Genomic DNA, 114,118 nt, shown 5'->3' with positions numbered 1-114,118 from the left:
GACCATCTCCTGGTCGAAGTACTTCATTCGGTGGACGTCGCCGACGCCGATCTCGTCGGACCAGGCGACCTGGAACCATCCGGTCGGCTTCATCGATAGCGGCGGTTTAGGCATCAGAGCTGTCCTTCGCGCACAGAATCACAGTACCGTCTATGAAAATGTTAGGCTACGCGGGTGCCCGAAACCAAAGCCGCCGGTCGGCGCCCCAATCGGCGTGGCAACGCGACCCGCGAGAGCATGCTGGAGGCCGCGCTGCGGTCGCTGGCATCGGGCGAGCCGGGGTCGGTGTCGGCCAACCGCATCGCCAAGGACATCGGCGCCACCTGGGGCGCCGTGCAGTACCAGTTCGGCGACACCGACGGTTTCTGGGCCGCGGTGCTGCATCGCACCGCCGAGCGGCGGGCCGCGACCTTCTCCACGCTGTCCGCGCCGGTCCAGCCAGACGCCCCACTGCGTGAGCGTGTCGGCGCCATCATCGAAACGCTCTACCGTGGCCTGGCGTCGGCGGATTCGCGCGCGATCGAGAATCTGCGGGCGGCGCTGCCCCGTGACCCCGACGAGCTCGAGCGTCTCTACCCACGAACCGCCACCGAGCTGTTTTCCTGGGGCAAGAGCTGGCTGGAGACCTGCCGGAACGCCTTCGCCGGTCTCGACGTCGACCCTGAACGGGTACGCGAGGTGGCCGCCCTCATCCCCGGCGCGATGCGCGGCCTGGTGTCGGAGCGCCAGCTGGGGTCGTACGCCGACCTCGACATGGCGCGTCGGGGTCTGACCAACGCCCTCGCTGCGTACTTGGAGGGCGCCACGGGAAAATGAACACAGAATGATCAGGATCCGTGAAGCCACACCGGCCGATTTCGCACCCGTCGCACGGATGCACTATCGCGTGTGGCGGCAGTCGTGGTCCGGGATACTCGCGGATCACCTGCTCGACCTACTCGGCTCGCCGCGGCGCTGGGCCGCCGAGAATTACCCGCAAGATCTCAGCCGACCCGGCTGGTCCATGTGGCTCGCCGAGGCCGACGGCAAGACACTCGGCATGACCATCTTCGGACCCGACGAGGTCAATCCCGAAGACCTGCAAATCGACGCCCTCTACACCGCGGAGGAAAGCCAGCGCCGCGGCATCGGTGGCCGCCTGCTCGACACGGCGGTGCGCGCGAATCGCTCCGGCGACGTGATCTTGTGGTGCGCCGAAAAGAACTGCAAGGCACGCGAATTCTACGAGAGGAGGAACTTCCGCCTCGACGGCCGCACCCTGGTCTGGAAGCCACTGCCCGACGTCCCCGTGCCGCATGTGGGCTACCGGCTGTATCGATCCCCCAGGGAGTAAAAGGCTGCCCATCAGGCGTCGATGACCAGGCGATCGCCCTTTGCCCGCGACACGCAGACCACCATCTCGTCGTCGCCGACCGCGGTTCGGCCGCGGTGATCGACCTGGCCGGCAAGGACTTTGACCTTGCAGGTCCCACAGAACCCCTGCTGGCACGAGTAGGCGGTCGTCGGATCGTGGTCGAGCATCACGTCCAGCGCGGACCGATTCGCGGGCACCCGCAGCACCCGGTTGGATCGCGCGAGCTGGAGCTCGAAGGGAACGCCGTCAACCACCGGCGGCGGGCTGAACCGCTCGTAATGCAGTGGCGCATCGGCATGTTCGTTACGGGCGACGCGCACCGCTTCGAGCATGCCGCTGGGTCCGCACACGTAGACCGCCGTCGTCGGCCCGGCGCCGGCCAGTAGGTCGTCCACGCCGGCTACCCCGCCGTGCTCGTCGTCGGCCCACACGGTGACCCGCTCCGGCGCCACCGCGACCACCTCGTCCAGGAACGGCATGTACTCGCGGCTGCTGCCGGCATAGACGGCGCGCCAGTCGATTCCGCGCTGCTGGGCCACCTGCAGCATCGGCAAGATGGGGGTCACCCCGATGCCGCCGATCACGAACAACACCTCGCGCTCGGCCGTGCCTAGATAGAACGCGTTACGCGGTCCTTCGAACACCAACGTGTCACCGACGTCGTATGCGTCATGCATCTCGATCGAACCGCCGCCGCCGTCGGCGATTCGTCGAACGGCGATGCGGTAGTCGGTGCGCCGCCCGGGCGGCCCGCACAACGAGTACTGGCGGCGCCGGCCCGAAGGCAACTGGACGTCGATGTGCCCGCCCGGCGTCCAGGACGGCAGCAATCCGCCGTCGGGATCGGCCAGCGTCAGGGCCACGACGTCCGGCGCGGCGAGTTCGCGTTTGGTCACCACCGCGGCCTGCGACCGCCGCACCGGCTTGACCCGCGACGGTTCCCATCGCGAGACCGAGGCGAATCCGCCGATCACCGTGCGAATCCCCCACAGCACCGCGCCCAGCCGATCGCGGTCGCGGCGGCCATAAAGGTCGGCCGGCCTGGACATCCAAATGCTTTCCTGCACAGTCAAAATTTCTACCTCTGGACCTATTTCTTGCTTTATTTCCGTCGCAGGTCGAAACGCGCGAACAGCCGGACCATCGACGGACTGATGCGGCGCATCGCGTAGCCGATCCTCGACTCTGCGGCGATCGGTAGCACGGCCGGACCGCGCCTGACGGCCTTGACGATCGCCCGGGCGGTGGCTTCCGGTGTGTAGTTGCGCCGCCGGTAGGCCGCATCGGCCTTGTCCCGGGCGCGCGCCTGCTGTTCGGCCGACATGCCCGCGTAGATGGTGCTTTTGGCGATGTTGGTGTTGACGAAACCCGGGCACACCGCCGTCACCGTGATCCCCTCGTCGGCGAGGTCGGCACGCAGCGATTCGCTGAACGCCAGCACCGCCGCCTTGGTCGTGCTGTAGGCGACCATCGATTTCGACGGCAGGAACGCCGCCGCCGACGCCACGTTGATGATCGTTCCGCCCTCGCCCCGCTCGACCATCTGGGCGCCGAATGCCCTGCTGCCGGCGATGACGCCGCGGACGTTGACCCCGATGATGTCGTCCCAGTTCGCCGACGTCGTCTCCAGGAACCGGCCGGCCATTCCGATGCCGGCGTTGTTCACCAGGATGTCGACGACGCCGTGCTCGTTGAGGACTTGTGCGGCAAGGTTATTCATCGCGGATTCGTCGCTGACGTCGGCCTGGTACACCGCGGCCTCGGCGCACGCCGCGCGAACGGCGTCCGCGGTTTCACGGGCCGCGGCGAAGTCGCGGTCGACGATCACGACCTTGCGGGCGCCGTGCCGGGCCAGTTCCACCGCGGTGGCCCTGCCGATGCCGGCGCCCGCCCCGGTGACGAGGGCGAGCTTGCCTTCCACCTCGCGCGGACCGCCGCGCACACGCAGCTCGCCGGCCGAGCCACTGACGGTGCGACCCACCGTGCAGTCGACCCACTCGGCGGTCAGCCGGGCGATGACCTCGGGACGCGAGGTCACCACCCAGTGCCCGCCCTCGATCGAAATCACCCGTCCGCCAGCGGGAATCGCGCCTGTGAACCGCTGCAGGGCCGGCGTCACGAAGATGTCCCTACGCGGCACCAGCACCTGAACGGCGACCGTGGTCTTCGGCAGCTCCGGTCCCGGCGACAAGAACGGCGCGGGCATGTTCTCCCGGTACAGGTTGAGCCCGTTGACATAGTCGGCAACGGAGCGCGGCGACTTGTGGTGTCGGCTCCGCGTGCTCGACCGGCCGATACGTTCCAGAGCTTCAACGACTTTCACGCCCAGGCGCGAGCGAAAAGCCAACTCCGGCACAACCGGACTGAGGAAGAAACCGATGTACCCCGACGACACCAATTGCCTGGCCACTTGAGCCAGCGTCCGGGGCGTGCGCCCGGATCGCAGGAAGGCGCCCGCGTATCGCAGATGCGGGCCCGAGATCGACGTGAACGATGCGACCTTGCCCATCACCGAGTCGTCCGTGACCGCGGCCCAGCCCTGAATCGAGCCCCAGTCGTGGGCCAGCAGGTGGACCTGCTGCACTCCCAGGCTGTCGATCACCGTGCCGATATCGGACACCAGCTGCGCGAAGGCATATCCGGATCGCTTTGGCGGACGGGATGATTCGCCGGCTCCACGCACGTCGTAGGCCACGACGTTGTAGCGGCCCGGGTATCGCGCGCCGAACTCCTCGGCCACCGGGTCCCACACGTGGTGGTTGTCGGGATAGCCGTGGATGGCCAGGATGGTCGGGCGCGCCGGGTCGATCTCGGTGTAGGCGTGTACCGCCAGCTCGACGCCGTCGGACCCAGTGATGCGGGTGTTCATAGGTCAGTGCGACGCGCGGGCGGCGGGCGAACGGGCCAGATAGTCGACCGCGAGTCCCAGCCCGCCGAGCTGCGACGGGTGGAACCCCGGCCGGTAGTAGTCAGCGACGACCCGGATGAATCGCATGGGCCCCGGGACCAGGCCGCGCCGGGCCGCCCTGAAGTAGTCTCGCCAGCGCGGTTTGGTCCCGGGCGGCAGCTGCGGATCCACCGAGTACATGAACCGCACGCCCCGAATCCACATCCACAGCATCGCCGGCGTCACCACCAGCTGGGCGCGCACCTGCCGCCAGTATCCGGCCCGCAGGTGCTTCATGGTGTCGAAGGCCACCGCCTTGTGCTCGACCTCTTCGGCCCCGTGCCATCGCAGCATGTCCAGCATCGTCGGGTCCGTGCCGATGGCATCGTGCGCCGGGGCGTTCAGAATCCACTCACCCAGAATCGCGGTGTAGTGCTCGATCGCCGCCACCAAGGAAACCTGCTCCAGCAGCCAGCTGTGCTGGCGCCGCGCGCTCCACCGCGGCCGTTCGCCCAGCAGCTTTCCGAACAGCCAGCCGATCTGGTCGGTGTAGGGCGTCACGTCGACGCCCCGGGCCGCGAAGTGGTCGAGCACCCCGGAGTGCGCTTGGGAATGCACGGCCTCCTGACCGATGAATCCCTGCACATCCAGCCGCAGCTGGTCGTCTTTGATCAACGGCAGCGTCCGCTTGAAGACGTCGACGAAGAACTCCTCGCCCGCGGGCAACAGCAGGTGCAACACGTCCAGGACGTGCGTGGCAAACGGCTCGCCGGGCACGTAGTGAAGCGGCAGCTTCGCCCAGTCGAACTCGACGTCGCGAGCCTCGAGAACGAGGCGCTCGTGGTCCAGCGATGCGTCATGCGGACCGGCGGCCTGGTCGTCGACGGTGAACATTTGGACCCCCTACCTCGGCGTTTAGGCACGCCTGGGCAAATACCGCGGGCAAATACAGTGGGCCAAGTATAAAGACTCCGCGCAGATATGCGAAACCGCCGGTACCGGGTTTTGTGTTTAGGGATTCAGGCCAACTCGTATTGACTCGGATCGGGGTTGGCCAACATGGAGCGGTGTTCGGCCGGCGTGAGGGGCCAGACCTCGGGCACCCCGTCTTTGTTGAGGTACCAGCTGTTGCAGCCGGTGGTCCACACGGTGTCCGGCATCGCGGCGCGCAGCTTCGCGTTGAAGCGCTCGGTCGCCGAGGCGGTCGGCTCGATCGTGTCGAATTCGCCGCGGCGCCAGCGTTCGATCCAGCCCAGGATGTGGTCGGACTGTGATTCGGCCACCGTCGTGAGCGCCAGGTTTCCCACCGGGCTGTGCGGCCCGAGCATCATGAAGAAGTTGGGAAAGCCCGACAGGGCGACCGTTTGGTAGGCCCTGGGACCGTCGCGCCAGACGTCGTTGGCGCGGATGCCGTCGCGGCCGATCAGCTCCATCGGCCGGAAGAACGCATGCGTGTCGAATCCGGTGGCGAACACGATGATGTCGGTCTCGTGCAGCACGCCGTCGTCGGTGACGATGCCCCGCGGCTCCACGTGGTCGATGCCGGCGGTGACCAGTTCGACGTCGTCGCGCTGCATCGCCCGGTAGAAGCCGTTCGACATCACCAGTCGTTTGCACGCCGGCGTGTAGTCCGGAGTCAGGGCCCGCCGCAGTTCCGGATCGCGCACCTCCCAGAGGCTGGCACGGCACAGCGCCGCCATGATCCTTCGGCGCAGGCCCGGCTTGATCAGTCCGATGGAGAAGAAGTCGTAGGCGCGGCTGTACCCGCGGTACGCCAATCCGTCGAGCCACGGGATCTTCCGCCTGGTAATCGCAGTGAACCTGCTGTATCGGGGATTGGCCAGCCGCAGCACCCATTGCGCGGTGCGCTGGAACATCATGACGTGACCGGCCACGCCGGCGAGGCCGCAGATGAGCTGTACGCCGGTGGATCCGTTGCCCACCACCGCGATTCGGCGGCCCCGCAACGTGACGTCGTGATCCCAGCGCGCCGAATGGAAGACGTCTCCGCCGAAGTCGTCCAGGCCCGGGATCGACGGCATCCGAGGGTGATGCAGGACGCCGGTGGCCGAAATCAGGAAGTCCACCGTGGATTCCTCCCCAGCCCCTGATCCAGAGCCAGTGCGCAGCACCCAGCGGCCGTCCTCGAATCGGGCATGGGTGACTTCGGTGCCGAACCGAATCCGGTCCCGCAGCCCGAAGCGATCCGCGATGGCACAGAAATAGGACTGGATTTCGCCGCCCGGCGAGAACAGGTGCGACCAGTCGGGTTTGCGGGCGAACGAGTACTGGTAGACCCGCGAGGGTATGTCGCAGACCAGGCCGGGATAGGTGTTCTCGCGCCAGGTGCCGCCCACCTCGTCGGCCTTCTCGTAGATGGTGACATCGGTAATCCCGCTGCGCAGCAACGCAATTGCGACGCACAAGCCGGACATGCCCGCCCCGACGACGGCTACGGCGGGATCGCGTCTTGTCATCGGTGCCACCGCCCTCCCGTGATTACCCGCCCTCGGCGCGCTGCTTGAGGCGCTGCAGGGTGAGCTCGATGTGCTTGGTGTTGGCGGCCACCCGGTCGGTCACGCCGGTGGCCCTGCCCGCGAGCTTGGCAAACCAGCCGGGCCGGCGGTCCCAGGTGCTTTCGGTGACCCGGCAGCCGCCGCCCGACGCGCCCAAATCAAGCGCCGCCAGGTCGGTGATGTCGTATTGCCAACGCGCGATCGGGAAAACGGTGTGTCGCACGTCGAACGCGAAGGTGCGGCCCGGCTCGGCGGCGGTGACGGTGCACTTCGTGCTCCACCGCTTGCCGCCGTTTTGGTTGTGTCCGACGAACACCGCACCGGGGCGGACGGCGTCACCCTTGAGCCATTCCATCGCCACCGCCTCCTCGGCAAGCGACGCCAGCGTCGGCAGGTCGGTGATGAGGCCGTAGACCAGGTCGGGATGGGCGTTGATCTGGACGCTGGCCGACACGCAGGGCTCACTCATTCGTGGATCATATGCCCTAGATGGGCGCCGCCCCACGGAGATGTTCGAAGATCAGCGACGTCTGGGTGCCGGCGACGTCGGCGTCCGCGTTGAGGTTTTCGACCACGAACGAGCGCAGGTCCTCGGTGTCGCGGGCCGCGACGTGCAACAGGAAATCGTCTGCGCCGGCGAGGAAATAGACGTCCATCACCTGCCGCCTGCGGCGGATCTGGGCGATGAAGCTGCGGATCTTGCCACGCGCGTGGGACTGCAGGCTGACCGAGATCATCGCCTGCAGGGGCATGCCCACCGCGACCGGGTCGATGTCGGTATAGAAACCCCGGATGACGCCTAGGTCCATCAACCGCCGCACCCGGCCATGACACGTCGACGGTGCGATTCCCACCGCGTCGGCAAGCGCGTTGTTGGTGATGCGCGCATCGGCGTGCAGCAAACCCAGGATCCTGCGGTCCACGCCATCCAGATCGACGGGCTGGTCTACAGTCCGAACATCCTTCGATGAATCGTCCGCACTAGCCGCCGGTTTCGCTGTCTTATCGACCATATGCGCACTTTATAGAATTATCGTCAGCATGTTTGAAGGCTCTCCGAACTTTCTTCACACTTGAGGCATGCGCGTCGGCGTCGTCACCGAGACCAAGAACAACGAGTTCCGGGTGGCCCTCACCCCGTCCGGCGTGGTCGAACTGACGCGCCGCGGCCACGAGGTGCTTGTGCAGGCGGGCGCCGGCGAGGGCTCGGCGATCTCCGACGCGGATTTCAAGGCGGCGGGCGCGCAGCTGATCACGACCGCCGAGCAAGTGTGGTCCGACGCCGATCTGCTACTCAAGGTCAAGGAACCGCTGCCGGACGAGTACGGCAGCCTGCGGCACGGCCAGACTCTGTTCACGTTTTTGCATTTGGCCGCGTCGCGCGCCTGCACCGAGGCGTTGCTGTCGTCCGGCACGACCTCGATCGCGTACGAGACCGTCCAATCCGCCGACGGCGCGCTGCCGCTGTTGGCGCCGATGAGCGAAGTGGCGGGCCGGCTCTCCGCACAGGTCGGGGCCTATCACCTGATGCGGACCCACGGCGGCCCTCCCCATCATCGAGGCGTGCTGATGGGCGGCGTGCCCGGCGTCGAACCGGCCGACGTCGTGGTGATCGGCGGCGGGACCGCGGGCTACAACGCCGCGCGGGTGGCCAGCGGCATGGGCGCGGCCGTCACGGTCTTCGACGTCAACATCGACAGACTTCGCCGGCTCGACGCGGAGTTCGGCGTCGCGGTCCGCACCCGCTACTCATCGGCCTACGAGCTTGAAGGCGCCGTCAAAGGGGCCGACCTGGTGATCGGCGCCGTCCTGGTGCCGGGCGCCAAAGCGCCCACGCTGATCTCGAATTCGCTTGTCGCACATATGAAGCCGGGTTCGGTGTTGGTGGACATCGCCATCGACCAGGGCGGCTGCTTCGAGGACTCCCGGCCCACCACCCACGATTGTCCGACGTTCGCCGTGCACGACACGCTCTTCTACTGTGTGGCCAACATGCCCAGCGCGGTACCGAAGTCCTCGACCTTCGCGCTGACCAACGCGACGATGCCGTATGTGCTCAAGCTCGCCGACCAGGGCTGGCGGGCGGCGTGCCGCTCGGATCCCGCTCTGGCCAAAGGGCTTTCGACGCATGACGGTGCGCTGTTGTCCGAGCGGGTGGCCGCCGACCTGGATTTGGCGTTCACCGAACCGGCGAGCTTCCTCTGACAGTGTTCGCCGGGCCCCGCCCGGCCACCTAGTCCACGAGCGCGGCGACGATGTCGGCCGCGGGCCCGGGACGGGCATCCTTGAACCCGGTTCCGGCCCAGAGGTTCATCCCGTTCGGGTCCCCGCGTTCGGCCGCCGCCGCCCGGATCGGCGCCGTCATGTGGTTGACCTCCGGATAACCCAGTGGCGCAACACGATCAAGCAAGCGGATGAACTGATTCTCCAAACTACGCGCATACCGGCCGGAGAACGCGCGCGTGACGATGGTGGCGGTGAAGAGCGGATGTTTCAAGGCAGAGCGGTGTGCGGCATGGGTGCCGGCTTCGTCGCTGAGCAGCAACGCGGTACCCACCTGCGCGGCCACCGCTCCCCTATCCAGGACCGCTGCGACATCCTCGGCGGTGCCCAGCCCGCCCGCCGCGACGAGCGGGACATCGTGCGCCTTGCGGATCCGGGCGAGCAGCTCGTGCAGCGACTCGGTATTGGGCTCCATGTCCGGCGCGAAAGTGCCGCGGTGCCCGCCGGCGCCCGGGCCCTGGACCACCAGGCTGTCGGCGCCCGCGGCGAGGGCCACGCCGGCCTCGTAGGCCGACGTCACCGTGACCATGACCAATAACCCCAACGCGCCGAGCCGGCGAATGACATCCGGCGACGGCACACCAAAGGTGAATGACACCAGCTCCGGGCGTAAATCGGCCACCACCTCGAGCTTGCGCTCCCAGTCGTCGTCGTCGCCTGATCGGGGGTAACCCACCTCGACGTTGTAACTGTCGGCGATCTCGTCGAGTTCGTCTGCGTAGTACTCGAGCTGGGCCCAGTCGGCGACGCTGGGTTGGGGCACAAACAGGTTGACGCCGAGCGGACCGGTAGTGGCGGCGCGCGCCTTGGCGATGTCGTCGGCGAACTGCTCCGCACTGAGGTACCCGCCGGGTATGAAACCGAGGCCGCCCGCGTTGGTCACCGCCGCAGCCAACGCCGGTGTGCCCGGGCCTCCGGCCATCGGTGCGCCAACGATGGGCACCATGATGTCCCAGAAGCCCAGTACCCGCTGGCCGACCAGTACCATCGGGCTAATTTACCATCGCCCGAAGTTGTTGGGGCAGCGACCGTTTCGAGGCAAACGGACCCAAAACCGCAGCGCCATAGCGCTTGCGCAGCAGCCGGTGCGCCACCGCGTTGACCTCCTCGACGGTCACCTCGTCGATTTGGCGCAGGGTGTGTTCGATGCTGCGGTGCTTGCCGTAGTTCAGTTCGCTGCGGCCGATGCGGCTCATCCGAGAGCTGGAATCCTCCAGGCCCAGCACGATCCCGCCCCGCAACGAGCCCTTGGCGATGCGGCATTCCGCTTCGGTGATGCCGTCGCGCGCCACCGATTCGAGCACCCCGCTTGTCACTCGCATGACGTCGGCGAAACGCTCGGGCAAACAGGCGGCATACACCGAGAGCGCGCCGCTGTCGGCGAAGATGTCCAGTGCCGAGTAGACGGAGTAGGCCAGCCCGCGCAACTCTCGAACCTCTTGGAAGAGCCGCGAACTCAGCCCGCCGCCCAGGGCGGTGTGCAGCACTGAGAGCGCCCAGCGGTGCTCCCAACCGCGCCCGGGCGTGCGCACGCCCAGGGACACATGGGTCTGCTCGGCGTCACGGCGGCCCAGCAGCAATCCGCCGCCGCCACCGTTCACTCTTCCCGAGCCCTTGCGGGGTGCAACGGGGTGACGCCCGCGGACCAATCGAGGCCCGAAGTGTTCGCGCACCAGCGCGACCACCTCGTCGTGGTCCACGTTGCCGGCCACGGCGACGACCATGCGTTCCGGCGTGTAGCGCCGCGTATGGAACGAGTGCAGCTGGCCGCGCGTCATCGCCGACACCGATTGCGCGGTGCCGATGACCGGCCGGCCCACCGGGTGATCGCCGAACAGCGAGGCCAGGAACATGTCGCCCAGCGCGTCCTCGGGGTCGTCGTCGCGCATCGCGATCTCCTCGAGGACGACGTCGCGTTCGAGCTCGACGTCGTCGGCGGCGCAGCGGCCGTTGAGCACCACGTCGGCGACGAGGTCGACGGCCAGCTCCAGATCGCTGTCGAGCACGTGCGCGTAGTAGCAGGTGTGCTCCTTGGCGGTGAAGGCGTTCAGCTCCCCGCCGACCGCGTCCATCGCCTGCGCGATGTCGACGGCGTTGCGGGTCGGGGTCGACTTGAACAGCAGATGCTCCAGGAAGTGCGCCGCCCCGGCCACGCTGGCACCCTCGTCGCGCGATCCGACGCCGACCCAGACCCCGACCGACGCGGAACGCACCGCGGGCAGGTATTCGGTGACCACCCGCAGGCCGCCCGGCAGCGTGGTGCGGCGCGGCGCGGAGCTCGTCGTCTCGACGTAGTGACTACCCCGGCGCAATGCGCCCGCAGGGTCAGCTGCTGGCCTTCTAGACGGAACTGGCGGCATCGGCTGGCGCGGTCTCCTGAGGAGCTCCGGCATCGGCGGGTGCGGCCTTTTCTCCAGCCGCGTTTTCAGCCGCGTCTTCCGCCACCAGGACCAACGAGATCTTGCCGCGCTTGTCGATATCGGCGATCTCGACCCGCAGCTTGTCGCCGACGTTGACGACGTCCTCGACCTTCGCGATCCGTTTGCCCTTGCCGAGCTTGGAGATGTGCACCAGGCCGTCGCGTCCCGGAAGCAGCGACACGAACGCACCGAAATCCGTTGTCTTGACCACGGTTCCGAGGAATCGCTCCCCAACCGTCGGCAGCTGCGGGTTGGCGATGGCGTTGATCTTGTCGATCGCGGCCTGCGCCGAGGGCCCGTCGGTGGCGCCGACGAACACGGTGCCGTCGTCCTCGATGGAGATCTGCGCGCCGGTCTCCTCGGTGATGGCGTTGATGACCTTGCCCTTCGGGCCGATGACCTCACCGATCTTGTCGACCGGAACCTTGATGGTGGTCACCCGCGGCGCATACGGGCTCATCTCGTCGGGGGCGTCGATGGCCTCGGCCATGACCTCGAGGATGGTCAGCCGCGCGTCCTTGGCCTGCGCCAGCGCACCCGCGAGCACCTGCGACGGGATCCCGTCGAGCTTGGTGTCCAGCTGCAGCGCGGTGACGAAGTCCTTGGTGCCGGCGCACTTGAAGTCCATGTCGCCGAACGCGTCTTCCGCCCCGAGGATGTCGGTCAGGGTGACGAAGCGCCGCTCGGTTTTGCCGTCGACGTCGACGTCGTCGGAGACCAGGCCCATCGCGATACCGGCCACCGGCGCCTTGAGCGGCACGCCGGCGTTGAGCAGCGCCAGGGTGGAGGCGCAGACCGATCCCATCGAGGTCGAGCCGTTGGAGCCCAACGCCTCGGACACCTGGCGGATCGCGTAGGGGAATTCCTCGACTCCGGGCAGCACCGGAATCAGGGCCCGCTCGGCGAGGGCGCCGTGCCCGATCTCGCGCCGCTTGGGCGAGCCGACGCGGCCGGTCTCGCCGGTGGAGAACGGCGGGAAGTTGTAGTGGTGCATGTAGCGCTTGGACGTCTCGGGTCCCAGCGAGTCGATCTGCTGGGCCATCTTGACCATGTCCAGCGTGGTCACGCCCAGGATCTGGGTTTCACCGCGCTCGAACAGCGCGCTTCCGTGCGCTCGGGGCACGACGGCGACCTCGGCCGAGAGCGCGCGGATGTCGGTGATGCCCCGGCCGTCGATGCGGAAGTGGTCGGTGAGGATGCGCTGACGCACCAGCTTCTTGGTCAGCGAGCGGAACGCGGCGCTGACCTCCTTTTCGCGGCCTTCGTAGGTCTCGGCGAGACGAGCCAGCACCTCGGCCTTGAGCTCGTCGGTGCGCGCGTCGCGCTCGGCCTTGCCGCCGATGGTCAACGCCTTGGCCAGCTCGTCGGTGGCCACGGAGGCCACCGAGTAGTAGACGTCTTCCTGGTAGTCCGGGAAGGTCGGGTACTCGGCGACGGGCTTGGCGGCGGCCCCGGCCAGTTCCTCCTGCGCGGTACACAGCGCGGCGATGAACGGCTTGGCGGCCTCCAGGCCTTGCGCCACAACGGTTTCCGTCGGCGCCTGGGCGCCGCCCTCGACGAGCTCGATGACCTTCTCGGTGGCCTCGGCCTCGACCATCATGATGGCCACGTCACCTTCGACCGTGCGGCCGGCCACCACCATGTCGAAGACGGCCCGCTCGAGCTGCTCGACCGTGGGGAAGGCGACCCAGGTGCCGTCGATCAGCGCCACCCGCACGCCCCCGATGGGGCCGGAGAACGGCAGACCGCTCAGCTGGGTGGAGGCCGACGCGGCATTGATCGCCAGCACGTCGTACAGGTCGTTGGGGTCCAGGCTCAGGATCGTCACCACGACCTGGATCTCGTTGCGCAGCCCATTGACGAACGACGGGCGCAGAGGGCGGTCGATGAGGCGGCAGGTCAGGATCGCGTCGGTGGAGGGCCTGCCCTCACGGCGGAAGAACGAGCCGGGGATTCGGCCCGCGGCATACATCCGCTCCTCGACGTCGACCGTCAGCGGGAAGAAGTCGAAATGCTCCTTGGGAGCCTTGCTGGCGGTGGTCGCCGACAGCAGCATGTTTTCCTCGTCCAGGTACGCGACGACGGCACCGGCGGCCTGCTGGGCCAACCTGCCGGTCTCGAAGCGGACGGTGCGGGTGCCGAAGCTCCCGTTGTCGATGGTGGCGGTCGCCTCGAAGACGCCCTGTTCAATTTCAGCTACAGACATGACGTTGTCCGTACGGCCTCTCTGGGTATTCAGCTTTTTCGCGCGCCCACGCACCACCCGAGAACAAAAGTCTGAATGCGGCTACGGCCATCGATCGAAGCGGCCGACCTACCCCAGATCCGGGGAGCCCGGCAGCCACTACCGAAGACCGCCCGATACAGACCGGGCTGCTCTCTTGTGACATGCGTACTAGCACGCTGGAACGGCACACGCGGATCTGCGCGAACCGCACCGTTTGCCCAGGCCGAGTCGGCCCAGAACGCTCCCACTCTACACGGGGGTCAGCGGCGCAGGCCCAGCCGCTCGATCAGCGAGCGGTACCGCTCGACGTCGATCTGCGACACGTACTTGATCAGCCGGCGCCGGCGCCCGACCAGCAGCAGCAATCCCCGCCGCGAGTGGTGGTCGTGCTTGTGCACCTTGAGGTGCTCGGTCAGGTCCGCGATCCGCTTGGTCAGCAGCGCGATCTGCGCCTCCGGGGATCCGGTGTCGGTGTCATGCAAGCCGTACTGGCTGAGAATTTCTTTTTTCTGCTCGGCAGTAAGCGCCACGAAATAACTCCATCAATTGGTCCGCGATCATGGATTCTCGAGCGCGGCCACCGCGAACCGCAGCACGCGCCGATGTCGTCCGGCAGTTTATCAGCCCGTGAGCAGGGACAGCGCCCGGCCCGAATCGTCAGACCGTGAGCAGGGCGCGCGCCCGCTCGGTGTCCTTGTCCATCGCGGCGACGAGGTCGGCCACCGAGTCGAACTTGTGCTGTGCCCGGATGCGTGCGACGAAGTCCAGGGCCACGTACTGCCCGTACAGGTCGGCGGTGGTGTCCAGGACGAACGCCTCCACCGTGCGGGTGCGTCCGGAGAAGGTCGGGTTGGTGCCGACGGACACCGCGGCCTGGTAGCGCTCGCCGGGGACGACGGTGCCGGTCATCGGTCCGTGGCCGAGCACGGTGAACCAGGCGGCGTACACGCCGTCGGCCGGGATGGCCGAGTACATCGGCGGCGCCACGTTCGCGGTGGGAAAGCCGAGCTCGGCGCCCCGCCCGTGGCCCCGGACCACGACTCCCTCGACGCGATGCGGGCGGCCCAGTGCCTCGGTGGCCGCCACCATGTCGCCCGCGTCCACGCAGGACCGGACGTACGTGGAGGAAAAGGTCACGGTCTCGCTGTCGTGGTGCTCGGAGAGCAGTGACATCGACTCGACCGCGAAGCCGAATCGCTCACCGGCCTTGCGCAGGGTGTCGACGGTGCCGGCGGCCTTCTTGCCGAAGGTGAAGTTCTCCCCCACCACGACCTCGACCACGTGCAGGTTTTCCACCAGCAACTCGTGGACGTAGCGCTCCGGCGTGAGCTTCATGAAGTCGCTCGTGAACGGCATCACCAGGAAGACGTCGATGCCCAACTCCTCGACGAGCTCGGCGCGGCGGGTCAGCGTCGTCAGCTGGGCGGGGTGACTGCCGGGATAGACCACTTCCATCGGGTGGGGGTCGAACGTCATGAGCACCGCGGGCACGTTGCGGGCGCGGCCGGCCTTCACCGCGTGGGCGATCAGTTCGGCATGGCCACGGTGCACACCGTCGAACACTCCGATGGTCACCACGCATCTGCCCCAGTCCGTGGGGATCTCGTCCTGGCCCCGCCACCGCTGCACGACCGCAAGCCTACGGCTCCGCGTGGCCCGACAGCACGCCAGATCAGGCACGGTTGCCTAAACTTCCGGATGTGAGGGCTGACGAAGAGCCTGGCGGTCTCACCGCGGTTGGCCAGGACTATCTGAAGGTCATCTGGAATGCCCAGGAGTGGTCCCCCGCGGGGGCGCCGCAAAAGGTCAGCACCAAAATGCTTGCCGAGAAGATCGGGGTCTCCGCCAGCACCGCGTCGGAGTCGATCCGCAAACTCGCCGAGCAGGGCCTGGTGGACCACGAGAAGTACGGCGCGGTGACCCTGACCGAGGCGGGGCGGCGGGCGGCGCTGGAGATGGTGCGCCGGCACCGCCTGCTGGAGACGTTCCTGGTCAACGAGCTCGGCTACAGCTGGGACGAGGTCCACGACGAGGCCGAGGTGCTCGAACACGCGGTGTCGGACCGGTTGGTGGCCCGCATCGACGCCAAGCTGGGATTTCCGCAGCGCGACCCGCACGGCGACCCGATCCCGGCCTCCGACGGACGGGTGCCCACGCCGCCGGCCCGTCAGCTGTGGGCGTGCGGCGACGGCGACACCGGCACGGTGGCCCGCATCTCCGACTCCGACCCGGAGATGCTGCGCTATTTCGACAGCGTCGGGATCAATCTCGACTCCCGGGTGCGGGTGCTGACCCGCCGCGAATTCGCCGGCATGATCTCGGTGGCGATCGAATCCGCCGACGGCGCCGAGGCCATCGTCGACCTGGGCAGCCCGGCGGCCCGGGCGATCTGGGTGACCCCGGTTTAGCTCAAGAGTCCCTTGGCGATGTGGGTGACCTGAACCTCGTTGCTGCCGGCGTAGATCATCAATGACTTGGCGTCGCGGGCCAGCTGCTCCACCCGGTACTCGGCCATGTAGCCGTTGCCGCCGAACAGCTGCACGGCCTCCATCGCGACCTCGGTGGCCGCCTCCGACGAGTACAGCTTGATCGCCGACGCCTCGGCCAGCGTCAGCGGTTTACCGGCCCGCTCCCGCTCGATGGACTGAAACACCATGTTCTGCACGTTCATTCGGGCGATCTCCATCTTGGCCAGCTTGAGCTGGATCAGCTGGAACTGCCCGATGTTCTTGCCCCACAGCGTTCGGCTCTTCGCGTAATCCACGCACAGGCGGTGGCATTCGTTGATGATGCCCAACGCCATCGTCGCGATCCCGATCCGCTCGACAGTGAAGTTGGCGCGAGCGCTGTCGCGGCCGTCCCCGCCGGCGTGCTCACTCTCGCCAAGCAGGCGGTCCGGGCTCAGCCGGACGTTGTCGAAGAACAGCTCGCCCGTCGGCGAGGACATCATGCCCATCTTCTTGAACGGCTTGCCCTGGGTCAGGCCCGGCATCCCGGCGTCGAGCACGAAGACCAGCACGGGGCGGTTCCGCTTGTCGACCTTGCTATCCGGGGACGAGTCGCCCTCGTCGAGCTTGGCGTAGACCACCAGGACGTCGGCGTAGGGCCCATTGGTGATGAACGTCTTCTGCCCGTTGAGGATGTAGTCTTCGCCGTCGCGCTTGACGTAGGTCTTCATGCCGCCGAACGCGTCCGAGCCGGAGTCGGGCTCGGTGATGGCCCACGCCGCGATCGTCTTCAGCGACATCAGGTCGGGCAACCAGCGTTCCTTCTGGGCCAGCGTCCCGCGGCTGGCGATGGTCCCCGCACCCAGGCCGATGCTGACGGTCGCTGTGCTCAGCACTCCGATGCTGACCCTCGCGAGTTCGGACACCAGCACAGCCATCATCGATGCTTGGGCGCCGCCACCGCTCAGACCATTTGAGCTATCCTGCTTTTCGCCTTGAACGCCATCCTGCTCGGCACGCTCGCGCTCCAGCATCTTTTTGACCGACTCGGCGCCCATCACGTCGAGACCGAACTGGCTGTACAGCTTGCGCATGATCGGGTAGGGCGACATCGCGCCGGTTTCCAGCTCGTCCAGATGCGGCCGGATCTCCTTGTCGACGAACTGGCGAACGGCGTCGCGGACCATCAGGTCCGTGTCGGACCACTCGATCATGGGTTCAGCGTTCGGCGCGCTGGTAGGCGGTGACGACGGCGGCGCCGCCCAGGCCGATGTTGTGTTGCAAAGCGGCGGTGACGTTGTCGACCTGACGCTTGTCGGCCGCCCCGCGCAGCTGCCAGGTCAGCTCGGAACACTGCGCCAACCCCGTCGCACCCAGCGGGTGCCCCTTGGAGATCAGTCCGCCCGACGGGTTCACCACCCACCGGCCGCCGTAGGTGGTCTGGTTGTCGTCGACCAGCTTGGCCGCCTCGCCCTCCCCGCACAGGCCGAGCGCCTCGTAGAGCAGCAGCTCGTTGGCGGAAAAGCAGTCATGCAGCTCGATCACTTGGAAGTCCTCGGGGCCGAGCCCGGACTGGTCGTAAACCCGTTGGGCAGCTTGCACATTCATGTCGTAGCCGATGATGTTGCGGGCACTGCCGTCGAAGGTGGACTCGAAATCGGTGGTCATCGCCTGTCCCACGATCTCCACCGCCTGCCCGGCAAGGCCGTGGTTGGCCACGTATTCCTCGCTGGCCAGCACCACCGCGGCCGATCCGTCGGAGGTCGGCGAGCACTGCAGTTTGGTGAGCGGGTCGGAGATCATCTTCGCCGCCAGGATGTCGTCGAGCGTGTACTCCTCCTGGAACTGCGCGTACGGGTTGTTGACCGAGTGCTTGTGGTTCTTCAGGCCAATCTTGGCGAAGTGCTCGGCGGTGGTGCCGTACTTCTTCATGTGCTCGCGGCCGGCCGCCCCGAACATCCACGGCGCCACCGGAAAAGCGAACTCGTCGATCTCGGCCAACGCCTTGACGTGCTTGCCCATCGGCGATTCCCGGTCTTGGGCACCGCCCTGCAGGGGTCCGGGCTGCATCTTCTCGAAGCCCAGCGCCATGGCACAGTCCGCGATCCCGCCGCGGATGGCCTGTGCGGCCAGGTAAAGCGCCGTCGAACCGGTCGAGCAGTTGTTGTTGACGTTGACGATCGGGATGCCCGTCATGCCGAGTTCGTAGAGGGCCCGCTGCCCGGACGTCGAATCGCCCGCGACGTAGCCGACATACCCCTGCTCGATGTCGCGGTAGTCGACGCCGGCGTCCTCGAGGGCCTTGGTGCCGGACTCCCGCGCCATGTCCGGGTAGTCCCAGCCCTCGCGGCGTCCCGGCTTCTCGAATTTCGTCATGCCGACGCCGACGACGTAAACCTTGTTGGACATCTTCTTGGACATCGTTGTCCCCTTCCGAACGCTCCAGGCTTTCAGTTTGCAACTTGCCCGTGCCGAGCTGTCGCCCGGGGCTCGCCGAGCCTGTAATTTCGCAGGCCGCTACTCGCACTTTGTCTGCAGATTTACAGGCTCGGCGAGGCAAGCTACAGCGTCGCGGGCCGTATCACCACCACCGACTTGGTGCGCGAGCCCTCGTCGCGCAGCAGCGCCATCACCCGGCCGTCGGGGTCCGTGGCGGCGTAGACGCCGTCGACACCGGCCGGCGAAAGGGACCGGCCGTTGGCGGCCGCCTCGGCCTCCTCGGCGGACAGCTCGCGGCGCGGAAACATCAGCAGGCACGCCTCGTCGAGCGTCCAGCTCAGCCGCGGCCGCTCGGCCAGGTCGTCGAGTGAGTGCGCCTCCTGCAGCGCGAAGCGGCCGACGCGGGTGCGCCGCAACGACGTCAGGTGTCCGCCGACACCGAGCGCGGCACCCAGATCGCGCGCCAGTGCGCGGATGTAGGTGCCCGACGAGCAGTCGACCTCGATGTCGACGTCGACGAGAGGGCCGTGGCGTCGAACGTCGGACACCTCGAGCCGGTCGATGCGGACCGGCCGTGCCTCGAGCTCGACCTCGCGGCCCTCGCGGACCAACCGGTAGGCGCGGCGACCTGCGACCTTGATCGCGCTGACCGCCGACGGCACCTGCTGAATCTCACCGCGCAGCCCGGCGATCGCGGCCGCGATCGCCTCGCCGGTCACCCGCTCGGCCGAGACACTTTGCAGCAGTTCACCTTCGGCGTCCTCGGTGGACGTGGTCTGGCCGAGGAGGACGGTGGCCTCGTACGACTTCGAGGCGGCCGTCAGCAGGCCAAGGATCTTGGTGGCGCGGTCGACCCCGATCACCAGCACGCCGGTGGCCATCGGGTCCAGCGTCCCCGCGTGGCCCACCCTGCGGGTGGAAAAGATGCGGCGGCACCGCCCGACCACGTCGTGGCTGGTCATCCCGGCCGGCTTGTCGATGACCACCAGGCCCGGTTCGCTCATAGCACGATGGCGGTCAGCACCAGCCCACGCTCGACCGACCAGCGGCCCCGCAGCGCAGTCAGCGGCGGGCCCGACAGCGCGGCGGGATCGATCAGGATCTTGGACACGAACACCCCGGCCGTTCCGCCGCCGGCCGGATCGACGTCGAACACCACGTGGGCGTCCTCGAAACCGAGCCAGCGCTTGGTCAACGGGAACCAGGCCTTGTACGTTGCCTCCTTGGCGCAGAACAGGATTCGATCCCAATGCAGCCCCTCGGGCAGGGCGGAAATCTCGTGGCGTTCCTCCTCCAGCGTGACGGCGTCCAGCACGCCGTTCGGCAAAACGTCGTGCGGTTCGGCGTCGATGCCCACCGAACGCACCGAGGCGGTGCGCCCCACCACCGCGCCGCGGTAGCCCGTGCAGTGCGTGAGGCTGCCCACCACGCCGTCGGGCCAGCACGGTTGTCCCTTGTCGCCCTTGAGGATTGGCACCGGCGGCACCCCGAGCTCGCCCAGCGCGATCCGGGCGCAGTGCCGGACGGTGATGAACTCGTTGCGCCGCTTGGCAACCGACCTGGCGATCAGCGGCTCTTCTTCGGGCAACGGAGCCAGCCCCGGCGGATCGGAGTATGCCTCCGCGTATGCCAGGTCCCCGGACGCCGGCAGCACCGACGACACGAGCATCCGCTCGGTCATCGCGACTGCCGCTGCCGCAGCCGTTCCCGGAATTGCGTGGCCTGCTTGCGCATCTCGGGGGTGATCACGAAGTGACCGCCGAAGTCGTTGAGGTAGCCGGGCGCGTATTGCGGATCCGGCAGGACCTGACGCAGCCAGGTGTACGGCTTGCGACGCCGCCACTCCCGGGGGTAACCGACCGACACCTCCTCGAAGCGCACGTCGTCGTACCAGGTGGTCCGCGGGATGTGCAGGTGCCCGTAGACGGAGCAGACGGCGTTGTAGCGGGTGTGCCAATCGGCGGTCTTGGTGGTTCCGCACCACAACGAGAATTCCGGGTAGAACAACGCGTCGCAGGGATCGCGCACCAGGGGGAAGTGATTCACCAGGACGGTCGGTGTCATCCAGTCCAGCTGTTCGAGGCGGGCGCGGGTGGCGGCGAGCCGCTCCCGGCACCAGGCGTCGCGGGTGGGATAGGGCTCCGGTGAGAGCAGGAATTCGTCGGTGGCCACCACATTGCGCTCACGCGCGATGGCCAGACCCTCGGCTTTGCTCGTCGCCCCCTCGGGCAAGAAGGTGTAGTCGTAGAGCAGGAACATCGGCACGATCGTGGCGGGGCCGCCGCGTTCGGTCCACACCGGGAACGGATGCTCGGGCGTGACCACGCCCAGCTCGTCGCACATGTGGACCAGGTAGTCATACCGCGCCCGGCCGAAGACCTGCGCGGGATCGCGATTCGTGGTCCACAGCTCATGATTGCCGGGCACCCAGATCACCTTGGCGAAGCGGCGTCGCAGCAGGTCAAGGGCCCAGCGGATCTCGTCGGTGCGTTCGGCGACGTCTCCCGCGACGATCAGCCAGTCCTCCGGCGACGATGGGTGCAGCGATTCGGTGACGGGCTTGTTGCCGAGGTGACCGGTGTGCAGATCCGACACCGCCCACAAGGTTGGTTGACCGGTCGGCTGCCCCCCGTTGCCCGACTGCTGACTTGCCACGACTAACCAGCCTAACGACCCGGTGTAACCCGGTGTAATGGGCGGGTTTCGGCCAGGGCCTTGATCGGCGGATTAGAACGTGTTCTCGTTTCACTGTGAGGCTGCTGACCCGACTTGTACACTCCCGCGAAGGGATCGCCGAGGCGTCAGGGGGCGTCGTGTTCACCAGAGTGCGACTGATCGGAGCGGTTGCTGCGCTGATCGCGGCGGCGTTGGGGGGAACCGCGGGCTGGTACAGCGGCCCGCCCGCGCCGGCCGCGGGCAAGGCCGTCGAGCTGCGCTCGACCGCGGCCCCGCTGGAGACCCCGGAGACCACGATGAAGAGCCCGATCGTGGCGACCACCGATCCGAGCCCGTTCGATCCGTGCCGGGACATCCCGTTCGACGCCCTGCAGCGGCTCGGGCTGGCCTTCACCCCGCCCGAGCCAGAGGACGGGCTGCGCTGCCACCTGGACGCGGGCAACTATCAGATGGCCGTCGAGCCCATCATCTGGCGCCAATACGAACAGTCGCTGCCGCCCGACGCGCTGGAGACCACGATCGCCGGGCACCGCGCCGCCACGTTCTGGGTCCTGAAGCCGACGTATCACAACAGCTACTGGTACTTCTCCTGCATGGTGGCGTTCAAGACCAGCTACGGGGTGCTGCAGCAGGCGCTGTTCTACTCGACGGTGTACTCCAACCCCGAGGTCGACTGCCCCTCCACCAACCTGCAGCGGGCCAACGACCTCGTGCCGTACTACAAGTTCTAGCCCGGCCGGCCCGGCCGCCCGGTGACCCCTAACCTGAGGGTCGTGACTTCGACACGGACCCGGCCCGCCGAGCCCGGACTGGGCCCGCTCAGACGGGCCGGCGGCAACGCCGTCGGCCGATTGTTGGGCCTGCCCCCGGCAACCACCGGGTACACCGTGAATCGGGTCGAAGTCCCGATGCGCGACGAGATCCGCCTGGCGGCCGACCACTACGCGCCGACGACCGCCACACCCGCCGGCACCGTGCTGGTCCGCGGACCCTACGGGCGCGGGTTTCCCTTCTCGCTGGTCTTCGCCCGGCTGTATGCCGCACGCGGCTATCACGTCGTATTGCAAAGCGTGCGTGGGACGTTCGGGTCGGGCGGAGTATTCGAGCCGATGGTCAACGAGGCCGCCGACGGCGCCGACACGGTCGCATGGCTGCGTGAACAGCCTTGGTTCACAGGCCGATTCGCCACAATCGGACTCTCGTATCTCGGATTCACCCAATGGGCGCTGTTGTCCGACCCGCCGCCCGAACTGGCCGCGGCCGTCATCACTGTGGGACCGCACGATTTCAACGACTCGGTATGGGGCACAGGGTCTTTCACGGTCAACGAATTCCTGGGCTGGTGCGATCTGGTCACCCACCAGGAGCGGTCCGGGCGCATCGGGACCGCCATCCGCCAGCTGCGGGCGCAGCGAAATATCGCCCGGGCGGTGGGTGAACTGCCGATGGGCACCGCGGCGCGGACGCTGCTCGGCACGGGCGCGCCCTGGTTCGAATCGTGGATCGAACATCCCGACCGCGACGACCCGTTCTGGGACCGGCTGCGGTTCCCCGAGGCGCTGGACCGGGTCCAGGTGCCGGTGCTGCTGGTGGGAGGTTGGCAGGACATCTTCGTCAAGCAGACCCTGCACCACTACGAGCATCTGCGCCGTCGCGGCGTCGACGTCGCCCTGACGGTCGGACCCTGGACACACACCCAGCAGCTCAGCAGGGCGCTGGGTACCACGGTCGCGGATTCGCTGGACTGGCTGGACGCCCACCTGGGCGGCGCTCCCGGCCTGCGCCGCCCCAGCCGGGTCCGCGTCTACGTCACCGGCCAGGGCTGGCGCAACGTGCCCGACTGGCCGCCGCAAACCGCCGAGCGTGCGCTGTATCTGCGGCCCGGGCGCTATCTGGACGAGGCCGGGCCGACCGACCCGGCGGGGGTAGCCCCGGCGACCTTCCGCTCCGACCCCGCCGACCCGACGCCCACCACCGGCGGCCCACTGTTGTTGCGCAGCGGCGGCTACCGCGACGACAGCCGGCTCGCCCTGCGCGACGACGTGCTCGCCTTCACCAGCGCGACGCTCACCCACGATGTGTGCGTGTACGGAACCCCGGTAGTCGAACTGGCGCACAGTTCGGACAATCCGCACGTCGACCTGTTCGTGCGGGTGAGCGAGGTCAGGGATATCGGAGCCAAGGGGCGATCCCGCAACGTCAGCGACGGCTACCGGCGCCTGAGTCAGGCCGGCAACGCCGCGACGACCGTCAGGATCGAACTCGACGGCATCGCCCACCGTTTCCGTGCCGGCTCACGCATCCGCCTGCTGATCGCCGGCAGCTGGTTTCCCCGCTACGCGCGCAATCTCGGCACCGACGAACCGCTGTTGACGGCTCGGCAGTCGAAACCGGCCGTCCACTCCGTGCACTACGGACGCTCGCGGCTGCTGCTTCCGGTCGGCCCGCCCGACCTGTCAGCCAACCCCGAGTCAGCCAACGGCGTCGCGGACCCGAACGGCGACATCGGCTAGCGCGGCTTCGTCATAAACGGGGTCGTACACCGCCGCCGCCAAATCCGGCCGCACCGGCAGCTGCACCCAGCTCTTGCAGCCCGCGTAGTCGGGGCTGCGGGCGATGTGCACCGGCTCGGCCAATGGGATGACCGACACGACCAACACGGCCAGCTTGTGCTTCGGGCGGAAGTCGAGCCGGTCGGCGCGCACCGATTCGGGTGTCCAGATGTGCAGATCCTCGATTGCCGCCAGCCCGTCGGGGCGGTTGACCTCTTGCGCGGCAACGACTTTCGCGGCGGCCCGGATCAGCAGGCGATCATCGGTGCTGTCGGCGGCCGCCGGTTCGAGCAGGTCGCGGTGTTCGGGCCGGACCCGCTGCGCGTGACTGTGCGCGACGGTCGGAAAGAAGAGGAATTCCTGGGCCGCGACCTCGAACCGCTTCTCGCCGATGCCGCCCTTGCGCAGCAGCACGCGCTGCCGGCCGTCCAGCAGCGCGTGCACGACGGCGCTCCACTCCTTGAGCGCGGGTGCCGTGGCGGTCAGCGTCATACCGGGCCGCCGAGCCGCGCCAGCACCTCGGGCCGGCGCAGCGGCGGAACGGTCTTGGGCGGCTGGCGCCGCGGCGGCAGGGCGCGCAGCAGCCGCGTCGTCGTCTCGGTGACCTCGGCCACCGCCGCCTCGAACGCCTCGGCGTTGGCGGTCGACGGGCGTGTGATGCCGCTGACCTTGCGCACGTACTGGCGGGCGGCCGCCGCGATCTCCTCGGCCGTGGCCGCGGGCTGCAGACCCCGCAGTTCGGTGATGTTTCGGCACATGGCTCAACGATAGGCGCCGCCCCTGATTACGGTGATGTCATGACCGACGACATCCTGCTGATCGACACCGGCGAGCGGGTGCGCACGCTGACGCTGAACCGGCCGCAATCCCGCAATGCCCTGTCCTCGGCGCTGCGGGACCGGTTCTTCGCTGCGCTGACCGATGCCGAGACCGATGACGACGTCGACGTAATCATAGTCACCGGCACCGATCCGGTGTTTTGCGCCGGACTCGACCTCAAGGAGCTGGGTAGCGAGTCGGCCCTTCCGGACATTTCACCGAGGTGGCCGGCGCTGACCAAGCCCGTAATCGGCGCCATCAACGGCGCCGCCGTCACCGGCGGGCTCGAGCTGGTCCTGTATTGCGACATCGTGATCGCCTCGGAGCAGGCGCGCTTCGCCGACACCCACGCCCGGGTGGGGCTGCTGCCCACCTGGGGCTTGAGCGTGCGGTTGCCGCAGAAGGTGGGGGTCGGGCTGGCCCGGCGGATGAGTATGACCGGGGACTACCTGTCGGCGGCGGACGCGCTGCGGGCCGGGCTGGTCACCGAGGTGGTGCCGCACGAGGCGCTGCTGGCCGCCGCGCGCGAGGTGGCGGCGAGCATCGTCGGCAACAACCAGAACGCGGTGCGGGCGCTGCTGGCGTCCTATCACCGGATCGACGATTCGCAGACGAGCGCCGGGCTGTGGCTGGAAGCCATGGCGGCCAGGCAATTTCGGACCAGCGGTGACGACATCGCCGCGAACCGTGAGGCCGTGCTGCAACGCGGACGCTCCCAGGTGCGCTAGGCGCGTGACGTTCCACGAGCCGCCCTACGGTGCGAGCTTCGCGCCGCCTCCACCGCAGCGATCGACCGCCGACAAAACCGCGACGGTGAGCCTTTTCGTGGTGCAAGCAGGGGCCAGCCTGCTCGCGCTCGCCGCCGCGGCGCTGGGTTTGTTGTGGACGATGATGCCCATTTGCAGTGATGACTGCGACAGCCCAGCGGTGACGCGCTTCGTTCACAACATGTGGAGCGGCGCGGGCGTCATCGTCGGCGGGGTCGCTCTTGCCGCGTTGCTGGCGGGTATAGGGGCAGTCGTCTCCGGCGTTCGTCGAACCACTCGTCGAACCACTCGTCGGACCCTGATGTGGAAGTGGCCGGCCCTCGGCCTGGCGATCGTGTTCGTTGCCTTCGCCATCGCCGTCCTCGCCTTTTGGGGCAACGCCATGCCCAAGGCGAAGTGAGACCGGGGCGCTGTAACCCGAATCAGCCGAGGGCGGTGCGCAGCGAGGCCACGGCGTCGTCGATCGAGCCGGTGGTCGAATAGCCGGCGGCCAAGCGGTGGCCGCCACCGCCGAACACGGACGCGACGGCCGCCAGATCCACGTCGGCCTTCGCCCGCATCGACACCGACCAGTGTTGCGGGTCGACCTCCTTGAACACCGCCGCCACCTCGGCCTGCTGCGTGGTGCGCACGATGTCGACGATGCTCTCGACTTCCTCCGGGCGCGAGTTGACCCATTCGGAGTTGTCGACGACGACGTAGACCAGGCCGCGGCCACCCGCGGCGTCGGGCATCAGTTGCGCGGAATCCAGCACCCGCGACAGCATCGGCAGCCACGCGAACGGATGGGTATCCATCAGCGCCCGGGATATCGCGGCGTTATTCACGCCGGCATCCACCAGCCGGGCCGCCAGCCGATGGGCCCGGGCGCTGGCCCAGCGGAAGGACCCGGTGTCGGTCGTCAGTCCCGCGTAGATGCAATGCGCGACGTCGGTGTCGAGCGGCTGGCCCCACGCGTCGAGGAGTTCGGCAACCAACAACGTGGTGGAGTCCGCCGACGGGTCGACGAAATTCGCGGTGCCGAACATGTCGTTGGAGGCGTGGTGATCGATCACCAGCAGGTGCTGGTCCGGGCCAGCCAGGTCGATCAGGGCACCGAGCCGTTTGGCGCTCGGAACGTCAACTGTCACAACCAAATCGACATCGCGTCGCATCGCGTCGGGGTGGACCAGCAGGTGGCACCCGGGCAGCGTCCGCAGCGACTCCGGCAACGTCTCCGGCGCGGCGAAACCGACCTCGACCTCTTTGCCGCACCGATCCAGGACCGTGGCCAGCGCCAGCCCCGCACCGATGGTGTCGGCGTCGGGGTGGACGTGGCACACCACCGCGATCGTCGTCGCCGCCGACAGCAATTCGGCGGCGCGGACGGCGTCGACGCGTACCCCGGCAACCGGGGCGTCGGCCAGCTCAGTTTTCGTGTTGATCGTCGTCACCGGTGTCCTTAGCGTCGAGCCCCGCTTCACGGTACGGGTCGGCCTCCCCCGCCGGCTTGGCGCCCACCCGAACCCGCGCCAGATCGGCGTCCGCGGCGCGGGCACGGGCCAACAACTCGTCCATCCGTCGCACGGTGTCGGACGTCGTGTCCCGGGTGAACGTCAAAGTGGGAGTGAAGCGCACGCCGGTTCCCGCCCCGACCATGGTGCGCAGGGCTCCCTTGGCCCGATCCAGCGCGGCCGCGGCGGCCGCGTAATCCGGCTCGTCGTCCAGCGTTCGTCCCATCACGGTGTAGAACACCGTCGCATCGTGCAGGTCGGCCGTGACCTTCGTGTCGACGATGGTCACCCCGTCCAGCCCCGGATCCTTGATCTCGAACTCGATCGCCGACGCGACGATCGTATTGATCCGCTTGGCCAGCCGGCGCGCCCGAGCGGGGTCGGCCATTAGGCCCGTTCCTTTTGAACGAGCTCGTAGGACTCGATGATGTCGCCTTCCTTGATGTCGGAGTAACCCAGAGTCATACCGCATTCGAAGCCGTCGCGGACCTCGGTCACGTCGTCCTTTTCCCGCCGCAGCGACGTGATCGTCAGGTTGTCGGAGACAACGATGTTGTCGCGCAACAACCGGGCCTTGGCATTGCGGCGCACGATGCCGGAGGTGATCAGGCAGCCGGCGATGACGCCGACCTTCGAGGACCGGAAGATCGCGCGGATCTCGGCGCGACCCAGCTGGTTCTCCTCGTAGATCGGCTTGAGCATGCCGCGCAGGGCCTTCTCGATCTCGTCGATCGCCTGGTAGATCACCGAGTAGTACCGGATGTCCACGCCTTCGCGGTTGGCCAGCTCCGTCGCCTTGCCTTCGGCGCGGACGTTGAAGCCGATGATCACCGCGTCGGACGCCGACGCCAGGTTGACGTTGGTCTCGGTGATGCCACCGACGCCGCGGTCGATGACGCGCAGTTCCACCTCGTCGTCGACCTGGATGCCCATCAGGGCCTCCTCCAGCGCCTCGACGGTACCGGCGTTGTCGCCCTTGAGGATCAGGTTCAGCTGGCTGGTTTCCTTCAGCGCCGAGTCCAGGTCCTCCAGGCTGATCCGCTTGCGGGAACGCGCCGCCAGGGCGTTGCGCTTGCGCGCGCTGCGCCGGTCGGCGATCTGGCGTGCGATGCGGTCCTCGTCGACGACGAGGAAGTTGTCACCGGCGCCGGGCACCGACGTGAAGCCGATGACCTGCACCGGCCGCGACGGCAGCGCCTCCTCGACGTCCTCGCCGTGCTCGTCGACCATGCGGCGGACTCGGCCGTAGGCATCGCCCGCCACCACGGAGTCGCCGACCCGCAGCGTGCCGCGCTGCACCAGCACGGTGGCCACCGGCCCGCGGCCGCGGTCCAGGTGTGCCTCGATCGCCACACCCTGGGCCTCCATGTCGGGGTTGGCCCGCAGGTCCAGGGCGGCGTCGGCGGTCAGCAGCACCGCCTCCTCCAGCGCCTCGATGTTGGTGCCCACCTTCGCCGAGATGTCCACGAACATCGTGTCGCCGCCGAATTCCTCTGGCACCAAACCGAATTCGGTGAGTTGCCCGCGGATCTTGGCCGGGTCGGCGCCTTCCTTATCGATCTTGTTGACCGCCACCACGATCGGCACGTCGGCGGCCTGCGCGTGGTTGATGGCCTCCACCGTCTGCGGCATCACGCCGTCGTCGGCGGCGACCACCAGGATCGCGATGTCGGTGGCCTTGGCGCCGCGGGCACGCATGGCGGTGAACGCCTCGTGACCCGGGGTGTCGATGAAGGTGATCAGCCGGTCGGCGCCGTCGAGGTCGACGGAAACCTGGTAGGCGCCGATGTGCTGGGTGATGCCACCCGCCTCGGCCTCGCGGACGCTCGCATTTCGAATCGTGTCCAGCAGCCGGGTTTTACCGTGGTCGACGTGACCCATCACGGTCACCACCGGCGGACGCGTCTGCAGGTCTTCCTCGGTGCCTTCGTCTTCCCCGTATGTCAGGTCGAACGACTCCAGCAGCTCGCGGTCCTCGTCCTCGGGGCTCACGACCTGGACGACATAGTTCATCTCGCTGCCCAGCAGCTCGAGGGTCTCGTCGCCCACCGACTGGGTGGCCGTCACCATCTCGCCGAGGTTGAACAGCGCCTGCACCAGTGCGGCCGGATTGGCGTCGATCTTTTCGGCGAAGTCGGACAGGGAGGCCCCGCGGGCCAACCGGATCGTCTCGCCGTTGCCGTGCGGCAACCGCACGCCGCCGACGACGGGCGCCTGCATGTTCTCGTACTCGGCGCGTTTCGCCCGCTTGGACTTGCGACCACGCCGGGGCGCGCCGCCGGGACGGCCGAACGCGCCGGCCGCGCCGCCGCGCTGTCCGGGACGGCCACCGCCGCCACCGGGACGGCCGCGAAAACCACCGCCGCCTCCGGGCGCGGCACCGACGCCGCCTCCGCCGCCGCGATAGTTACCGCCACCGGCATCGGAGCGGCCGCCACCGGGCCCACCGGGCCGGCCGCCGGGACGGGGCCCACCGGCGCGCGCCGGACGGCCCTGTGCGCCGGCACCGCCGGGGCGGGGCGGCATGCTGCCCGGCGACGCGCCGGGGCGCGGTGCACCGGGCCGGGCCGCGCCGGGACGAGGCGCCATGGGACGCGGGATGGGACGGTCGACGGGTTGCGCCGACGAGAACGGGTTGTTGCCGACGCGCGGGGTGCGCACGCCCGGCTTCGGCGCCGGACCGGGACGCGGTCCCGGCGTCAACCCCGAAGGGGGCGCCGGTTGGCCCGGGGCCGGCGGTTTCGGCTGGCCCGACGGCGGCGCGGGCGGCGCAGTCGCCTCGGCCGCCGCGGCCGGGGACGCCTTGGCGGCGGGCTGGGCGGGGGCCGCGGTGGCTTCGCCGTTGCCCGCGGACTTGTCGATCGCCTGGTCGAGGGCCTGGTCCAACGCCTGGCCGGAGGCCTTGGCGGGGGCCTTGGCGGCCTTGGCCGGCGCCTTTTCCGCGGCGGGCTTGCCTCCGCCGAAAGACTCGCGCAGCCGGCGAGCGACTGGCGCCTCTACGGTCGACGATGCGGATTTGACGAATTCGCCCTGTTCATTCAGCCGGGCGAGGACTTCCTTGCTTGTGACACCGAGTTCCTTAGCCAACTCGTGTACGCGGGCCTTACCTGCCACTACTTCTCCTGTCTATGAGGCGACAGTCGTGGGGCGGCCGCGCCTCGGGTTTAGCTATGACGCATTGTCATCGGGACTTCACGGTGTGCTCATGTTCTTTGCTGCCTCTTCTGTTGGTGCCGGGTGAGCCGAGCGCACGAAGCGCCGCTATGTGCTCGACCACCGCGGTCGTGTCCGGTGAACCGGCGATGCGCAGCGCCTTGGTGAAAGCCCGCCGCCGAATCGCCTGCTGGACGCACTGCGGTACGGGATGCAGCCATGCACCCCGCCCCGGCAGGCTACTCCCCGTGTCAACGATCACGGCGTATTCGCCGTTCCCGGCCGACACGGCGACCACTCGAAGCAGTTCGACGGCCAGCTCTCGCTTTCGGCACCCGACACACGTCCGCACCGGTCCACCCGGGCGTCCGCGCGCCGACTCCGAAGGCTCGCGCTGGATCACGGCTCAGTCTAGCGTCACCGGATCAATGGTCAGAACCGCCCGCGCCGGGGCGGTTACAGGTCAGCGGTCGTGTGCCACCGGATGGCCGGCGCCGTGTTCGGACTGGTTCTCCGCGTGCCCCTCGGAACTTCCCGGCGAATCGCCGCGGATGTCGATGCGCCACCCGGTCAGCCGGGCGGCCAACCGCGCGTTCTGGCCCTCCTTGCCGATGGCCAGGGACAACTGGAAGTCCGGCACCACCACCCGGGCCGCCCGGGCGCTCTGGTCGATCACCGAGACGGAGACCACCTTGGCCGGCGACAACGCGTTGGCCACGAAGCGGGCCGGGTCCTCGTCGTAGTCGATGATGTCGATCTTCTCCCCGGAGAGCTCGCTCATCACGTTGCGGACCCGCTGCCCCATCGGGCCGATGCAGGCGCCCTTGGCGTTCAGGCCCGGCACGCGGGAGGCCACCGCGATCTTGGAGCGATGGCCGGCCTCGCGGGCCACCGCCACGATCTCGACCGATCCGTCGGCGATCTCGGGGACCTCCAGCGAAAACAGCTTGCGCACCAGGTTGGGATGTGTTCGCGACAGCGTGATCAGGGGCTCGCGGGCGCCCCGGGTGACGCCGACGACATAGCAGCGGACCCGGTTGCCGTGCTCGTAGCTCTCGCCGGGGACCTGCTCGGCCGCCGGGATGACGCCCTCGGATGCCTTGGTTTCGGTGCCCATCCGGACGACGACCAGGCCGCGGGCATTCGCGCGGCTGTCGCGCTGGATCACCCCCGCGACGATCTCGCCCTCCCGGGTGGAGAACTCGCCGTAGGTGCGCTCGTTTTCGGCATCGCGGAATCGCTGCAGCATCACCTGGCGTGCGGTCGTGGCGGCGATGCGGCCGAAGCCCTCCGGGGTGTCGTCCCATTCGCTGATGAGGTTGCCGTCCTCGTCGAGCTCGCGGGCGATCACCTTGACGACACCGGTTTTGCGGTCGATCTCGATGCGCGCGTCGTTCTGGTGACCCTGAGTGTGGCGGTAGGCGGTGAGCAGCGCGGATTTGATCGTCTCGAGCAATTCGTTGACCGAGATGCCCCGGTCCACCTCGATCGCGTGCAGCGCGGCCATGTCGATATTCATGCTCCGGCCTCCGTCCTGTCGGCCCGCCCCGTGAGGGCCCCAGTCGCCAGTTCCAACTCCGCCTGGGGTGGCTGCGAAAACTCAACCTGGACAACGGCTTTCACGATCTCGGCGAGCGGGATCGGCCGCACCGCCCATCCGCGCCCGTCGCGAACCACCAACGCGAGCGTGTCATCGCGGGTCTCACCGACGCGGCCGGTCAGCCGCGATCCGTCCGCCAGCGCCAGTTCGACCTTGCGCCCGCGCGCGCGGCGGAAGTGCTTCGCGCTGGTCAGGGGGCGGTCCACGCCCGGCGAGCTGACCTCCAAGACGTAGCGCTCGCGGATGCCCTCGAGAAGGTTCGAGCCGTCCAGCAAAGCCGACGCCGAGCGCGAGAGCGCGGCAATGGTGTCCAAGTCGAGCGCGGTGTCACCGTCGGCGATCACACTGATCCGCGGCGGGTGCGCGCGGGCATCGATGACCACGTCTTCGATCTCATAGCCGGCGCGCGCGAACTCTTCACCGAGTAGCTCGATCACCTGCGTCTGCGAAGGTAGCCCGGTGGTCACGGCGAGCTCCTCATCTTGAGTTGTCCGGTCATCTGGCGGATGTCGTCGCCCGGGGCGGCTTCCGGTGTCCCGGCGGAACGTTGGGCGTTCCACCAGAACCAGCTATCAACGATACGCCAGGAATCGCCCATGACGGGGCGGATCGCATGGTCAGGTGGCGGGCCAGGTAGTGGGTCAGGTAGTGGGTCGGTCAGGGTCCTGTTGGCGTGGCCGCCCCCCAGCGATGGCACTCAGCAATGGCAGGATGTTTCTGTGCCCGTACCCGTCACCAACCGGCGGGGTGTGCTCGCCGGCGGCGCGGCAATCGCCGCGCTCGGGGTGGCCGCGTCCGCCTGTGGCGAGTCCCCGCCCAAGCCCCCCGCCGTCGAGGAGTTGCTCGGGCCGCTGGACCAGGCCCGCCGCGACAGCGCGCTCGCGACCGCCGCCGCGGCGGCCGTCGGCAACCCGCCGCAGATCGCCGCCGCGCTGACCGTCGTCGCCACCCAGCGCGCCGCGCATGCCCGGGCCCTGTCCACCGAGATCGCCCGGGCGGCCGGCAAGCTCTCGTCCTCGTCGAGCGAAACGCCCACCCCCGCCCCGGCCGAGCCGGGCGCACCGCCGCCACCGCCGCCCCCGCTGGCGGACGTGGTCAACTCGCTGCGCGCATCGGCCGAGAGCGCGAGCCGGTTGGTGGCCTCGTCATCGGGCTACCGGGCCGGGTTGCTCGGCTCCATCGCCGCGTCCTGCACGGCGTCGTACACGGTGGCCCTGGTGCCCGCGGGGCCGACGCCATGACCTCCGGCAAGGACGCCGACAACGCGGCGCTGTGCGACGCGCTGTCCGTCGAACATTCGACGATCTACGGCTACGGCATCGTGTCCGCGCTGTCGCCGCCCGGCGTCAACAACCTGGTGGTGGAGGCGCTGCTGCAGCATCGCCAGCGCCGCGACGACGTCATCGCCATGCTGAGCGCCCGCAAGGTCACCGCCCCGGTCGCCGCCCCCGGCTACCAGCTGCCGATGCTGGTGGGCAGCCCGGCGGATGCGGCACGGCTGGCCGTGCGGATGGAAACCGACGGCCAGACGGCGTGGCGCGCCGTCATCGAGCACGCCGAGACGGCCGACGACCGCGCGTTCGCCGCGACCGCCCTGTCCCAGGGCACGGTCCTGGCCGCGCGGTGGAACCGGGTATTGAACGCCTGGCCCATCACGACGAGTTTCCCCGGCGGCAACGAATAACGGTGAGCGGCTAGCCCTTCAGAGCCGTCACGATGTCGGTGGCCAGCGAGGTGCCGGCGGCCAGCTCGCGGGTCTGCCCGCCCAAGCGGTCCCGCAGCTCCACCACGCCGTCCGCCCAGCCGCGCCCCACCACGACGATCCACGGCATGCCCAGCAGTTCGGCGTCCTTGAACTTGACGCCGGGCGAGGCGGTGCGGTCGTCGAGCAGCACCTCGAGCCCCAGCCGATCCAGATCGGCGGCCAGCCTCGTGGCCCCGGCCCGGGCCTCGGCGTCCTTGTTGGCGATCACGAGATGGACGTCGAACGGCGCGATCGACGCCGGCCAGCGCAGGCCCAGCTCGTCGTGCTGCTGCTCGGCGACGACGGCCACCAGCCGCGACACCCCGACGCCGTAGGAGCCCATGATCAGTCGCACCGGCTTGCCGTCCTCGCCGAGCACGTCGACGGTGAAGGCATCGGTGTATTTGCGGCCGAGCTGGAAGATGTGGCCGATCTCGATGCCGCGCGCAGCGACCAGCGGGCCGGCGCCGTCGGGCGACGGATCGCCCTCGCGCACCTCGGCGGCCTCGATGGTGCCGTCGGCGGTGAAGTCGCGCCCGGCCACCAACCCGACCACGTGGCGGCCCGGCTCGTCGGCCCCGGTGATCCAGCTGGTGCCGTCGACCACCCGCGGATCGACGAGATAGCGAACATCGTTGTCCCGCAAAGCCTTCGGCCCGATGTACCCCTTGACCAGAAAGGGATACTTGGCGAAATCGTCGTCGCCGAGCAACGTGTACTCGGCCGGCTCCAGGGCGGCGCTGAGCCGCTTGTCGTCGACCTCGCGATCGCCGGGCACGCCGATGGCCAGCAGCTCCCAGTCGCCGCCGGGCTGGCGGACTTTCACCAGGACGTTCTTCAACGTGTCGGCGGCGGTCACCGTGCGGCCCAGGCCGGCCTCGTTCGCCCAGGCCACCAATGTGGCGATGGTCGGGGTGTCGCCCGTGTCGTGCACCACCGCCTCGGGCAGCCCCTCGATGGGCAATGCGTCCGGGCGGGCGGTGACGACGGCCTCGACGTTGGCCGCATAACCGGACTCGAGGCACCGCACGAAGGTGTCCTCGCCCACCGGGCTCTCGGCGAGGAACTCCTCGGAGGCGCTGCCGCCCATGGCGCCGGACACCGCCGACACGATGACGTAGCGCACCTTTAGCCGATCGAAGATGCGCTGGTAGGCCTCCCGGTGGGCGTGGTAGGACGCCTTGAGCCCGGCCTCGTCGATGTCGAAGGAGTAGGAGTCCTTCATGACGAATTCCCGGGCACGCAGGATGCCGGCCCGCGGCCGCGCCTCGTCGCGATATTTGTTCTGGATTTGATAAAGGGTGAGCGGAAAGTCCTTGTAGGAGCTGTACTCCCCCTTGACGGTCAGGGCGAAGAGCTCTTCATGGGTGGGGCCCAGCATGTAGTCGTTGTCGCGGCGATCGCGCACCCGGAACACGCTGTCGCCGTACTCCGTCCAGCGGTTCGTCGTCTCGTACGGCGCGCGCGGCAGCAGGGCGGGGAACAGAATCTCTTGCCCGCCAATCGCGTTCATCTCTTCGCGGACGACGCGTTCGATGTTGCGCAGGACCCGCAGCCCGAGCGGCAGCCAGCTGTACAGCCCCGGCGCGACGGGCCGGACGTATCCCGCCCGAACCAGCAGCTTGTGGCTGGGCACTTCGGCGTCGGCAGGGTCGTCGCGCAGGGTGCGCAGGAACAACTCGGACATCCGGGTGATCACAGCGGGCAAGCCTAGTGGCGGCGGTTTCGGCGAAGGAAATCTGAGTGTGCGCTTACGGCTCGGAAAGTGCGGTCAGGGCGCCTCAGAGGCACACGGAAAGCCTGCGTCAGAGTTCCCCGGCGTCGATCGCGTCCTTGACTTCCTGGGCGTGCGCGACCTGCTCGGGGGTGTAGCCGATCAACAGCGCCGCGCCGCCGACGATGACGGCCACCCCGGCCACCCACAGCAGGCCGTAGGTGTAGCCGTGGTCGAGCGCGTGCAGCTGAGCGTCGTTCATGAACTTCACCGGGCCGGTGGTCCCGCCGAGGTACAGCGTGCGCGAGGTGATCACGGCCTGAATGACCGCCAGCACCAGCGGGCCGCCCAGGCTCTGCAGCATCAGCGCGATCGCGGACACCGGGCCGATCCGGTCGAATCCGACGCCGGCGATCGCCGACAGCGTCAGCGGCACGACGGCCATGCCGATGCCGATTCCGCCGACGACGATGGGCAGCACCAGGTTGGGGAAGTAGGGCACGCCGCGGTTCATGAACGCCCAGCCGTAGATCATCGCCCAGAACAGCAGGACCCCGCCGCCGATCGTCAGCACCCGGGGCGAAAACCGCGACACCAGTTGCGAAGACACGCCCAGGCCGATGCCCATCGCGATGACGAACGGAATGAAGCCGACGCCCGCGCGCAGCGCGCTGTAGCCCAGGATGTCCTGCACGTACAGACCGATGGACACGGTCAGGCTGAACATGAGCCCGCCGGCGAGGAAGATCGCGACGAACGTGACCAGCCGGTTGCGGTCACGGAACAAGTCGAACGGCACGACGGGGTTGTCGGCGGTGCGCTCAACGATCGCGAAGGCGATGGCGGCGGCCAAAGCCACCACGCCCGAGCCGATGGTGGTGGGTGAGACCCATCCCTTTTCCGGACCCATCGAGAACGCGTAAACGGCGGCGGTGCACGCCAGCGTGGCCAGCATCGCCCCGGTGGCGTCGAGCTTCATCCGCTCCCGGTTGGTTTCCCGCAGCGCGGTGCGGGCCAGGTAGATCATCACCAGCCCGATCGGCACGTTCACGATGAACGCCAGCCGCCACGACACCTCGGTGAGCGCCCCGCCGACCACCAGACCCATCACGGATCCGATCGCGGTCATCGCGGCGAACACGGCCGTCGCGGCGTTGCGCGCCGGCCCCTTCGGGAAGGTGGTCGCGACCAACGCCAGACCGGTCGGCGATGCAATGGCCGACCCGATGCCCTGCAGCAGCCGGGCGATGACCATCGTCGCCTCGTCCCATGCCACGGCGCACAGCACCGAGGAGATGGTGAACAGGGTGACGCCGACGATGAAGGTGCGCTTTCGCCCGATGGTGTCGCCGAGGCGCCCGCCGAGCAGCATCAGCCCGCCGAAGGTGAGCACGTAGGCGGTGATCACCCAGCTACGGCCGGCATCGGACAGGCTGAGCTCGTTTTGAATCTTAGGAAGCGCGACGATGGCGACGGTGCTGTCCATGGTCGCCAACAGCTGCATCCCACCGATCGCGATAACCGCTGCGATGAAACGGCGAGAGGGCAGCCATGCGGGGTAATACCTGCTCATACGTGTGGGGGCGGTCTCCGCCGGACGCGTGGCGCGCATCGGGGCTGGACGATCGGGGCGCGCGGCCGTCCAATTGTGGACTGCGCGCTCACTGTCGTTGAGAGCCGTCATATCGGGTTACCTTACAGTAATCTTAAGATTTGTTTAAACGCCGAACGCCGCCACCGGGCCGATGACGATGATCGCGGGAGGTCGAATCCCCTCGGCGCGAATCTTCTCTGGCGTGTCGGCGAGAGTCGACCGCAACGTCTGCTGAGCGGCCGTCGTTCCATGCTGTACTACCAGCACCGGCGTCTCCGCAGGTCGCCCCCCTTCCAGCAGGGCGTCGACGAAGAGCTCGATGCGTTCGACCGCCATCAGCAAAACGATCGTGCCGGACATTGCTGCCAGCGCATCCCAATTCACTAACGATTCGGGGTGACCGGGCGGCAGGTGGCCGCTGACCACCACGAACTCGTGATTTACCGCCCGATGGGTGACGGGAACGCCGACCGAGGCGGGCACCGCTATGGCGCTTGTCACACCCGGCACCACCGTGACGGGAATCCCGGCGTCGGCGCACGCCAGCACTTCTTCGTAGCCACGCGCGAACACAAAAGGGTCGCCGCCCTTGAGGCGCACCACGAAGTTGCCGGCCCGGGCCCGGTCGATCATGACCTCGTTGATCGCGTCCTGCGCCATGGCCCGGCCGTACGGAATCTTCGCGGCGTCAATGACTTCCACCTGCGGCGGTAGTTCGGCGAGCAGCTCGGGCGGCGCCAGCCGGTCGGCGACGACCACGTCGGCCTGGGTGAGCAGCCGGCGGCCACGTACGGTGATCAGTTCAGGGTCGCCGGGACCGCCACCGATCAGCGCCACCCCGCCGCGCACGACGTCGGAGCTCTCTTCGGCGGTTTCCGGGATGATCACCCCGGTCTGCAGCGCCTCGCGGATGGCCGACCGGATCGCCGCGGACCGGCGGTGCTCGCCGCCGGCCAACACCCCGACCGATAACCCCGCGTAACTGAAGGACGCCGGGGTCACCGCGGTCCCCTCGACCGCGATGTCGGCGCGGACGCAAAAGATCTGGCGCCGGTCGGCCTCGTCGACCACCGCGGCGTTCACGAGCGCGTCGTCCGTGGCCGCGATGGCGTACCAGGCGCCGGCGAGGTCCCCGTCGCGGTATTCGCGCAACGACAAGGTGATTCCGCTCATCGCCTCGACGGCGCGGGTGACTGTGCGGGAGATGACGTGGACGTTGGCGCCGGTCGCGATGAGCAAGGGTAGACGACGCTGCGCGACGGTTCCCCCGCCGACCACAACGACCTTCTTACCGGCCAGCCGCAATCCGACCAGATAGGCGCTCTCGGTCACCCGCCAAGCCTAGTGGCGATCGCGAGCGCGGCGGTCACGCCGGGCGCTGCGGGTCGCCACCATCGGCTCAAGGGGTGCTCGATGGCCGTTCGGCCCTCACGGCGTGCGCGACGAAGCGCGCCACCGCGTCCGGCACCGCCGCCGGATGGGTGTGTAGGTACGACGCGTGCACACCGCCGCTCACCGCCCCTTCTCGCACGCCGTCGCGCACGGTGTCCACGCCCTCACCGCGATACACCCACGCCGGCTGGTAACCGTCGGTGAATGTGACTGCGGTTCGGTGGAATTCGTGGCCGACCACTCGCTCTCCGGTCGAATACAGCGACGAATCCGCGACGGCCACCGCGTCGCGATACGCCAACGTCAGCTGCGGGGTGAACCGAGCCGAGCCCGCCAGCACTCCACACATCGGATACCCGTCGAGTTCGTCGGCCAGATAGATCAGCCCGGCGCATTCGGCGTGCACCGGGGCGCCGGCGGCGGCGAGCTCGCTGATCTGCCGGCGGACGACGTCGTTGGCGGACAGCTCCGTGGTGAATTGCTCGGGGAAGCCGCCGGGCAGCAGCACCGCATCGGTGCCGTCGGGCAACGGATCGACCAGCGGGTCGAACTCGACGACGTCGGCGCCGGCGGCGCGCAGCAGCTCGGCATGTTCGGCGTAGCCGAAGCTGAACGCCCTGCCCGCCGCCACTGCCACGACAGCCTGGCCTCCCGGAGTCGCGCCCACCGCCGCCGCGGGATCCCACGGCGCATCGCTGACGCGCGCGGTCGCGGCCGCGGCCACGGCGCCCAGATCGACGTGGCGCGCGACCAAGTCCGTCATCGCCTCGACCGCCTGCCGGGCACGCCGCCCGTACTCGACGGCGGTGACGAGCCCCAAATACCTTGTGGGAAGCTCCAATTCGGTGAGGCGCGGAATCGCTCCGAGCACATCGACGCCGGCGTGCTCGCATGCCTGGCGCAGCACCTGCTCGTGTCGCGCCGACCCGACGCGGTTGAGGATGACACCGGCGATGCGGGTTGCGGTATCGAACGTTGAAAAGCCGTGCAGCAGAGCGGCAATGCTGTGGCTCTGGCCGCGTGCGTCGACCACCAGGATCACCGGGGCGCCCAGCAGACCGGCGACGTGGGCGGTGGAGCCAGCGGCCGGGGTGGTCGCGGCCGGCCCGATCCGCCCGTCGAAGAGTCCCATTACGCCCTCGATCACCGCGATGTCCGCACCACCGGCGCCGTGGGCGTAGAGCGGACCGATGAGCCGCTCGCCCACCAGCACCGGGTCCAGGTTGCGCCCGGGCCTCCCCGCGGCCAGCGTGTGGTAGCCGGGGTCGATGAAGTCGGGGCCCACCTTGAACGGCGCGACGGTGTGGCCGGCCCGGCGCAGTGCGCCCATCAAACCCGTTGCGACCGTGGTCTTTCCGCTGCCCGACGCTGGGGCGGCGACGACGACGGCGGGGACGCTCACCATTCGATGCCCTTTTGGCCCTTGCGCCCGGCGTCCATCGGGTGTTTGACCTTGCCCATCTCGGTGACCAGGTCGGCGGCCTCGACCAGTCGCGGCGGGGCATCGCGTCCGGTGATCACGACATGCTGCTGGCCGGGCCGGGCCGCCAGGACCTCCACCACCCGGTCCACGTCGACCCAGCCCCACTTCAGCGGATAGGTGAATTCGTCGAGCACGTAGAAGTCGTGGCACTGCGCGGCGAGCCTGCGCGAAATCTCCGCCCAGCCGTCGGCGGCCGCGGCGGCGTGGTCGGATTCGCCGCCCGCCTTACGCGACCAGGACCACCCGGCACCCATCTTGTGCCATTCGACGGCGCCCCCGACGCCGCGCTGGTCGTGCAACTGCGCGAGCTGACGGAATGCCGCCTCCTCGCCCACCTTCCACTTGGCGCTCTTGACGAACTGGAACACCGCGACGTCGAGCCCGGCGTTCCACGCCCGCAACGCCATTCCGAATGCCGCCGTCGACTTGCCCTTGCCGTCGCCGGTGTGGACGGCCAATATGGGCGCGTTGCGCCGCGCCCGGGTGGTCAGTCCATCGTCTGGAACCTGCAGCGGACGGCCTTGTGGCATAAGCGGTTACCCCTCTCAGGCGACGCTGCGCACGGCCCGCGCCAGATGATCGGCGTGCAACTGCTCCAGCCGTACCACCGGCGCACCCAGCCGACCGGCGAGCTGCCCGGCCAAGCCCAGCCGCACATGCGACGTCTCGCAGTCCACGACCACCGCGGCCGCGCCTTCGGCGACCAACCGTGCCGCCGCGGTTCGGCTGCGGCCCAACGGATCCGGCCCGGCGTTGGCACGGCCGTCGGTGAGCACCACCACCAGCGGACGGCGCGCGCGGTCGCGCGCCCTTTCCCGGACGATCAGCTCGCGCGCGGCCTGCAGCCCCTCGGCCAACGGTGTCCTGCCGCCGGTGTCGAACCGGCCGAGTCGCCGGCCCGCGATGTGCGCCGACGACGTCGGCGGCAGCAGCAGCCGCGCATCCTGGCCGCGGAACGTGATCACCGCGACCTTGTCGCGGCGCTGATAGGCGTCGCGCAGCAGCGACAGCGTGGCGCCGCTGACCGCGGCCATCCGGTCGCGGGCGGCCATCGAACCGGACGCGTCGACAACGAAGATCACCAGATTGCCCTCGCGGCCCTCGCGGATCGCCCGGCGCACGTCGTCCGGGCCCGGCCGCAGCGGCCCCGCGCCCGCGCGCTCGGCCGCCGACAGCAGGGTGGCGAACAGGTGCAGTCCGTGTGCCCCGGGACCGGTGTCGTCGCCGTCTGCGGCCGCCACCACCCTGCCGGAGACGTTGCGGGCCCGCGACCGTCGGCCCGGTGCGCCCTCGCCGACGCCCGGCACCCGCAGCGCCCGGGTGCGGAAGGTCTGCGCCGGCGGCGCGCTGGGCTTCGTCGACGATCGCAAGCGCGGCGAAGCCGGGCGCGGCGGGTCGTCGCCGATCGAGCTCGGCGGCTGCGGCTTGGCGTGTGAATTCGGTTGCGGTTCAGCATCATTGGCCGACAGACCGCCGCCGCCCGGGGGATCGGGTTCGGGTTCTGGGTCGCTACCCGCCTGCGCCAGGGCCTGGTCCAGCTGGTCGCGGTCGATGCCCGGATCGTCGAAGGGATCGCGGCGGCGCCGATGCGGCAGCGCCAGTTCGGCCGCCACCCGGATGTCCTGCTCCTCGACGGTGTTGGCGCCGCGCCAGGCGGCGTGCGCGGCGGCGGTGCGGGCCACCACCAGGTCGGCCCGCATGCCGTCGACGTCGAACGCCGCGCACAGCGCCGCGATGCGCCGTAATTCGTTGTCCGGCAACACCACCTCGTCGATCAGTGCACGCGCAGCCGCGATCCGGTGCGCCAGCTCCGCGTCGGCCTCCGCATAGCGCTCTGCGAACCCGTCCGGGTCGGCCTCATACGCCATCCGCTGCCGGATGACCTGCGCCCGCACGTCGACGTCACGCGACGCGTGGACGTCGACCGTGAGACCGAAGCGGTCCAGCAGCTGCGGGCGCAGTTCGCCCTCCTCGGGATTCATCGTGCCGATCAGCACGAAACGGGCCTCGTGCGAATGCGAGATGCCGTCGCGTTCGATGTGCACGCGTCCCATCGCCGCGGCGTCGAGCAGCACGTCGACCAGGTGATCGTGCAGCAGGTTGACCTCGTCGACGTAGAGCACGCCACCGTGCGCGCGGGCCAGCAGTCCCGGCGAGAACGCGTGCTCACCGTCGCGCAGCACGCGCTGCAGATCCAGCGAACCGATCACCCGGTCCTCCGTTGCGCCGAGCGGCATTTCGACCAGGCCGGCCCCTGCGCCGGCATCGCCACTCCCGGTCGCGGCGGACAGCAGCGCGGCAAGGCCGCGCACCGCGGTCGACTTGGCGGTGCCCTTCTCGCCGCGGATCAGCGCCCCGCCGATCTCGGGCCGCACGGCGCACAACAACAGCGCGAGCCGCAGCTGGTCATGCCCGACGATCGCGCTGAACGGATAGGGCTTCATGTCTGAATTCATGTCTGCGCCACCGGACGCCAGCCGGGCCGCAGCATCGGCACGTGCGGCACACCGTCGTCGACGAAATCGTCACCGTCGCGGACGAATCCGTGATGGGCATACATGTCCGCGAGATAGGTCTGCGCGTTGATCCGGCACGGGTAGTCACCCACCTCGGCCAGCGCGGCTGCCAGCAGCCGGGTGGTGTGGCCCTGGCCGCGCGCTGTGCGCTTGGTGCACAGCCGGCCGAGCCGGAACGCCTTCTCGCCGCCGGCGTGCTCCTCCATCAGCCGCAGCGTACAGATCACCTCCCCGTCGGGTGTCTCCAGCCAGAAGTGCCGGGTCTCGGCGAGCAGGTCGCGCCCATCCAGCTCCGGATACGGGATCGCCTGCTCGACGACGAAGACCTCCACCCGAAGCTTGAGCAACTCGTAAAGAGTCGCAGCGTCAAGGTCTTTGGCCCAACTGCGGCGCAGCGCCACCGTCATGATCGCCCCCTGGAATCTAACTGCAGTACCTTGGTTCCCCACGACCACACCTCGTCGTACAACGCCGGCTCACGGGATAGCTCGAACCCCAGCGACGGCACCATCTCTTTGAGCGTCGGCAGCCACGATGGGTACCGGTTGGCGAAGCAGCGCCGCAGCACATCGAGCATGGCCGGCACGGCCGTCGATGCGCCCGGCGAACCCCCGAGCAGTCCCGCGATGGTGCCGTCGGCGTCGCTCAGCACGGTGGTGACGAACTCGAGCACCCCGCCCTTGCGGCGGTCCCGGCGGATCACCTGCACGCGCTGGCCCGCAGTGGTCAGCTCCCAGTCCGAATCCACCGCGCCGGGCGCGAATTCGCGCAGCGCGCGCACCCGATCCGGTCCGGAGAGCCGCAGCTGGGCGATCAGATAATTGATCAGCGTCAGTTGGGTGACGCCAACACCGAGCATCGACAACACGTTATCGGGCTTGATCGACCGCGGCAGGTCGGAGAAGTGGCCGTGCTTCAAGAACTTCGGCGACCAGCCGGCATAGGGCCCGAACACCAGCCACGGCTTGCCGTTGACGAACCGCAGGTCCAGGTGCAGCGCCCCGAGCGGCGGGGCCCCCGGCGCGGGAACGCCGTACACCTTGGCCTGGTGGGCGGCGGCGAGCGTCGGGTTGCCGGCGCGCAGGAACCGGCCGCCGATGGGGAATCCGGCGAAGCCCTTGACCTCCTTGATGCCCGACTTCTGCAGCAGCGGCAGGGCGTCGCCACCGGCGCCGACGAAGACGAATTTGGCGTTGCAGCGGCGTTTTTCGCCGGTGCGGCGATTGCGGACCAGCAGCGTCCAGCTGCCGTCGGATTGGCGGCGCAGGTCGCGGACCTCGTGACCGAACAGCGCGGTGGCGCCGCCCCGCACGCAAAAGCCGATGAGCTGGCGGGCCAGCGCGCCGAAGTCGACGTCGGTGCCCGCGGCGGCCCAGTTGAGCGCGATCGGCTCGGCAAAGTCACGTTGGGCGGCCATGAACGGCAGCCGGCGGGTGAACTCGCCGGCGTCGGTGATCAATTCCGTGCCGGCGAACAGCGGATTGTCGGCCAGCGCCCGCTGACGCCGGCGCAGGTAGTCCACGCCCTCGGCGCCGTGGACGAAGCTCACGTGCGGGACGGCGTTGACGAAGCCGGGGTCGCCCAGCATGCCGTTCTCGACGGCATACGCCCAGAACTGGCGGGTCACCTGGAATTGCTCGTTGACGGCCACCGCTTTGGAGATGTCGATGGAGCCGTCGGCGCGCTGGGGCGTGTAGTTCATCTCGCACAGCCCGGCATGGCCGGTGCCCGCGTTGTTCCACGGGCTGCTGCTTTCGGCGGCGGCGGCGTCCAGCCGCTCGATCAGGGTGATCGCCCAGTTCGGCTCCAGCCGCCGCAGCAACGCACCCAACGTGGCGCTCATGATCCCCGCGCCCACCAGCACGACGTCGGTGTGCGCGGTCGCGGCCAGGTCCGACACCCCGATCGCCTGTCCTTCCCTCGACTGTGCCGGTCCAGGTTATCCCGGGGTTGCGGGCAAACGACGTGCGCCCGGCCGGCTCCAGCACAAGCTCTGACCACGCTTTAAGCTGGCCGCGTGGCTGGTGGGTTGACTGGCGGGGTGACTGGCTGGGTGGCCGATGTCTTGCCCGGGTATTGGCAGCGCACGCTCCCGCTGGGGCACGATCCCGCCGGCGAGGGCGATATCGCCGCAACCCTGATCCGGCGCGGCCCCGAGGCGGAGGCCGGCCGGGCCGATCACGCGGTGCTCGCGGTGCACGGCTACACCGACTACTTCTTCCACACCGCGCTGGCCGATCACTTCGCCGAGCGGGGTTTCGCGTTCTACGCGCTGGACATGCAGAAGTGCGGCCGTTCGCATCGCGAGGGCCAGACCCCGCACTACATCACCGACCTGGCCGCCTACGACGCCGAACTCGAACGGGCACTGGCCGTCATCAACGAGCAGCAGGAGCGGGCGAGGGTCCTGCTATACGGCCACTCCCTGGGCGGGCTCATCGTGCCGCTCTGGCTGGACCGGATGCGCCGACGCGGCGCGGCGGCGCACGCCGGCATCGGCGGCCTGGTGCTCAACAGCCCGTTTCTCGACCTGCACGGCCCGGCGATCCTGCGGTTGTTCGTCACCTCCGCGGCGATCGCCGGCCTGTCCCGAGTGCGCGCCAAGGGGGTGATCCGTTCCCCCACAGAAGGTGGTTACGGCACCACCCTGCACCGCGACTATGCCGGCGAGTTCGATTACAACCTGGCGTGGAAACCGTTGGGCGGCTTCCCGATCACCCTGGGGTGGCTACACGCGGTCCGCCGCGGCCAGGCGCGGCTGCACCGCGGGCTCGACGTCGGTGTTCCCAATCTGATCCTGCGCTCCGATCACAGCGTGCGCGAAACCAACGATGCGGCGGCCATGCAGCGCGGCGACGCGGTCCTCGACGTCACCCAGATCGCGCGGTGGGCGGGCTGCATCGGCAACCGCACCACCATCGTTCCGGTGACCGACGCCAAACACGACGTGTTCTTATCGCTACCGGAGCCGCGCCAGGTCGCCTACCGGCAATTGGACCTGTGGCTGGATCGCTACCTCGACACCAACAACACCGACGCGCAGGCGTCGTCCGGGAAGGGGTGACAGCGTGGAGACTTACGACATCGCGATCATCGGAACCGGTTCGGGCAACAGCATTCTCGATGAGCGCTATGCGAACAAACGTGCGGCGATCTGCGAGCAGGGCACCTTCGGGGGCACTTGCCTGAACGTCGGGTGCATCCCGACGAAGATGTTCGTCTACGCCGCCGGGGTCGCCGATGAGATCCGCGGCGCGGCGCGCTACGGCATCGACGCCCACATCGACCGGGTGCGCTGGGACGACATCGTCTCACGCGTATTCGGACGGATCGATCCGATCGCAATCAGCGGCGAGGACTATCGCCGCAGCGCGCCCAACGTCGACGTGTACCACCAGCACACCCGGTTCGGGCCGGTGCAGCCCGACGGGCGCTACTTGTTGCGCACGGACGCGGGCGAGGAATTCGCCGCCGATCAGGTGGTGATCGCGGCGGGCTCGCGGCCCGTCGTGCCGCCCGCGATCCTCGCATCCGGCGTCGAATACCACACCAGCGACACCGTGATGCGGATCCCCGAGTTGCCCGAGCACGTGGTGATCGTCGGAAGTGGCTTTGTGGCAGCCGAATTCGCGCATGTGTTCTCCGCGCTCGGAGTGCGGGTGACGCTGGTGATCCGGGGTGGCACGTTGCTGCGCCACCTCGACGACACCCTGTGCGAACGGTTCACCCGCATCGCCTCGAGCAAATGGGAACTGCGCACCCACCGCAACGTCGTCGCCGCTTTCAACCGTGGTTCCGGAATCGAGCTGGAACTCGACGACGGCTCCAAGTTGAACGCCGGCGTGCTGCTGGTGGCGACCGGCCGGTTGTCCAACGCCGATCTGCTGGACGCCGGCCAGGCCGGTGTCGACGTCGAGAACGGCCGGGTGGTGGTCGACGAATACCAACGGACCTCCGCGCGTGGGGTTTTCGCTCTCGGCGACGTCTCGTCGCCGTATCAGCTCAAGCACGTCGCCAACCACGAGGCCCGTGTTGTGCAGCGCAACCTGCTGTGCGACTGGGACGACACCGAGTCGATGGCCGTCACCGATCACCGCTACGTGCCGGCGGCGGTGTTCACCGACCCGCAGCTGGCATCGGTCGGATTGACCGAAAACCAGGCGGTCGCACGCGGATTCGACGTGTCGGTCGCGGTGCAGAACTACGGCGACGTCGCCTACGGCTGGGCGATGGAAGACAGCACCGGCATAGTCAAACTCGTCGCCGAGCGCAACAGCGGATGCCTGCTGGGCGCGCACATCATGGGCCACCAGGCGTCGTCGATCATCCAGCCCCTGATCCAGGCGATGAGCTTCGGGCTCACCGCCCCCGAAATGGCCCGCGGCCAGTACTGGATTCATCCCGCGCTGCCCGAGGTGGTCGAAAACGCGCTACTGGGCCTGTGCTGAGGACGGGCATGGCCATCGTGCGCGGCGCTCTGTCCCCCGCGGAATGGTGGCGATTGGGATCGATGCTCGCGGTGATCGTCGCCCTGCACCTGGTGGGTTGGGGCACGCTGGTGTTAATCGTCGACCCGGCTCGATTTAGTCTGGGCGGCAAGGCATTCGGCATCGGAGTCGGTCTTACGGCGTACACCCTTGGCATGCGGCACGCGTTCGACGCCGACCACATCGCCGCGATCGACAACACGACCCGCAAGCTGATGAGCGACGGCCATCGTCCCCTCGCCGTCGGATTCTTTTTCTCGCTGGGCCATTCCACGGTGGTGTTCGCGCTGGCGCTGCTGCTGGCGACCGGGGTGAGGGCCGTCGCCGGGCCGGTCGGGGACGATTCCTCGAAGCTGCACCACTACACGGGGCTGATCGGCACCGGCGTGTCGGGCGTGTTCCTGTATCTGATCGCGATACTCAACGTCATCGTGCTGGTCGGCATCGTGCGGGTGTTCGCGCGGTTGCGCCGCGGAGACTACGACCCCGACAGCGGCGCGGCGGAGCTCGAACGGCACCTGGAGAACCGCGGGATGCTCAACCGGCTGCTGGGCCGCTTCACCAAGTCCATCACGAAGTCCTCGCACATGTACCCGGTCGGATTGCTGTTCGGCCTCGGGTTCGACACCGCCACCGAGATCGCGCTGCTGGTGCTGGCGGGCACCAGCGCGGCCGCCGGACTGCCCTGGTACGCCATCCTGTGCCTGCCGGTGTTGTTCACCGCCGGCATGTGCCTGCTGGACACCCTCGACGGCTCGTTCATGAACTTCGCCTACGGCTGGGCCTTTTCGCGACCGGCGCGCAAGATCTACTACAACATCGCCATCACCGGGTTGTCGGTCGCCGTCGCGCTGCTGATCGGCAGCATCGAACTGCTCGGTCTGTTCGCCGGCCAGCTGGGGTGGCGGGGCCCGTTCTGGGAATGGCTGGGCAGCCTCGACCTCAACACCGTCGGCTTCGTCGTCGTCGGCATGTTCGTGGTCACCTGGGCCGGGGCCGTGCTCGTCTGGCGGTATGGCCGCCTCGAGGAAAAGTGGGCATAGAGAGATGGGGGTAGTCGTGCCCGGTTCGATCTGCGACGTGCTGCCCTCCGCGGCCGCACTGCTCGGGGCGCCCGGCGGGATCGACCGGTTGGGTCTGACCGAATCCGTCGGCCCGGTCGATCGCGTCGCGCTCATGCTGGTGGACGGGCTGGGCTGGCACCTGCTACCGGAGTTGGCCGGCAGCGCACCGCTGCTCGCGTCGGTGCTCGCCGGCGGCACCGGGCGGCTCAGCGAGCTCGCCTGCACCTTCCCGTCGACCACGCCGAGCAGCCTGGTATCGCTGGGCACCGGCGCGCAGCCGGGCGAGCACGGCATCCTGGGCTTCACGCTCAACGTCCCGGGCACCGATCGGGTGCTCAACCACATCCGCTGGCGCGACGACCCGCCGCACACCGAGTGGCAGCCGCTGCCGACCTGGTTCGAGCGGCTGCAGCGATCCGGCGTCAGCGCCCGGGCGGTGCTGCCGGCGCCGTTCCTGGGCAGCGGCCTCACCGACGCCGCGTATGGCGGTGCCGACTTCCGGCCGACACAGCCGTCCGACGACTACGCCCGGCGGCTGGGCGACGAGCTGGCGGCGGCGCCCGGGCTGGTCTACGGCTATACCGCCGACCTGGACACCGCGGCCCACGTGTTCGGCATCGGCTCGCCCCAATGGCACGAGGCGGCGGTGCGGGTCGACGCGCTGCTGACCCGCCTGGTCGAGACGCTGCCACCCGACGCGGCGCTGCTGGTGACCGCCGACCACGGCGGCCTCAACGTCCCGCCGGAAGCGCGCGTCGACCTCGACACCGACCCGCGGCTGGGCGAGGGGGTGCGGGTGGTCGCCGGCGAGCCGCGGGTGCGCTACCTGCACACCGAGCCCGGCGCGGCGGAGGGCGTGCGGTCCACTTGGAGCGAAGTGCTGGACGGCTGGGCCCAGGTCTACAGCCGCGAGGAGGCGGTGGCGACGGGCATGTTCGGCCCGGTCAACCCGGCGCACTGGGCGCGAATCGGCGATGTCGTCGTCGTCTGCACCGGCAATACCGCGGTGCTGGCCACCGGGCACGAACCGGTGGAAACGGCTCGCCTCATCGGTTTTCACGGCGGCGCAACACAGGCCGAAACGGCAATCCCGTTAATCGCCTTCACATCCGGCTAGCTGTCGGGCACCAGTGCTAGACCGTAGGTATGGATAGCACCGAGCGGGCCCGACGCGGCGAACGATTCCGGCAACTGCACACCGGCGGCGAGGTGCTCGTGCTCCCGAATCCCTGGGACATCGGCACCGCTCGATTGTTCGCCAACCTCGGATTCCACGCCCTGGCGACGACCAGTGCCGGCCTCGCGTTCTCGTTGGGCCGGCGCGACGGTGACGGCGCGGTCAGCCGGGACGAGACGCTCGAGCATGTGCGCACGATCATCGACGCGACGCCCCTGCCGGTGACGGCGGATCTGGAGAACGGCTTCGGGGAATCGCCCGAGGCGGTGGCGGAGACGGTCCGGCTGGCGGGTGAGATCGGCCTGGCCGGGGCGTCCATCGAAGACGCGACATACGACCCCGACGAGCCCATCTTCGCCCGCGAACTGGCGATCGAACGAATACAGGCCGCCGCGGAGGCAGCCCGCGCGCTGCCCTATCCCTTCACGTTGACGGCTCGCTCGGAGAACTTCATCCGGGGCCGTCCCGACCTCGACGACACCCTGTCGAGGCTGCGGGCATTCGAGGCCGCCGGCGCCGACGTGCTGTACGCGCCGGGCCTGCCCGACGAATCGGCGATCCGCCTGGCGTGCGGCAGCGTCACGAAACCGTTGAACTACGTGGCCGGCTTCGGGTCGACCCGATTCACCCTCGCCCAGCTCAAGGACTTCGGCGTGCGCAGGGTGAGCATCGGCACCTCGTTTTGCCGCGCCGGGCTGAGCGCCGTCGTTCGAGCCGCGCGTGAGGTGCTGGAGGAAGGGTCCTTCGACTATGTCGAGGGCATTCACTCAGTGGCCGAGTTCAACGAGCTCATCGATCCCGCCTAGAGCGGCGTGACGTAGGCGGAGCTGATGCCGCCGTCGACCAAGAACGTCGACGCGGTGATGAAGGACGCGTCGTCGCTGGCCAAAAACGCTACAGCGGAAGCGATTTCGTCGGGTTCGGCGAAGCGGCCCAGCGGCACGTGCACCAGCCGGCGCGCGGCGCGCTCGGGATCCTTGGCGAAGAGCTCGGCCAGCAGCGGGGTGTTGACCGGGCCCGGGCACAGCGCGTTGACGCGAATGCCCTGCCGGGCGAATTGCACGCCGAGTTCCCGCGACATCGCCAGCACCCCGCCCTTGGAGGCGGTATAGGAGATCTGCGATGTCGCCGATCCCAGCACCGCGACGAACGACGCGGTGTTGATGATCGAACCGCTGCCCGCGGGCACCATGTGGCGCAGCGCCGCCCGGCAGCACAGGTACACCGATGTGAGGTTGACGTCTTGGACTCGTTGCCACGCACGCAGCTCGGTGTTCTCGATCAGGTCGTCCTCGGGCGGCGAGATGCCCGCGTTGTTGAATGCGATGTCGACCGAGCCGTAGGTTTCCGCCGCGGTGTCGAAGAGGGCGTTGACGGCCTCCTCGTCGGAAACATCAACGGCCACAAACAATCCCGAAACCTCCTCGGCGGCAGCGGCGCCGGCGTCACGGTCGAGGTCGCCCACCACGATGGTCGCGCCCTCGGCGTGCATCCGGCGCGCCGCGGCCAGGCCGATGCCGCCGCCACCGCCCGTGACCACCGCCACCCGGCCCGCCAGCCGTCGGGTGAGATCGACCGGCATCACTGGCCCTCCTCTTTGATCGCGATGAACACGTTCTTGGTTTCGGTGAAGTGCAGTGGCGCGTCCGGGCCGAGCTCACGCCCCAGCCCCGACTGCTTGAATCCCCCGAATGGCGTGTTGTAGCGCACCGACGAGTGCGAGTTCACCGACAGGTTGCCGGATTCGACCGCGCGCGACACCCGCAGCGCGCGGGACAGGTCGTCGGTCCAGATCGATCCCGACAGACCGTATGCCGTGTCGTTGGCCAGCGTGATGGCGTCGTGCTCGTCGTCGAAGGCCTGCACGGTGACGACCGGGCCGAAGATCTCGTCGGTGACGCTGCGGTCGGTGGGCCGCGGGGTCAGAACCGTTGGCGGAAACCAGAATCCACGCCCGGTGGGGGCGCTGCCGCGAAACGCGATGGGAGCCCCGTCGGGCACATAGGAGGCCACCTTGTCGCGGTGCGCCGCCGACACCAGCGGACCCATCTCGGTGTCGCGGGATGTCGGGTCCCCGACCACCACGCCTTGCACCGCGGGCTCGAGCAGCTCCATGAACCGGTCATAAACGCTGCGCTGCACCAGGATCCGGCTGCGGGCACAGCAATCCTGGCCGGCGTTGTCGAACACCCCGGCCGGCGCGGTCGCCGCGGCCCGCTCCACGTCGCAGTCGGCGAAGACGATGTTCGCGCTTTTCCCGCCGAGTTCCAGCGTCACCCGCTTGACGTGGGCGGCCGCGGTGGCCATCACCTTCTTGCCGACCTCGGTGGACCCGGTGAACACAATCTTGCGAATGTCGGGATGGGCGACGAACCGCTCCCCGACCACCGCGCCCTTCCCGGGCAGCACCTGCAGCAGATCCGCGTCCAACCCGGCCTCGAGCGCCAGCTCACCGAGCCGGATGGTGGTCAGCGGCGTCAACTCCGCGGGCTTGACCAGCACGGCGTTGCCCGCGGCCAGCGCCGGCGCGATGCCCCACGATGCGATCATCATCGGGAAGTTCCAGGGCGTGATCACCCCGACCACGCCCAGCGGTTCGTTGAAGGTGACGTCGAGGCCCCCGGCCACGGGAATCTGCTTGCCCGACAACCGTTCCGGGCTGGCGGCATAGTACGTCAGCACGTCGCGGACATGGGCGGCTTCCCATTCGGCCGACGCGATGGGGTGACCGGAATTGGCGACCTCGAGCGCGGCCAGCTCGTCGAGATGGGCGTCGACCACCGCGGCGAAGGCGCGCAGGCCGGCCGCCCGTTCCGCCGGCGACAACCGTGCCCAGCGCCGCTGGGCCGCCCGCGCCCGGCCGACCGCGTCGTCGACGGCGGCGGCATCGGCGTGCCGCACCGAGCGCAGCACTTCCTCGGTGGCGGGGTTGATCAGCTGCGCCGTGCTCATCGGCCGTCCGCGTAGGACCGCGCGGCGTCGACGACCGCCTTGAACAGTCGCAGGTCGCCCAGGGTCTGCTCCGGATGCCATTGCACCGCGAGGACGAAGTGATCGCCGGGCAGCTCCAATCCCTCGACGACGCCGTCGGCGTCCCACGCGCTGACCACCAGCGGATGACCCACCTTGTCGATGGCCTGATGGTGATAGCACGACGCGTCGGTGGATTCCCCCATCAGCGCGGCCAGCCGCGTCCCCGGCACCGTCCGCACCGGCAGCGTGGTGAACACGGCGTTGCCGGCCCGATGCCGACCGTGGCCGAGCACATCGGGCAGGTGCTGGTGCAGCGTGCCGCCGAACGCGACGTTGAGCACCTGCGCGCCGCGGCAGATCCCCAGCACCGGGAGCCCTCGGTCCAGCGCGCCCCGCAACAGTGCGAGCTCCCAAGCGTCGCGCACGGTGCGCGGCTGGTCGGTGGTCGGATGCGGCGGCTGCCCGTAGGCGGCGGGGTCGAGATCGTAACCGCCGGTGATCACCAAGGCGTCCAGGCTGTCCAGCGCCGCGCTGACGGCGTCGGCATCGGCCGGCTGCGGCGGCAGCAACACCGCGACCCCGCCCGCATCGACGACGCCCTGGAAGTAGTCCGCGGGCAGATAGCCGGCCGGTACGTCCCAGATTCCCGCCCGCACCCGCTCCAGGTAGGTGGTCAGGCCCACGACCGGTCGTCTGGAGGCGGGTCGTCTAGAGGCGTTCAAAACCGCGCACCCTCTCCCAGTCGGTGACCGCCGCGTTGAACGCCGCCACCTCCACGCGGGCGTTGTTGAGGTAGTGCGCGACCACGTCGTCGCCGAACGCCTCGCGGGCCAGCGCCGAGGCCTCGAACAGCGCGGCGGCCTCGGCCAGCGTGGCGGGCAGCCGGTGGGCGTCCGGGTCCTCGTAGGCGTTGCCCGCGCACGGCTCGGGTAGCTCCAGCCCTCGCTCGATGCCGGACAGCCCACCGGCTATCAGCGCCGCCACCGCGAGGTATTGGTTGACGTCGCCGCCCGCGACCCGGCATTCGACCCGGATGTTGCGACCGTGGCCGACGACCCGCAGCGCGCAGGTGCGGTTGTCCAGCCCCCACGCCAGCGCGGTGGGCGCGAAACTACCGTCGGCAAATCGCTTGTAGGAGTTGATGTTCGGAGCGAAGAACAGCGCGAGTTCACGCAGTGTGGCCAACTGGCCGGCGACGAAACTGCGAAACGTCGACGACATGCCGTGCGGCCCGGAGTCGTCGGCGAACACCGCTTTACCTTTTTCAGGGCCGTCGTCAGCTCGCAGCGAGAGGTGGATGTGACAGCTATTGCCTTCGCGCTCATCGTATTTCGCCATGAACGTCAGGCTCTGGGAATGCTGGTCGGCGATTTCCTTGGCGCCGTTCTTATAGATGGCGTGGTTGTCGCAGGTCACCAGCGCCTCGTCGTAGCGGAAGCCGATCTCCTGCTGTCCCTTGTTGCATTCGCCTTTGACGGCCTCGAAGCGCAGGCCCGCCCCCTGCATGCCCGACCGAATGTCGTGCAGCAGCGGCTCCATCCGCGACGACGCCAATATCGCGTAGTCGATGTTGTAATCGCTGGCCGGGGTCAGCCCGCGGTAGCCGCCGGCCCAGGCCTCGCGATACGACTGGTCGAACACGATGAACTCCAGCTCGGTCGCGACATCGGCGGCCAGTCCGCGCTGCCCCAGCCGGTCCAGCTGACGGCGCAGCACGGCGCGGGGTGAGGCGGCGACCGCGCTGCCGTCGGCCCAGCACACATCGGCGATGACCAGCGCCGTGGCGGGCAGCCAGGGCACCAGCCGCAGCGTGGTCAGGTCGGGCATCATCACCATGTCGCCGTATCCGGTGTCCCAGCTCGACATCGCATAACCGGGCACGGTGTTCATTTCGACGTCGACGGCGAGCAGGTAGCTGCAGCACTCGGCGCCGTGGGCGGCAACCTCGTCGAGGAAGAGCCGGGCCGAGATCCGCTTGCCGACGAGCCGGCCTTGCATATCGGTGAAGGCCACGACGACGGTGTCCACCTCATCGATCCCGACCAGTTGGTCCAGCGCGGCCAAGGACAACATGCGCGAATCCGGATCGGCTACCAGGTGCTGGCCCGCAACACGATCTCGGCGGCCAACTGCGCGGTCGACTCCTGCGCGTTGCGCCGCCCGAGCAGATCGACCGTGCGGTATTCGGCATACACGAAGCGCTGGCTGTTGCGGGCCACCGACCGCCCGCCCGGGGAGCTGACCAGCACCGTGGTGCCGATCTCCACCGGCGGGCAATGTTCGTCACGAATGACCCCGCTGGGGTCGGGCGCCCGCGGATGCCCGCGGTCGATGACCACCAGGCCGGTGAACCGGCCCAACTTCGTCGCCGCAAGTTCCCAAGCCAGGTCGGCACCGGCGCGGTCGCCGACCACCACGGCCCACCCGATGCCCAGCGCGTCGAGGATGCCGACCACCGACTTGGGCGTGAGCCGCGGATCCAGGCCGACGACGACGGTGCGCAGCGAAGCGGTGTGCAGGCGCTCGCACACGGCGTCATACGCGGCCGGCGCCCGCTGTGCGTCGCCGAGTATGACGACGACGACGCCCTTGTCGGGACCGGCTACGCCAACAGGAACGGGAAACCCGTCGAGTGTGGTCATCATCGAGGGCACTCCCGCACGCTACAGGGAATCGGCCGGTGTGCGCGAGGCTTGTACTTCGTTACGGTCGCAAGGCGCTTGCGATGTGCGCGCGCCGCGGCGGGGGGCCGTCGAGCAGGCCGAGGACGGCATCGACGTCGAGATGCGACGCGAGCAGCCCGGCGATCACATCCAGTTGGGCGTCGCGGCGTGCGGTGACGTTGGTGTCGGGGCAGACCACGAATCCGCCGCGCCCGGCGGCGGCAACGCGGGTCAGCCACGCGCGCCGGAAGTCGTCGTTGTCGAGCAGGCCGTGCCAGTGGGTGCCGAAGACCGCGCCGCGCACGATGCCCTGTGGTTGGGAGCCGGCCTCAGCATTTGCGTAGAACCACGCGTCCTCGGCGCACCGGGTCAGCCGCCCGTGATGAATCTCGTATCCGGTCAGCGGCCGTTGCCAGCGGCGCAGCGTCTTGGTCCGGTCGAACGCGACGTCGGCGTCCAGCAGCCCGAGCCCGGGAACTTCCCCGGCACCGGATTCCACCGTGTCGTCGATGCGCCGGCACAGCATCTGCAAGCCGCCGCAGATGCCCAGCACCGGCTTGCCGGCCCCGGCGTGCCGGGTGATCGCGGCGGCCAGGCCCCGATCGTTCAGCCAGCTCAGGTCGGCGACGGTGGCCTTGCTGCCCGGCAGCACGACCAGGTCGGTGTCGGCCAGGTCTGCCGGATCGGTGACCCAGTGCACCAGCACGCCGGGCTCGCACGCCAGCGCCTCGACGTCGGTGGAGTTCGAGATCCGGGGCAGCCGCACCGCGGCCACCCGCAGCCACCGGCTGCCATGGGGCGGCGCCGGCGTGCCGACGACGCGGTGCGCGACCACCGACAGCGAGTCCTCGGCGTCCAGCCAGAGCTCGTCGGTGTAGGGCAGCACCCCGTAGGTCGGGCGGCCGGTCAGGGCGAGCAGCTGCCGCAGCCCGGGTTCCAGCAGCGCCGGGTCGCCGCGGAATTTGTTGACGACGAAGCCCGCGATCAGCGCCTGGTCCTCGGGTTCGAGCACGGCGACCGTTCCGAACAGATGGGCCAGCAACCCGCCGCGGTCGATGTCGCCGACCAGGATCACCGGCAGGTTTGCGGCCCTGGCCAGGCCCATGTTGGCCAAATCCGTTGCGCGCAGGTTTATTTCGGCAGGTGAACCGGCGCCCTCACAGATCACCGCATCGAATTCGTCGCGCAGACAGGACAACTCGTCGAGCACGATGCCGACGAGCCGGTCGCGATGTTCGATGTAGCCGGCAGCGCTGACGGATTGGGCCACCTGCCCGCGGATCACCAGCTGCGACGTGCGGTCGCCGCCCGGTTTGAGCAGGATCGGGTTGAACCGCACGCTGGGCTCCAGCCCCGCCGCGCGCGCCTGGATCGCCTGGGCCCGGCCGATCTCGCCGCCTTCGGCGGTGACCACCGAGTTGTTGGACATGTTCTGCGCCTTGAACGGCGCGACCCGGATGCCCTTGCGCGCCAGCAGCCGGCACAGGCCCGCGACCACCACGGATTTCCCGGCGTCGGAGCTGGTGCCCGCGACGAGCAGAGCGCCGTTCAACGGGTCCTTACACCTGGGTCAGGATTTCGGCGCCGGCGTCGGTGACCAGCAGGGTGTGCTCGAACTGCGCGGTCCACTTGCGGTCCTTGGTGACCACGGTCCAGCCGTCGTCCCAGATCTCGTAGTCCAGGCCGCCGAGGTTGATCATCGGTTCGATGGTGAAGGTCATTCCGGGCTGCATGATGGTCGAGACGGCGGGCTGGTCGTAGTGCAGCACCACCAGGCCGTTGTGAAACGTGGTGCCGATGCCGTGCCCGGTGAAGTCACGAACCACGTTGTACCCGAACCGATTTGCGTAGGCCTCGATGACGCGGCCGACGACCGACAGCGCACGCCCCGGTTTGACGGCGTTGATCGCCCGCATCGTGGCCTCTTTGGTCCGCTCGACGAGCAGCCGGTGTTCCTCGGAAACGTCGCCGGCCAGGAAGGTCGCGTTGGTGTCGCCGTGCACGCCGTCGATGTAGGCGGTGACATCGATGTTCACGATGTCGCCGTCGGCGATCACCGTCGAGTCCGGGATGCCGTGGCAGATGACCTCGTTGAGCGACGTGCAGCACGACTTCGGGAATCCCTTGTAGCCCAGAGTCGATGGGTAGGCGCCGTTGTCGACCATGTACTCGTGCGCGATGCGGTCCAGCTCGTCGGTCGTCACTCCGGGCGCGACCGCCTTACCCGCCTCGGCGAGCGCGCCGGCCGCGATCCGGCCGGCGACGCGCATCTTCTCGATCACCTCCGGCGTCTGCACCCACGGCTCGGTGCCCTCCTTGGCAGTCGCCTTGCCGACGTATTCCGGACGCGGGATGCGATTGGGTACCGGCAGCGTCGGGGACAACACTCCGGGGGAAAGCGCGGTGCGAGCGGGCATGCAGCCAGCGTAGTCGGAGGGGGCTGGCAGCATAGTCGGTCATGCGCACCGACGACGTTGACGAGGAGTTTGCCGCCGGCTTCGCCGCGCGGTTCGCCGACACCTGGCGCACTCCCGACCTCGCCAAACACGAAGCATTGTGGAGCGACGGCATCGTGCTGACGCAGCCGATGATGGGCACGCTGCGCGGCAAGCGGGCCTGCCGGACGGCGTTTCAACGCCTGTTCGCCCTGGTGCCCGACCTCCACGCCGACGTCCATACCGTCGGCCACAGCGCGCGGGAGGTGTTCATCGCGTTCACGCTGAGCGGAACCTACGGCGGCAAGCCCATCGCGTGGGACGCGGTCGATCGCTTCACGTTCACCGACGGCCTGATCGCCGAACGGGTTTCCTACTTCGATTCCGCCCCGCTGCTACTGAAGCTGGCCGGCCGCCCGCGGGGCTGGAATCGACTGGCGCGCACCGGGGCCGGGCTGTTTCGTCGATAGCGGCGACGCTCGCTAGCGACGCCGCAGCAGCGAACGGCGCGGCCCGCGGATGATCACCGAACCGCACGTCACCCGCCCGGTCAGCACCACATGCGGCGACCCCTCGGCCGGCGCGTCCCGGCGCCGGTCGGCGGCGGTGCCCACGTAGACCTCGACGTCGTCGATCGAGGCGCTGGCGCCCTCGGGCAGCCGCAGGTCCAGGGAGCCGAACTTCATGTCGAGTTCGATGACCACCACCGGCCCCGCGAACCGCGCCCGGGTGAGGTCGAGGTCGATCGATCCTAGGCGGCGCACCAGCGCCAGGCGGGTGGGCACCATCCATTCGCCGTGGCGCTTCAGGGAACCGGCCCAGCCCCGCAGCTCCACCCGGTCGGCCGCGGAGGTGACGATGGCACCCGGCCCGGGCAGGTCGCCCACCAGCTCGTCGAGCTCATGCCGGGTGCGCGCGTAGGACACCCGCGACGAGCGCTGCTCGAACTCGCCGATGTCGATCAGCCCGAGCGCGACGGCGTTGTGCAGGCGCCGCATGGTGCCGTTGCGGTCGGCGTCGGAGACACGCAACGTCACCGTGTCGGGGCCGGTATCCGTCATGTTCGCAATTTACCGCTGTTGCGGCGGCGCGGACCGGGCGCGGGTGGCGATCGCAAGCGCGGCGCAGCCGGGCGCTGGGGGCACCTCCCGCTTGCCGGGGACGGGTCGCCACCGTCGGATTAGGCGAGGAAGTCCCGCGGCAGCGACTCGAACATCACCTTGGTCATCCGGACCGCGTATTCGGAGCTGCCGCCCCCGACGATCAGCGAGGCGAACGCCAGGTCGCCGCGGTAGCCGGCGAACCAGGAATGCGATCCGCCCGGAAACTCGGCCTCACCGGTCTTGCCGTACACCTCGCCGCAACAGCCGGCGATTTCCTTGGCGGTGCCGTTGGTAACGACGAGCCGCATCATGGGGCGCAGCGCGTCGACCATCTTCGGGCTGATCGGGGTGTTGTCGCCGTCGACCGCCGTCTGCCGCCCGGCGATCAGCTGCGGCACGGGCGTTTTGCCGGCGGCGACCGTGGCCGCGACCAGGGCCATGCCGAACGGACTGGCCAGCACCTTGCCCTGGCCGAACCCGTCCTCGGTGCGCTCGGCCAGGTCCACCGTCGGCGGCACCGACCCGGTGACCGTGGTGATGCCGTCCACCTGGTAGTCGAGCCCGATCCCGTAGCGGGTGGCCGCCTGCGTCAGGCCCCGGGGCGGCATCCTGCTGCTCAGCTCGGCGAACGTGGTGTTGCACGAACTGGCGAACGCTCGTGACATCGGCACCACGCCGAGATCGAAGCCGCCGTAGTTAGGGATGGTGCGGTGCCCGATGTCGATGCGGCCGGGGCAGCCCAGCATCGTGTTGGGGGTGGCCATGTCGCGCTCGATGGCCGCTCCAGCGGTGACCATCTTGAATGTCGACCCGGGCGGGAACAGGCCGGTGGTGGCGATCAGGCCGTCGGCGTCGGCCGCGCCGTTCTGCGCGATCGCGAGGATCTCCCCCGTCGACGGCTTGATCACGACCATCATCGCCTTGCCGCCGCGGGTGTCGACCGCGTGCTGGGCCGCGTTCTGCACCGCGCGATCCAGGGTGATCGACACCGACGGCGCTGGCGTGCCCTCGACCTCGTGCAGCACGGCGACGTCGACGTTGTTCTGGTTGACGCTGACCACCCGCCAGCCCGCCTGCCCGTTGAGCTGGTCGATGACTGCCTTCTTCACCTGGCTGACCACGGCCGGCGCGAAATGCGGGTCGGTGGGCAGCATGTCGGCCAGCGGCGTGATCACGATCCCGGGCAGCTTGCCGATCAGCGGGAAGATCTTGTCGTTGTCGGCGGGTTGCAGCGTCACCAGGTCGACCGGCTGGGTCGCCGAGCTGGCTTGCTCGGCCAGCAACTGCGGGTCGGTCAGCGAATCGTTCAGGGGCCGTAGCACATCGACGATCGCGTGCGCCGTCCCGATGAGGCCGGGCCCGGCCTGGGTGGCGTCCAGCGTGTAGTGGTACAGGTAGCCGGGCGCGAGCACGTCGCTGCCCCCGAGTTCGTTCACCGACGCGCGCCGCGGCGCGTCGGCGCGCAACGCGAACGTCTGATGCTCACCCAGCTTGGGATGCAGCCCGTTGGCGGCCCAGCGGACCTCCCAGCGACCCTCGTCGCGAGCCATTTTCAGCTGGCCGTCATACGTCCAGATCCGGTTCTTGGGCAGGTGCCAGCTGAACCGGTAGTCGACCGTGCCGGTGTCTTCGGCGTACTTCGAGGACAGCACCTGCGCGTCCAGGTGCGTTGCCTGCAGTCCGGCCCAAGCGGCGTTCAGCGCTTCGCGGGCTTCGTTGGGGTTGTCGCTGAGCTGGGCGGCCGACGCGGTGTCCCCGATGGCCAGCGCGCGGAAGAACCGCTCGGCGGCCGGGCCCGGGCCGTCGGGCCGCGGCGTGCATCCCGACACGGCGATCACGGCGACGAGCAGCAGGCCTGAAACCAATGATGTCAGTGTGGTTTTTGTTGCCATCGGTACAGATGTTAAAGCGATGGCCTCCACACCGGCGCCGACACACCGAGACCCGACCGTTACGGGCGCATCGGCGCGGCCCCTTCGCCGAACGTGCGGCCAGCCGCACGTTGGATGCCGAGCGTGCTGCCAGCCGCACGCTCGGCCCGCGTCGCGCTAGTCCAGCAGCACGGTCGCGAAGGTGCCGACCTCGACGAAGCCCACTCGGGCGTAGGCGGCACGGGCCACGGCGTTGAAGTTGTTTACGTACAGGCTGGCGATCCGCCCGCCGCCGACGATCACGGCGGCCACCATTGCGGTGCCGGCGGTGCCTATCCCCCGACCGCGCCATTCCGGGTGCACCCAGACCCCCTGAATCTGGCCGACGCCCGGGGACTGCGATCCCACTTCGGCCTTGAAGACGACCTCACCGTGCTCGAAGCGGGCCCACGCGCGTCCCGCCGCAATTAGGCTCGCCACGCGACGGCGGTAGCCGCGACCGCCGTCACCGAGCCGCGGGTCGACGCCCACTTCGCCGATGAACATGTCGACGGCGGCCACCAGATACGCGTCCAGTTCCTCCGGGCGGACCTGGCGTACCTCGGTATCGAGCTCGCAGCTCGGGTGCGTCGTTAACGCCATCAGCGGTTGGTGGTCGCGCACATCCCGCGCGGGACCCCACGCCGACTCGAGCCGCTCCCACATCGGCATTACCAGGCCGGCCCTGCCGACCAGCGACGAACACCGCCGCGTCCCGCTCATCGCCTCGTCGGCGAACGCGGCGAGGTCGGCCGGCCCCCCGCGCAGCGGGATCAGGTTGGCCCCGGCGAAGCACAGCGACTCCTCCACGCCGCGGCGGGTCCACAGCTCGCCGCCGATCGAGTTGGGGTCGATGCCGTGGTCGGCCACGCGCGCCGCCACCATGCATGACCCGACCGGGTCCTCTTCGAAGACCCGCCACACCGCGGCGGCGTCACGCACCACGGACACCCGCCGGTCGCCGATGAGGCGAAAGATGGGCGGAGCCGACATCTGGCGAACTCTCTGTGGTGCGGACCGAAGGCCGTCAAGGCCCCTATCAGCTTACGGTCACAATAGGCGAACCGCTCGATGTTGTGCCCGGTCCGTGATCGCTGTTGTTCTCGGACGCGAGCCGCATCGCCTCTTCGATCAGCGTCTCGACGATCTGCGCTTCGGGCACGGTCTTGATCACTTCGCCGCGAACGAAGATCTGGCCCTTGCCATTTCCCGATGCGACGCCGAGGTCGGCTTCGCGGGCCTCGCCCGGCCCGTTGACGACGCAGCCCATCACGGCGACCCGCAGCGGCACGTCGAGACCGTCCAAACCGGCGGTGACTTCGTTGGCCAGGGTGTAGACGTCGACCTGCGCGCGCCCGCACGACGGGCACGACACGATCTCCAGCCCGCGCGGCCGCAGGTTCAGCGACTCGAGAATCTGGATGCCGACCTTGACTTCCTCCACGGGCGGCGCCGACAGCGACACCCGGATGGTGTCGCCGATGCCGCGGCTCAGCAGCGCACCGAAGGCGACCGCGGACTTGATGGTGCCCTGGAAGGCTGGCCCGGCCTCGGTGACGCCGAGGTGCAGCGGGTAGTCGCACTGCGCGGCCAGCTGCTCGTACGCAGCGACCATCACGACCGGATCGTTGTGCTTGACGCTGATCTTGATGTCGCCGAAGCCGTGCTCCTCGAACAGGGAGGCCTCCCACAGCGCCGACTCGACCAGTGCCTCGGGGGTGGCCTTGCCGTACTTCTCCATGAACCGCTTGTCCAGCGAACCGGCGTTAACCCCGATGCGGATCGGGATGCCCGCGGCGCCCGCGGCCTTGGCGACCTCGCCCACCCGGCCGTCGAATTCCTTGATATTGCCCGGGTTTACCCGCACCGCGGCACACCCCGCGTCGATGGCGGCGAAGATGTACTTCGGCTGGAAGTGGATGTCGGCGATCACCGGGATCTGGCTGTGCCGGGCGATCTCGGCCAGCGCGTCCGCATCCTCTTGACGCGGGCAGGCCACCCGGACGATGTCGCAGCCGGCCGCGGTCAACTCGGCGATCTGCTGCAGGGTCGTGTTGACGTCATGGGTCTTGGTGGTGCACATCGACTGCACCGAAATCGGATTGTCGCTGCCCACCCCGACGTCGCCCACCATCAGTTGACGCGTCTTGCGCCGGGGGGCGAGCGTGGGCGCCGGCGCGTCCGGCATGCCCAGGCCAACGGTCACTTTGTACGCCTTCTCTCTACTGGAAGATCCGGATCGGGTTCACCACATCGGCCGTCACCGTCAGCAGCATGTAGCCGACCACGAACACCAGGACCACGTATGTCGCGGGCATCAGCTTGAGATAGTTCACCGGCGCGGCCGCGACCATGCCGCGGGCGGATCGGATGCTGTTACGGATCTTTTCGAACACCGCGATCGCGATGTGGCCGCCGTCGAAGGGCAGCAGCGGCACCAGGTTGATCGCGCCCAGGATGAGGTTCAGCTGGGCCAGGAAGAACCAGAACGCCACCCACAGCCCGTGGTCGACGGTGTCGCCGCCGACGATGCTGGCACCCACGACGCTCATCGGTGTCTGCGGGTCACGCTGTCCGCCGCCGATGGCGTGCACCAGCGCACCGACTTTCGTGGGTATCGCGAGCAGCGCCTTCCCCACCTCGGCGGTGAGGTCGCCGGTGAAGGTGAAGGTGGCGGGTATCGCCGAGATCACGCCGTAGTGCGCCGGCGCGGACTTGACGGCGCCCACCCCGATCGCGCCGACCGTCGAGGCCTGGGGTTGACTGCCCTGCCCATTGGTCAAGAAGCGTTGGGTGGGCGTGACATCGACGTAGGTGGTGATCGTGGTGCCGGCACGCTCGACGACGACCGGAACGGTGCCGTGCAATTTCCGCACCGCCGCGGCCATGTCCTCGAAGTTGGCCACCGGGGTGTCCCCGACCTTGACGACGACGTCGCCGGGGCGAATGCCGGCCAGCGCCGCCGGCCCGGGCCCGGTGCAGGCGCCGACCTTGCCCGGCGCCGTTTCCGGTGCGACACAAGCGGTTTCGCCGACGACGGCCCGGGTGGGCGGGTGCAGGTTGGGCAGCCCCCAGACCAGTGCGATGCCGTAGATCAGCACCAGGCAGATGACGAAGTTCATGCCCGGGCCGGCGAACAGCACCGCGACACGCTTCCAGGTCGCCTGCTTGTACATGGCGCGGTCGGCCTCGTCGGGTGCCAGGTCCTCGACCGGGGTCATCCCGGCGATGTCGCAGAAGCCGCCCAGCGGAGCGGCCTTGACGCCGTACTGGGTTTCGCCGCGCCGCGTCGACCACAATGTGGGGCCGAAGCCGACGAAAAACCGGCGCACCTTCATGCCGGTGGCGCGCGCGACCCACATGTGGCCGCATTCGTGCAGGGCCACCGAGATCAGGATGGCGAGCGCGAACAGCGCAATGCCGATTGCGAACATCATCGGGCTGCTAGGACCTTTCTGACTGCGCGCTGCGCTCGCTCACGTGCCCAGCGCTGCGCGTCTAGTACGTCATCCACGGTAGCGGGTACCTCGCCCAAGTGGGGGGCCCATTGGTCCGCGGCGTGTAGCACATCGGCGATCGTTCTCACGATGGCGGGGAAGCCGATCCGGCCGTCGAGGAACGCCTCCGCGGCCTCTTCGTTGGCCGCGTTGTAGACGGCGGTCATGCAGCCCCCGGTCACCCCGGCGTGCCGGGCCAGCTCGACGGCCGGGAAGACGTCGCTGTCCAGCGGCTCGAATACCCAGGTCGACGCGGTGGTGAAATCGCAGGCGGGCGCGGCGCCGCCGACCCGCCGGGGCCAGCCCAACGCCAGCGAAATGGGCAGCTTCATGTCCGGGGGGCTGGCCTGGGCGATCGTCGAGCCGTCGACGAACGTGACCATCGAATGGACGATCGACTGGGGGTGCACCACGACCTCGATGCGGTCGTAGGGGATGCCGAACAGCAGATGGGTCTCGATGAGTTCGAGCCCCTTGTTGACCAGCGACGCGGAGTTCAGGGTGTTCATCGGGCCCATCGACCAGGTCGGGTGGGCGCCGGCCTGCTCGGGTGTGACGGCCTCGAGGTCGGCGGCGGCCCAGCCGCGAAACGGCCCACCGGAGGCGGTCAGCACCAGCTTGGCGACCTCGTCGGGGTCGCCGCCGCGTAGGCACTGGGCCAGCGCGGAGTGCTCGGAGTCGACGGGCACGATCTGACCCGGTCGGGCCGCCCGCACGACCAGCGGCCCGCCGGCGACCAGCGATTCCTTGTTGGCCAGTGCCAGGCGCGCGCCCGATGCCAGAGCTGCCAGTGTCGGACGCAGACCCAACGCCCCGACCAGCGCGTTGAGCACGACGTCGGCCTCGGTCTCCTCGACCAGCCGGGTGACCGCTTCGGGCCCGCGGAAGGGGACGTCGACGAGCTTCTCGGCGGCGGCCTCGTCGGCGATGGCGACGTTGGTGACCCCGGTCTCGGCGCGCTGGCGCAGCAGCGTGTCCACGTTCGCGCCCCCGGCGGCCAGCCCGACCACCTCGAAACGGTCCGGATTGGCGGCGATGACCTCCAGCGCCTGGGTGCCGATCGAGCCGGTACAGCCCAACACCAGCACCCGCAGGCGGCCCTGGGCGTTTGCTTCGGTTGCCGGGTCGGTCACCCATTCATTGTGCCCCGCGCCCCGATGGCCGCGGGGCCTCGCGGCGGGTATGCCAGAATCTCGGTTGAACCGATCCGATCCGAAAGGGAATCGCCGTGGCCAGTACCGAGGTGGAGCACTTCAACGGCGTCGACCCCGCCGAGGTGCCGTCCGCGGCGTGGGGGTGGAGCCGGATCAACCACCGCACCTGGCAGGGCGTCGGGGTGTTCGCGGTCCTGTTCCTGCTCGCGATGCTGCGCGGCAATCACGTCGGCCACGTCGAGAACTGGTTCCTGATCGGGTTTGCCGCACTGACGCTCGTCGTTCTGGTGCGCGACCTGTGGGGCCGCCGGCGCGGCTGGATCAGGTAGGGCTCGGAAAGGGTTTCAGCGCCGCGCCCGCCGGTACCAGGCGCCGACGAGCGCGCCGGCGAGCAGCACCAACAGCGCGGCAGCCCACGGCCATCCGCCATGCTGGTGCACCCAGCCGGCCAGCAGACCCTGCAGGCGCCCGGCCGCACCGATCACCGCGTCGTGCGGATCCGCCCGGCCGTTGAACAACCGGAGCTCGTAGACGCCGTAGTAGGCCACGTACACGCCGACAACCACCAGCAGCGCGCCACCGATGCGGTTGACGAACGGCAGGATTCGCCGCACGCGGTCGGCCAACGCCGAACCGCCCAGGGCCGCGGCGATGGCGAGCACGCCGACCACCGCCGTCAGGCCCGCGACATAGGCCACATAGATCGCCACACCGTTGACAATCGATCCGCCCCGAAAGCCCGCGCCGGTGACCGCAAGGAACGGGCCAATGGTGCACGACAGCGAGGCGATCGCATAGCTGACGCCGTAGCCGTACATGCCCACCAGCCACGACCCCTGCCGCGCGTTCGGCGCCCATCGCGGGCCCATCCGCCGTGGTGTCAGCGCCGTCAGCTCCCGACCGGATAGCAGCCAAATCCCAAGGGCGACAAGCACAACGCCGATCACGACCGTCACGTAGGGCAGGTAGCGCTGCACCGTCGCGGCCGCCGATATGGTCAGCGCCCCGAACACGCCGAACACCGTCACGAAGCCGAGGGCCATCCCGGCGGTGGCCGCCACGGCGCGGCCGATCGGCGCCCAGGCCCCGCCCGCCGACGGCGGCGCATTGGAGTGCTGCCCGCGCACCACCAGAAGTAGGTACGCGGGCAGCATGGCAAACCCACACGGGTTGAGGGCCGCAACCAATCCGGCGGCGAAGGCCAGACCTAGCAGGCCCTGGTTCACCGGGTCAGTGCGTCAGCGCGGCCACTCGGCCCGCCAGCTCGTCCTGTGGCATTGCCGCGGTCGGGTTGTTGACGAATGTCGAGCTGCCGTCGGCCCGATAGAACACGTAGGCCGGCTGCCAGGGCACGTTGTACCGGGCCCAGATCGAACCGTCGGCGTCATTGAGATTGGGGAAGTTCAAGTTGTACTTGGACACGAAATTCTGCATCGCGCCGACATCGGAGTGAGCGGCGATACCGACGAAGGCGACCCCCGGATTGGCGGCCGCCACCTGGCCGACGCCGGGAGCTTCGGCGTTGCAGAACGGACACCACGGCGTCCAGAACCACAGCACCGCCGGCCTACCCTGCAGGCTGGCACCGTTGAACGGCGCACCGCTCAGCGTTGTGGCGCTGAATTGCAGGCGCTCGTCGGCGGCCTTCGCGTGCGGCGCCTCGGCCAGGCCGAATATCAATGCGGCGGCAAAAACCGCTGCGGCAAACAATCTGAGCGGGGACAACAGGCGAATCATGGCACACCTCATTTGCTGGTTTATGTCTTAAAGACGTGCTCGACGTCAGCGCGGTTCAGGCTGCGCGGCAAGCTGACCGCACGCGGCGCTGATCTCCCGGCCCCGGGTGTCTCGCACGGTGCATGACACTCCCTTCGATCGGATCCGCCGGACAAACTCCCGCTCCGCGGCCTTGGGGCTGGCGTCCCAATCGCTGCCCGGCGTCGGGTTGAGCGGAATGAGGTTCACATGCACCAGCTGCCCGAGGGCCCGATGCAGCCGCTTGCCGAGCAGGTCGGCTCGCCAGGGCTGATCGTTGACGTCGCGGATCAGCGCGTATTCGATCGATACCCGCCGCCCGGTGGTGTCGGCGTAGTGCCGGGCCGCGTCGAGGGCCTCGCCGATCTTCCAGCGGTTGTTGACGGGCACCAACGTGTCGCGCAGCTCGTCGTCGGGCGCGTGCAGCGACAACGCCAGCGTCACCCCGAGCCCCTCGTCGGCGAGCTTGCGGATCGCCGGCACCAGACCCACCGTCGACACCGTCACCGATCGGGCCGAGATGCCGAAACCGTGCGGCGGCGCCTCGACGATGCGGCGCACCGCGGCCAGCACCCTCGCGTAGTTCGCCAGCGGCTCACCCATGCCCATGAAGACCACGTTCGACAGCCGCTGGTCGCCGAAGTCGTCGCGCAGCGCCGCCGCGCCCGCCCGCACCTGCTCGAGGATCTCGCCGGTCGACAGGTTGCGCGTCAGCCCGCCCTGGCCCGTCGCGCAGAACGGACACGCCATGCCGCAGCCGGCCTGCGACGAAATGCACACCGTGTTGCGCTGCGGATAGCGCATCAGAACCGACTCGATCGTGGCGCCATCGATGGCCCGCCACAACGTCTTTCGGGTCTGGCCGGCATCACAGGTGACCTCGGTGACCGCGGTGAGCAGCTTCGGGAACATCGTCTCGGCGATGCGGTCACGCACGGCCGCCGGGAGGTCGGTCATCTGTCGCGGGTCGGCGATCAGGCGGCCGTAGTACTGGTGCGCGAGTTGTTTGGCCCGAAACGCCGGCAAGCCCAGCTCCGCGACGGCCGACGCGCGACCCGCCGCGTCGAGGTCGGCCAGGTGCCGCGGCGGCCTGCTCGGCCGGGGCTCGTCGAAAACCAGCTGTTGGACCATGACCTAGGGAACCAGCGTGAGCACGGCCCAGGCCGCGGCGGCCGACGGGAGCACACCGTCGAGGCGATCCATCAGGCCGCCGTGACCGGGAAGCAGCCGGCCCATGTCCTTGATGCCGAGGTCGCGCTTGACCTGCGACTCCACCAGGTCGCCGAGTGTGCAGGTGAGCACCAGGAGAACGCCCAGCAGCGCGCCGATCCACCACGGTTTGCCGGCCAGGAATGTCACGGACAGCGTCGCGGCGGTGATACCGCAGACCAGCGAGCCGGCAAGGCCCTCCCAGGATTTCTTCGGGCTGATCGCCGGGACCATCGGGTGCTTTCCGAACAGCACCCCCACGGCGTAGCCGCCCACGTCGGACGCGACGACGGTCGCCATCAGGCAGAACACCCGCCCCGCGCCTTCCTTCGGGTGGTAGACCAGCAGCGCGGCGAACGAGGCGAACAGCGGCACCCAGACGGCCAGGAAGATCGTGGCCGACGCGTCCCGAAGGTAATGCGACGACGGCGCACCCGCGGACGGATCGTGGTGCCGGTTCTTGTCGTGCATGAACAGCCGCCAGAACATGCAGACCACCACCATGGCGCCGAAGCCGGCCAACGCGCCTCGGGCGCCGTACGGCCACGTCAGCCAGACGGTGACCTGGCCGCCGACCAGCAGCGGGATGACCGGAATGACATAGCCGGCCTCGCGCAGCCTTCGCACCACCTCATGGCTGGCGAGCAAAATCGCCCCGGCGCACAGCACCACCCAGTAGCGCGGCGCGAAGAAGAGGGTCCCGACGACGAGTCCCCCGGTGAACAGCCCCACCGCGACCGCGGCCGGCAGGTCGCGTCCGGCCCGGGACGTCTTCTTCGCCGGCTGCGGAAGGGTGTTGTGTGTCCCCCGCACCGGCTCGTCGCGCGGGGCGCCTGCGGCGGCGTAGTTGGATGACACGGGGTTCGTTGCTGAGCGGCCGCTAGACCTCCAGCAGCTCGCCTTCTTTGTGCTTGACCAGCTCATCGATCTGGGTGACGTACTGATGGGTGGTCTTATCCAAATCCTTTTCGGCGCGGCCCACCTCGTCCTCACCGGCCTCGCCGTCCTTGCGGATGCGGTGCAGCTCCTCCATCGCCTTGCGCCGGATGTTGCGCACCGACACCCGGGCTTCCTCCCCCTTGTGCTTGGCCTGCTTGACCAGCTCGCGGCGGCGTTCCTCGGTGAGCTGCGGTACCGCCACCCGGATCAGGGTGCCGTCATTGGTGGGGTTGACCCCCAGGTCGGAGTTGCGGATCGCGGTCTCGATGGCGTGCAGCTGATTGGCCTCGTAGGGCTTGATGACCACGAGACGGGCCTCGGGGACGTTGATGCTCGCCAGCTGCGTGATCGGCGTGTTGGTGCCGTAATAGTCGATCACGATCCGGTTGAACATGCCCGGATTAGCGCGGCCGGTTCGGATGGTTGACAAGTCGTCGCGGGCTACGGATACGGCCTTCTCCATTTTCTCTTCCGCGTCGAAGAGAGCCTCGTCTATCATTTGCGCCGCTCCTCCTCATCACTGCGTTCTGCATCGTCGCCAGCGCGGATCATCGCGTCTTCCCCTCAAGTGGTGACCAGCGTTCCGATCTTCTCACCAGCGACCGCCCGGGCGATATTGCCACTGGTCAGCAGGTTGAACACGAGGATCGGCATGCCATTGTCCATGCACAGACTGAAGGCGGTGGCATCGGCCACGCGCAGCCCGCGGTCGATGACCTCGCGGTGGCTGATCGCGGTGAGCAGCTCGGCGTCCGGGTTCTGCCGCGGGTCCTCGGAGAACACCCCGTCGACCGCCTTGGCCATCAAGACGACTTCCGCGCCCACCTCCAGCGCCCGCTGCGCGGCGGTGGTGTCCGTGGAGAAGTACGGCAGCCCCATGCCGGCGCCGAAGATCACCACCCTCCCCTTCTCCAGGTGGCGCACGGCGCGCAACGGCAGGTAAGGCTCGGCCACCTGGCCCATCGTGATCGCGGTCTGGACCCGGGTCACGATGCCTTCCTTCTCCAGGAAGTCTTGCAGCGCAAGGCTATTCATCACCGTGCCGAGCATGCCCATGTAGTCCGACCGGGTGCGCTCCATGCCGCGCTGCTGAAGCTGCGCGCCGCGGAAGAAGTTGCCGCCACCGATCACGACGGCGACCTGTACGCCGTCGCGGACGACCTCGGCGATCTGGCGGGCCACCTGCGCCACGACGTCGGGATCCAGGCCCACCTGGCCGCCGCCGAACATCTCGCCACCGAGCTTGAGCAACACTCTCGAATACTTCGATCGGCCCATCGGTACACCGTTGGCGCTGGTTGGCTCGGGGTCCGTCATCACACTCCTCGCATGACAGTGCCATCCCGGACGACCTCACCCGGAACGGCATTTCACATCCTGCCCCATCGCAGCACAATGCGGCATGGCCGGGGTGCATTATCTGCCGGGTTGCAGGTCGGGCGCGTCGATGTTTGAGCCTCCCACGGCACGGGGAATCCGCATCCTTGCGGGCGAAATCGAGGTCTTGAGAATAAGGGCCGGACCCGCGCTGACCGGGCCGACCGTTTGTGGATCGGCATTTGGGCATGAATTGCCCAAACAAGTACGCCACTGAGGAGGAATCATTCATGGCGGACACCAACAAATCCGGACCTGCCGAAGCCGTCAAGGGCGTCGTCGAGGACGCCAAGGGACGCGTCAAGGAGGCCGTCGGAGCCGTATCGGGTCGTGATGACCTGACCCGCGAGGGCCAGGCCCAGCAGGACAAGGCCGAGGCTCAGCGCAACGCGGCCGAGAAGGAGGCCGAGGCCGACGCGGCGCGCGGCAGCGCGCAGGTGGCCGAGGAACGGCAGAAGTCCAACCAGAATTAGCGGCTTGTTTCCGCGGATGGGTCCGGCCCGGTTTCACGGGCCGGGCCCGTCGACTTTCTCTGGTCGCTCGCCATTGCCGCCCGCCCGGGAAATGAAGGTGGCATAGTTCTGGCCCGAGGCGGGTATTCAGCGCTGCGCTGGCAGACATCTCCATTGGAGGTGCCGACGGGTCCCATGACAGAACTGTCATGAATTTTGGAGATGTCTTTGGACGTACTACTACTCACCGACGCCGACGATTTCGAATCGGTATTGCCGACGCTGAGTTCATTCGCACACACCATGCGGCGCGCGCCGTTGGCCGGCAACATTGACGGGCAGTCCGACAAGGCCGACGTCGCGATCATCGACGCGCGCACTAACCTCACCGCGGCCCGCACCGCCTGCCGGCGCCTCACCGCCAGCGCGCCGGGCACCGCGGTGCTGGCCGTCGTCACCCCGGCAAACGTCGTCACCGTGGACGTCGACTGGAATTTCGACGACGTGATGCTGCCGGCGGGCAGCGCGGACGAGTTGCAGGCGCGGCTACGTCTGGCGGTCAAACGCCGCCGCAGCGCGGTAGACGGCAAACTGCGGTTTGGCGACCTGACGCTTCACCCGGCGAGTTTCACCGGGTCGCTGGCGGGCAGGGACCTGGGCCTGACGCTGACCGAGTTCAAACTGTTGAATTTCCTTGTGCAGCATGCGGGTCGGGCGTTCAGCCGCACCCGGCTGCTGCACGAGGTGTGGGGGTACGACTGCAACGGCCGGGTCCGCACCGTCGACGTTCACGTGCGGCGGCTACGCGCCAAGCTCGGAACCGAATACGAATCGATGGTCGACACCGTGCGCGGTGTGGGCTACATGGCCGTGACGCCGCCGCATCCGGAATGGATTGTCAACGAACGGGCGACGCTGGGCCCGATCCCGACCGCGCCCCCGGATTCGGTCGCCGCCAGCGCCGGCCAAGCCTGACCCCAAATGCCCTGTTCCGCATGAACTTTCGCGCGTCCGGTCACGCGAAAAGCGGCAGTGCGCGCTTGCGCGCCAGGGCGTCCATACCCTCCTGGATGCTGTCCTCGACCTCGCGGTACTTGCGGTTGACGTAGTCGTCGTCCTCGGCCCGGGCGGGATCGCGGTCCAGCTCGACCACGGGCATGAACCGGGTCCTGATCTTGGCGGGCAGCGGCAGCTGGGGAAGCGCCGCCGGCGCGATACCCCAGGGCAGCGAGACCGCCAGCGGAAACACCTTGAGCCGCAGCAGGCGGTCGAGTTGCAACACCTTCGACAGCCGGTCGCCGCGGATCAGCACCGGCATCGCGTCGGCACCGCCGACGGTGGCGATCGGCACGATCGGCACGCCGGCGCGAATCGCCATCTTCACGAATCCCCTGCGCCCCGCGAGGTTGGCACGATCACGCTCGGCCCACGGACGTAGCGAGTCCACTTCGCCGCCGGGCCAGAGCGCCACGTCGCGCCCCTCGGCCAGCGCGGTGGCGATCGCGTCCGGCGCGGCCGGAAGCACACCCATGGCGCGGAAGTAACGCCCGATAAGCGGAATCGCCATCAACGCGTCGTGGGCGGTGCCGTGCAGCGGGCGGTCCTGTCCGAAACGGCGCCACCATTGGATACCGACCGTCCACGCGTCCCAGACGAACGGCGCGCCCGAGTGAATCCCTATCAGCAGCGTCGGCGGCGCGGGGATGTTCTCCCAGCCGTCGATCTCCATGCGGAACCAATAGTCAACCAAGACGTTCCAGAAAAACTTCTGGCGCTGCAGCGTGGTTTCGTCCTGCCCGCTGAGGTCCCATTCGCCGGCACGCCCGGCCACCCAGCCGCTCAGCCCGCCGTCGGTGTCGCCGCGCTTTTCGTCCATCGTGGCGCGAGCCTGTTCGGCATGTCGCTGCGCTTGCTCACGGACGTCGGCTGGCCTGTGATCGATGTCAGTCATATCAGCCGGATACCCCCTTCGGTCGCGAGAATTCCCATATACGCAAACCTCCCCGCGCCAGCAGGTGTGGCGCAGGGAGATTCGTGCTAGCGGATTAGGTGTGCGCCGCCGGGCCAGGAAGCCCACCCGGTGCCGGACTTGTGCTGGGCGCGGGCGCCGAGCCGCCCGGCACGTTGGACGTCCAGATCAGGATGTCCTGCGTTCCCTCGTTGTAGACGACGCCGTTCGGCGGTGCGCCGGTCACGTCGAAGTACAGCGTGCCGGTCGACTCGCTGCCCTGCGGGATCGGCGCCGGATTGAGGCTGCCCGGCGCCCCAACCTTGTCGATCACCCGGTAGTTCTGGCCGTTGGGCCCGCGGGCGATGAAGTCGTTGACCATGGGGGTAACGAGCCCGCCATCCGACCTGGCGGTGATGTCCGCCTGGTAAAGCGTTCCCTTGGGCGTGTAGCCGGGGATCGCGGCGTTGCTCGGCTGCAGGTTGCTCACCGTGTAGTTGGTGATCAGGGGCCCCTCGATCAGTTGTTGGCTGGTCCCAAATCCCTGGATGTTGGGCGCGGCGGAGGCGCTCGCTGCGGCGAAAACGCTAGCCGCCGCAATTCCCCCGGCGGCAATAGCCGTCTTTACAGCAGTCTTGCTGACCTTCATGCTCAAATTTCCTTTCGTGTCGAACTGTCACCCCCTTTGGGCAGGGCGCGACAACGGCTGGCAATTCGCATAACCCTTTTGTCGCGGCGCTAAACGGGGCTAAACGCAAATTTCCCCGTGTGCGTATCGGTTACCAGCGCGAATGGCCGCCATTCTTTTGTGCCGCTTTGCGCCGCAGCACGTTTCGATTCGAACCACAGAATTAACAGCGGCACCAGAATCATCAAATAACCGAGGGATTAGCGGCCAGCCGCGCGGGTAGCCGCAGCGTATGAGTTTTACTGCACAGCAACAGAGCCCACCCGGGGTGCAGGCCCGGATGGATCCCGTCCCCGATTGCGGCGAAACCAGTTACCGCGGCTCGGGAAAACTCACCGGCAAGCGGGCGATCGTCACCGGAGGCGACAGCGGAATCGGGCGTGCCGTCGCGATCGCGTTCGCGCGGGAGGGCGCCGACGTCCTCGTCTCCTACCTCAACGAGCACGACGACGCGCGCGATGTCGCCCGCTATGTTGAGGACGCGGGCCGCCGCTGCGTGCTGGTTCCCGGCGACCTCTCCGACGCGGCCCACTGCCGGGCGGTGGTCGAGCGGGCGGTCAAAGAATTCGGCGGCATCGACATCCTGGTCAACAACGCCGCCTACCAGATGATGCACAAAAACCTCGAAGAGATCAGCGACGAAGAATGGGACTACACCTTCCGGCTCAATGTCGGTGCCTATTTCTACCTCGCGAAGGCCGCGCTGCCGCACATGCGCCCCGGGTCGTCGATCATCGGCAGTTCCTCCGTGAACTCCGATAGCCCCAACCCCACCTTGGCGCCCTACGCGGCGACCAAGGCGGCGATCGCCAACTTTTCGGCCAGCCTGGCTCAACTGTTGGGCGACAAAGGAATCCGCGTCAACAGCGTGGCTCCAGGTCCGATCTGGACGCCGCTGATTCCCTCGACCATGCCCGCGGAAAGCGTGGAATCCTTCGGCGACAACGTGCCGCTCGGGCGTGCCGGCCAGCCGGCCGAGCTCGCCGGAATCTACGTGCTGTTGGCCTCCGACGACGCGAGCTACATTTCCGGTGCGCGGGTGGCCGTGACGGGCGGCCGGCCGATTCTTTGAGCGGCGAGGCTAACACGGCCATCGGCTAAACGTCGCCCGCATCGACAACCCTCACCGAATCTGGAGGGCCAACACCCCCGCGAGCACCGGGAGGGCGGCGAACAACCAGGCGACGTAGTCCCCGACGTGACCGGAGTGAGCGCGGTGCAGCACCGCGACCGCGGGCCGCGCCGCTGCGACGACGCCACGTCGCAGTGCGTTGGATGGCGGCCGCAGCCCGACGTATGCGACGCCGCCGGCGGCGACGGTGCCGATCACCGCCAGTCCCACCCCGGTGAGCGACCAGCCGTGGCTCGGCGCCGTGGCCGGGGACGGGGCCGCGCCGTTGATAACGGTCGCCACGTACGCGGCGGTGTCGGTGAACCGCCGGGCCGCACCGGCGGCCGCATCGCGGATACCGGGCAGCAGGCCAGCCGCCAGACAGCCCAGCAGCAGGACGGCGGTCGGGACATACATGCTGAGCGGCGTTCGCGGCAGCGTCGCGTCCGGTTCCTCCTCACCCTTGCTTGGCTCGTCCTCGCCCGATGAGTCGGCCGAGCGCTCCGGATCGCCGCCCCATCCGGTGAAGCAGCGCATACCGGCGCGCAGCGCCGCCCCGCCCGTCGCCACCGACACGAGCAGAAACAGCGCCGAACCCCACCCGGATCCCAGCGCTTCCTCGCTCAGCGACTTCCCCAGCGCGGTGCCGAACGGCGGCAACCCGGCCAGCGCCAGGGCCGCCGCCAGGTAGAGCCCGCCGAGCAACCACTGGCCACGTCCGCGCCCGGACAACTCCAACTCGTCGACCGTCTGGTGACGGTCCAGCAAGATTCCGACGAGCAAGAACAGTGCCGACTTGGCGCCGGCGTGGCCGAGCACGTAAACGGCCGTGCCGGCGATCGCGTCGGAGCGCAATGTCGCGGCGGCGACCAGGAACAGGCCCATGTGGCTGATCGTCGAATAGGCCAGCAGCCGTTTGAGATGCCGCTGCACCAGGCACATCACGGCTCCGACGACGGCGGTCAGCGCACCGACCACCACGAAAGTGCGCGATACCGCAGCCCGCGGCAACGCATCCGCGAACACCACCCAGTACACCCGCCACATGCCGTACAGGCCGAGCTCGACCATGACCCCGGAGAAGAGCACGCACACCGCAGCCGGGGCGACGGCGTGCGCGTCGGCCAGCCAAAAATGCAACGGCACGATCGCTGCCTTTACCATCAACGCCGCGCAGATCAAGACGAAGGCGCCGACGATGACCGCATCAGGCGGCCGGTTGGCGAGGGCGATGCCCAGCTGGGCCATCCCCAGTTGGCCCACCCGGGCATAGAGCATGCCGATGCCCACCAGGGTCAGGCTGGCACTGAGCGATTGAATGATGCCGAAATTGAGCGCCCCCTGGATGGCCGACTTGTCTTCGATTTTGATTCCGGTCAGCGCGTAGGCGACGGCGCCCATCAACTCCAGAAACACGAACAGGTTGAACAGGTCTGACGCCAGCACGAAACCGTTCATCGCGGCCAGGAAGATGAGCATCAGCGCGTCGAAGCGCGGGCCCGCCTCGTCCAGCCCGCGGCGGCTGTACAGCGCCGCGCACGCCATCAATGCACCCACGAGTGCGGCCAGACCGGCCGACATCGGGTCCGCCGCCAGCGCGATGCCGACCGTCGTCCGTCCCTGCATCGACCAGCCGCCAATCCAGGTGAGCACCATGTGCTCCCGCGCGGCCACCGCGGCGAAGCCGGCGCCGGCGGCGGAGGCGGCCGCGGTCGTCACCGTCAGCCAGCTGGCGGCCGCGCGCGACAACCGATGGCTGAAAGCGAGCAGCAGGCAGGCGATCACGATGGGGACTGCGACCAGGAGCGGCAACAGCTGAGACGCGATTGTCTGCACCGGTGGCTCAGCCCCTCAGTGCGGACAGCTGATCGGGGTCCAGCGTGCCGTGGCGTTTGTGGATCTGGATGGCCAAGGCCAACAACAAGGCGGTAACGGTCGCCTGAATCACGATGTCGGTCAAGGTCATGGCCTGGACCACGGGATCGACCACTTGTGCGGGCGGCGGCGAGTTCGGCCCGCCAAAGATCGGCGGCGCCGCGCCGCGCTGAAATCCGACCGCCAGCAGCAGCAGGTAGGTGCCGGACTGGGCCACGGACAGGCACACCACCGCGTGAATCAGGTTGCGGCTGCGGACGATTCCGAACGCGCCGATCAGCACCAGCCAGCCGGCCACACAGTAGGGATACACGCTCATCGACGATCACCCTTCTTGACGATCGTGATTTCCTGGGCCAGGAATTGCGCCAGCAACACCGTCATCCCGCAGGCGACCTCCACACCGACGGCGACGTTGAGTAACGGCACCGAACCTCCCGAAAACAGATTGCCCAGCGTGCCGGTCGGCAACAGATTGCACAGAAACGCGCCGCAAACGATCACGCCGAGCAAGCCGATCACCGCGAACGCCGCCGCCCCCAACACCTCGCCGAAATCGAAGACGTTCACCGGCCGCAGCCGATCCAGCGCCCGGAAGCTCCCGGTGACATAAAGCAGGTGCAAGCCCGCGGCCAACACCACACCGCCCTGGAACCCGCCCCCCGGCGTCAGGTGCCCGTGCACGATCAGGTCGACGCCGATCGCGATCGTCACCGGCAACATCAGGTATCCGACCAGTCGCGTCGCGTCCAACACCGTATCCCTTTGCGGCGGTTTGAATTCCCGCTCTTCGACGGCCGGCCGGAGCAACGCCATCACACCGAGCACCGAGCCCAGCAAGATGGTCTCCTCCCCCAGCGTGTCCAGCGCCCGTTGATCGAAGTTGACCGACGCGACGGAGTTGGCGGTCGCCCGCGAAAACGCCGCGGCCACCGCCAGATCGCGGTACGGGTGATCGTGGCGGCCAAACACCGGCAACTGGGCGAACCCGATCCAGAACAGCGCCGCCAGACCCGCCGCCCCGACGAGGAATACCGCTGTCCGGCTGCCCCGCGTCACGACCCGGACTCCCCAGCGTGGCCGCCGTCGCCCTCCTCATCGTCGTGCCGCCGCACCGCCCGAATCGCGAGCATGACCATCAACGGCACCACCACCCCGCCAACGGCCAACTGCGACAAGGCGACATCGGGGGCCTGCAGCACCACGAAAAGCACGGTGAGGGCCAGACCGAAAACCGACAACGGAATGGCCTGGCGGTCCGCGGCCCCGGTCAGCGCGACGATCGTCCCCGTAACGCCGACCAGCGTCACGGCGACCAGGATGAGCACGGTCATGACGGCGCGTCCTTGTCGAGCAGGTTTTCGAGCTGCGCCGCCAGCCGAGCCGTCGCCGCCGAGATGACCGGCGCGCTCAGCGCGACCAACACGGTGATGGCGGCGATCATCGCGGAGGCCTCGGTCCATCCCCGCAAAATCATCAGGCCCACACCGATTATCGGTGCCCCGAGCGATGTGGTGACGGTCAGCAGGTGCAGGCGGTTGAACACCTGGGGCAGCGCCGAAGCGAGAACCGCGCTGAGGGACACCACCGCGCTCCCGGTGAATACGATGGCCCACCCGACGGATTGGGCGTTCATCTCTTGCGCGCAAGAAGGCGGGTGTAGACAAGCGCACCCGGAAGCGATATGAGCGACAACACCAGCGGGACGATGAGGATCGAATCTCGTTGCCACGCAACCGAAAGCACCGTCAACTCCAGAGTGGCGGCGACGCTGACGAACTCCAGGCCCACCAGCCTTTGGTGCGGCAGCCCCCGCGAGGCCATCACGATGCCGGGCACGAACGCCCCGACCGCGAGCAGCAGCGCCGCGGCCTCCCCGGCGGTCACCGTTGCACCGCCTTCTCCAGCCGGCTCGGCCGCCGCCGTATCAAATGGACAAGCACCGAATGCTTGCGCGGATCGCTGTCCAGGACAACGGTTCCCGGGGTGGTCACGAGTGCGAGAACCGCCGCGGCTCGGCGCGCCGCCGCCGCCCGCGCGGGTTCGTTCGGCAGGGACAATTCCCGGATCTCCGGGGCGCGCGTCGTGACTGCATAGGCCCACGCCCGGACGGATTGGTATGGCACCTCGGACGCCGCGATCGCCGGCCAGCGCAGCCACGAAGCGCGGAATCGCCAGCGGCCCGCGTTTGCCCGCCGTGCGAAGCGGGCCAGGACCGCGCAGGGCAGCGTGCAGGCGGCCATCACCGCCAGTTCCTGCCACGTGCGGGAGCTCAGGGTGGCCAGCCAAATGCCGGCGGTGAGCACCCACCACAGGCAGACCTCACCGAGCAGCCGGAGCAACGGATCGCGCTTAGCGGCCATGGACCCGCCGGTTTTCTTTCTTGATCTACTCGGCGCCTTGTCCTTTTTCTGGTCGCCCTTCGTCGGCTTGGGCATCGGACCTCCCTGCGTGGACCCCATGTGGGTTACCCCGTTGGGCGCCCGGAAATCACCTTCAGGGGTGCACGACCGGGCCGCACCGGCCAAGGTGCACGTGTGGATGCCGCGGATATGTCAATATGATTGACATGGCTCAGATCGAAGATGCCCCACTCGGGTTCCTGCTGTACCGGGTGGCAGCGGTTCTGCGACCGGAGGTTTCCGCAGTGTTGGGCCCGCTCGGGCTGACACTGCCCGAATTCGTTTGCATGCGCATCCTTTCGATGTACCCGGGCCTGTCGAGCGCGGAATTGTCCCGCAACACCAACGTCACGCCGCAGGCGATGAACACGGTGCTGCGCAGGCTGGAAGAGATCGGCGCCGTGGCCCGGCCGGAGTCGGTGTCCTCGGGGCGCGCATTGCCGGCCACGCTGACCGCGGCCGGCCGTACCCTGTTGAAGCGCGCCGAGGGAGCGGTCCGGGTCGCCGATTCGCGCATCCTGGCCAAACTGACCGCGGCCCAGCAACGCGAGTTCAAACGGATGCTCGAAAAGCTCGGATCCGACTGAGTTACGCGGCGCCGTTGGTGTCCTGGATCCGCGCCCACGGCCGGGCCTCTTCGAGTTCGTAGGCCAACTCCAGCAGCAGCGCTTCCTGCCCCATGTCGGCGGCCAGCATCATGCCGGCGGGCATGCCACCGGCGGTCTGGGCCAGCGGCAGCGAGATCGCCGGATCGCCGGTGACGTTCTGCCACGGCGTGAACGCCACCCAGTCGATCAGCCGCTGCATCAGCTGCTGATAGTCGGTCGGCGCGAGGTATCCGACCCGCGGCGTTTCGTCGGCGACCGTGGGCGTAAGCACCGCGTCGTAGTTGCGGAAGAACTCCGCGCTGCGCCGCCGCATCCTGCGCAGGCGCATGATCACCGCAGGTAACCGGTGCAGATTGCGGCTGGTGTGACGGTCCAGGCCCAGCGTCAGGGCGTCCAGCCGGGTGCGGTCGAACGTCTTGCCGAACAGCCGCCGCCCGGCGCGCACCTGCGCCAGCGCCAGGAACCCCCAATACAGCACGAAATCGTCCGAGAAGCGGGCCGGCACCGGGGGCTCGTCGACGTGTTCGACGCGGTGGCCCAGTTCCTCGAGCAGGCTGGCCGTCTTCAGCGTCAGCTCGCGGAGCTGCGGGCTGCACTCGCGGTGCACCGACCGGGTCAGCACGGCGATGCGCAGTCGCTGCCTGCCGGGGCCCGTGACGTCCCCGACCGGCGGCAGCTTGGGGTTGCGCCAGACGCGCTCAGCCTCCCGATAGAACGCGGCCGTGTCACGCACCGAGCGGGTCAGCACGCCGTTGGTGACGATGGCTACCGGCATCCGGCGCAGCTCCGGATCCAGCGGCAGCCGACCGCGCGACGGCTTCAACCCGACAAGTCCGTTGCAGGAGGCCGGAATTCGGATGGAGCCGCCGCCGTCGTTGGCGTGCGCGATCGGCACGACGCCCGCGGCGACGAACGCGCCCGACCCCGACGACGAGGCGCCGGCGGTGTAGTCGGTGTCCCACGGGTTGCGCACCGGCCCCAGCCGGGGATGTTCGGCGGACGCGCTGAACCCGAACTCCGACATCTGCGTCTTGCCCAGCGCTGTCGGCCCGGTGGCCAGATACAGCCGGGTGAACTCGCCGTCGGCGACGGCCTCGAACGGCGTCCAGGCGTCGGCGCCCCGCATCGTCGGCAGGCCGGCGACGTCGACGTTGTCCTTGATGAACGTCGGGACGCCGACAAAAAATCGGGACGACCCGGCCGACGGGTTGGCCGCCGCGGCCCGCGCCTGCTCGAACGCCTTGTGCGCCAAGCCATTCAGGACAGGATTGACGGCCTCGGTGCGGGAGATGGCGGCCTCGATGACGTCGGCCCGGCTGACCCATTCCGCGCGGATGGCGGCGCTGAGGCCGACCGCGTCGAGATCGCCGAGGGCATCATCGCCGAAAGCGTGCACGCGTCGCATAACAGTGACGCTAGCCGTTCGCGCTGGCCGGCTAGGCCTGGCCCACCTCGAAGCGGACAAACCGCGTCACCGTGACGCCGGCCTCGTCGAGCAGCGCCTTGACGGTCTTCTTGCTGTCCGACACCGACGGCTGCTCGAGCAGCACCGCGTCCTTGAAGAAGCCGTTCAGCCGGCCCTCGACGATCTTGGGCAGCGCCTGCTCCGGCTTGCCCTCGGCCTTCGCGGTCTCCTCGGCGATGCGGCGTTCGCTGGCAACGACGTCCTCGGGCACGTCATCGCGGGACAGGTAGCGGGCCTTGAGCGCGGCGATCTGCAACGCGACGGTGTGCGCCGCCTCGGCGCCCTCACCGGTGTACTCGACCAGCACGCCGACCGCGGGCGGCAGGTCGGCCGCACGCTTGTGCAGGTAGGTCTCGACGTTGCCGTCGAAGTACTGCACGCGGCGCAGTTCCAGCTTTTCGCCGATCTTGGCCGACAGGTCCGCGATGGCCTGCTCGACGGTGGTGTCGCCGATCTTGGCGGCTTTCAGCGCGTCGACGTCGGTGGCCTTGGCGGCCAACGCCGCGCCGACGACCTGGTCGGCCAGGGCCTGGAACTCGGCGTTCTTGGCGACGAAATCGGTCTCCGAGTTGAGCTCGATCAGCGCGCCGTCCTTGGCCGCGACCAAGCCCTCGGCCGTGGCCCGCTCGGCGCGCTTGCCGACGTCCTTGGCGCCCTTGATCCGCAGCGCCTCGACGGCCTTGTCGAAGTCGCCGTCGCTTTCGGCCAGCGCGTTCTTGCAGTCGAGCATGCCGGCACCGGTGAGCTCCCGAAGCCGCTTGACGTCGGCAGCGGTGAAGTTCGCCATATCAGCCTTCCGTGGGGGTCGATTCGGTTTCGCCCGCAGCTGCGTCGGTGGGGGCAGAGGGGGTTGCGGTAGCGGTCGCGGAGGCCAGCAGCTCCTGCTCCCATTCGGCGAGAGGCTCGGCGGCCTCCGCCTCGGGCTTGCCGTCACCGCGGCCCAGGCCGGCGCGGGCCTGCAGGCCCTCGGCGACCGCGGAGGCGATCACCTTGGTGAGCAGGGCGGCCGAGCGGATCGCGTCGTCGTTGCCCGGGATCGGGTAGTCCACCTCGTCGGGGTCGCAGTTGGTGTCCAGGATCGCGATCACCGGGATGCCCAGTTTGCGGGCCTCGCCGACGGCGATGTGCTCCTTGTTGGTGTCGACGACCCAGACGGCCGACGGCACCTTGTTCATGTCGCGGATGCCGCCCAGGCTGCGCTCCAGCTTGTTCTTCTCCCGCGTCAGGCCCAGGATCTCCTTCTTGGTGCGGCCCTCGAAGCCGCCGGTCTGCTCCATCGCCTCCAGCTCCTTGAGGCGCTGCAGCCGCTTGTGCACGGTGGAGAAGTTGGTGAGCATGCCGCCCAGCCAGCGCTGGTTCACGTACGGCATGCCGACGCGGGTCGCTTCGGCGGCGACCGATTCCTGCGCCTGCTTCTTGGTGCCGACGAACAGCACGGTGCCTCCGTGGGCGACGGTTTCCTTCACGAATTCGTACGCCTTGTCGATGAAGGTCAGCGTCTGCTGTAGGTCGATGATGTAGATGCCGTTGCGGTCGGTGAAGATGAACCGCTTCATCTTGGGATTCCAGCGACGGGTCTGGTGCCCGAAGTGGGTGCCGCTGTCAAGCAGCTGCTTCATGGTTACAACAGCCATTACGGCCAGTCCTTTGTGTCGGTTGTCGCCCGGCGTCGGGTGAAGCCGGGCCCTGGTGCCTGCTGAGATGTCGAACCCTTAGTCGGGACCGCTCGGCATCCGGTTGTTGCGCAGACACGCGAAGTCAGCCCGTTTACACGGACCGCGGGAAGCAGTTTACACCGTTCAGCCAGGTGCTTTGTCCACAGCGCTGACTGGCCCGATCTTCGGGATCGCGCTGAACTGCACGAGTGCGGTGGATGGCGCTGCTGGCGACCCTGGCCCTGGTCACCGCGGTGCCCGCGGCCGCCGACGACGTTCGGTTGGATTGGCCGCTGCGGCCGCCGCCGGCGGTCTCCCGCGGATTCGACGCCCCCGCACCCGACTGGAATCCCGGGCATCGCGGGGTGGACCTGCCCGGCACCCCTGGCCAGCCGGTCTACGCCGCGGGTGAGGCAACCGTGGTGTTCGCGGGGATGCTGGCCGGGCGCCCGGTGGTGTCGCTGGCACATCCCGGCGGATTGCACACCAGCTACGAGCCGGTCCAGGCGGCCGTGCGGGCCGGACAGCCGGTGACGGCGTCGACGGTGCTCGGCGATCTGGTCGCCGGGCACCCCGGCTGCCGGGCCGCGGCGTGTTTGCATTGGGGCGCGATGTGGGGTCCGGCGTCGGGCGCGCACTACGTCGATCCGCTGGGCCTATTGAAGTCGACCCGCATCCGGCTCAAGCCGTTGAACGGCTAGTCGCGTGTTCGAGTGTGCTTCTGTGGCGCCCTGGACGCACACCGGGCGCCGTCAGTGCACACTAGGCCCGCGGGTGGGCCTGGTCGTGCACCGCTCGCAGCCGAGACACCGCGACGTGGGTGTACAGCTGGGTGGTCGCCAGGCTGGAATGGCCGAGCAACTCCTGGACAACGCGCAGGTCGGCCCCGCCTTCGAGCAGGTGGGTGGCCGCGCTGTGCCGCAGCCCGTGGGGCCCCATGTCGGGGGCGCCGTCGACCGCCGCGACGGTCTGGTGCACGACCGTGCGGGCCTGGCGCACGTCGAGCCGGCGGCCCCGCGCGCCGAGCAGCAGCGCCGGCCCGGACTCGGCGATGAGCAGCGCCGGACGCCCGTCGTCCAGCCAGGCACGCAGCGCGTCGGCGGCCGGCACCCCGAAGGGCACCGTCCGCTGCTTGTTGCCCTTGCCGAGGACGCGCACCAGCCGCTGCCCGGTGTCGACGTCGTCGATGTCCAGGCCGCACAACTCGCTCACCCGAATACCGGTGGCGTACAGCATCTCGACGATCAGCCGGTCCCGCAGCGCCAACGGATCGCCTTGCTGCGCACCGGATTTCGCGGCGGCCATGGCGTCCAGCGCCTGATCCTGGCGGAGCACCGCCGGCAGCGTGCGGTGCGCCTTGGGCATTTGCAGCCGGGCGCCGGGGTCGGTGGTCAGCAGGCCGCGCCGCGTTGCCCATGCGGTGAACGCCCTGACCGCCGAGGTGCGGCGGGCCAGCGTCGTGCGGGCGGCGCCGGCGCTGGCCGCGCCGGCCAGCCACGTGCGCAGCACGGGCAGGCTCACGCCGTCCAGGTCGATGCCGCGTGCGTCCAGGAATTCGAACAGCGAGCGCACGTCGCCCAGGTAGGCGCGACGGGTGTGCGCCGAGCGACCGCATTGCAGCCCCAGGTACTCGTCGAACTCCTCGAGGATCGCCTGCATTCCCCCACGGTCGCAGGCGCGCCCGCCGCCGCTTAGTCGACGCGCCGCAGCGTGTCCGGGGTGAGATCTTTGAGCGTGGGATAGCCGTCGACGGCCATGATCAGGTCCGCTTCGGCCAGCAGCGTGCGCAGCACGTGCACGACGCCGTCGACGCCGCCGAGCGCCAACCCGTACGCGTACGGGCGGCCAACGCCCACCGCGGTGGCGCCCAGCGCCAGCGCCTTGATCACGTCGGCGCCGCTGCGGATGCCCGAGTCGAACAGAACCGGCAAGCCGTCAGCCGCCTCGACCACGCCCGGCAGGCAATCGATGGCCGGCAGGCCGCCGTTGGCTTGGCGGCCGCCGTGGTTGGAGCAGTAGATGCCGTCGATCCCGCCGTCGCGGGCGCGCCGGGCGTCGTCGGGGTGGCAGATGCCCTTGATGAGCAACGGCAGCTCGGTCAGCGAGCGCAACCACGCCAGGTCGTCCCAGCTCAGAGGATTTCCGAAGAGTTGTATCCAGCGCAGCACGGCGCCCTGCGGGTCCTCCTCCGGCGGCCGCTGCAGGCCGGCGCGGAAGACCGGATCGCTGGTGTAGTTGGCCAGGCAGTGGCCGCGCAGCTGGGGGAAGTTCGACGTGCTCAGATCGCGCGGGCGCCAACCGGTGACCCAGGTGTCGAGCGTGACGACGATGCCCTTGAAGCCCGCCGCCTCGGCGCGCTGCACCAGGCTGGCGGCCAGGTCGCGGTCGGTCGGTGTGTAGAGCTGGAAAAACCCGGGCGTATCGCCGAGGGCGGCGGCGATGTCTTCCATCGGGTCGACGGTCAGCGTCGAGGCGACCATGGGCACGCCGGTGGCCGCGGCCGCGCGTGCGGTGGCCAGGTCGCCGTGGCCGTCCTGGGCGCAGAGCCCGATGACGCCGATCGGCGCCATGAACATCGGGGCCGGCAGGGTCAGGCCGAACAGGTCGACGGACAGGTCGCGCTGGGCGGCGCCGACGAACATGCGCGGGTACAACCCCCACCGCTCGAATGCCTCGCAGTTGGCGCGCTGGGTTCGTTCGTCGCCGGCCCCGCCCGCCACGTAGGACCACACCGAGGGCGGCAGTGATTTTTCGGCCTTGGCTTCCAGTTCCGCGAAGACCATCGGAAGCTTCGGCGCCACTCCTGCCAGGCCCTGCAGGTAGATCTCGTTCTGGTAGTCCCCGAAGTGGGGTGGGGGTGCCACCGCTAAGCCCCGGCCCCGGCACCGGCCTCAGTCTCGGCCAGCTCCTTCTTCCATTGCCGGAAGGTCTCTTCGGTGCGGCCGCGTCGCCAATAGCCGGAGATCGACGACGCCCACGTCGCGTCCACGCCGCGCTCTTTGCGGATGTAGGGACGCAGATTGTGCATCACCGTCTGCGCCTCGCCGTGGACGAACACGTGCACTTGCCCGGGCAGCCACGGCGTGGTGGTGATCGCCTCGATCAGCGGCGCGTGATCCCCCGCGCGGTCCTCGGGAACCAGGTCGGCGCGCCCGCCGCGATAGACCCAACTGACTTCGACCGAATCCGGTGCGGTCAAAGGGATTTCGTCCTCCTGGCCGGCTACCTCAATGAACGCCTTGCCAACCGCATTGGCGGGCAACGCTTCCAGGGCGGCGGCGATGGCGGGCAGCGCGGATTCGTCGCCGGCCAGCAGGTGCCAATCGGCGGCCGGGTCGGGGGTGTAGGCGCCGCCGGGACCCATCAGGTAGATCGGCTGGCCGGGTTGGGCCGCGGCCGCCCACGTGCCGGCGACCCCGTGTTCGCCGTGCACCACGATGTCGATGGTGATCTCGCCGGCCGCCGGGTCGACCTGGCGAACGGTCATGGTCCGTACCGAGGGCCTTTTCTCCGGCGGCAGGTCGGCGAAGCTGTCCAGCGTCAACGGCTGCGGCAGGGCGGCCACATCGACATCGTCTGCGACGAAGGCCATCTTGACGTAGGAGTCGGTGAACTTGCTGGGCACGAAGGTCTCGAAAGTCCTGCTGCCCAGCACCACCCGCATCATGTGCCGGGTGAGTTGTTTGGTACCGACGACTTCGAAGCTCTGCAGAGGTCGACCTGCCACTTATCCTCCTGTTCAGACCCGACCCTCGTCGACTATACGAGCCGCGCCTTGGAAGTGATCACCGCAGCTTGGCCGCCACCGGCGCGGACGATCCGCCACCGCCCCTCGCGACGCTCGGCGAAGCCGGCCACCTCGAGCATCGCGAGCGGCCCGAGCACCTGCTGGGGCGCCAGCCCGGCCGCCAGGGCGATCTCGTCGACCGTGACGACGCCGCGGCCCGGTAGTGCCTCGTATACCTGACGCTCGGCCTCGCCCAGCCCGTCCAGCGCCGTGGTGGGCCGCGGCTCCTCGGATGCCAGCTCACCGATGCGACCAACCAGTTCGACAATGTCGTCGGCCCGGGTGACCAGTTCCGCGCCGTTGCGCAGCAGCGCATGGCATCCTGCCGACGCCGACGACGTGACGGGCCCGGGCACGGCGGCCACCACCCGTCCCAGGGCCCGCGCCCAGGCGGCGGTGTTCGCGGCGCCGCTGCGCAGGCCCGCTTCGACCACCACCACCGCGCCGGCGACGGCGGCCACCAGGCGGTTGCGGGTCAGGAACCGGTAACGGGCCGGGCGCACACCGGGCGGGTACTCGGTGAACAGCAGCCCGTGCTGACCGATGCGATGCAGCAGCGCCGAATGCCCGGCGGGATAAGGGACGTCGAGCCCGCCGGCCAGCACGGCCACGGTGATCCCGTCGGCCGCCAGCGCCGCGCGGTGCGCCGCGCCGTCGATGCCATAGGCCCCGCCCGAGACGACGGCGACGTCGCGCTCGACCAGCCCGGCCGACAAATCCGCCGCGACATGTTCGCCATAGGTAGTCGCCGCGCGGGTTCCGACGACGGCGGCCGCGCGGCACGCCACCTCATCGAGGCGTGCGGGACCGAGCGCCCACAACACCATTGGTGGCCCGCCGCGCGGACGAGCGCCGGCGCCGCCGAATGCCGCAAACGCGAGCGGCCACTCGTCGTCGTCGGGCGTGATCAATCGTCCGCCGCGGCGCGCGAGCAGCTCGAGATCGGCTGCGGCCCGGTCTATTTCGCGCCTGGCCTCGGTGTGGCGCGCCAGGTCGTCATTGACCAGGCCACGCCGGACACGGTCGGCCGCCTCCTGCGGGCCCACGCATCCCACCAGTGCGGCCAGTTCTGGACAGGGCGGCTCGGCCACCCGCGACAGGTAAGCCCACGCGGACAACACCGGATCGGTCATCGCTGTGTCCCCGGTTGCCGAAAGCTCAGGGCGGCAGCGACTTCGTCCAGCGCGGGCGAGGTGCGGCCGGCCAGGTCGGCCAGGCTCCACGCGACGCGCAACGTGCGATCCAGGCCGCGGATGGACAGCAGCCCACGGTCGAGCGCGGTCTTCAGCGGTTCCATCGCGGCGTTGCCGGGTCGGAACTTTCGCCGCAACAGCGTCCCGCTGACTTCGGCGTTAGTGCGGAATCCGTGTGGGCGCCAGCGCTCGGCGGCCGCGTCGCGCGCTGCCGCCACCCGCTGGCGAACCTGCGCGGTCGATTCGCCGTCGGTGACCGAGATCGCCCCGGCGCGCACCGGATGCATCTGCACCCGCAGGTCAACGCGATCCATCAGCGGCCCGGACAGCTTGCCCAGGTAGCGGCGTTTGGCCGCGGCAGCGCAGATGCAGTCCCGCGGATCGGCCGGCGCGCATGGGCACGGGTTGGCGGCCAGCACCAGCTGGAAGCGGGCCGGGTAACAGGCCACCCCGTCGCGGCGGGCGAGGCGAATCTCCCCGTCCTCCAACGGCGTTCGCAACGCTTCCAGCGCGCTGACGCTGATCTCGGCGCATTCGTCTAAGAACAACACGCCGCGATGCGCACGGCTGACCGCGCCGGGGCGGGCCATCCCCGATCCCCCGCCGACGAGAGCCGCGACGCTGGAGCTGTGGTGCGGCGCCACGAACGGCGGCCGGGTGATCAACGGCGTATCGGCCGTCAGCAGCCCGGCCACCGAGTGGATCGCGGTGACCTCCAGGGACTCACCGTCCGACAGCGGCGGCAGCAATCCCGGAAGCCGTTGCGCCAGCATCGTTTTGCCGACCCCCGGCGGCCCGGTCAGCATCAGGTGATGCGCCCCGGCGGCCGCGACCTCCACCGCGAACCGCGCTTGCGCCTGTCCGATAACGTCGGCCAGATCCGCCGACGGCTCCAGGTCGGTGGCGCCCGCGCTGATCCTGCGGTCCAGGCCGCCGGACCCGCCGAGCCAGCCCTGCAACTGCCGCAGCGTGCGCACGCCCCAGACGTCGATCCCGTCGACCAGGCTGGCCTCGGCAAGGTTGTCCACCGGGACGACGACCGCCGGCCAGCCGTCGCGCTTGGCGGCGAGCACGGCCGGCAGCACGCCGCGCACCGGCCGAACCCGGCCGTCCAGCGACAGCTCGCCCAGCAGCACCGTCTTCTCCAGGCGTTCCCACGGGTGCTTTCGCTGCGCCGACAGCACCGCGGCCGCCAGCGCGATGTCGTAGACGGATCCCATCTTCGGCAGCGTCGCCGGCGAGAGCGCCAGCGTCAGGCGGGCCTGCGGCCAGGTGTTGCCGCAATTGGTGACCGCCGCCCGGACCCGGTCGCGCGACTCCTGCAGCGCCGCGTCGGGCAGGCCCACCAGGTGCACCCCCGGCAGGCCGGAGGTGATGTCGGCCTCGATTTCCACTGTCGCGCCGTCCAATCCGCGCACCGCGACCGAGAACGCCCGCCCCAGCGCCATCAGCCGATTCCCTGCAGGTGGGTGATCTCCGGGGTGCGTCCCGAATTCTTAGGCCCAACCCGCACGCCGATCACGTCGATGCGCAGCGCCGCCCAGCGCTCACCCTGGCCGGCCAGCCACAGCCCCGCCAAGCGGCGCAACCGTCGGGCCTTCCGCTCGGTGACCGCATAGGCGAGGCCCCCGTAGCCGTCCCCGGTCCGGGTTTTGACTTCGACGAACACCAGGGTTCGGGTGAGAACGTCGCACGCGATCACGTCGAGTTCGCCGTAGCGGCAGCGCCAGTTGCGGCCCAGGATCCGCAACCCCATCCTCGTCAGGTGATCCACGGCGAGCGCTTCGCCCAACGCTCCCAGCTGGGCGCGGGTCAGAGTCGTTTCTGTCGTCATGCGGCCAACGTGCCCGGTGGCTCCGACACGACACGGCCGAGGGCCGGCCGAAACGGACGGTTATCCCCAGTCCCCGGTCTATCCCCAGCCGCTAGGTGATCCGGTCCGCCCGGGTGTACACGTTCATCGAGTCCTGCCGCAGGAACGCCACCAGCGTGACGCCGGACTCCTCGGCCAGGGAGACAGCCAGCGATGACGGTGCCGACACCGCGGCGAGCACGGGAATCCCTGCCATCACGGCCTTTTGCGTCAACTCGAACGACGCCCGCCCGCTGACCAGCAGGACCGTCGCGCCCAGCGGTACCCGATCGTGCTCGAGTGCCCAACCGACGACCTTGTCGACCGCGTTGTGCCTGCCGATGTCCTCGCGCACGGCCAGCATCGAGCCGTCCACGCCGAACAATGCCGCGGCGTGCAGCCCACCGGTGCTCGCGAAAACCTTTTGCGCGGAGCCGAGTTGGTCCGGCATCGCCTTGAGCGTGGCCGCGGCCACGGTCGCCGGATCCGAACCGGGCGAAAACCGGCCCATCAGCCGCACCGCTTCCAGCGAGGCCTTTCCGCAGACCCCGCACGACGACGTGGTGTAGAAGTTGCGGGTGACGTCGAGGTCGGGCGGCGCGACGCCGGGAGCCAACGTGACGTCCAGGACGTTGTACGTGTTTTCGTCGTCACGCCCCCCGCAGTAGCGAATGGTGACCACGTCCTCGCGGCACCCGATGATTCCCTCGGTGAGCAGAAAGCCTTGCGCGAGTTCGATATCCGAGCCGGGGGTGCGCATCGTCACGGTCACCGGGGCGCCGTTGACGCGGATCTCCAGCGGCTCCTCGACGGCCAGGGTTTCCGGCCGGGTGGTCGCCCGATCGGCGCTGAGATGCCGGACCCGCCGCCGCGCGGTGACGTGCCCTATGACGCCGGCTCCAATCGCACAATGATCGCCTTGGACACCGGGGTATTCGATTTGGCCGCGGTGTGATCCAGCGGAACCAGCGCGTTGGTCTCCGGGTAGTACGACGCGGCATTGCCTACCGGGGTCGAATAGCCCACTACCAGAAAGTCCTTCGCGCGCCGCTCCTGCAGCCGTTGGTCGGCGTCGGTCCACTCCGAGACCAGGTCGACCCGCTGTCCCTCCGCCAGGCCGAGCGCCGCGATGTCGGCGGGGTTGACGAACACCACGCGGCGGCCCCCCTTCACGCCCCGATAACGGTCGTCGAGCCCGTAGATCGTGGTGTTGTACTGGTCGTGGCTGCGCAACGTCTGCAGCACCAGCCGGCCCGGCGGCACCGGAACCCACTGCAGCGGGTCCGCCGCGAAGTTGGCTTTGCCTGTGCTGGTGCGGAATTCGCGTGTATCGCGCGGCGGGTGGGGCAGTTGGAATCCGTCGGGCTGGCGCACCTTGCGGTTGTAGTCGGCGCAGCCGGGAACCACCGCCGCGATCGCGTCGCGGATGGTGTCGTAGTCGGCCGCGAACCGCTCCCACGGCACCGGATGCGCCGCGCCGAGCAGCCTGCGGGCCAACTGGCAGACGATTTCCACCTCGCTGCGCACCTGGTCGCTGGGCGGGTGCAGGCTGCCGCGTGACAGATGCACCATCGACATCGAATCCTCGACCGAGACAACCTGTTTGCGGCCGCCTCGGATGTCGCGGTCGGTGCGGCCCAGCGTCGGCAGGATCAGCGCGGTGCCGCCGTGCACGAGGTGGCTGCGGTTGAGTTTGGTCGAAATCTGCACCGTCAGCGCGCAACTGCGTAGTGCCGCCTCGGTGACGGCGGTGTCGGGGGTGGCCGACGCGAAGTTGCCGCCCATTCCCACGAATACCCGGGCCTGCCCGTTGCGCATGGCGCGGATCGCGGCCACGGTGTCATACCCGTGCTTGCGCGGGCTGATGATGCCGAATTCCCGGTCCAGGGCGGCCAGGAACTGCTCGGGCATCTTCTCCCAGATGCCCATCGTGCGGTCGCCCTGCACGTTGGAATGCCCACGCACCGGGCAGACTCCCGCGCCCGGCTTGCCGATCATGCCGCGCAGCAGCAACAGATTGGTGATCTCGGCGATGGTGGCCACGGCGTGGGTGTGCTGGGTCAGGCCCATGGCCCAGCACACGACAGTGCGCTGCGATGCCATCAGCATCGCGGCCACGCGCTCGAGTTGTCCGCGTTCGACGCCGCTGGCGGCGAGCACTGTGTCGAAGTCGATCCGCAGCGTCCGGCGCCGGTACTCATCGAATCCCGCGCAATGCGCGTCGACAAACGAACGGTCGATGACGGTGCCCGGGGCGCGGTCGTCGGCCTCGAGCAACAACCTTCCCAGACCGGCGAACAACGCCATGTCGCCGCCGAGGCGGATCTGCACGAATTCGTCCGCCATCGGGACGCCTTGCCCCACAAGCCCGTTCACCTTCTGCGGGTCCTTGAACCGGATCAGCCCGGCCTCGGGCAGCGGGTTCACCGCAATGATCTTGGCGCCGTTGGCCTTTGCCTTCTCCAGGACCGTGAGCATCCGCGGGTGATTGGTGCCGGGGTTTTGCCCGGCGATGACGATCAGGTCGGCGCGCTCGACGTCGTCGACGGTGACCGAGCCCTTTCCGATTCCGATCGATTCGGTCAGCGCCGAACCCGAGGACTCGTGGCACATGTTGGAGCAGTCGGGCAGGTTGTTCGTGCCGAAGCAGCGGACCAGCAGCTGGTAGCAGAATGCCGCTTCGTTGCTCGTGCGGCCCGACGTGTAGAACACGGCTTGATCCGGGCTGTCCAATGCGCGCAGCCGCTCGACGATCAACTCATACGCGTCATCCCAGCCGATCGGCCGGTAGTGGTCGTCACCGGGCCGCAGCACCATGGGCTCGGTGAGACGACCCTGTTGGGAAAGCCAATACTCGGGCTTCGCCGACAGTTCGGACACCGAGTGCCGGGCGAAAAACTCGGGCGTCACGGTGCGCTTGGTGGCCTCTTCGGCGACGGCCTTGGCGCCGTTCTCACAGAACTCGGCCAGCTTGCGCCCGCCCGGCTCCTCCGGCCATGCGCAGCCGGGACAGTCGAAACCGTTGCGCTGATTGAGCCGCGCGAGGGCGGCCGCGGTTCGCAGCGCGCCCATCTGCTCGAGCCCCCGCTGCAGCGAAACCAGGACCGCCCGCATGCCCGCCGCCTCCCGTTTGGGGGGCGCGACGGTCACCGCGTGTTCGTCGTAGTCGGCGGGGATGTCGCCGGCCACCGAACGGTGAAACCTCACGAATTCAAACTACATTGACCCGCGCTCACACCGCCCTCACACCGAGGAAGCCAACTCCGCCAGGGTCTCCGCCGCGGAGTGCACCGGCCGCCAGCCGAGTTCCTTTTTCGCCTTGGCGGTGTCCATCACCACCGACGTCCGGGCGACGTGCAGCCATTCCAGCATCGACGGGGCGAACGGCACCCGCGAAATCGCCGCGGACGCCGCCGACGCGGCGGCGGCGGGCACCCGTATCGGCCGGCCGCCCAGCGCCTTGGCCACGTCGGCCACCGTCACCAGGCCGTCGCCGGCGATGTTGTACGAACCCGGCGGTGTCGGAGCGGTGGCCGCCAGCGCGATCGCGGTGGCGACGTCGTCATGGTGGACCAGCTGCAGCGGGAAGCCGGGGTCCGGCACGACCGGCTTCAGCGCCGGCACCAGCTTGGTCACCGCGCGAATCGGACCGGGCAGCCGGTTCCACGGCATCGCGTCGGCGAGCGCGGGCGCGTTGGGTCCTGCGACGATGCACGGCCGCAGGATGAATACCTCAAGCGGCGAATCCCGGGTGACTTCGGTAAGCAGCGCCTCACACGCCGCCTTCTGCGCGGAGTAGTAGTGCTCGGGTGACCCGCGCGGCGGCACGTCCTCGGTGAGTGGGACGGGATTGTCGGAGTGGTAGCCATACGCCGCGACCGAGGAGGTGTACGCCAGCCGCCGCGGCCGCACGCATTCCACCGTCGCCTCGAACACGTTGCGCGCGCCCTGTAGGTTGATGCGCTCGCTCTCTTCGCGCGACCCCATGATGAGGAACGCCAGGTGGACCACCACGTCGGCCTGCGCGACGAGCGCGTCGACGGCCTCACGATCCAGGATGTCGCCCTGCTGATAGGTGGTCTTGACCCAGCCGCGCGACGACGGGTCGAACGGCCGCCGCGCCATTCCGACGATGGTCTCCACCGCGGGCTCGCGCTCCAGCGCCGTCACCGCGGAGATGCCGATTTCGCCCGTCGGCCCGGTCACCGCAACCGTAATTCCCACCTCAGGTCTCTTCCCGGCAGCGGGTCAGCCAAACTGCGATCGCGAAAATCGCTGGTCGTCGCGGCGATTTCCCCGTAAGAACGCAGTGCGGGCCCACCCTTAGACGGGTATGCGTAGGGTCAATGAAGCGCGCTGGTAGATATGCACGCCGACCTCCAGCAGAGCGGGTCGAATCACCGACACCGCCGGAAATGAGGCACCACATGGCAGACGAATCGACCTCGGACGGGGCGCCACCCGGCGGCGAGAAGGCCGACCCCGCGACGGTCTTCGCGGCCCTCGCCGAAATCATTTACCAGGGCTCGGACGCCTCGCAGATGTACGCAGCCATCTGCGTCGCCGCGACCCTGGCCATCCGCGGCTGCGACCATGCCAGCCTGTTGGTCCGCGAAAACGACCGCTACATCACCGTCGGCGCCAGCGACCGGCTCGCACAGCAGATCGACGAGCTGGAACGCCGCGCCGGCGACGGCCCGTGCATCGATGCGATCGAGGAGGAAACCCCGCAGATCGACCCCGACCTCACCACACCGTCGCTGTGGCCGAAGCTCGCCTCGGTCCTTGTCGCAGAGACACCGGTGCGGGGCGCGATGGGATTCCGGCTGCTGGTCAACAAGCGCAAAGGGGCCGCGCTGAACCTGTTCAGCGACACCCCCAACATGTTCGACGCCGAGTCAGCCGGACGCGCGGCGGTGTTGGCGTCGTTCGCCAGCGTGGCCATCAACGCGGTCGCCAAAGGCGAAGATGCGGCCAGCCTTCGACGGGGGCTGCTCAGCAACCGGGAAATCGGCAAGGCGGTCGGGATGTTGATGCTGCTGCACGAGATGACCGAGGACCAGGCGTTCGAGCTGCTGCGGCGCCACTCCCAGGCCCTGAACATCAAGCTGGCCGAAGTGGCGCGGGCCGTCATCGAAAATCGCGGTCACCTGCCGGAATAACTCGGCGCCCCGGGCCCGGCTACTCGGGCAGCCGCAGTTCGGGCTTTTCGACCTCTTCGATGTTGACGTCCTTGAAGGTGACCACCCGCACCTGCTTGACGAACCGCGCCGGGCGGTACATGTCCCACACCCACGCGTCGGACAGTCGCAGCTCGAAGTAGACCTCGCCGTCGGCGTTGCGCGGCATCATCTCCACGCTGTTTGCCAGATAGAAGCGCCGCTCGGTTTCCACCACGTAGCTGAACTGGCCGACGATGTCCTTGTATTCGCGGTAGAGCGAGAGCTCCATCTCGGTTTCGTACTTTTCGAGATCCTCAGCACTCATCTGCGACTCATCTACTCAGAAGTCCTTTTCCCGGCAATTTCGCGAAGCCTGGTACCCATCTTTCCTCACGAATATTCGCCGCCCAAGTCCGGTAGGTCCGGTTTACACTCCGCCACCACCCGGCCGTTTGGCCCGTTCGCCACCCGCCGCACGTTGATGAACGAGTAGCGATGCTCGGCGCAGGGACCCAGCCGGTTCAGCGCCAGGCTGTGCCCGGGCGTGCCGTAGCCCTTGTGCTCGGCGAAGCCATAGCCGGGGTGCACGGCGTCCATCGCGACCATCAGCCGGTCGCGGCTGACTTTCGCCAGCACGCTGGCCGCGGCGATACAGGCGGCGGCCGCGTCCCCGCCGACGACGGGCAGCGACGGCATCGGCAGGCCGGGCACCCGAAAGCCGTCGCTGAGCACATAGCCGGGCCGCACCGACAGGCCGGCCACGGCGCGGCGCATGCCCTCGATGTTGGCCACGTGCACGCCACGGCGGTCCACTTCGACCGACGGGATGAACACCACGTGGTAGGCCACGGCGTAGCGGCAGATCAGCGGAAACAGCTTCTCCCGAACCTTTTCCGTGAGTTTTTTCGAATCATCAAGGGCGGCAAGGCTTTCCAGCCGTCCGGTGCCGAGGACACACGCGGCCACCACCAGCGGGCCCGCGCAGGCGCCGCGGCCGACCTCGTCGACCCCGGCCACCGGCCCCAGGCCGCTGCGGTGCAGCGCCGACTCCAGGGTTCGCAACCCCGACGACTTGCGGATCACCGTCCGCGGCGGCCAGGTCGTGGCCATGGCTACCGGCTCTGTTGGGGGTTCACCGAACCCACACCGCCCCATCGTGACGGCGGCCAGACGATGAACCTGGCCTTGCCGATGACATTGGGTACCGGCACCGTCCCCGACATCGGGTCACCGGTGCACAGCACACCCCGAAGCACGTCGGCCGGAACGCTGGTGCAGTGGGCGCGCGAGTCCGCCGAGTGCGTGCGGTTGTCCCCCATCACCCACAGCCGGCCCTGCGGGACGGTGACCGGCCCGAACTCGCTGCCCAGGCACGGGTACACCGACGGGTCGGCCATCATGGTGGACGGATCCAGGTACGGCTCCTTGAGCGGTTTGCCGTTGACCGTCAAACCGGTGTCGGCCCGGCACTGAACCGTCTGCCCCCCGACCGCGATGACGCGCTTGACCAGGTCGTTCTCGTCGGGCGGCACGAAACCGATGAACGACAACGCGTTCTGGACCATGCGCAGCGCGGCGTTGGGTGACCGGATCGACTTGTACCCGACGTTCCACGACGGCGGTCCCTTGAAGACGATGACGTCACCGGGGTGCGGTGCGCCGAAGCGGTAGCTGAGCTTGTCCACCATGATGCGGTCGCCGACGCAGCCCGTGCAGCCGTGCAGCGTCGGTTCCATGGATTCCGACGGGATCAGGTAGGGGCGCGCCACGAAGGTCAACATCACGTAGTAGAGGACGATCGCGATCACGGCCAGGATCGCGAGTTCGCGCAACGAGGACTTCTTCTTCGACTCCGGCTCGACCGCCTCGGGCGGCAAGGGGGGCTTTGGTGCCGGCGGGGGTTCGAGCCCGTCGGCGGGCGCCTCCGGGTCGCGGGTGGAGACCTTCGGCTCTGACTGACCAGCGTCGGACTGGGGGTCGGGTGCGTCCGGGGTATCGGTCACGAGATCAGCGTAGCCAGCGCGGATTGCGGCTTTGGCAGACCTGGGCGCACCGGGTCAGCGCTTCTCTTTGATCTTGGCCTTCTTGCCGCGGAGTTCACGCAGGTAGTACAGCTTGGCGCGGCGGACGTCGCCACGGGTCACCACCTCGATGTGGTCGATGTTCGGCGAATGCACCGGGAAAGTCCGCTCGACGCCGACGCCGTAGCTCTCCTTGCGCACGGTGAACGTCTCGCGGATGCCGCCGCCCTGCCGGCGGATCACCACGCCCTTGAATACCTGGATGCGCTCCTTGGCGCCCTCGATGACCTTGACGTGCACGTTGATGGTGTCGCCCGGGCCGAAGACCGGGAGGTCGTCGCGCAGCGACGCCTGGTCGACGAAGTCCAGCCTGTTCATGGTGAGAAGACACTTCCTCGGGGTCGCGGCCTGGGGCAGCTGCCCACACATGTGGGCCGGCCGCCAAGCCGATGGGTGTTCGGGCTTCCGGGCGTATCTCGCAGCGGGCGGGAAAGGTCCGGGCCGCTGATGGCTGCGAGACAACTGGTCAATTGTGCCAGACGGCCCGCGTGCATTGAAAATCACAGGTAAACCCGCGGTTCACAACGCGCCGAAGTCGCTGGTGAATGGTACACATGACTCGGGCCAAAACGCGCTTGCCGAACCGGAACCTCAGCGTGATGCCCGGGCAGACGGCGACGCGGCCCGCCCACACGAACGTTTTCCCAGACGTCCGGAGGAGACCGATGCGCGCACGGCCGCTCACTGTGCTCACCGCCATGGCGGCGGTGACGCTGGTGATCGCCGGGTGCGACGAGGCAATCCTTTCAGCGAAGGTCTCCCCGAAGGCGGCCAGCAGGCCGGCGCACAGCACACCCGATCGACCGCAGCCCCCGCACCAAGCCGAACTCATGCGGGACGTCGGCTCGATGCCCGCTCCACCGCAGGCGCTGCCCAGCTCCGGGTTCGACGGACTGCAGGCGCGGGTCCAGCAGGCGACCGATGAAGCCGCCGCGGCCGGGGCTGCCCTGTCGGTGGCCATCCTCGACCGCAAGACCCATCAGCTGGTCTCCAGCGGCAACACCCAGATCGTCGGCACCGCATCGGTGGCCAAGCTCTTCATCGCCGACGATCTGCTGCTGGCCGAGTCCGAGGGCAAGACCGTCCTGTCCCCGGACGACCGCCAGGCGCTGGATGTCATGCTGCAGTCCTCCGACGACGGCGCGGCCGAGAAATTCTGGGGCCAGGGTGGCGGAGACGCCATCATCACCCAGGTGGCGGGCCGCTACGGACTGTCGTCGACCACCCCGCCCAGCGACGGGCGCTGGTGGAACACCATGAGCTCGCTGACGGACCTTGTCCACTACTACGACGTCCTGCTCGACGGCTCGGGCGGGTTACCGGCCGAGCGCGCCAAGATCATCGTCAACGATCTGGCACAGTCCACCCCGAACGGAATCGACGGCTACCCACAGCGATTCGGCATTCCGGAGGGTCTGTACGCGGAATCGGTGGCGGTCAAGCAGGGCTGGATGTGTTGCATCGGCAGCGCGTGGGTGCACCTGTCGACCGGGGTGATCGGCGCGGATCACCGCTACATCATGGTGGTGCAGTCGCTGCAGACGTCCGATGACACCACCGCGCGCGACACGATCACCCGTGCGGTCAAGACGATATTTCCCAACGGCCGAATCGGATCTACCCCGACCGATTAGTCGGGGTAGATTGCCCCGCTCCTCCTCGGCCCGCTCACCGGGCCGCATCGTTGCCGGGCGTCGACAGGTCGGGCCGGCGCTGTCGGGTCCGCTCCTGCGAAACCTCGCGACGCCAGGCGGCGATGCGCGCATGATCGCCGGACAGCAGAACGTCGGGAACGTCGAGGCCGCGCCAGCTCGGCGGCCGGGTGTAGCTCGGCCCCTCCAAGAGCCGGTCCAGCTGCGGCGAATGCGAATCCTCGCGGTGTGACGCGGGATTACCGAGGACGCCGGTCAGCAGCCGCAACACCGCTTCGATCATCACGACGGCCGCCGACTCCCCGCCCGGCAGCACATAGTCGCCGATCGAGACCTCTTCCACCCGCATCCGACGGCCGGCATCCTCGACGACCCGCTGGTCGATGCCTTCGTAGCGGCCGCAGGCGAAAACCAGGTGCGCCTCGCCGCTCCAGCGCTGGGCGGTGGCCTGCTTGAACAGCGTGCCCGCGGGGGTGGGAACGACCAATAGTGTTTCGGCGGAACAGATTTCGTCGAGCGCTTCGCCCCACACGGGCGCCTTCATCACCATGCCCGGACCGCCGCCGTAGGGCGCGTCGTCAACCGAGCGATGCACATCGTGAGTCCACCGCCGCAGATCGTGCACCCGCAAATCGACCAGACCCGACTCGATCGCCTTGCCCGGCAAGGACTGTCGCAGCGGGTCCAGATACGCCGGGAAGATCGTCACCACATCGATGCGCATGACTACCCCAGCTCCAGCAGGCCCTCGGGCGGGTCGATCTCGACCACGCCGTCGTTCAAGGACACCGACGTGACGATCGCGCCGACGAACGGCACCAACACTTCACCGTCGTCATCCCGTTGTACCGCCAACAATTCGCCGGCCGCCGTATGCAGCACCTCGGCAACGACGCCGACGTCCTGCCCCGTCGTCGTCCGGACGCGCAGGCCCTCGAGCTGATGGTCGTAGTACGTGTCCGGCTCGTCGATCGGCGGCAGATCATCGGAATCCACCACGAACAGGCTGCCGCGCAACGCCTCGGCGGCATCGCGGTCGTCCACCCCGGTCAACCGCACCAGCAGCCGTCCGCCGTGCTCGCGGACGTCGGCGACGACGTAGCTGTGCTCCGGACCGTCGCCTCGAGATTGCTTGGCGCGCAACGTAATACCGGGCGCAAACCGGGCGGCGGGATCATCGGTGTGGACCTCCACCACCACCTCACCGCTGATGCCGTGCGCTTTGGCGACGCGCCCGACGAGCAGCTCCATGAGCAGCGCTGCCCTACTGGTCGGTGTCCACCACGTCGACGCGGATACCGCGGCCACCGATGCCGGCGACCAGCGTGCGCAATGCGGTCGCGGTCCGTCCCCCGCGACCGATCACCTTGCCCAGGTCGTCGGGATGAACGTGCACTTCGACGGTTCGGCCGCGCCGACTGGTCACCATGTCCACGCGGACATCGTCGGGGTTGTCGACGATCCCGCGGACCAGATGCTCGACGGCATCCACGACGACGGTGCTCACGTCAGTCAGCTTTCGGTGGTCGGTTCGGACTGCTCGCCGCCCTCGGCCGGCGCCTCCACCTTCTCGGCTTCGGGGCTGGCGTCGGCGCTGGGCTCAGCGCTCGTTTCGGCAGCGGCCTCGGCGACGGGCCCGGCGCTCGCTTCGGGAGCGGGCTCGGCGGCCTTGGCGGCCTTCTTGGCCGGGGCCTTCTTCTTCGGCTTCGCGGCCTCGGTGGTGGGTTCGCCCTCGGCGGCGGCCAACGCGGCGTTGAACAGCTCGAGCTTGCTGGGCTTGGCCGGCTTGACCTTCAGGCGACCCTCCGCGCCGGGCAGGCCCTTGAACTTCTGCCAGTCGCCGGTGATCTTCAGCAGTTTGAGCACGGGCTCGGTCGGCTGGGCGCCCACGGAAAGCCAGTACTGGGCACGCTCGGAGTTGATCTCGATGAGGCTCGGGTCTTCCTTCGGGTGGTAGCGGCCGATGACCTCGATCGAGCGGCCGTCGCGCCGCGTGCGTGCGTCGGCGACGGCGATTCGGTACTGGGGATTGCGGATTTTGCCAAGCCGAGTGAGCTTGATCTTCACAGCCATGGTTAAGCGAGTTCTCCTGTGTGTGTCACGCTGCAATTCAGCGATCCGGGCGGAATGCCCGGATCCGGTTTTGCCTCGCGTGTGTGACCGCCCAACGGCCGTAGTCGCGGGGCGGACAGCCGCCCATTGTGCCAGAACGCGGACCCCGGGCGGAAATTTGCCTACATCACCTTCTGGAACGTCTTGGTCTCAACGCGGCGCGTCATCCGCCAGCCCTCAGGGGTGCGCACAAACTCGTCGTCGTACCACAGGCCGCAAAACAGCACCTGCTCTTGTTTTGCTTGGGGGTCGCCGGGCAGCACCATCGGGTTGAAGCAGATCACCCGCGACGACGCGGTGTCCCCGTCGATGCGCACCGAGAAGTTGCCGAGCATGTGCGCATACACCGGGAAGGTCGGCAACACCTCGGACAGCCACTTCTTCACCTCAGGGTATTGGCCGTCGATGCCGCCGAGCTCGCGGTAGTCGATGTAGGCGTCGGGGGTGAAGACCTTATCCAGGTCATCGAAGCGGCGGTTGTCAATCGCGGTGGAATAGTCCACCAGCAGCTGCTGGATTTCGAGGCGGTCGGATATTTCGGCCAGGCTCAACATGCCTTGATTCAACACCGCGGCCCAACGGCCAGCTACGCGAGATCGATGACCGCCGTGCGGCAGGCCACCCACGCGGGCGAGGCCACATCGATGAGCGCGTAGTGGTCGGTGCCCGGGAGCGTCAGCAGCCGGGAGTCGTCGCCGGCGTGCCGGGCCGCCGCGACGAAGCGCTGCGACTGGCTCAGGGGCACGTCGTCGTCGTCGGTGCCGTGCACGCAGACCGAGGGAACGTCCATCGGAAGCAGAGCGCTGGGGCTGGCCAGCGGGCGGTCCTCGGCGTCGTTCCCGAGGAAGTCACGGACCGCCCCGGCGCCCAGGTCCTCCTCGAGCGCGAGCGCCAGGTCCAGGACTCCCGCCTGGCTGACGAAGCCGGTCAGCGGCACGAGGGGCGAGGCCCCGGGCGCGCCGGCGGGCAGCGACCGCCGGCCGGCCAGCCAGCCGGCGAGCTGACCTCCCGCGGAGTGCCCGATCGCGACGACCCGCGACAGGTCGAGGCGACCGGCTGCCAGGGTCTGGCCGGTCGTGGCGAGCAGGTCGACCGCGGCGGCGACGTCGAGACAGGTGGCCGGCCAGCCGCCGCCGCCCCGCTCCGGGTCCTCGCCCACCCGGCGGTATTCGACGTTCCAGGCGGCGAAGCCGTGCCGCGCCAGATCCTCGGCCAGATCGGAGGTCAGGTCGGCGCCGTAGGCGGTCCGCCAGAACCCGCCGTGGATGACGACGGCGACCGGCCAAGGACCCGGGCCGCCGGGAAGACTGAGCACGCCGTACTGGCTCGGATGGGTGCCATAGCGCACGAGCGTCACGCGCAAACGTGTCCTACGACGGGCGGGAAGTCCCGTCCAGGCAATCGATCAGGTAGCTGACCCCGGCCGAGCCCCCGGTGCCCGGGCCGTCCCCGATGAAACGCCGGACCGCGTCGACGTGGCCCAGCCGCCAGCGGGTGAGGCCGGCGATGAATACGTCGAGCTGCGCGTTCAAGTGCAGTTTCTGCCGGCGGCTAGCGCTGTCGCCGGCGCGCCGATCGGCGACGATCTCCAGGAGCCCCGCCACGGGAGCGTGGTCCGCGCCCGTCAGCAAGGTCGCGAGCTGAGGGGACTGTGCCGCGCTCACGCCCTGTAAGTGAGGCCGGAACCGGTGGAAGTCGTCCACCGCGAGATGTTCCAGGGCGCCCTGCGTCGCGAGCGTCAGTTCCAGCACGGCGTTGGCACGCTTCAAGCGATCGATCGCCTTGTCGAAGTCCGCAAGGCGAGCGGCCTCGAGCGCGACCTCGAGGTCCGCGAGGATCTGCGAAACCCACAGCTCAGAGACTTGGTGGATGATCAGGAAGAATCTCTCGTCGCCCCAGGCGGCGGCGTCGCCGTTGGCGAACAAAGGCCGGACGGCGTCGAGCAGGCCGTCGAGGTGCAGGTAATCAGCGTAGGTGAGCTTCTTGCCCCCGGCCGATCGCTCCGCCTCGACGTCGTCACGGCCTTGAAGACCACTGGCCGGACATACGGCGGGAATCACGTCCACCGATCCGGCATGCGTCGCCCACCCGTTGCTCCCCATGTGTGGCACCGTACCCGAGCATTTGCCCGCCGGGGCCGTATTTCGCGATCATTGACTCTTACGAAAATAGGGGCCGCCGGCGTGCAAACCCTCGACCCCGGTGGCTCGGGCCGTTCTTGGGCGCCGGTTTGCTGCGACGAGCCGCATCAGGAACGAGGGCTGCATCAGCCGGCCCGGTGGGTCGACAAAGTGCTGCACACGCAGGAGCGCTTCGGTGACCGCCGGATCGTTTGCGGCGGCTGCCTGCACCTTCTCCGAATGCCAGTTCATCAAGCGTCGTGCCGCCCGACGCCAACCACCCACCTGGGACACGGCGAAATCGTTGAGCCGGTTCCCCCGCCAAACGGGGGCGATCTGCTTGGCAGCCGCCTTGAAGAAGCGCCGACTCAGGTCGCCGTCGCGATCGGCCAGGCAGTCTCGAAGCGCGACGGCCTGCAGCGCGGCCATGGTCATGCCCTGCATGTACACCGGGTTGAAGCTGCAGATCGCGTCACCGATCACCAGCAGCCCCGCCGGGAATTGGCGCAGCTTGTCATAGCGCCGCCAGGTGCTGGCCGGGTATCGCTGCGCGGACACCGCACCGACCGGCGCGGCGGCCCGCAGCGCGTCGATCAGAAAGGGCGGCGCGAATTCCGCGGCGCAATCGATGATGCCGGGCAAGTCGTCGGGCAGCTCGTAGCCGTCGATGCCGAACAGGGTCAGAATCCAGGTGCCGTGCTCGTAGGCCACCACCACAACGCCGACCGGTCGGTCGGGCGTGAGGCCGACCGAGATCGCGTTCTCGTCGAGCATGCCCGCGGGAATGCGCAGAAATTGACTGGCGTAGCTCAGCTGCACCGGGTAGCGCTGCTCGACCGGTCGCTCGTAGCCCAGGTTGTCGAGGAACGCCGGCATGCGTGCGGCCCGGCCCGTCGCATCAACCACCATGTCGGCATCCAGCACGGTTTCCGCACCGGTGTCGCGGTTGACCACCCGAACGCCGGTGACCCGATGGACCGGGCCGGCGATCGGCTCGACGACGTCATGGCCCTCCAGAAACGTCACATTCGCGAGGGCACGGACCCGCCGCCGGACATGCGACTCCAAAAAGGGCCGGCTCGGTTGATAGATGAAAAGTGCTGCCGGGTCGGCGAATTCGCCGGAGAAGTCGAGCTCGTGCCGGCCCAACTGGACATAGGCACGCGATTGGTCATTGTCGAGGACGATGGCGCCCCCGGCGACAAGTTCGTCGAGCAGGCCGGGGAACAGCTCGCCCAGGGCTTTCGACCCGGTGCTCAGTAGCGCATGAAAGTGCCGTCCCTGGGGCACGCCTCGACGCTGCTCGGCGCCGTCGGGCAGCCGGTCGCGCTCGACAAGCGTCACCGTTTCGTAAAAGTCCGACAGCACCCGAGCGGCCAGCAGCCCGGCCATGCTCGCGCCGCAGACAACGGCTCGCTGTCCGAGCTTGCTCATCGGCACTCCCCTCCTCCCGCGCTGCTGCAAGTATGGCTTCTGTACGGCTGGCGTAAAGGGAGTCTCGCAGAGATGAAGTCAGAGGATCGCGCCGACATCGGCGAGGTAACGCGGCTGGCGGACGGGCGCGCAATCGGATACGCCGAGTACGGCAACCGAGACGGGCAGGCGCTGTTCTACTTTCACGGCGATCCCGGTTCTCGGCTCGAGGCAAGGTTTTTGGCGGAGGCCGCCGAGGACGCCGGGGTGCGCGTGCTCGGCGTGGATCGCCCGGGCATGGGGCTCTCGACCTATCAACCCCGGCGCCGGCTGCTCGATTGGCCCGACGATGTGGCCGAGCTCGCCGACCGACTGGGTATCGACCGGTTCTCGGTCATCGGGGTCGCCAGTGGTGGGCCCCACGCGGCGGCGTGCGCCTACCGGATCCCGGGCCGGCTCAACGCCTGCGGCCTGGTCTCCCCCCTCGGCCCCTTCGGCGGGGCCAGGGCCCTGCTGTCCAGGTGGATACCGTGGGTCGTCACCCCGCTCACGTCTCGCTTGTTCGCCGACGCCGAGCGCGGTGAGCGACGGCTGCGGCGCCTCGCGCGCGGCTGGGTCGAACCGGATCGGCGCGCCCTCGACCACCCCGGGGTCGCCGAGCTGATGGCCGCCGTGCTGGCCGACGCGTTCCGGCAAGGCCCGCGCGGTCCCGCCCGCGAGGGCGCCATATTCGGTCGCCCGTGGGGTTTCTCGTGGCGCGACATCGAGATGTCCGAGGTGTATCTCTGGCACGGCGAGCTCGACCGCTCGGTGCCGATCGGCGTGGCCCGCGTGATCGCCGACGAACTACCGCACTGCACGGCCACCTACTACCCCGACGAAGGACACATCTCCCTGATCGTCAACCGCGCCGGCGACCTCGTGGCCGCCCTCACCCATGGCGGATCACAAGAAGGCGGCGCGCAGTAGACCCGAGTGCGCTCCAACTGCCGTCGCAGCTGGTGATCCCTTGCGTAGCTGGGTTATTCGTCGGTGCTCGAACAGTTCACCGGGACCGCGGTTCGTGATCCTGGTGACGATTGCCGGGTTGCCGTGCGCGACTCGCAACCACCACCATCGCGCCCCGCGCTCGGCGGAATTCGACGTTCATCGCCGGGTCCGCATCGTGGGCGAGCGCACGTAGCGCCGACAGGCTATAGGCGCGTAGGGCGCTGATTACCTCGTCGTGTATCAGCGGCAATAGCGCAGCAAACGGCAGCGTCAGTGCCAGCATCATCAAGTGGACTGGTGCCGACGGCCTGTGAGCGTCAATGATCAACAACTTGTCTGCAGCGCGGGTCCCTTCGGCGAACACCCGGGAGGCCAGAGCAGGCGGCAAGTGATGCAACGACAGCGCAAACACCGCGAGGTCGTAAGCCCCGTCTTCCGCATCGATTGCGGCGGCATCCATTTCGCGCACCGTGGCGCGGGGGTGACTGCCGAGGTCACTGGCGGCAATGGCCGCCACGAACGTGGGATCGATGTCGGTCACCGTCACCTGAGCGGTGGGATGCATCTCCAGCAGCTTGCGGGACAGCCCGCCGTGACCGGACCCGAGTTCTAAGACCTTGGGAGAGGAGATATTGGCCACCTCATCAAGCACCATACGGGCGCCCGTCGTGTGCAGGGCAAACAACCGTTCGACCCTGTCCAGCGAGCGAATCACCCTGCGCTTGAGTTTGTCGACATCGTCGCGATCCAGGTATTCCAACCGGTTGGTCTGCAACCGCCGGTCCAGCCAGGAGGCGTCAGGCCCGCCGCGGGGCATGGTCGCGATGTCGCGAGCCGGCTCGTCGATGTTTGCCATAGTGGGTGCCTCCTTATGATGAGCGGCTAGCCTCGATCAGTTGATCGATCAGGTAGTCGACGCCGGCGCTGCCGCCGGTGCCTCGGTTTCCCCCAATGAAGCGCCGGACTGCGTCCACGTGAGCAAGTCGCCACCGCGTCAGGCCGGCGATGAACACATCGAGCTGCGCGCCCAGTTGCACTTTCTGTCGGCGGTCGCCGCCGTCGTCGTCGCGCCGATCGGCGGAAATCTCGAGGAGGCCCTTCACCGGCGCGTGTCGAACGCCCCGCAGCAAGATTTCGAACTGCGCCGACTGTGCCGCGCTCACACCCTGTAATCGAGGCCGGAACCGATGGAAGTCATCCACCGCAAGATGTTGTAGGGCACCCTGTGTCGCCAACATCAGTTCGAGCACGGCGTTGGCACGCTTCAAGCGCTCGATCGCCCTGTCGAAGTCCGCCAGGCGGGCGGCCTCCAGCGCGACCTCGAGATCGGCGAGGATCTGCGAAACCCACAGTTCGGAGGTTTGGTGGATGATCAGGAAGTATCTTTCGTCGCCCCAAGCGCAGCGGTCGCCGTCTGCGAACAAGGGCTGGACGGCGCCGAGCAGCTGGTCGAGGTGCAGGTAATCCTCGTAGCGCAGCCGGCTCTTGTCCCCCGGCTTCGGTTCGGCCGCGATGTCCGGAGGGGCCAAGCCTCCCCCACCGCTTCGCACATGCGCGCAGATGCCGCCGAGGGCGTCAAACCACAACCGGCTGAGCTGGGAAACCTGCTCGCGACCCAGGGCCGATGGCGCCCACGTCCACTGGGCGTGCAGTTGCGGGCCGGCGTCGGTGTCGACGGTGACGGCGTTGACGGCCGCGGTGTGCGCCAGCGGCATGGCGCGGCCGGCGCCGCCGCTGTCGGTGAACAACGACCCCCAATAGCCGATCCGCCAGACATCACCGTCGGCCGAAGCATCGAGCACCGGTACGCCCAGGCGTCCCAGGTAGTTGAACCCGATCGGCGGGTCGGACCCGGCCAGATCGACATCGGTGTTCAGATAGCGCAGCAGCCCATAGGTCAGGGGCTGGGGTAGGGCACGAAGTTGCGCTGTAGCGTCCTTGATCACCAGGCCCAGTGCTGATTCGCCGGCCGTCACCCGGGCCCAAGGCAGCCCGCCTACCGCCAACGACACCGGGGATTTGGTGGTGAACCACCCCACGGTGCGCGACAGGTCAACATTGGGGGCCAGCTCCTCGTCGCGTCCGTGGCCCTCGACGTCGATGGCGATCGGTGTGTCGCCGGTGCCCAAAAACTCCGCCCACGCCAAGGCGAACGCGATCAGCAGGATCTCGTGTACCCCGGCATCACACCCGGCGGGCACCTCGCCGAGCAGCATGCGGGTGGTCTCGACATCCAACGACACCTCCATGTGCTCAGCCGTGGCAAACGTATCCACGTCCGGGTGCACCGCGGGCAGCGCGGGAGGGATCGCCGCGACATCCCTCCAGGCGTCCGCTTGGCCCACGACTTCCGGGCAGCGCGCGTGCTCGACCAGCAGCGAGGCCCACCGGGCAAACGACGTCCCCGCCGCCGGCAATACCACTTGCCGGCCCACCCGGTGTTGACTCCAGGCAGTGTTGAGGTCATCCACCAGAATCCGCCACGACACGACGTCGACGGCCAGATGATTGACGATCAGCGCCAATTGGCGGGTGGAAGCGACCCACAGCGCGCTGAGTACCGCCCCGGCGGCCGGATTCAACCGAGCTTGTGCCTCCGCCAGCGCCTCGTCGGACAACACGTCCACCGAGTGCAGGCAATCGCTCGCGTCCACCGAGCCCGCGCCGGGCACCTGTAGAGACCAGCCGCCAGCGACGTCGTCGACCCTGAGCCGCAGCATGGCATGCCGATCCAGCAAGGCCTGCAGCAGGACCACCACGTCGGCCTCGCTGATCCCGGAGGGAGCCTGCAACAACGCCATCAGATTGAAGTGCTCAACCGGACCGTGAACACTTTGCAGCCAGCGCATGATCGGGGTAGCCTCCACCGGCCCGACACCCTCGTCGATCGGGCCGGCCGCACCGTCGGCAATTCCAACCACCCGGGCCAGCCGGGCCACTGTCGGCTCGACGAAAATATCGCGCGGCCTGCACATCAGGCCGGCGGCACGGGCCTGCGCCACCACCTGCATCGATGAAATGCTGTCTCCGCCGAGGTCGAAGAAGGAGTCGTCGATGCTGACGCGGTCGAGGCCCAGGATGTGGGCGTAGATGGCGGCCAGGATTTCTTCGGTGCGGGTGGTGGGGGCGCGGTAGGCGCTGGTGGTGTAGTCCGGTGCTGGGAGGGCTCGGGTGTCAAGTTTGCCGTTGACCGTCAGCGGCAGTGCGTCTAAGGCCACCAGCGCGGCGGGGACCATGTAGGCCGGCAGCCGTGCGGATAGCTGATCGCGGATCTGGGCCGTATCGGCGGTGCCGGTCACGTAGCCGATGAGGCGTTTGTCGCCGGGGCGGTCCTCGCGGGCGATGACCGCGGCTTGTTGGACCCCGTCGAGTTGGGTTAGGGCGGCGCGGATTTCGCCGAGTTCGATGCGGTAGCCGCGGATTTTGACTTGCTCATCGGCGCGGCCCACGTAGTCGAGTTGGCCATCAGCGCGCCAGCGCACCAGATCCCCGGTGCGATACATCCGTGTTCCCGGCGCCGCCGGCCCGACAAACGGGCAGGCGACAAACTGCGACGCGGTCAACCCTGGCCGGCGCCAATACCCGCACCCCACCCCGGCGCCGGCCACATACAACTCCCCGACCACCCCGATCGGCACCGGGCGCAGCCACCTATCGAGCACCCACAACGCGGTGCCCGAGACCGGCGCGCCGATCGGAGGTGGCTCCGAATCCGCACTCAGCGGCCCAGTCAAGGTCACACACATCGTGGTTTCGGTCGGGCCATAGCCATTGATCACGACCCGCCGAGGCCCCGCCCAGCGCTGCACCACGGGCGCCGGACAGAACTCACCGCCTAAAACCAACGTCACCGACTCCAGCCCCTGCGGGGACAACGCCGCTGCCGCAGAAGGGGTTTGGGTTAACACGCTGACGTGTTGCTCAGCGAGCACATCGTGAAAGTCGTTGGGGGAGCGGGTTTTCGAGTCGGGGATGACCACCAGCCGCCCACCATGAAGCAACGGGCCCCATATCTCCCACACCGAAATGTCGAAGGCATGCGAATGACACTGCGCCCACACCTGTTTGGGTCCGGCCGGCAGATCAGCATCCAACGACGCCAGCAGCGGGGTGATGTTGCGGTGAGTGACCGCCACCGCCTTAGGCACCCCCGTCGTGCCCGAGGTGTAAATCAAGTGGGCGATATCCTCTGGGCTCGGACCCACTAACGAGGTGGGAGGCTGGCCGTCAACCGCGGGATCGCCCACATCGATGACCGCCACGCCCAACCCGTCGAGGCGCCCAGCCAGATCGGCGGTGGTCAGCACAGCCACCGGCGCGGCATCGGTGAGCATGAACTCGATGCGCTCCCGGGGATGCTCAGGGTCGATGGGCAGATACGCCGCCCCTGTTTTGAGCACCGCAGTGATCGCGGCAATCGCGCGAGCCGAGCGCTCCATCAACACCCCCACCACACACCCAGGTCCGACACCGGCGCCGGCCAACAAATGGGCCAACCGGTTGGCCGTCTCATCGAGTTCCCGGTAAGTCCACGACTGCTCACCACAACTGAGCGCCACCGCATCCGGGGTGCGGGCCACCTGCTGGGCAAACAACTCCGGAACCGACACCGGTGTGCTCACCGGCTGGGTCAACACCGCCGCATGCCCGATCTCCTGCAGGCGGGCATGCTCAGCCTGATCGAGCAGATCTACCGAGGACAACGCCTGCCCCGCATCGGCGGTCATCGCGACTAACACTCGCTCCAGCCGCTCAACGAGCACCTCGATGCTGGCGGTGTCGAACACATCGGTGCGAAACTCCACCGCCCCGCCAATCCCGGCGGGCTCACCAGCCTCGGTGAAACGCTCCCCCAACGAAAACGCCACATCCATACGCGCGCTGTGGGTGTCCACCGGGATCGGAGTGACCTCCAGACCCTCCAACACCAAACCCGCAGCCGGGTCATCGTGACCCGCGAAATTCTGCCAAGCCAACATCACCTGAATCAGTGGATGATGGCGCAACGACCGAGCCGGATTAAGCCGCTCCACCAACACCTCAAACGGCACATGCTGGTGTTCGAACGCCTCCAAACTGCGCGCCCGAACCTGGGACAACAACTCTGTAAAAGTGGGATCCCCACCTAGATCGACCCGCAGCACCAAGGTGTTGACGAAAAAGCCCACCAACTCATCCAGAGCCGGATTACCCCGACCGGCCACCGCGAACCCCACCGCCACATCGGAACTGGCACAAACCTTCGACAACAACACCGCCAACGCCGCCTGCACCACCATGAAACTCGTCGCGTTATGCTCACGAGCCAGCCGAGCCACCTTGCGCTGCAACCCCGCCGACCAGTCCACGGCCACACTGGCCCCGCGCTGATCAGCCACCAACGGATAAGGCCGATCAATCGGCAACTCCAAACGCTGGGGCATCCCAGCCAAAACCCGCTCCCAATAAGCCAACTCAGCCGCAATAGCACTATCGGGGTCAGACTCCGACCCCAACCACCCCCGCTGCCACAACGCATAATCGGCATACTGCACCGCCAACGGCGCCCACCCCGGCACCTGACCGGCACACCGGCTGGCATAGGCCACACCCAAATCAGCGGTCAGCGGCCTTAGCGACCAGCCATCCGCGGCGATATGGTGCATCACGATCACCAGCACGTGCTCGTCGTCGCGGATGCGGAAAAGCCTTGCCCGCAGCGGGATCTCGGTGGCCAGATCAAATGCGTAGCGTGCCACGGTGTCGATGACCTCACCCAGCCGGGTTGGCGACCAGCCGCTGGCATCAACAACGTCCCACCCAATATCGGCCTGCTCAACAGGAACAACCATCTGCTGGGGTGTTCCCTCGACGGTGGGGAACACAGTGCGCAGGCTTTCATGACGGCCCACTACATCGGCCAGCGCCGCAGCCAACGCATCAACGTCGAGCGGCCCGCTTAGCCGCAACGCCGCCGCGGTGTTGTAGACCGGCGAGGGCCCCTGCAACTGGTCGATAAACCACAACCGCTGCTGGGCAAACGACAACGGAACCACCGCCGGGCGCTCAACTGCCACCAACGGATCCAGCCGACCAGCGCCCTCATCGATACGCGGCGCCAACCTGGCAACCGTGGGCGCATCGAACACGACACGCACCCCCACGTCGGCATCCAATGCGGTGTTGATCGCCGCCACCAGGCGCATGGCGGAGAGTGAGTCTCCGCCGAGGTCGAAGAAGGAGTCGTCGATGCCGACGTGCTCGAGTCCGAGTATTCGGGCGTAGATGCCGGCCAGGATTTCTTCGGTGGGGGTGGTGGGGGCGCGGTAGCTGGTTGTGGTGTATTCGGGTGCTGGGAGGGCTCGGGTGTCAAGTTTGCCGTTGACCGTCAGCGGTAGCGCGTCTAAGGCCACCAGCGCGGCGGGGATCATGTAGGCGGGTAGCTGTTGGGCCAGTTGGTCGCGGATGGTGGCGGGGTTGGCTGTTCCGGTGATGTAGCCGACGAGGCGTTTGTCGCCGGGGCAGTCTTCGCGGGCGATGACCGCGGCTTGTTGGACCCCGTCGAGTTGGGTTAGGGCGGCGCGGATTTCGCCGAGCTCGATGCGGTAGCCGCGGATTTTGACTTGCTCATCGGCGCGGCCCACATAGTCGAGTTGGCCATCGGCACGCCAGCGCACCAAGTCCCCGGTGCGATACATCCGTGTCCCGGGCGCCCCGGGTCCCCCCCATGGGCAGGCCACAAACCGCGACGCGGTCAACCCCGCGCGCCGCCAATACCCGCGGCCCACCCCGGCGCCGGCCACATACAACTCCCCGACCACCCCGATCGGCACCGGGCGCAGCCACCTATCGAGCACCACCAACGCCGCCCCGCTCACCGGCGCGCCGATCGGGGGTGGCTCCCCATCCGGTGTCAGGGGCGCAGTCAAGGTCACACACATGGTGGTTTCGGTGGGGCCATAGCCATTGATCACCACCCGGCCCGGGCCCGCCCAGCGCTGCACTACCTGGGCCGGGCAGAACTCACCGCCCAGCACTAATGTCAGCGACTCCAACCCCTGCGGGGACAACGCCGCTGCCGCAGAAGGGGTTTGGGTTAACACGGTGACGCCTTCAGTGTCCAGCACATCATGAAAATCGGTGGCCGAACGAGTCAGTGAGTCCGGTATCACCACCAGCCGCCCACCATGTAACAGTGGGCCCCAGATCTCCCACACCGAAATGTCGAAGGCAAGCGAATGACACTGCGCCCACACCTGTTTCGACTCGGCCAGTAGATCGGCGTCCAAGCAGGCCAGCAGTTGGGTGATGTTGTGGTGGGTGGCCGTTACGCCCTTGGGCACCCCCGTCGTGCCCGAGGTGTAAATGAGATGCGCAATGTTCTCGGGGCCCGGCGCTGGTAAAGCGATGGTCGACTGGCTCTGCACCCCGGGGTCGGTGACATCGATGAGCGCCACGTCGAATCCGTCGAGGCGCCCAGCCAGATCGGCGGTGGTCAGCACAGCCACCGGCGCGGCATCGGTGAGCATGAACTCGATGCGCTCCCGGGGATGTTCAGGGTCGATGGGCAGATACGCAGCCCCGGTTTTGAGCACCGCGGTGATCGCGGCGATAGCGTGGGGAGAGCGCTCCAGCAACACCCCCACCACACACCCAGTACCCACACCCCGGCCAACCAACAAATGGGCCAACCGGTTGGCTGTCTCCTCGAGTTCCCGGTAGGTCCACGAAACATCGCCGCACACCAGCGCCAACGCATCCGGGGTGCGGGCCACCTGCTGGGCAAACAACTCCGGAACCGACTGCGCCGCTGTGGTATCCGCGCTGAGCACCGCCCGGTTACCGATCTGATCGACCCGGGCATGTTCGGACTGATCGAGCAGATCCACCGACGACAACGCCTGCCCCGGATCGGCGGTCATGGCCATCAACACCCGCTCGAAGCGGTTGATCAGCGCCTCGATGCTGGCGGTGTCGAACACGTCGGTGCGAAATTCCACCGCCCCGCCAATCCCGGCGGGCTCACCGGTGTCGGTGAAACGCTCAGCCAACGAAAACGCCACATCCATACGCGCGCTGTGGGTGTCCACCGGGATCGGGCTGACTTCAAGGCCCTCCAACACCAAACCCGCGGCCGGGTCATTGGACCCAGCGAAGTTCTGCCAGGCCAACGACACCTGAATCAGCGGATGATGGTGCAACGACCGAGCCGGATTGAGCCGCTCCACCAACACCTCAAACGGCACGTGCTGGTGTTCGAACGCTTCCAAACTGCGCGCCCGAACCTGGGACAACAACTCTGTAAAAGTGGGATCCCCACCCAGATCGACCCGCAGCACCAAGGTGTTGACGAAAAAGCCCACCAACTCATCCAGGCCCGGATTACCCCGACCGGCCACCGCGAACCCCACCGCCACATCGGAACTGGCACAAAGCTTCGACAACAACACCGCCAGCCCGGCCTGCACCACCATGAAACTCGTCGCATTATGCTCACGGGCCACCCGAGCGACCCCACGCTGCAACCCCGCCGACCACTCCACGGCCACACTGGCCCCGCGCTGATCAGCCACCAACGGGTAAGGCCGATCAATCGGCAACTCCAAGCGCTCAGGCATCCCGGCCAGCGCCTGCTCCCAAAACTCCAACTCCATAGCAATGGCACTCCGCGGATCAGACTCCTCCCCCAGCCACTCCTGTTGCCACAGCGTGTAATCGGCATACTGCACCGCCAACGGCGTCCAACCCGGAGCCCGACCAGCGCACCGGCTGGTATAGGCCACATCCAAATCAGCGGTCAGCGGCCTTAGCGACCAGCCATCCGCGGCGATATGGTGCATCACGATCACCAGCATGTGCTCGTCGTCGCGGATTCGGAAAAGCCTTGCCCGCAGCGGGATCTCGGTGGCGAGATCAAATGTGTAGCGTGCCGCGGTGTCGATGGCCTCGTTCAGTGAACCTGGCGACCAGCCGCTGGCATCAACAACGTCCCACCCAATATCGGCCTGCTCAGCAGGGATTACCATCTGCCGGGGTGTTCCCTCGACGGTGGGGAACACAGTGCGCAGGCTTTCATGACGGCCCACTACATCGGCCAGTGCCGAACCCAATGCATCAACATCAAGCCCACCGCGTAACCGCAACGCCGCCGCGACGTTGTAGACCGGTGAGGGCCCCTGCAACTGGTCGATAAACCACAACCGGTTCTGCGCATACGACAACGGAACCACCGCGGGCCGCTCAACCGGAGTCAACCGCGGCAGCCGACTGGCGCCCACACCAATACGCGGCGCCAACTGAGCGACCGCGGGTGTGTCGAAGATGGTGCGGACGGTGAGGTCAGTGTCGAGTGTGGTGTTGATGGCGGCGATGAGGCGCATGGCGGAGAGTGAGTCTCCGCCGAGGTCGAAGAAGGAGTCGTCGATGCCGACGTGGTCGAGTCCGAGTATTCGGGCGTAGATGCCGGCCAGGATTTCTTCGGTGGGGGTGGTGGGGGCGCGGTAGCTGGTTGTGGTGTATTCGGGTGCTGGTAGGGCTCGGGTGTCGAGTTTGCCGTTGACCGTCAGCGGCAGCGCGTCTAAGGCCACCAGCGCGGCGGGGATCATGTAGGCGGGTAGCTGGTGGGCGAGTTGGTCGCGGATGATGGCGGGGTTGGCTGTTCCGGTGATGTAGCCGACGAGGCGTTTGTCGCCGGGGCAGTCTTCGCGGGCGATGACCGCGGCTTGTTGGACCCCGTCGAGTTGGGTTAGGGCGG

111 protein-coding genes and 1 pseudogene (1 of these 112 cut by a window edge) are annotated in these 114,118 nt (G+C 68.5%); 25 read left to right on the top strand and 87 right to left on the bottom strand.

Annotated features, from left to right (window positions below; all coding sequences use genetic code 11):
- On the bottom strand, positions 1–114 hold the beginning of the coding sequence (locus ACQI5H_RS05735; RefSeq protein ID WP_427078439.1) for a Rieske 2Fe-2S domain-containing protein. Its footprint begins 903 nt before the window's first position; the window shows 114 of its 1,017 coding nt (coding positions 1–114); its start codon is at positions 112–114; the stop codon falls past the left edge of the window.
- Between the two features lie 123 nt (positions 115–237).
- Here ACQI5H_RS05735 and ACQI5H_RS05730 point away from each other — a divergent pair, with 123 nt between their 5' ends.
- Together ACQI5H_RS05730 and ACQI5H_RS05725 are read left to right on the top strand one after the other, a co-directional pair.
- A complete protein-coding gene (locus ACQI5H_RS05730) occupies positions 238–816 on the top strand; it encodes a TetR/AcrR family transcriptional regulator (protein WP_427078602.1) in 579 nt (192 codons plus the stop codon).
- 7 nt (positions 817–823) lie between these two features.
- Complete coding sequence (locus ACQI5H_RS05725; RefSeq protein ID WP_427078438.1) at positions 824–1,333, top strand: N-acetyltransferase family protein; 510 nt, start codon at positions 824–826, stop codon at positions 1,331–1,333.
- 11 nt (positions 1,334–1,344) lie between these two features.
- Here ACQI5H_RS05725 and ACQI5H_RS05720 read toward each other — a convergent pair whose 3' ends face one another.
- From ACQI5H_RS05720 to ACQI5H_RS05695, 6 genes are all read right to left on the bottom strand, one after another.
- On the bottom strand, positions 1,345–2,403 hold the full coding sequence (locus tag ACQI5H_RS05720) for a PDR/VanB family oxidoreductase (protein WP_427078437.1): 1,059 nt from the start codon (positions 2,401–2,403) through the stop codon (positions 1,345–1,347).
- 53 nt (positions 2,404–2,456) lie between these two features.
- Positions 2,457–4,223 carry an SDR family oxidoreductase gene (locus tag ACQI5H_RS05715; RefSeq protein WP_427078436.1) on the bottom strand — a complete coding sequence of 589 codons (1,767 nt, stop codon included), beginning with the start codon at positions 4,221–4,223 and terminating at the stop codon, positions 2,457–2,459.
- Positions 4,224–4,226: 3 nt separating this feature from the next.
- The gene (locus ACQI5H_RS05710; RefSeq protein ID WP_427078435.1) at positions 4,227–5,135 is read right to left on the bottom strand and encodes a metal-dependent hydrolase; all 909 of its coding nucleotides are present in this window, start codon (positions 5,133–5,135) and stop codon (positions 4,227–4,229) included.
- 125 nt (positions 5,136–5,260) lie between these two features.
- The gene (locus ACQI5H_RS05705) at positions 5,261–6,718 is read right to left on the bottom strand and encodes a flavin-containing monooxygenase (protein WP_427078434.1); all 1,458 of its coding nucleotides are present in this window, start codon (positions 6,716–6,718) and stop codon (positions 5,261–5,263) included.
- Positions 6,719–6,740: 22 nt separating this feature from the next.
- Positions 6,741–7,226, bottom strand: coding sequence for an SRPBCC family protein (locus ACQI5H_RS05700; protein ID WP_427078433.1), 486 nt, complete (start codon positions 7,224–7,226; stop codon positions 6,741–6,743).
- A 16-nt stretch (positions 7,227–7,242) separates the two neighbouring features.
- Positions 7,243–7,770: an Lrp/AsnC family transcriptional regulator gene (locus tag ACQI5H_RS05695; RefSeq protein WP_427078432.1), complete on the bottom strand. Its 528-nt coding sequence runs from the start codon at positions 7,768–7,770 to the stop codon at positions 7,243–7,245.
- 67 nt (positions 7,771–7,837) lie between these two features.
- On the opposite strand from ACQI5H_RS05695, the gene ald reads away from it, so the two are divergent.
- Positions 7,838–8,962 carry an alanine dehydrogenase gene (gene ald / locus ACQI5H_RS05690; RefSeq protein ID WP_427078431.1) on the top strand — a complete coding sequence of 375 codons (1,125 nt, stop codon included), beginning with the start codon at positions 7,838–7,840 and terminating at the stop codon, positions 8,960–8,962.
- A 28-nt stretch (positions 8,963–8,990) separates the two neighbouring features.
- Here the strand turns inward: ald and ACQI5H_RS05685 are convergent, their stop codons facing one another.
- From ACQI5H_RS05685 to ACQI5H_RS05665, 5 genes are all read right to left on the bottom strand, one after another.
- Positions 8,991–10,028, bottom strand: a complete 1,038-nt coding sequence (locus ACQI5H_RS05685) for a nitronate monooxygenase (RefSeq protein WP_427078430.1) — start codon at positions 10,026–10,028, stop codon at positions 8,991–8,993.
- 4 nt (positions 10,029–10,032) lie between these two features.
- On the bottom strand, positions 10,033–11,400 hold the full coding sequence (locus ACQI5H_RS05680) for a M16 family metallopeptidase (protein WP_427078429.1): 1,368 nt from the start codon (positions 11,398–11,400) through the stop codon (positions 10,033–10,035).
- The gene (locus ACQI5H_RS05675) at positions 11,381–13,666 is read right to left on the bottom strand and encodes a polyribonucleotide nucleotidyltransferase (protein WP_427078428.1); all 2,286 of its coding nucleotides are present in this window, start codon (positions 13,664–13,666) and stop codon (positions 11,381–11,383) included. The genes ACQI5H_RS05680 and ACQI5H_RS05675 overlap by 20 nt, the downstream gene beginning before the upstream one ends.
- Positions 13,667–13,947: 281 nt before the next feature.
- Complete coding sequence (gene rpsO, locus ACQI5H_RS05670) at positions 13,948–14,217, bottom strand: 30S ribosomal protein S15 (RefSeq protein ID WP_427078427.1); 270 nt, start codon at positions 14,215–14,217, stop codon at positions 13,948–13,950.
- 127 nt (positions 14,218–14,344) lie between these two features.
- A complete protein-coding gene (locus ACQI5H_RS05665) occupies positions 14,345–15,316 on the bottom strand; it encodes a bifunctional riboflavin kinase/FAD synthetase (protein ID WP_427078426.1) in 972 nt (323 codons plus the stop codon).
- Between the two features lie 71 nt (positions 15,317–15,387).
- Between ACQI5H_RS05665 and mntR the strand changes: the two genes are divergently transcribed.
- A complete protein-coding gene (gene mntR / locus ACQI5H_RS05660; protein WP_427078425.1) occupies positions 15,388–16,095 on the top strand; it encodes a manganese-binding transcriptional regulator MntR in 708 nt (235 codons plus the stop codon).
- Here mntR and ACQI5H_RS05655 read toward each other — a convergent pair.
- The 5 genes from ACQI5H_RS05655 to ACQI5H_RS05635 form a co-directional block, all read right to left on the bottom strand.
- The gene (locus tag ACQI5H_RS05655; protein ID WP_427078424.1) at positions 16,092–17,348 is read right to left on the bottom strand and encodes an acyl-CoA dehydrogenase family protein; all 1,257 of its coding nucleotides are present in this window, start codon (positions 17,346–17,348) and stop codon (positions 16,092–16,094) included. The two genes, mntR and ACQI5H_RS05655, sit on opposite strands and share 4 nt — an antisense overlap.
- Positions 17,349–17,352: 4 nt before the next feature.
- On the bottom strand, positions 17,353–18,555 hold the full coding sequence (locus ACQI5H_RS05650; RefSeq protein ID WP_427078423.1) for a lipid-transfer protein: 1,203 nt from the start codon (positions 18,553–18,555) through the stop codon (positions 17,353–17,355).
- A gap of 140 nt (positions 18,556–18,695) precedes the next feature.
- Positions 18,696–19,577 (bottom strand): tRNA pseudouridine(55) synthase TruB, encoded by an 882-nt coding sequence (truB, locus tag ACQI5H_RS05645; protein ID WP_427078422.1) that lies wholly within the window; start codon positions 19,575–19,577, stop codon positions 18,696–18,698.
- Complete coding sequence (locus ACQI5H_RS05640) at positions 19,574–20,254, bottom strand: 4'-phosphopantetheinyl transferase family protein (protein WP_427078421.1); 681 nt, start codon at positions 20,252–20,254, stop codon at positions 19,574–19,576. The genes truB and ACQI5H_RS05640 overlap by 4 nt, the downstream gene beginning before the upstream one ends.
- Positions 20,251–21,228 (bottom strand): metallophosphoesterase family protein, encoded by a 978-nt coding sequence (locus ACQI5H_RS05635; RefSeq protein ID WP_427078420.1) that lies wholly within the window; start codon positions 21,226–21,228, stop codon positions 20,251–20,253. Before ACQI5H_RS05635 ends, ACQI5H_RS05640 begins: the two co-directional genes overlap by 4 nt.
- Before the next feature lie 158 nt (positions 21,229–21,386).
- Here ACQI5H_RS05635 and ACQI5H_RS05630 point away from each other — a divergent pair, with 158 nt between their 5' ends.
- Both ACQI5H_RS05630 and ACQI5H_RS05625 read left to right on the top strand, forming a co-directional pair.
- Positions 21,387–21,980: a DUF3558 domain-containing protein gene (locus ACQI5H_RS05630; RefSeq protein WP_427078419.1), complete on the top strand. Its 594-nt coding sequence runs from the start codon at positions 21,387–21,389 to the stop codon at positions 21,978–21,980.
- A gap of 42 nt (positions 21,981–22,022) precedes the next feature.
- Positions 22,023–23,762, top strand: coding sequence for a CocE/NonD family hydrolase (locus tag ACQI5H_RS05625; RefSeq protein WP_427078418.1), 1,740 nt, complete (start codon positions 22,023–22,025; stop codon positions 23,760–23,762).
- On the opposite strand, the gene ACQI5H_RS05620 is transcribed toward ACQI5H_RS05625, so the two are convergent.
- Both ACQI5H_RS05620 and ACQI5H_RS05615 read right to left on the bottom strand, forming a co-directional pair.
- Positions 23,721–24,293: a DUF1802 family protein gene (locus ACQI5H_RS05620; RefSeq protein ID WP_427078417.1), complete on the bottom strand. Its 573-nt coding sequence runs from the start codon at positions 24,291–24,293 to the stop codon at positions 23,721–23,723. The two genes, ACQI5H_RS05625 and ACQI5H_RS05620, sit on opposite strands and share 42 nt — an antisense overlap.
- Positions 24,290–24,559 carry a DUF2277 family protein gene (locus ACQI5H_RS05615; RefSeq protein ID WP_427078416.1) on the bottom strand — a complete coding sequence of 90 codons (270 nt, stop codon included), beginning with the start codon at positions 24,557–24,559 and terminating at the stop codon, positions 24,290–24,292. The genes ACQI5H_RS05620 and ACQI5H_RS05615 overlap by 4 nt, the downstream gene beginning before the upstream one ends.
- Before the next feature lie 39 nt (positions 24,560–24,598).
- Between ACQI5H_RS05615 and ACQI5H_RS05610 the strand changes: the two genes are divergently transcribed.
- Both ACQI5H_RS05610 and ACQI5H_RS05605 read left to right on the top strand, forming a co-directional pair.
- Positions 24,599–25,348 (top strand): enoyl-CoA hydratase, encoded by a 750-nt coding sequence (locus ACQI5H_RS05610; protein WP_427078415.1) that lies wholly within the window; start codon positions 24,599–24,601, stop codon positions 25,346–25,348.
- Between the two features lie 4 nt (positions 25,349–25,352).
- Positions 25,353–25,787, top strand: coding sequence for a hypothetical protein (locus ACQI5H_RS05605; protein WP_427078414.1), 435 nt, complete (start codon positions 25,353–25,355; stop codon positions 25,785–25,787).
- Between the two features lie 22 nt (positions 25,788–25,809).
- On the opposite strand, the gene ACQI5H_RS05600 is transcribed toward ACQI5H_RS05605, so the two are convergent.
- The 6 genes from ACQI5H_RS05600 to rimP all read right to left on the bottom strand — a co-directional run bounded on the left by ACQI5H_RS05600 (position 25,810) and on the right by rimP (position 32,100).
- Complete coding sequence (locus tag ACQI5H_RS05600; protein WP_427078413.1) at positions 25,810–26,820, bottom strand: DHH family phosphoesterase; 1,011 nt, start codon at positions 26,818–26,820, stop codon at positions 25,810–25,812.
- On the bottom strand, positions 26,795–27,268 hold the full coding sequence (rbfA, locus tag ACQI5H_RS05595; RefSeq protein WP_427078412.1) for a 30S ribosome-binding factor RbfA: 474 nt from the start codon (positions 27,266–27,268) through the stop codon (positions 26,795–26,797). Before rbfA ends, ACQI5H_RS05600 begins: the two co-directional genes overlap by 26 nt.
- On the bottom strand, positions 27,268–29,994 hold the full coding sequence (gene infB, locus ACQI5H_RS05590; protein WP_427078411.1) for a translation initiation factor IF-2: 2,727 nt from the start codon (positions 29,992–29,994) through the stop codon (positions 27,268–27,270). Before infB ends, rbfA begins: the two co-directional genes overlap by 1 nt.
- A 67-nt stretch (positions 29,995–30,061) precedes the next feature.
- Positions 30,062–30,436 (bottom strand): YlxR family protein, encoded by a 375-nt coding sequence (locus ACQI5H_RS05585; protein ID WP_427078410.1) that lies wholly within the window; start codon positions 30,434–30,436, stop codon positions 30,062–30,064.
- A 60-nt stretch (positions 30,437–30,496) separates the two neighbouring features.
- On the bottom strand, positions 30,497–31,552 hold the full coding sequence (gene nusA, locus ACQI5H_RS05580; protein ID WP_076063580.1) for a transcription termination factor NusA: 1,056 nt from the start codon (positions 31,550–31,552) through the stop codon (positions 30,497–30,499).
- Positions 31,549–32,100 (bottom strand): ribosome maturation factor RimP, encoded by a 552-nt coding sequence (rimP, locus tag ACQI5H_RS05575; RefSeq protein ID WP_427078409.1) that lies wholly within the window; start codon positions 32,098–32,100, stop codon positions 31,549–31,551. The genes nusA and rimP overlap by 4 nt, the downstream gene beginning before the upstream one ends.
- 252 nt (positions 32,101–32,352) lie before the next feature.
- Here rimP and ACQI5H_RS05570 point away from each other — a divergent pair, with 252 nt between their 5' ends.
- Positions 32,353–32,874 carry a hypothetical protein gene (locus ACQI5H_RS05570; RefSeq protein WP_427078408.1) on the top strand — a complete coding sequence of 174 codons (522 nt, stop codon included), beginning with the start codon at positions 32,353–32,355 and terminating at the stop codon, positions 32,872–32,874.
- Positions 32,871–33,317, top strand: coding sequence for a ferritin-like domain-containing protein (locus ACQI5H_RS05565; RefSeq protein WP_076063576.1), 447 nt, complete (start codon positions 32,871–32,873; stop codon positions 33,315–33,317). Before ACQI5H_RS05570 ends, ACQI5H_RS05565 begins: the two co-directional genes overlap by 4 nt.
- A 10-nt stretch (positions 33,318–33,327) precedes the next feature.
- Here the strand turns inward: ACQI5H_RS05565 and ACQI5H_RS05560 are convergent, their stop codons facing one another.
- From ACQI5H_RS05560 to mqo, 8 genes are all read right to left on the bottom strand, one after another.
- Positions 33,328–35,076 carry a proline--tRNA ligase gene (locus ACQI5H_RS05560; RefSeq protein WP_427078407.1) on the bottom strand — a complete coding sequence of 583 codons (1,749 nt, stop codon included), beginning with the start codon at positions 35,074–35,076 and terminating at the stop codon, positions 33,328–33,330.
- A 106-nt stretch (positions 35,077–35,182) separates the two neighbouring features.
- Positions 35,183–36,775 carry an MFS transporter gene (locus ACQI5H_RS05555; RefSeq protein ID WP_427078406.1) on the bottom strand — a complete coding sequence of 531 codons (1,593 nt, stop codon included), beginning with the start codon at positions 36,773–36,775 and terminating at the stop codon, positions 35,183–35,185.
- 33 nt (positions 36,776–36,808) lie between these two features.
- Positions 36,809–38,017, bottom strand: coding sequence for a uroporphyrinogen-III C-methyltransferase (gene cobA, locus ACQI5H_RS05550; RefSeq protein ID WP_427078405.1), 1,209 nt, complete (start codon positions 38,015–38,017; stop codon positions 36,809–36,811).
- 67 nt (positions 38,018–38,084) lie between these two features.
- Positions 38,085–39,479, bottom strand: a complete 1,395-nt coding sequence (locus tag ACQI5H_RS05545) for a cobyrinate a,c-diamide synthase (protein WP_427078601.1) — start codon at positions 39,477–39,479, stop codon at positions 38,085–38,087.
- A complete protein-coding gene (gene cobO, locus ACQI5H_RS05540; RefSeq protein ID WP_427078404.1) occupies positions 39,476–40,090 on the bottom strand; it encodes a cob(I)yrinic acid a,c-diamide adenosyltransferase in 615 nt (204 codons plus the stop codon). The genes ACQI5H_RS05545 and cobO overlap by 4 nt, the downstream gene beginning before the upstream one ends.
- A 15-nt stretch (positions 40,091–40,105) precedes the next feature.
- On the bottom strand, positions 40,106–42,004 hold the full coding sequence (locus tag ACQI5H_RS05535) for a magnesium chelatase subunit D family protein (RefSeq protein ID WP_427078403.1): 1,899 nt from the start codon (positions 42,002–42,004) through the stop codon (positions 40,106–40,108).
- Between the two features lie 8 nt (positions 42,005–42,012).
- A complete protein-coding gene (locus tag ACQI5H_RS05530; protein ID WP_427078402.1) occupies positions 42,013–42,483 on the bottom strand; it encodes a GNAT family N-acetyltransferase in 471 nt (156 codons plus the stop codon).
- Positions 42,480–43,976, bottom strand: coding sequence for a malate dehydrogenase (quinone) (gene mqo, locus ACQI5H_RS05525; RefSeq protein ID WP_427078401.1), 1,497 nt, complete (start codon positions 43,974–43,976; stop codon positions 42,480–42,482). The genes ACQI5H_RS05530 and mqo overlap by 4 nt, the downstream gene beginning before the upstream one ends.
- A 141-nt stretch (positions 43,977–44,117) precedes the next feature.
- Here mqo and ACQI5H_RS05520 point away from each other — a divergent pair, with 141 nt between their 5' ends.
- Genes ACQI5H_RS05520 through ACQI5H_RS05500 form a run of 5 tightly spaced genes read left to right on the top strand, consistent with a single transcriptional unit; the run spans position 44,118 to position 49,610 of the window.
- Positions 44,118–45,140, top strand: a complete 1,023-nt coding sequence (locus ACQI5H_RS05520) for an alpha/beta hydrolase (RefSeq protein WP_427078600.1) — start codon at positions 44,118–44,120, stop codon at positions 45,138–45,140.
- Between the two features lie 4 nt (positions 45,141–45,144).
- Positions 45,145–46,524 (top strand): mycothione reductase, encoded by a 1,380-nt coding sequence (gene mtr, locus ACQI5H_RS05515; RefSeq protein WP_427078400.1) that lies wholly within the window; start codon positions 45,145–45,147, stop codon positions 46,522–46,524.
- An 8-nt stretch (positions 46,525–46,532) separates the two neighbouring features.
- On the top strand, positions 46,533–47,606 hold the full coding sequence (locus ACQI5H_RS05510) for a HoxN/HupN/NixA family nickel/cobalt transporter (protein WP_427078399.1): 1,074 nt from the start codon (positions 46,533–46,535) through the stop codon (positions 47,604–47,606).
- A 16-nt stretch (positions 47,607–47,622) separates the two neighbouring features.
- Positions 47,623–48,744, top strand: coding sequence for an alkaline phosphatase family protein (locus tag ACQI5H_RS05505; RefSeq protein WP_427078398.1), 1,122 nt, complete (start codon positions 47,623–47,625; stop codon positions 48,742–48,744).
- Positions 48,745–48,773: 29 nt separating this feature from the next.
- Positions 48,774–49,610 carry an isocitrate lyase/PEP mutase family protein gene (locus ACQI5H_RS05500; protein ID WP_427078397.1) on the top strand — a complete coding sequence of 279 codons (837 nt, stop codon included), beginning with the start codon at positions 48,774–48,776 and terminating at the stop codon, positions 49,608–49,610.
- Here the strand turns inward: ACQI5H_RS05500 and ACQI5H_RS05495 are convergent.
- The 7 genes from ACQI5H_RS05495 to map are packed head-to-tail and all read right to left on the bottom strand — an operon-like array spanning position 49,607 to position 56,857.
- Positions 49,607–50,386: a 3-oxoacyl-ACP reductase gene (locus tag ACQI5H_RS05495; protein ID WP_427078396.1), complete on the bottom strand. Its 780-nt coding sequence runs from the start codon at positions 50,384–50,386 to the stop codon at positions 49,607–49,609. The two genes, ACQI5H_RS05500 and ACQI5H_RS05495, sit on opposite strands and share 4 nt — an antisense overlap.
- Positions 50,386–51,756, bottom strand: a complete 1,371-nt coding sequence (locus ACQI5H_RS05490) for an aldehyde dehydrogenase family protein (RefSeq protein WP_427078395.1) — start codon at positions 51,754–51,756, stop codon at positions 50,386–50,388. Before ACQI5H_RS05490 ends, ACQI5H_RS05495 begins: the two co-directional genes overlap by 1 nt.
- The gene (locus ACQI5H_RS05485; RefSeq protein WP_427078394.1) at positions 51,753–52,460 is read right to left on the bottom strand and encodes a gamma-glutamyl-gamma-aminobutyrate hydrolase family protein; all 708 of its coding nucleotides are present in this window, start codon (positions 52,458–52,460) and stop codon (positions 51,753–51,755) included. Before ACQI5H_RS05485 ends, ACQI5H_RS05490 begins: the two co-directional genes overlap by 4 nt.
- Before the next feature lie 25 nt (positions 52,461–52,485).
- A complete protein-coding gene (locus tag ACQI5H_RS05480; RefSeq protein ID WP_427078393.1) occupies positions 52,486–53,850 on the bottom strand; it encodes a glutamine synthetase family protein in 1,365 nt (454 codons plus the stop codon).
- Between the two features lie 17 nt (positions 53,851–53,867).
- The gene (locus tag ACQI5H_RS05475; RefSeq protein WP_427078599.1) at positions 53,868–54,422 is read right to left on the bottom strand and encodes an alpha/beta hydrolase; all 555 of its coding nucleotides are present in this window, start codon (positions 54,420–54,422) and stop codon (positions 53,868–53,870) included.
- 58 nt (positions 54,423–54,480) lie between these two features.
- Entirely contained in the window at positions 54,481–55,992 is a 1,512-nt protein-coding gene (locus tag ACQI5H_RS05470) for a cobyric acid synthase (protein WP_427078392.1), read from the bottom strand.
- A 7-nt stretch (positions 55,993–55,999) separates the two neighbouring features.
- A complete protein-coding gene (map, locus tag ACQI5H_RS05465; RefSeq protein WP_427078391.1) occupies positions 56,000–56,857 on the bottom strand; it encodes a type I methionyl aminopeptidase in 858 nt (285 codons plus the stop codon).
- Between the two features lie 41 nt (positions 56,858–56,898).
- On the opposite strand from map, the gene ACQI5H_RS05460 reads away from it, so the two are divergent.
- Positions 56,899–57,345, top strand: a complete 447-nt coding sequence (locus ACQI5H_RS05460) for a nuclear transport factor 2 family protein (protein ID WP_427078390.1) — start codon at positions 56,899–56,901, stop codon at positions 57,343–57,345.
- A gap of 12 nt (positions 57,346–57,357) precedes the next feature.
- On the opposite strand, the gene ACQI5H_RS05455 is transcribed toward ACQI5H_RS05460, so the two are convergent.
- The 6 genes from ACQI5H_RS05455 to dxr all read right to left on the bottom strand — a co-directional run bounded on the left by ACQI5H_RS05455 (position 57,358) and on the right by dxr (position 64,518).
- On the bottom strand, positions 57,358–57,936 hold the full coding sequence (locus ACQI5H_RS05455; protein ID WP_427078389.1) for a DUF1707 SHOCT-like domain-containing protein: 579 nt from the start codon (positions 57,934–57,936) through the stop codon (positions 57,358–57,360).
- A 119-nt stretch (positions 57,937–58,055) separates the two neighbouring features.
- Positions 58,056–59,870, bottom strand: a complete 1,815-nt coding sequence (locus ACQI5H_RS05450) for a penicillin-binding transpeptidase domain-containing protein (protein ID WP_427078388.1) — start codon at positions 59,868–59,870, stop codon at positions 58,056–58,058.
- 156 nt (positions 59,871–60,026) lie between these two features.
- Positions 60,027–60,881 carry a GNAT family N-acetyltransferase gene (locus tag ACQI5H_RS05445; protein WP_427078387.1) on the bottom strand — a complete coding sequence of 285 codons (855 nt, stop codon included), beginning with the start codon at positions 60,879–60,881 and terminating at the stop codon, positions 60,027–60,029.
- Positions 60,882–60,927: 46 nt separating this feature from the next.
- Positions 60,928–62,094: a flavodoxin-dependent (E)-4-hydroxy-3-methylbut-2-enyl-diphosphate synthase gene (gene ispG / locus ACQI5H_RS05440; protein WP_427078386.1), complete on the bottom strand. Its 1,167-nt coding sequence runs from the start codon at positions 62,092–62,094 to the stop codon at positions 60,928–60,930.
- 16 nt (positions 62,095–62,110) lie between these two features.
- Positions 62,111–63,325, bottom strand: coding sequence for a M50 family metallopeptidase (locus ACQI5H_RS05435; protein ID WP_427078385.1), 1,215 nt, complete (start codon positions 63,323–63,325; stop codon positions 62,111–62,113).
- Positions 63,322–64,518 carry a 1-deoxy-D-xylulose-5-phosphate reductoisomerase gene (gene dxr, locus ACQI5H_RS05430; RefSeq protein ID WP_427078384.1) on the bottom strand — a complete coding sequence of 399 codons (1,197 nt, stop codon included), beginning with the start codon at positions 64,516–64,518 and terminating at the stop codon, positions 63,322–63,324. Before dxr ends, ACQI5H_RS05435 begins: the two co-directional genes overlap by 4 nt.
- A 95-nt stretch (positions 64,519–64,613) precedes the next feature.
- Between dxr and ACQI5H_RS05425 the strand changes: the two genes are divergently transcribed.
- Entirely contained in the window at positions 64,614–64,868 is a 255-nt protein-coding gene (locus ACQI5H_RS05425; protein ID WP_427078383.1) for a DUF2631 domain-containing protein, read from the top strand.
- Between the two features lie 15 nt (positions 64,869–64,883).
- Here ACQI5H_RS05425 and ACQI5H_RS05420 read toward each other — a convergent pair whose 3' ends face one another.
- The 6 genes from ACQI5H_RS05420 to pyrH form a co-directional block, all read right to left on the bottom strand.
- Positions 64,884–65,765 (bottom strand): cytochrome c biogenesis CcdA family protein, encoded by an 882-nt coding sequence (locus ACQI5H_RS05420; protein WP_427078382.1) that lies wholly within the window; start codon positions 65,763–65,765, stop codon positions 64,884–64,886.
- Positions 65,766–65,769: 4 nt separating this feature from the next.
- On the bottom strand, positions 65,770–66,276 hold the full coding sequence (locus ACQI5H_RS05415; protein ID WP_427078381.1) for a protein disulfide oxidoreductase: 507 nt from the start codon (positions 66,274–66,276) through the stop codon (positions 65,770–65,772).
- A 45-nt stretch (positions 66,277–66,321) separates the two neighbouring features.
- Positions 66,322–67,425: a 23S rRNA (adenine(2503)-C(2))-methyltransferase RlmN gene (gene rlmN, locus ACQI5H_RS05410; protein WP_427078380.1), complete on the bottom strand. Its 1,104-nt coding sequence runs from the start codon at positions 67,423–67,425 to the stop codon at positions 66,322–66,324.
- Positions 67,426–67,428: 3 nt separating this feature from the next.
- Positions 67,429–68,361: a phosphatidate cytidylyltransferase gene (locus ACQI5H_RS05405; RefSeq protein WP_427078379.1), complete on the bottom strand. Its 933-nt coding sequence runs from the start codon at positions 68,359–68,361 to the stop codon at positions 67,429–67,431.
- Positions 68,362–68,383: 22 nt separating this feature from the next.
- On the bottom strand, positions 68,384–68,941 hold the full coding sequence (frr, locus tag ACQI5H_RS05400; protein ID WP_076063527.1) for a ribosome recycling factor: 558 nt from the start codon (positions 68,939–68,941) through the stop codon (positions 68,384–68,386).
- Positions 68,942–69,006: 65 nt separating this feature from the next.
- Entirely contained in the window at positions 69,007–69,759 is a 753-nt protein-coding gene (gene pyrH / locus ACQI5H_RS05395; RefSeq protein ID WP_076063525.1) for a UMP kinase, read from the bottom strand.
- A 290-nt stretch (positions 69,760–70,049) separates the two neighbouring features.
- Here pyrH and ACQI5H_RS05390 point away from each other — a divergent pair, with 290 nt between their 5' ends.
- Together ACQI5H_RS05390 and ACQI5H_RS05385 are read left to right on the top strand one after the other, a co-directional pair.
- Positions 70,050–70,292, top strand: coding sequence for a CsbD family protein (locus ACQI5H_RS05390; protein WP_427078378.1), 243 nt, complete (start codon positions 70,050–70,052; stop codon positions 70,290–70,292).
- A gap of 201 nt (positions 70,293–70,493) precedes the next feature.
- A complete protein-coding gene (locus ACQI5H_RS05385) occupies positions 70,494–71,246 on the top strand; it encodes a winged helix-turn-helix domain-containing protein (RefSeq protein ID WP_427078377.1) in 753 nt (250 codons plus the stop codon).
- A 40-nt stretch (positions 71,247–71,286) separates the two neighbouring features.
- Here ACQI5H_RS05385 and ACQI5H_RS05380 read toward each other — a convergent pair whose 3' ends face one another.
- Positions 71,287–72,222, bottom strand: a complete 936-nt coding sequence (locus ACQI5H_RS05380; protein WP_427078376.1) for a lysophospholipid acyltransferase family protein — start codon at positions 72,220–72,222, stop codon at positions 71,287–71,289.
- Between the two features lie 94 nt (positions 72,223–72,316).
- Positions 72,317–72,868, bottom strand: coding sequence for an MPT63 family protein (locus ACQI5H_RS05375; protein WP_427078375.1), 552 nt, complete (start codon positions 72,866–72,868; stop codon positions 72,317–72,319).
- Positions 72,869–73,139: 271 nt separating this feature from the next.
- Between ACQI5H_RS05375 and ACQI5H_RS05370 the strand changes: the two genes are divergently transcribed.
- On the top strand, positions 73,140–73,979 hold the full coding sequence (locus ACQI5H_RS05370) for a glucose 1-dehydrogenase (protein ID WP_427078374.1): 840 nt from the start codon (positions 73,140–73,142) through the stop codon (positions 73,977–73,979).
- 51 nt (positions 73,980–74,030) lie between these two features.
- Here the strand turns inward: ACQI5H_RS05370 and ACQI5H_RS05365 are convergent, their stop codons facing one another.
- From ACQI5H_RS05365 to ACQI5H_RS05335, 7 genes are read right to left on the bottom strand one after another with little or no spacing between them, the layout of a single operon-like run.
- Positions 74,031–75,854: a complex I subunit 5 family protein gene (locus tag ACQI5H_RS05365; RefSeq protein ID WP_427078373.1), complete on the bottom strand. Its 1,824-nt coding sequence runs from the start codon at positions 75,852–75,854 to the stop codon at positions 74,031–74,033.
- Positions 75,855–75,861: 7 nt separating this feature from the next.
- A complete protein-coding gene (locus tag ACQI5H_RS05360) occupies positions 75,862–76,212 on the bottom strand; it encodes a sodium:proton antiporter (protein ID WP_427078372.1) in 351 nt (116 codons plus the stop codon).
- Complete coding sequence (locus ACQI5H_RS05355; RefSeq protein ID WP_427078371.1) at positions 76,209–76,952, bottom strand: MnhB domain-containing protein; 744 nt, start codon at positions 76,950–76,952, stop codon at positions 76,209–76,211. The genes ACQI5H_RS05360 and ACQI5H_RS05355 overlap by 4 nt, the downstream gene beginning before the upstream one ends.
- On the bottom strand, positions 76,949–77,227 hold the full coding sequence (locus ACQI5H_RS05350; RefSeq protein ID WP_427078370.1) for a Na(+)/H(+) antiporter subunit B: 279 nt from the start codon (positions 77,225–77,227) through the stop codon (positions 76,949–76,951). The genes ACQI5H_RS05355 and ACQI5H_RS05350 overlap by 4 nt, the downstream gene beginning before the upstream one ends.
- On the bottom strand, positions 77,224–77,529 hold the full coding sequence (locus tag ACQI5H_RS05345; protein ID WP_427078369.1) for a monovalent cation/H(+) antiporter subunit G: 306 nt from the start codon (positions 77,527–77,529) through the stop codon (positions 77,224–77,226). Before ACQI5H_RS05345 ends, ACQI5H_RS05350 begins: the two co-directional genes overlap by 4 nt.
- A complete protein-coding gene (locus ACQI5H_RS05340) occupies positions 77,526–77,780 on the bottom strand; it encodes a hypothetical protein (protein WP_427078368.1) in 255 nt (84 codons plus the stop codon). Before ACQI5H_RS05340 ends, ACQI5H_RS05345 begins: the two co-directional genes overlap by 4 nt.
- Positions 77,777–78,331 carry a hypothetical protein gene (locus ACQI5H_RS05335; RefSeq protein WP_427078367.1) on the bottom strand — a complete coding sequence of 185 codons (555 nt, stop codon included), beginning with the start codon at positions 78,329–78,331 and terminating at the stop codon, positions 77,777–77,779. Before ACQI5H_RS05335 ends, ACQI5H_RS05340 begins: the two co-directional genes overlap by 4 nt.
- Positions 78,332–78,462: 131 nt before the next feature.
- On the opposite strand from ACQI5H_RS05335, the gene ACQI5H_RS05330 reads away from it, so the two are divergent.
- Positions 78,463–78,882 carry a MarR family winged helix-turn-helix transcriptional regulator gene (locus ACQI5H_RS05330; RefSeq protein ID WP_427078366.1) on the top strand — a complete coding sequence of 140 codons (420 nt, stop codon included), beginning with the start codon at positions 78,463–78,465 and terminating at the stop codon, positions 78,880–78,882.
- A 1-nt stretch (position 78,883) separates the two neighbouring features.
- Here the strand turns inward: ACQI5H_RS05330 and ACQI5H_RS05325 are convergent, their stop codons facing one another.
- From ACQI5H_RS05325 to rpsB, 3 genes are read right to left on the bottom strand one after another with little or no spacing between them, the layout of a single operon-like run.
- Positions 78,884–80,308, bottom strand: a complete 1,425-nt coding sequence (locus ACQI5H_RS05325; protein WP_427078365.1) for an amidase — start codon at positions 80,306–80,308, stop codon at positions 78,884–78,886.
- Between the two features lie 31 nt (positions 80,309–80,339).
- The gene (tsf, locus tag ACQI5H_RS05320) at positions 80,340–81,155 is read right to left on the bottom strand and encodes a translation elongation factor Ts (protein ID WP_427078364.1); all 816 of its coding nucleotides are present in this window, start codon (positions 81,153–81,155) and stop codon (positions 80,340–80,342) included.
- Between the two features lies 1 nt (position 81,156).
- Positions 81,157–82,002 (bottom strand): 30S ribosomal protein S2, encoded by an 846-nt coding sequence (gene rpsB, locus ACQI5H_RS05315; protein ID WP_427078363.1) that lies wholly within the window; start codon positions 82,000–82,002, stop codon positions 81,157–81,159.
- A gap of 269 nt (positions 82,003–82,271) precedes the next feature.
- Between rpsB and ACQI5H_RS05310 the strand changes: the two are divergent.
- Positions 82,272–82,718 (top strand): annotated as a pseudogene (locus tag ACQI5H_RS05310) (M23 family metallopeptidase); the annotation flags it as partial.
- 67 nt (positions 82,719–82,785) lie between these two features.
- Here the strand turns inward: ACQI5H_RS05310 and ACQI5H_RS05305 are convergent.
- From ACQI5H_RS05305 to ACQI5H_RS05265, 9 genes are all read right to left on the bottom strand, one after another.
- Complete coding sequence (locus tag ACQI5H_RS05305) at positions 82,786–83,682, bottom strand: tyrosine recombinase XerC (protein WP_427078362.1); 897 nt, start codon at positions 83,680–83,682, stop codon at positions 82,786–82,788.
- 32 nt (positions 83,683–83,714) lie between these two features.
- On the bottom strand, positions 83,715–84,887 hold the full coding sequence (locus tag ACQI5H_RS05300) for a lactate 2-monooxygenase (RefSeq protein ID WP_427078361.1): 1,173 nt from the start codon (positions 84,885–84,887) through the stop codon (positions 83,715–83,717).
- Positions 84,888–84,889: 2 nt separating this feature from the next.
- The gene (locus ACQI5H_RS05295) at positions 84,890–85,750 is read right to left on the bottom strand and encodes a siderophore-interacting protein (RefSeq protein ID WP_427078360.1); all 861 of its coding nucleotides are present in this window, start codon (positions 85,748–85,750) and stop codon (positions 84,890–84,892) included.
- Positions 85,751–85,782: 32 nt separating this feature from the next.
- Positions 85,783–86,943: a DNA-processing protein DprA gene (gene dprA / locus ACQI5H_RS05290; RefSeq protein WP_427078359.1), complete on the bottom strand. Its 1,161-nt coding sequence runs from the start codon at positions 86,941–86,943 to the stop codon at positions 85,783–85,785.
- A complete protein-coding gene (locus ACQI5H_RS05285) occupies positions 86,940–88,451 on the bottom strand; it encodes a YifB family Mg chelatase-like AAA ATPase (protein ID WP_427078358.1) in 1,512 nt (503 codons plus the stop codon). The genes dprA and ACQI5H_RS05285 overlap by 4 nt, the downstream gene beginning before the upstream one ends.
- On the bottom strand, positions 88,451–88,837 hold the full coding sequence (locus tag ACQI5H_RS05280; protein WP_427078357.1) for a YraN family protein: 387 nt from the start codon (positions 88,835–88,837) through the stop codon (positions 88,451–88,453). The genes ACQI5H_RS05285 and ACQI5H_RS05280 overlap by 1 nt, the downstream gene beginning before the upstream one ends.
- 91 nt (positions 88,838–88,928) lie before the next feature.
- Positions 88,929–89,744, bottom strand: coding sequence for a formate dehydrogenase accessory sulfurtransferase FdhD (gene fdhD / locus ACQI5H_RS05275; RefSeq protein WP_427078598.1), 816 nt, complete (start codon positions 89,742–89,744; stop codon positions 88,929–88,931).
- Entirely contained in the window at positions 89,741–92,062 is a 2,322-nt protein-coding gene (locus ACQI5H_RS05270) for an FdhF/YdeP family oxidoreductase (protein ID WP_427078356.1), read from the bottom strand. The genes fdhD and ACQI5H_RS05270 overlap by 4 nt, the downstream gene beginning before the upstream one ends.
- Positions 92,063–92,098: 36 nt before the next feature.
- Positions 92,099–93,079, bottom strand: coding sequence for an NAD-dependent epimerase/dehydratase family protein (locus ACQI5H_RS05265; RefSeq protein ID WP_427078355.1), 981 nt, complete (start codon positions 93,077–93,079; stop codon positions 92,099–92,101).
- Positions 93,080–93,282: 203 nt separating this feature from the next.
- Between ACQI5H_RS05265 and ACQI5H_RS05260 the strand changes: the two genes are divergently transcribed.
- On the top strand, positions 93,283–94,017 hold the full coding sequence (locus tag ACQI5H_RS05260) for a GAF and ANTAR domain-containing protein (protein WP_427078354.1): 735 nt from the start codon (positions 93,283–93,285) through the stop codon (positions 94,015–94,017).
- 19 nt (positions 94,018–94,036) lie between these two features.
- On the opposite strand, the gene ACQI5H_RS05255 is transcribed toward ACQI5H_RS05260, so the two are convergent.
- From ACQI5H_RS05255 to rplS, 4 genes are all read right to left on the bottom strand, one after another.
- Positions 94,037–94,342, bottom strand: coding sequence for a DUF2469 domain-containing protein (locus tag ACQI5H_RS05255; RefSeq protein WP_076122808.1), 306 nt, complete (start codon positions 94,340–94,342; stop codon positions 94,037–94,039).
- Positions 94,343–94,407: 65 nt separating this feature from the next.
- Entirely contained in the window at positions 94,408–95,127 is a 720-nt protein-coding gene (locus ACQI5H_RS05250; RefSeq protein WP_427078353.1) for a ribonuclease HII, read from the bottom strand.
- Positions 95,128–95,129: 2 nt separating this feature from the next.
- Entirely contained in the window at positions 95,130–96,020 is an 891-nt protein-coding gene (gene lepB / locus ACQI5H_RS05245) for a signal peptidase I (RefSeq protein ID WP_427078352.1), read from the bottom strand.
- Between the two features lie 54 nt (positions 96,021–96,074).
- On the bottom strand, positions 96,075–96,416 hold the full coding sequence (gene rplS / locus ACQI5H_RS05240; RefSeq protein ID WP_076063490.1) for a 50S ribosomal protein L19: 342 nt from the start codon (positions 96,414–96,416) through the stop codon (positions 96,075–96,077).
- A gap of 347 nt (positions 96,417–96,763) precedes the next feature.
- Between rplS and ACQI5H_RS05235 the strand changes: the two genes are divergently transcribed.
- A complete protein-coding gene (locus ACQI5H_RS05235; RefSeq protein ID WP_427078351.1) occupies positions 96,764–97,732 on the top strand; it encodes a hypothetical protein in 969 nt (322 codons plus the stop codon).
- 34 nt (positions 97,733–97,766) lie between these two features.
- Here ACQI5H_RS05235 and trmD read toward each other — a convergent pair whose 3' ends face one another.
- The 8 genes from trmD to ACQI5H_RS05195 form a co-directional block, all read right to left on the bottom strand.
- Positions 97,767–98,474, bottom strand: a complete 708-nt coding sequence (gene trmD / locus ACQI5H_RS05230) for a tRNA (guanosine(37)-N1)-methyltransferase TrmD (RefSeq protein WP_427078350.1) — start codon at positions 98,472–98,474, stop codon at positions 97,767–97,769.
- Positions 98,475–98,476: 2 nt separating this feature from the next.
- Positions 98,477–99,001: a ribosome maturation factor RimM gene (gene rimM, locus ACQI5H_RS05225; protein ID WP_427078349.1), complete on the bottom strand. Its 525-nt coding sequence runs from the start codon at positions 98,999–99,001 to the stop codon at positions 98,477–98,479.
- Positions 99,002–99,014: 13 nt separating this feature from the next.
- Positions 99,015–99,257 (bottom strand): RNA-binding protein, encoded by a 243-nt coding sequence (locus ACQI5H_RS05220; RefSeq protein ID WP_003878715.1) that lies wholly within the window; start codon positions 99,255–99,257, stop codon positions 99,015–99,017.
- A gap of 5 nt (positions 99,258–99,262) precedes the next feature.
- A complete protein-coding gene (gene rpsP, locus ACQI5H_RS05215; protein ID WP_427078348.1) occupies positions 99,263–99,823 on the bottom strand; it encodes a 30S ribosomal protein S16 in 561 nt (186 codons plus the stop codon).
- Positions 99,824–99,984: 161 nt separating this feature from the next.
- Positions 99,985–100,416: a nuclear transport factor 2 family protein gene (locus tag ACQI5H_RS05210; protein WP_427078347.1), complete on the bottom strand. Its 432-nt coding sequence runs from the start codon at positions 100,414–100,416 to the stop codon at positions 99,985–99,987.
- Positions 100,417–100,448: 32 nt separating this feature from the next.
- The gene (locus ACQI5H_RS05205; protein WP_427078346.1) at positions 100,449–101,219 is read right to left on the bottom strand and encodes an alpha/beta hydrolase family protein; all 771 of its coding nucleotides are present in this window, start codon (positions 101,217–101,219) and stop codon (positions 100,449–100,451) included.
- A gap of 13 nt (positions 101,220–101,232) precedes the next feature.
- Entirely contained in the window at positions 101,233–101,964 is a 732-nt protein-coding gene (locus tag ACQI5H_RS05200) for a tryptophan 2,3-dioxygenase family protein (protein WP_427078345.1), read from the bottom strand.
- Positions 101,965–102,012: 48 nt separating this feature from the next.
- Positions 102,013–103,416 (bottom strand): FAD-dependent oxidoreductase, encoded by a 1,404-nt coding sequence (locus ACQI5H_RS05195; protein ID WP_427078344.1) that lies wholly within the window; start codon positions 103,414–103,416, stop codon positions 102,013–102,015.
- 72 nt (positions 103,417–103,488) lie between these two features.
- Between ACQI5H_RS05195 and ACQI5H_RS05190 the strand changes: the two genes are divergently transcribed.
- On the top strand, positions 103,489–104,364 hold the full coding sequence (locus ACQI5H_RS05190; RefSeq protein WP_427078343.1) for an alpha/beta fold hydrolase: 876 nt from the start codon (positions 103,489–103,491) through the stop codon (positions 104,362–104,364).
- 76 nt (positions 104,365–104,440) lie between these two features.
- On the opposite strand, the gene ACQI5H_RS05185 is transcribed toward ACQI5H_RS05190, so the two are convergent.
- Entirely contained in the window at positions 104,441–105,241 is an 801-nt protein-coding gene (locus tag ACQI5H_RS05185) for a class I SAM-dependent methyltransferase (RefSeq protein WP_427078342.1), read from the bottom strand.
- 13 nt (positions 105,242–105,254) lie between these two features.
- On the bottom strand, positions 105,255–114,118 hold an 8,864-nt coding region (locus tag ACQI5H_RS05180), incomplete at its 5' end, for an amino acid adenylation domain-containing protein (protein WP_427078341.1).

Origin of the sequence: Mycobacterium heidelbergense, assembly GCF_050205645.1 — a bacterium.
Lineage (GTDB): Bacteria > Actinomycetota > Actinomycetes > Mycobacteriales > Mycobacteriaceae > Mycobacterium > Mycobacterium heidelbergense_A.
The sequence above is the reverse complement of the archived record's forward strand: the minus strand, read 5'-3'. Positions and strand labels throughout refer to the sequence as shown.

Coding starts and splice junctions, on each gene's coding strand:
- ACQI5H_RS05730 (WP_427078602.1), top strand. CDS start 238: ATGCTGGAGGCCGCGCTGCGGTCGCTGGCATCGGGCGAGCCGGGGTCG.
- ACQI5H_RS05725 (WP_427078438.1), top strand. CDS start 824: ATGATCAGGATCCGTGAAGCCACACCGGCCGATTTCGCACCCGTCGCA.
- ACQI5H_RS05720 (WP_427078437.1), bottom strand. CDS start 2,403: ATGTCCAGGCCGGCCGACCTTTATGGCCGCCGCGACCGCGATCGGCTG.
- ACQI5H_RS05715 (WP_427078436.1), bottom strand. CDS start 4,223: ATGAACACCCGCATCACTGGGTCCGACGGCGTCGAGCTGGCGGTACAC.
- ACQI5H_RS05710 (WP_427078435.1), bottom strand. CDS start 5,135: ATGTTCACCGTCGACGACCAGGCCGCCGGTCCGCATGACGCATCGCTG.
- ACQI5H_RS05705 (WP_427078434.1), bottom strand. CDS start 6,718: ATGACAAGACGCGATCCCGCCGTAGCCGTCGTCGGGGCGGGCATGTCC.
- ACQI5H_RS05700 (WP_427078433.1), bottom strand. CDS start 7,226: ATGAGTGAGCCCTGCGTGTCGGCCAGCGTCCAGATCAACGCCCATCCC.
- ACQI5H_RS05695 (WP_427078432.1), bottom strand. CDS start 7,770: ATGGTCGATAAGACAGCGAAACCGGCGGCTAGTGCGGACGATTCATCG.
- ald (WP_427078431.1), top strand. CDS start 7,838: ATGCGCGTCGGCGTCGTCACCGAGACCAAGAACAACGAGTTCCGGGTG.
- ACQI5H_RS05685 (WP_427078430.1), bottom strand. CDS start 10,028: ATGGTACTGGTCGGCCAGCGGGTACTGGGCTTCTGGGACATCATGGTG.
- ACQI5H_RS05680 (WP_427078429.1), bottom strand. CDS start 11,400: ATGCCGCCAGTTCCGTCTAGAAGGCCAGCAGCTGACCCTGCGGGCGCA.
- ACQI5H_RS05675 (WP_427078428.1), bottom strand. CDS start 13,666: ATGTCTGTAGCTGAAATTGAACAGGGCGTCTTCGAGGCGACCGCCACC.
- ACQI5H_RS05655 (WP_427078424.1), bottom strand. CDS start 17,348: ATGATCGAGTGGTCCGACACGGACCTGATGGTCCGCGACGCCGTTCGC.
- ACQI5H_RS05650 (WP_427078423.1), bottom strand. CDS start 18,555: ATGTCCAAGAAGATGTCCAACAAGGTTTACGTCGTCGGCGTCGGCATG.
- truB (WP_427078422.1), bottom strand. CDS start 19,577: ATGAGCGAACCGGGCCTGGTGGTCATCGACAAGCCGGCCGGGATGACC.
- ACQI5H_RS05640 (WP_427078421.1), bottom strand. CDS start 20,254: ATGACCGAGCGGATGCTCGTGTCGTCGGTGCTGCCGGCGTCCGGGGAC.
- ACQI5H_RS05620 (WP_427078417.1), bottom strand. CDS start 24,293: ATGACGCTGACCGCCACGGCACCCGCGCTCAAGGAGTGGAGCGCCGTC.
- ACQI5H_RS05615 (WP_427078416.1), bottom strand. CDS start 24,559: ATGTGCCGAAACATCACCGAACTGCGGGGTCTGCAGCCCGCGGCCACG.
- ACQI5H_RS05610 (WP_427078415.1), top strand. CDS start 24,599: ATGACCGACGACATCCTGCTGATCGACACCGGCGAGCGGGTGCGCACG.
- rbfA (WP_427078412.1), bottom strand. CDS start 27,268: ATGGCCGACCCCGCTCGGGCGCGCCGGCTGGCCAAGCGGATCAATACG.
- nusA (WP_076063580.1), bottom strand. CDS start 31,552: ATGAATATCGACATGGCCGCGCTGCACGCGATCGAGGTGGACCGGGGC.
- ACQI5H_RS05565 (WP_076063576.1), top strand. CDS start 32,871: ATGACCTCCGGCAAGGACGCCGACAACGCGGCGCTGTGCGACGCGCTG.
- ACQI5H_RS05555 (WP_427078406.1), bottom strand. CDS start 36,775: ATGACGGCTCTCAACGACAGTGAGCGCGCAGTCCACAATTGGACGGCC.
- cobO (WP_427078404.1), bottom strand. CDS start 40,090: ATGCCACAAGGCCGTCCGCTGCAGGTTCCAGACGATGGACTGACCACC.
- ACQI5H_RS05535 (WP_427078403.1), bottom strand. CDS start 42,004: ATGAAGCCCTATCCGTTCAGCGCGATCGTCGGGCATGACCAGCTGCGG.
- ACQI5H_RS05530 (WP_427078402.1), bottom strand. CDS start 42,483: ATGACGGTGGCGCTGCGCCGCAGTTGGGCCAAAGACCTTGACGCTGCG.
- ACQI5H_RS05510 (WP_427078399.1), top strand. CDS start 46,533: ATGGCCATCGTGCGCGGCGCTCTGTCCCCCGCGGAATGGTGGCGATTG.
- ACQI5H_RS05500 (WP_427078397.1), top strand. CDS start 48,774: ATGGATAGCACCGAGCGGGCCCGACGCGGCGAACGATTCCGGCAACTG.
- ACQI5H_RS05495 (WP_427078396.1), bottom strand. CDS start 50,386: ATGCCGGTCGATCTCACCCGACGGCTGGCGGGCCGGGTGGCGGTGGTC.
- ACQI5H_RS05490 (WP_427078395.1), bottom strand. CDS start 51,756: ATGAGCACGGCGCAGCTGATCAACCCCGCCACCGAGGAAGTGCTGCGC.
- ACQI5H_RS05480 (WP_427078393.1), bottom strand. CDS start 53,850: ATGTTGTCCTTGGCCGCGCTGGACCAACTGGTCGGGATCGATGAGGTG.
- ACQI5H_RS05475 (WP_427078599.1), bottom strand. CDS start 54,422: ATGATGACCACACTCGACGGGTTTCCCGTTCCTGTTGGCGTAGCCGGT.
- map (WP_427078391.1), bottom strand. CDS start 56,857: ATGCCCGCTCGCACCGCGCTTTCCCCCGGAGTGTTGTCCCCGACGCTG.
- ACQI5H_RS05460 (WP_427078390.1), top strand. CDS start 56,899: ATGCGCACCGACGACGTTGACGAGGAGTTTGCCGCCGGCTTCGCCGCG.
- ACQI5H_RS05455 (WP_427078389.1), bottom strand. CDS start 57,936: ATGACGGATACCGGCCCCGACACGGTGACGTTGCGTGTCTCCGACGCC.
- ACQI5H_RS05450 (WP_427078388.1), bottom strand. CDS start 59,870: ATGGCAACAAAAACCACACTGACATCATTGGTTTCAGGCCTGCTGCTC.
- ACQI5H_RS05445 (WP_427078387.1), bottom strand. CDS start 60,881: ATGTCGGCTCCGCCCATCTTTCGCCTCATCGGCGACCGGCGGGTGTCC.
- ACQI5H_RS05435 (WP_427078385.1), bottom strand. CDS start 63,325: ATGATGTTCGCAATCGGCATTGCGCTGTTCGCGCTCGCCATCCTGATC.
- ACQI5H_RS05415 (WP_427078381.1), bottom strand. CDS start 66,276: ATGATTCGCCTGTTGTCCCCGCTCAGATTGTTTGCCGCAGCGGTTTTT.
- rlmN (WP_427078380.1), bottom strand. CDS start 67,425: ATGGTCCAACAGCTGGTTTTCGACGAGCCCCGGCCGAGCAGGCCGCCG.
- frr (WP_076063527.1), bottom strand. CDS start 68,941: ATGATAGACGAGGCTCTCTTCGACGCGGAAGAGAAAATGGAGAAGGCC.
- pyrH (WP_076063525.1), bottom strand. CDS start 69,759: ATGACGGACCCCGAGCCAACCAGCGCCAACGGTGTACCGATGGGCCGA.
- ACQI5H_RS05390 (WP_427078378.1), top strand. CDS start 70,050: ATGGCGGACACCAACAAATCCGGACCTGCCGAAGCCGTCAAGGGCGTC.
- ACQI5H_RS05385 (WP_427078377.1), top strand. CDS start 70,494: ATGTCTTTGGACGTACTACTACTCACCGACGCCGACGATTTCGAATCG.
- ACQI5H_RS05380 (WP_427078376.1), bottom strand. CDS start 72,222: ATGACTGACATCGATCACAGGCCAGCCGACGTCCGTGAGCAAGCGCAG.
- ACQI5H_RS05375 (WP_427078375.1), bottom strand. CDS start 72,868: ATGAAGGTCAGCAAGACTGCTGTAAAGACGGCTATTGCCGCCGGGGGA.
- ACQI5H_RS05370 (WP_427078374.1), top strand. CDS start 73,140: ATGAGTTTTACTGCACAGCAACAGAGCCCACCCGGGGTGCAGGCCCGG.
- ACQI5H_RS05360 (WP_427078372.1), bottom strand. CDS start 76,212: ATGAGCGTGTATCCCTACTGTGTGGCCGGCTGGCTGGTGCTGATCGGC.
- ACQI5H_RS05350 (WP_427078370.1), bottom strand. CDS start 77,227: ATGACCGTGCTCATCCTGGTCGCCGTGACGCTGGTCGGCGTTACGGGG.
- ACQI5H_RS05345 (WP_427078369.1), bottom strand. CDS start 77,529: ATGAACGCCCAATCCGTCGGGTGGGCCATCGTATTCACCGGGAGCGCG.
- ACQI5H_RS05335 (WP_427078367.1), bottom strand. CDS start 78,331: ATGCCCAAGCCGACGAAGGGCGACCAGAAAAAGGACAAGGCGCCGAGT.
- ACQI5H_RS05330 (WP_427078366.1), top strand. CDS start 78,463: ATGGCTCAGATCGAAGATGCCCCACTCGGGTTCCTGCTGTACCGGGTG.
- ACQI5H_RS05325 (WP_427078365.1), bottom strand. CDS start 80,308: ATGCGACGCGTGCACGCTTTCGGCGATGATGCCCTCGGCGATCTCGAC.
- tsf (WP_427078364.1), bottom strand. CDS start 81,155: ATGGCGAACTTCACCGCTGCCGACGTCAAGCGGCTTCGGGAGCTCACC.
- rpsB (WP_427078363.1), bottom strand. CDS start 82,002: ATGGCTGTTGTAACCATGAAGCAGCTGCTTGACAGCGGCACCCACTTC.
- ACQI5H_RS05305 (WP_427078362.1), bottom strand. CDS start 83,682: ATGCAGGCGATCCTCGAGGAGTTCGACGAGTACCTGGGGCTGCAATGC.
- dprA (WP_427078359.1), bottom strand. CDS start 86,943: ATGACCGATCCGGTGTTGTCCGCGTGGGCTTACCTGTCGCGGGTGGCC.
- ACQI5H_RS05285 (WP_427078358.1), bottom strand. CDS start 88,451: ATGGCGCTGGGGCGGGCGTTCTCGGTCGCGGTGCGCGGATTGGACGGC.
- ACQI5H_RS05280 (WP_427078357.1), bottom strand. CDS start 88,837: ATGACGACAGAAACGACTCTGACCCGCGCCCAGCTGGGAGCGTTGGGC.
- ACQI5H_RS05260 (WP_427078354.1), top strand. CDS start 93,283: ATGGCAGACGAATCGACCTCGGACGGGGCGCCACCCGGCGGCGAGAAG.
- ACQI5H_RS05255 (WP_076122808.1), bottom strand. CDS start 94,342: ATGAGTGCTGAGGATCTCGAAAAGTACGAAACCGAGATGGAGCTCTCG.
- ACQI5H_RS05250 (WP_427078353.1), bottom strand. CDS start 95,127: ATGGCCACGACCTGGCCGCCGCGGACGGTGATCCGCAAGTCGTCGGGG.
- rplS (WP_076063490.1), bottom strand. CDS start 96,416: ATGAACAGGCTGGACTTCGTCGACCAGGCGTCGCTGCGCGACGACCTC.
- ACQI5H_RS05235 (WP_427078351.1), top strand. CDS start 96,764: ATGCGCGCACGGCCGCTCACTGTGCTCACCGCCATGGCGGCGGTGACG.
- trmD (WP_427078350.1), bottom strand. CDS start 98,474: ATGCGCATCGATGTGGTGACGATCTTCCCGGCGTATCTGGACCCGCTG.
- rimM (WP_427078349.1), bottom strand. CDS start 99,001: ATGGAGCTGCTCGTCGGGCGCGTCGCCAAAGCGCACGGCATCAGCGGT.
- rpsP (WP_427078348.1), bottom strand. CDS start 99,823: ATGGCTGTGAAGATCAAGCTCACTCGGCTTGGCAAAATCCGCAATCCC.
- ACQI5H_RS05210 (WP_427078347.1), bottom strand. CDS start 100,416: ATGTTGAGCCTGGCCGAAATATCCGACCGCCTCGAAATCCAGCAGCTG.
- ACQI5H_RS05200 (WP_427078345.1), bottom strand. CDS start 101,964: ATGGGGAGCAACGGGTGGGCGACGCATGCCGGATCGGTGGACGTGATT.
- ACQI5H_RS05195 (WP_427078344.1), bottom strand. CDS start 103,416: ATGAGCAAGCTCGGACAGCGAGCCGTTGTCTGCGGCGCGAGCATGGCC.
- ACQI5H_RS05190 (WP_427078343.1), top strand. CDS start 103,489: ATGAAGTCAGAGGATCGCGCCGACATCGGCGAGGTAACGCGGCTGGCG.
- ACQI5H_RS05185 (WP_427078342.1), bottom strand. CDS start 105,241: ATGGCAAACATCGACGAGCCGGCTCGCGACATCGCGACCATGCCCCGC.